We start from the raw sequence: 93,109 nt of genomic DNA, 5'->3' as shown, positions 1-93,109 counted from the left end.
GTTTCGTGGATGTTCTTGCCGGTGGACAGGTCCATCACCGTGTCGCCGCCCCAGCGGATCGACCAGGTCATTTTCTCGACTTCTTCCTGAATGCTGGAGCCGAGCGCCGAGTTGCCGATGTTGGCGTTGATCTTGGTCAGGAAGTTGCGGCCGATGATCATCGGCTCGCTTTCCGGGTGGTTGATGTTGTTCGGAATGATGGCGCGGCCACGGGCGACTTCGCTACGGACGAATTCCGGCGTGATTTCTTCCGGGATGCTGGCGCCGAAGCTTTGACCGGGATGCTGGCGGCCGAGCAGCTTGGCCATTTTTTCGCCCATCGGGCCGGTCGACCGCAGCGATTCAATATAGGCGCGGCGATTGAGGTTTTCGCGGATGGCGACGTATTCCATTTCCGGCGTGATGATGCCTTGACGGGCGTAATGCATCTGCGAGACGTTGGCGCCAGCCTTGGCACGACGCGGCTTGCGGTGCAGGCCGGGGAAACGCAGTTCATCAAGACTGGCATCGGTGGCACGCTTGCGGCCGAATTCGGAACTCAGGTCCGGCAGCGCTTCGGTGTCGCCGCGCTCTTCGATCCATTGCGCGCGCAATGCCGGCAGGCCGGAACGGATGTCGACCTTGACCGCCGGATCGGAATACGCACCGGAGCAGTCATAAACATAGATCGGCGGATTCTTTTCGCCGCCCATGCCGGTCGGGGTGTCCGACTGGCTGATTTCACGCATCGGCACCAAGACATCCGGACGCGAGCCTTCAACGTAGATCTTGCGGGAATTGGGCAGCGGCTGGATAGCGGCCTCGTCGACGTGGGCATTGGCGGCGAGGAAGGTGTCTTTGGCGTTCATGAGTGCTCCATGCGGGGTCTGCGGGGTAAGGCGAGCAGGGTAAGACGGGCAAGGAGCGATCTGGTTCCAACGGCAGACTTCGTTTCCCTACGACGGCATGACCCGGTCAGGTTCGAAGGGTATTTCTCAGTCGACCGCAATATTCCGGAAAATAGCGGGTGACACCCCTAACGATTGGGCTGCAAGGTACTGGAAACACAGGCAAAATGCAAGAAATGCCAGTGTCGGCTCAAGATTTCTCGAATCGAGTCGAAATAGCCCCGGCAACCCTGTGAATATAAAGAAAAGTGTGAGGTACGCGAGATGCGTTTGAGGACCATTGCCATCGTGCTGGCCTGTTTGCCCTGGGCGGCAACGGCAGCGCCAAGCTGGCAGAATATTTCTGCCGAATCCGGTCGGCGCATCGAACTCGACCGCAGCACGATGAAACGCGAAGGCAATAACGTCGAGGCCCAGAGTCGCGTGACCCTGGATCGCGATCTGGTCGATAGTCGCACCGGCTCTTCTTACCGGATCATCGAAGCAGTGACGCGTTACGATTGCTCGACGCGTAGCGCTCGTACAATCAAGCGGACTTACAAGCCCAACGAGAAGGAATCTCTGCGCGAAGAAGATGTGCCTGGCGTCGAGTTACCGGTGCGCAGCGGCACGCTTGATGACCGCGTGTTGCGCGAAGTATGCCGCCCGCCCAAGGAAAACCAGGCTGAACTGGTCGAGAAGGCAAACGAGGCGGCCAGCAAGTTGAAGCAGGCCAACGAAGCCATGCTTAAACAGGAAATGGTCAAGGCGCCAAAATCCGGGATGGTCAAGACTGCGGATGCCAAGCCTGCTGCGGCGACGCCAAGTGCAGCACCCGCTGCCGAGACACCGAGCGCCCCGATTCCCTCCATTCGTCCCAACCTCAAGGCTGCAATGGAAAACGCGGCGCCAGCCGCGCCGGGCCCAGCCTCGGCTGCGCCAAGCGCACCGGAGAAACCGGCGGCGACTCCGCCCAAATCCATCAATGTGCCTGTCGGCACCACGCAAACCGTGCGCAACAGTGCGCCGAGTCCACGTCCTGCACCGCGGCCGGTGCTCCGGGAGGCCGCTGCGCCCGCACCTGAAAAAATCAAATTGCCCAAAGGCCATTGGGAATACGAGGGCGAACACGGCCCGGAGCACTGGGCCAAGCTTGATCCTCGCTACAGACTCTGCGGCAGTGGCACGCGTCAGTCGCCGATCGATATCCGCGACGGTAGCAAGGTCGATCAGGAAGTCATCCGCTTCGACTATCGTCCCAGCGGTTTCCGCATTGTCGATAATGGCCACAGCGTCTCGGTTGGTGTCAATGACAACAGTTTTTCGCTGACCGGCAAGACCTATACGCTGGAGGATATCCATTTCCATAGTCCGGCTGAAATGTTGGTCGATGGTCAGCGTTTCGACATGGCGATCCATCTGGTCCATCGTGCCAAGGATGGCAGTCTGGCGGTCGTCGATGTGATGCTCGAACGCGGTACCGAGCATCCGGAATTGCAGCTTCTCTGGAATTACATGCCGATGGAAAAACACAAGCCGCAACAACCGCCCGGCGTGCTGTTCAATCCATCGCGCCTGCTGCCGGATTATCGCAATTACTATAGCTTCATGGGTTCCCTGACGACTCCGCCATGTACCGAAGGTGTGTTGTGGCTAGTCATGAAGAAGCCGATGCAAGTGTCCGATGAGCAAATCCGGATGTTCCGTCGCCTGTACCAACATAACGCCAGACCGGTACAACCTGTCGGTGACCGGCTGATCAAGGACGGGCGCTGATTTTCCGTGCGCGGCGCCTGAAAATGGCGCTTTGCCGGCGCACTGAGTGAAATCCGGACGGATTTCTTGTCGTGAATCGCCTACAGTTGCGCTGGAGGCGATGTGTCGCTCGGGTATAATTTTGTTTTGTTGGAACCTAAATATTAGCGTATGCTAATGTAAAGTCTGCGGAGACCTCCATGAATATCGAACAAGCGCGCTTCAACATGATCGAACAGCAGATTCGCCCCTGGGAAGTGCTGGACCCCAAGGTGCTCGACCTGCTTTTTGTCGTCAAGCGCGAAGACTTCGTTCCTGCTGCATATCGCAATCTCGCTTTTGCCGACATGGAAATTCCGTTGGGTGAAGGTCAGGTCATGCTCGCGCCGCGCGTCGAAGCCCGCCTGTTGCAGGAATTGACCGTGCGCAAAACCGACAAGGTTTTGGAAATCGGGACGGGGAGCGGTTACATGGCGGCCTTGCTGGCCGCGCGTGCGGAACATGTGATCAGCCTTGAATGCCGTCCTGAACTCGCTGAATTTGCCCGCAACAACCTGCAGCGCGCCGGGGTTGAAAACGTCACCGTTGAATGTGCCGATGGTATTCGCGGTTGGGTGCAACGTGCACCATTCGACGTGATCATCCTTTCCGGCGCCGTGCCGGAAGTCCCCGATGCCATCCTCAAGCAACTCCGGGTTGGCGGTCGTCTGGCCGTTGTGGTGGGTGCCGCGCCGGTGATGGAGGCACAACTGATTACCTGTGTCGCCGAGGGGGTATTCAATACGGTCAACCTGTTTGAAACCGTCATTCCTGCGCTGGATGGCGCAGCAGCCAAGAGCGACTTCATTTTCTGATGCAGCAACTCGGGACCATCCAGCTCGCCGCGTGGCTGGCCGATGCCAATCGGCCCAAGCCCCTGCTGCTGGATGTCCGGGAGCCTTGGGAAGTGGCGCTCTGCGCTATCGAAGGATCGTTGCCCGTGCCGATGCACACCGTTCCGGTGCGCTGCGACGAAATCGATTCAGCGCGCGATGTTGTGGTGATTTGTCATCACGGTGGGCGCAGCATGCAGGTCGCCATGTTTCTCGAACGCAAGGGGTATTCCTCGGTATTCAACCTTCAGGGTGGCGTCGAGGCTTGGGCCTGCGAAGTCGATCCCGGCATGACCCGATATTGAGGAAAGCATGAAAAAAATTGCCTGGCTTCTAGCCTGTCCGTTATTTGCATCACCGGTTTTTTCTGCCGATCTGATGCAGGTTTATCGGGATGCCCTGATCAACGATCCCGTCTTCGCGGCCGCTCGCGCTTCGCTGGATGCAGGTCGGGAGAAGGCCCCGCAGGGGTTGTCCGGCCTGCTGCCCACCCTGTCGGCTTCCGGCAATACGGCCTGGAATGACGCAGATAGCAACCCGCGCAATAATCCTGAGCTGAAGACCCGCAGCGAGTACAACACGCACGCTTATCAACTCACTTTGTCGCAGCCGCTGTTTCGCTGGCAAAACTGGGTGGCTTACGATCAGGCCAAGTTACAGGTAGCCCAAGCCGAAGCCGGTTTTGTCCAGGCGCGTCAGGATTTGATCTTGCGGGTCGCGCAGGCTTATTTCGATGTTCTCAATGCCAGTGAAAACCTGTCGGCCGTGCAGGCCAACAAACAGGCGATTGCGCAGCAACTTGAGTTGGCAAAGAAAAGTTTTGAGGTAGGTACGGCAACCATCACCGATACGCACGAAGCTCAGGCTCGTTTCGATCTGGTCATGGCCCAGGAAATTGCCGCAGAAAGTGAACTGGAAATCAGGCAGCAGGCGCTGCAGGTGCTGGTCGGCAAGGATGCCGGGCCGCTGGCTGCCCCGCGCAAGGATGCCGAACTGAATCCGCCGGCACCGAACAAGCTGGCCGACTGGGTGAGTGCCGCCGAAACCGGCAGTTTGACGGTGCTGATCCAGCAGGCGCTGGCTGAAATCGCGGCGCGCGAAGTCGACAAACAACGCGCCGGGCACTATCCGACGCTTGATCTGGTAGCCAATCAGGGGCGTGCCAAGTCCTTCACCAGCAATTCGATTGGTGCGGTTGATACGGATTTTCGCAATGTCGGCCTGCAACTGAATATTCCGCTGTTTCAGGGGGGGCAGGTGACCTCCCGCCAGCGTGAAGCGGCTGCCAACCGTCTGGTTGCGCAATCCGGTCTGGAAGCTGCCAAGCGTAATTCGGCACTGGCTGCCCGCCAGTATTATCTCGGGGTGACCAACGGTCTGGCCCAGGTGCGCGCCCTGAAAGCTGCCCTGGTTTCATCGCAGTCGGCGCTGGAATCCAACAAGCTGGGCTACGAAGTCGGGGTGCGCATCAATATCGATGTGCTGAATGCCGAAAATCAGGTTTATGTCACCCGTCGCGATCTGGCCAAGGCCACGTTTGATACGCTGATGGCTCAGTTACGCCTGAAGGCAGCGGTTGGCGCGCTGGGCGACGAGGACGTGCTGCGCATCAATGCCCTGCTGGTTGAGCCGGGTTCGGCGCCGAATTCATTCCAGAGTCGCGCTCAATAAGCGACAAGGTACGCCGCGTTGCCCCGCGGTGGGCTGTGGCAAATTCGATGGCCGCCTGTTGCATGGCGGCCAGTTCTTTTGTGCTCCTGCTTTTTGCGTTCAGCAGGCGGTCGACCGCAACAATCAGGGCATCAGGATCACTGACGCGCAACGCAGCACCTGCGGCGATGGCATCTTCGGTGGCGCGCAGGAAATTGAAGGTGTGCGGGCCGACCAGCACCGGGCAGTGACAGGCTGCCGCTTCGATAAGATTCTGTCCACCCAGTGCCAGCAAACTGCCACCGATGAAGGCCAGGTCGGCCATGGTGTAATAAGCGGCCATTTCCCCCATGCTGTCGCCCAGCCAGACTTGCGTTGCGTTATCCGGTAAGCCCTGGCTGCGCCGGACATATTTGAACTGCTGGGTTTCCAGCAAGGCCGCGACATCAGCGAAGCGCTGCGGGTGGCGGGGAACCAGGACGAGCAGGCACGATGGCCCGCCGTGGCGGCGCCAGGCATCGAGGATCAGGGCTTCTTCGCCCTCGCGGGTGCTGGCGGCAAGCCATACCGGTCGATTGCCAATGGCGCTGCGCCATGTCTGGCCTAGGGCCAGGCGTTCGCTTGGCGGCAGCACGTCGAATTTCAGATTGCCGCAGACTTCGACAGTACGTGCGCCGAGCGCGCCAAGGCGTTCGGCATCGGCTGCCGTCTGGGCGGCGACGCTGGTCAATGCAGCGAAGGCCGGACGGACGAGCGCGGCGATGCGCCCGTAGGATTTCGCCGAGCGGGCCGACAGACGGGCGTTGACCAGCAGCACCGGGATGTTCCGGCGCTGGGCACTGGCCAGCAGATTGGGCCAGATTTCCGTTTCCATCAAGACGCCGAAGTCCGGGGAAAAGTGGCGGAAAAAGCGGTCGACCGCACCCGGCAAGTCGTAGGGCAGATATGCCTGAATCACCCGGTCGCCATAGACCTCATGGCCGGTCGCCCGACCGGTAGGCGTCATGCCGGTGAGCAGGATGCGATGGCTCGGCCAGCGCGCCTGCAAGGCGTCAATCAAGGGTTGTGCGGCGCGGGTCTCGCCGACGGAAACGGCATGCAGCCAGATGGTCGGCTGTTTTTCCGGGTTTTTCCCTTGTTGACCGTAGAAGCCGAAACGTTCGCCGATGTTTTGCCGGTATTCCGGTTGTTTTCTCCCCCGCCAGAACAGGCGAAGCAGGATCAGCGGCGTCAGCAGATAAAGCAGCAGGCTGTAGGCGAAGCGCGGCATCAGAGCGACTCCGGTTTCATCGCCTGCGCTATTTCCTCCAGTACCGCAGCGGCGGTCGGGCATTGGCCCTTGCCGCCGAGGTTGCGATGAAAGCCGGTGCCATAGACCCCGGTCAGGCCCGGCTCGGTCGCCGTGTAGAGCGCAACGGTCGGCACCTTGAGGGCAACCGCCAGATGCGTCAGCCCGGTATCGACACCGACGACGGCCCGTGCGCCCGCCAGCAAGGTGGCGAGCGCGTCAATGCGCATCGGCGGGGCGGCCAGTGCATTCGGCAGCGCCGCGGCCAGACGGGCGGCGCGCTCGCGTTCGACCGGGTTGCCGGCGGGCAGCACGGCACACAGACCAAGCTGCGCCAATTGCTCGCCGAGGGCGATCCAGTGGCTTTCCGGCCACAACTTGTCGTCGCGACTGGTGGCGGTCAACAGCACGACATAGGGTACGTTTTTGTGTGTGCCAGACAACCAATCCAGCGCCAGGGCGGGGGCGGTGATGCCGTAATCGACTGCATTGTCCACGCCATAGCCGAATGCCGCAGCGCCCAGCAGGCGATTCCGCAGTACGGCGTGCAGGTTCTTGTCGACGGAAAAATGCCGGTCGTAAAAGCGTGCGGCCAGCGGTTCGCGTGCCGAGTCGGCGGCGTAGCCGGCAAGCGGCCCATGGGCGCGGCTGGCCAGCAGGGCGCTTTTGGTCAACCCCTGCGTATCGAGAATGGCATCGTAAGTCCGTTCCCGGATGGCCCGCTGGAACGCGGCCATTTCACGCCAGGTGGCGCCTTGCCATAAATGCTTGCGCCAGCGCCGGACAGCCACCGGAATGATCCGGTCAACCGCTGGATGTAGCCGGGGAATCGCCGCGAAACTCTCTTCGACGCACCAGTCGATGCTGGCCTGCGGAAAATGCCGGCGAAGGTCGCTGGCTACCGGCAGGTTGTGAATGACATCGCCGAGCGAAGATGTTTTTACTAGCAGGATGCGCATCGGCGAAAAACGGGTGGCTGGTGAAGGCGCAATTATAGAACGCCAAGCCGCACAGACCCCTTTGGCGCATTTCCCCGGATGCCTTGCGGTAAAATATGTCCAGTTAATTTTCGGGATTTCAACATGTGTGGCATCGTCGCGGCAGCAGCCGGTAACAACATCGTCCCCGTTCTGGTCGAGGGGCTGAAAAAGCTGGAATACCGGGGTTACGACTCGGCGGGGCTGGCCGTCATCGGCGACGGGCAGATCGAGCGGGTGCGCTCGGTTGGTCGCGTTGCCGAACTGGAAACGGCATCTGCTGACACACACTCATCTACCGGCATCGCCCACACCCGCTGGGCGACGCACGGCGTTCCGTCCGAGCGCAACGCACATCCGCATGTTTCGGGCAGCATCGCCGTCGTGCATAACGGTATCATCGAAAATTACGAAAGCTTGCGCAGCGAACTGAGTGCGCAGGGCTATGTCTTCACATCCGATACCGATACCGAAACCATCGCGCATCTGGTCGAGTCGCTGCTCAAAAGCGAGCCCGACTTGTTTCGTGCCGTGCAACAGGCCTGCCGTCGCCTGGTCGGGGCCTATGCGATTGCCGTCATCGACCATCGTCAGCCCGGCAAGGTCGTCGTGTCGCGGGAAGGCTCGCCGCTTCTGCTTGGCTTGGGTGAGACCGGCAATTACGCCGCATCGGATGCCTCGGCACTGCTGCAGGTCACGCGCAACATGGTCTATCTGGAAAATGGCGATATTGCCGAGTTGACCGCAACAACACTGAAAATCGAGCGTCTGGACAGCACGCCGGTCGAGCGGCCAGTGCACGTATCGCAATTGTCTGCCGCAGCGGTAGAACTGGGCAGCTATTCCCATTACATGCAGAAGGAAATTTTCGAGCAACCGGAAGCGCTGGCCAATACGCTGGAAATCGTCGGCGGCAGCAAGAGCATCCAGCCGGGTATTTTCGGCGCCGATGCGGCCAATTTGCTCGGCGATGTCGACCATGTACTGATCCTCGCCTGTGGCACCAGCGCCCATTCCGGCATGACTGCCCGCTACTGGCTGGAAGCCGTGGCCGGCGTGCCGTGCACGGTGGAAATCGCCAGCGAATACCGTTATCGCACCTCGGTGCCGAATCCGAAGCAACTGGTCGTGGCCATTTCCCAATCCGGCGAAACTGCCGATACGCTGGCTGCGTTGCGCCACGCCAAGGCGCTCGGCCAGATGAAGACGCTGGCCATCTGCAACGTGCCGGAATCGGCCATCGTGCGCGAATCGGCCTTACGTTTCATCACCCGGGCAGGCCCGGAAATCGGCGTTGCCTCGACCAAAGCGTTTACCACCCAGCTTGCCGCGCTGTTCCTGCTGACCCTGGTCATGGCCAAGGTGCGCAATCATCTGACGGCGGAGCAGGAAAGCAGCTACATCGACCAGTTGCGTCACCTGCCGGTTGCGGTCAACAAGGTGCTGGCCCTGGAACCGGATATCAAGCAATGGGCCCGGCGTTTTGCCGACAAACACCACGCGCTCTTCCTCGGGCGCGGTCGGCATTACCCGATTGCGCTCGAAGGCGCACTGAAGCTCAAGGAAATTTCCTACATCCACGCCGAAGCCTACCCGGCTGGGGAGCTGAAACACGGCCCGCTGGCGCTGGTCGATGCCGCGATGCCAGTTATCGCCATTGCCCCGGCTGACGATCTGCTGGAAAAACTGAAGTCCAACCTGCAGGAAGTCCGCGCCCGTGGCGGCGAACTCTATGTCTTTGCCGACGCCAATTCGGAAATCCCGGAATCCGAAGGGGTGCATATGCTGCGCCTGCCGGAACACTACGGCCTGCTCTCACCGATCCTGCACGTCATCCCGCTGCAATTGCTCTCCTATCATGCCGCGCTGGTCAAAGGCACGGATGTGGACAAGCCGCGCAATCTGGCGAAATCGGTGACTGTCGAGTGAAACTTCGGTGATGGCCCGATGATCGCGGTATCCATCGTCAGTCACGGCCACGGCACCATGGTGGTCGAACTGGCGAAGCGCCTGCTGGCCTTCCCCGAAATCAGCCGCATTATCCTGACCTTGAATGTTCCGGAGCGCCTGGCCTTGCCGGAACATACGGCGCTGGAGTGCATCGAAAATGCCCGGCCGAGAGGTTTCGGGGCGAACCACAATGCCGCATTCGAGCGTTGCAGCGAGGCGTTTTTCTGCCCGCTCAATCCGGATATCGAATTGCCGGAAAACCCCTTTCCCGAACTGCTCGAAGCCATGCGCAGCGGCTCGGCCGGCGTGCTGGCCCCGCTGGTCCGCTCACCTGCCGGTGCCATTGAAGACAGCGCCCGCTATTTCCCGACGCCCTGGCGGATTGCCAGAAAAGTGCTGTTGGGTGACCGGGGCTGCCATCACCTTGGGGCGGGGGCTTCCCCATGCTTTGTCGAATGGGTGGCTGGCATGTTCATGTTGTTCGAGCGCCGGGTTTTTTCCGAACTTAAGGGCTTCGACGAACGCTACTTCCTGTATTACGAAGATGCCGATATCTGCTTGAGAAGCTGGAAAAATGGCAGCGCCGTGGCGGTTGTTCCAGCCGTTTCGGTCATTCACGACGCTCGGCGCGACAGTCATCGCAAATTGCGCCACCTGTTTTGGCATCTGAGCAGCATGATGCGTTTTTTCGCCGTACATTACGGTCGCTTTCCCAACATCCAGCGCATCGGGAAAGCCGGGTTTGCCGTGCGTGACTAAACGGCTGCCGGATGTGCGGCAAGCGTCTGGTCGATGATTTCGCTCAACTCGATGCTTTGCTCGGCAAAGGTCCGTACCTGCTCGATCAGCGGATTACGATAGGTTTTGATCCGTGCCTGATGCTTGATGCAATCAACAACGGCTTGCCGGAAACCTGCGAGATCATCCATGGCCAGTTGTTCGCCATTCACGCCCGATACCAGATCTTCCACCGGGCCGCCGCAATCCGTCGCAATGACCCAGATGTTGCGGATCATGGCTTCCCGGACGGTCAAGCCGAAGCTTTCTTTCCACTGCGAGGGGAAGAGCAGCACATCGACGCCAGCGTAAAAATCGTCGATCTGATCCACCTCGAAAGGTGGTGCTATCTCAAGCTCACCCTTGATCTTCCAGTCATCGTTCTCCATCCCCGACGAACCGAAGCGCGCCTGGATGTCGACGAGTTTCAGCGTGTAATCGCTTTCATCGATGGCCTCGAAAATTTGTTTCAACCAGAAATAGCCTTTGTGCGTTGCCCGGCCACCGAGATAGGCAAAGACCAAGCCTTTGCCTGACTCCTCGCGCTTGCGCTCAATCCTTGCATTGCCCGGCAGTACGCCGTTTTTGTTGACGATGACATGTTCGGCTGCTTGCCCTGAGCGCACATAAAGCTCGCGCTGAAAAGCACTCGGCGCGAGCAACTTGCTGGCGTTCTTCAATACGTTCTGCAGGATGAAGCGACGGCGGTAGGTCGCCGCAGGGTCGGGTACGCAAGCGGCGCAAACCAGCGGATCAATGGCCTTTTGGGCGCAGTAACCCTTGTCGTTGACCATGAACTGAAGCTCGCAGAGCCACCAGGCGTCGTGCAACGAAATCAGATAAGGAATATTGCGGTCAACGCAGATATCGGCCAGATTTGCCCCGAGGATCTGAATGGAGTGGAAATGCACCAGATCGGGTTGTGTCGCATCGAGAATCGCGGCAAAGCAAGGTGATGTGTACGGGTTGTTGTACTCGTCCACCTTGCTGCCCGGCAGCAGGCGGATGGCGAAGATGGACAGGCCGTTCCACGAATACTGCCGGGTTTCACCGGGCGCCAGTGTCTCATCGAAGCAACCGGTTACCACGCAGACTTCGGTATCCGGTTGCGCCGCCAGTCCGAGGGCCAATTGTTCGGCAACCACCGTTGCCCCGCCGAAACTGATCGGCGAGAACAGCACATTGACCACCATGATGCGGCGTTTGGCCGGTTGGGGGATTTCGCTTGCCGCGATGATCGGCGCCAGACTTGAGCGGGCGATATTGGGCAGGGCGTAATGCGCCAGGGCATCCGTTCTGGCTTGCTGACCAACGCTTTGGCGCAAGGTTTTGTCCTGCACCAGCGCAGCGAGCGACGTGAACCATTCGTCGGCGTTGCCGGCAATGAAGCCATTCTCGCCGGGTCGGATCACCTGGGTGAAGGCTGCGCACGGAGAGGCCACCGTAGGAATGCCGAATACTGCGGCCTCAATGAACTTGATATTGCTTTTCGCATCATTGAAAACCCCGCCTTCCAGGGGGGCAAGGTTGATGTCGAACTGGCGTAGTGCCCGGTAATAATCATGTGCCGCTAGAAACGGCACGCGGCGAACGCGGGAAAGGAAGGGCGTGAAATCGGCCGGTAATTCAAGATAGCCGAAGATCACCAGATCGACTTGCGGGAATGCGGCAAGCAGCTTCAGCAAGCCTTCGGTCGCCAGGGCAAAGTCCGCATCGTGCGTCCGTGTGCCGCTGCCGTAGCCGACGATGACGCGGTCCGATTCCGGGAAGGCGACAGCCTCATCGGTCAGGCGAACCAAGTCGCCATCCAGACCGTTTTCAACCAGATAGACATTGCCCCGGCAGAAGGGCTGCATGCGTTCAGCCAGCACAGGGGTGCTGGCAATCGCATGGTCGGTGGCGCGCAACATGTCGCAATACAGTTCTGCGCCGGCCAGCAGGTTCTTCTGCTCGGCGGGCGGCAGTTTCCTGAGATTGCTGTTTTGCGCATAGGCCGCAACATCAAAGACCAGATCATCGATGTCGAAAAAGGTTTTTAGCCCCAAGCGGTGGGCTTCATCGCGCAGCGCCAGCACTTCCGGCAAGGCCGGTGTCCGGTAAAAAATGACCAGGGCGCTGGTTTGCATCAGGCTTCGGGCGGCGCATTGATCGGTCCAGGAAACGACATTGGCCGACATGCCCAGCAACGCAAATCCCTCGACTTTCTGCTCGACGCGATAGCGCCGACATTGAGGAATCGACAATTCCGCAATGATCAGCACACCCTTGCGCACGGGGTTGCTGGTTATGCCTTGCGACCAGGGCGGTGGCGGGTTGGTGTCAGACCTCGAGACGGCGTGGTGTCGCGGACCGGAGAATTTATGGTGTTTGATGCGCAGGTGCAGTGCGCGCCCCCGGCGTGCCAGATGAAACGCCAACCACATGCCGGTATTCAAAAAGCGGGAAACCGGGCCGGAACCATGCAAAACATGCAGCAATCTGTCGTGAATGAACGGATTGAAAAATTGAGCCCTGCGCAAACGCGTCAGCAGGTTGGAAAATTTGTTCATTATTTGGTTCTGTACCCTAAAAACGACGGATGCGTAACAGAGCATGCTTCAAATAGCGCAGCGGGGCGGTGATGCGCCATGAGCTTGAGTTAAGCGTTGCGTTCAATTCATTCTGCAGATTGTTTGCGTTCATGGCGAAAGCCGATGCGGTCTCTTCGAGCTTTGATTTTTCCTGGAGCAGACGGCTGATTTCCTGTTCCTGAGCATGCAATTGTTCGTCCAGCACCTTGATCTGATTGCCCGCCGAGACCAGCGAGTTTTCCTGATGGGCAATTGTATTGCGGCCCTGACTCAATTCTGTTGCTGTCGCACTGATTTCCCGACGATAACTGACGACGGAGTTTTCCAGATCCTGCACATACTCTCTGAGCCGATGCAGTTTATCCGGACGGCTGAGGGCAGACCATTTGAGGTAAATGCGCTCGGCGCAGCGGCGTATTTCAGCCGGGTCATGGACCGGGTGTTCCGGATTCGTATCGACCACATACAAGGCACTGGTGCCGGGGACGAAGTCGAAATCGGTGTATTGCCCGACCTGCAACCAGAAATCCCAGTCTTCGTAGGTGTCGAAGGCGGGGTCAAAGCGACATCCATGCTGACTGACCAGCAGTCGGCTGAACAAAACCGCATGAATCGGAATGTAGTTCGAGATCAACAAACGCGCGCCGGGGGCCGGCAGTGCAAACGAATGAATCTCCTTGCCGGCACGGTCGACCGCAGAAATCCCGGTATAAGCCGCCAGCGAACGAGTGCCCTGCTCAAGATGCCGGGCGAGTTTCTCGATGTGATCGGGGTAGACGATATCGTCATCGTCGAGGAGCAGGATGTATTTGCCCTGCGCATTTTCCAGGCCGATATTGGCGGCAAGCGAACGCGGCCGGGGCGATTCACCGGCGATGAAGCGTAGCGGGAAGCGCCCGCACAATGCCGGCAATGCGCGGTGTCCTGCACCTAGCGCATCGATTACCAGCACTTCGATGTTCGGATAGGTTTGTAGCGCGACCGAATCCAGCGTCCGGGAAAGTGAGTCCCGGTCCACGCTGCGAATCAGAATGCTGACCAGCGGAATGTCATCACCGCCCAACATGGGAATGCCAAGACGGTGCTGGCGCTGATATTCGGACTCGAACAATTCCCGGCAAGCCAGCCGGTCGACCGCAGGATTCCAGAAATGGAAAGCCTCGGCAGCACTCACTTCGCCACCCAGCGTATAGGTGCGGAAGCGATTCAGTGCCTTGATGTGTTCATCGTAGCGCTGCACCGCCAACTGCGAGGTAAAGCAAGCCATCGCTGCAGCCTTGCGCGCCAAAACCGGCGTGATGTCGATCAGCATGGATGGCGCCGGCATCGCCACGCCCACTTCGTACAAGGCCAGGCTGGCCTTGCCGTCGAGTCGGCGCACCGCTTCAACGGCTGCCATGGCGAGGCCGCGGTGGTCCGGGTGCATTTCGGCAAGCGAAGGCGCCAGGACGAAATCGGCATCTGCCGCCTGAATGGCAGAAATCAGTCGGGCAATCAGGGTTTCGCCATACACCAGTTCCCGATCCGGGATGCGCCAGAAGTCTGGCCGGGCAATGCCCAGCACTTCCGCGGCGCGGCAGCTTTCTGCCTCACGTAGCTGAATGTGCGCTTGTCTGGTTTCCCCCTGCAAGCCAAAGGCGCCGTCAGTCAGGACCGTCGTAGCAACCGGTGTACCGTTCAGGGCAAACAGCGCCAGCAGCCCACCGGGGCCGAAAACTTCGTCATCCGGGTGGGGCGCAAGAACCAGTACGCTGCGCGCTACGGGCAGTGCACTGGCCTGATAGGGGACAAGGGTCGATTCGTTCATGGTTTACGGACGGGTTTTCCAACATCCTTCACAGTATCGCGGGAATATGCCATTCCATAAATTGAATCGCATGTTCTCGTAATCCGGGTCGGAAATCACCTCGTCCAGTGAGCGTTCGAAAATGTTCCAGTTCTGGCTGGGCGGCGTCTTGATCTGGCAACAGGGGGTCACATCGCCGGATAACAGCGAGTAAATCCACGTTTCACTGCAATTCCGGCGGCTGGGCGGGCTTTGCAGTGTCGGGAAGAAGTCCAGGTTTTCTTCGGTACAAAAATCCTGGAAAGCCTGCAACTGAGTTCGACCATACAGGGAATCCCGGTTGATCGCCTGCTGTACCGTGCTGGCCACCGGTAGTTCCCTGGCTTGGCCTGCCGGGTAAATGCGTACGTAGCTCTCTTTTGGATTGAGCGCCTGGAAACTCTCGAATATTTCAACACCATTCGCCTTCGCCGCATCCACAATGGCTGGCAACTGGTCCTGGGTCGCTTCGAACAGCGTGCCCTTCAAGGCGATTTTGGGGAACTTGAACCCGTTTGTATCGCGATACTCGCGCAGTCGCCGGATGCCCTGCCACACCTTGTCCAGATTGCCCTCCAGACGGGATTCGGCAAAAGTTTCCGGGACGTGCGAGTCAATGGAAATCGACACATAGGCAATCTCCGTTTCGCACAATTGGCGAATCACGCTCTGGCTGAAGGCCGAACCATTGGAAATGATCATCACCCGGATGCCGCGATCCTTCGCCATCCCCGCCATCGTGAAAAAGTCCTTGTGCAGCAGCGGCTCGCCTTCGCCAACCAGCGCAATCACCTTGACGCTCGGGAAGTTGTCCAGCATCTTGCCGAAGTTCTCCAGCGTGATGTCGTCCTGCACCATGTGACGGCCGATGCAGTACCAGCAACTGAAATTGCAACGGGTCGTCGGTTCGATATTGATGATGGTCGGCTGCTGGAACCACAGCCGTGCATCGACCGCATCGACCGGCAAACCCTTGGTCGCCGGGGTTTCCATCTCGATTTTCCGGCGGCTTTCCTGCGTCAGGAAAAACTGCTGTGCCGCCCGATCGAAATGCACCTCGGCCATGTCTACCCAAGGTCCGCTGGCGAAGTGCAGGCGGGCGAAGACGCTGCTGATTTTTCCGCTTGTGCTATCGGTATCGCGATAAGGCATCAGATGCGGATGGGCAGCCTGCCAGGCGGCAGTGATGTTTTCATCGGTGCTTGAATCAGCGTGTGCTGCCGGAAATTCGTTTTTCATGTTTGATGCTCCGCAATAACCGGCAAGTCAGAAAACCATTCCCAGCCCTGCCAGCAGGCAGGGTCGGCGATGATCGACTGTTCAAGCAGGGAAAAATACGCGCGTAATGTCCCGTTCAGGGTTTCTTGTGTCTCGATCCGGACAGTTTTCAGGATCAAGCCTTGCCCGCGAGGTGAAAGTATCCCGGCAAACACCGGAACATTCAAACGCAAGGCCATTTCGATCACCCCGGTTGGCGGCGCAATGCGCCGGCCGAGCAGCTCTACCGTGGCGCCATCGCTGTCGCCTTGATTGACGTCGGCCAGGCACACCACCACCTGTCCGGCCGTGAAGGCATGTCGCAGCTTTTTCGCCAATCCCCGCAGGTCGTTGGTAAACAAATATTCCCCGCCATTGAAGTGGCAGGCGGATGATCGGTTGAGTTGTTCGGCCCAGTGCCCGATCACCGGATACAGAGGCGATTCTGTCGGGGCGGCAGCGACGGCAGAAACGCTTGCACCGGCAAGACCTGGCAAACAGGCCAGCGTGTTCTGGTGATGGGTGTGAAAAGTGAGGAACAGACCGCCACCCGCACATAGCTGAGAAAAAACATCCGCCGACTCGAAGCTGACGTTCTCTTTGACCCAGTGCGCATCCATCGTGGGGTAGGCGAGAAAATCCGTCACGAAACGGGTGTGATTATCGAGCCAGGCCAGCCAGATTGCGTCGGAATTTGCCAGCGGAAGTGCCGATTCCATGGCCCCCTGTATCTTTGCCCGGTAAGCCTTGTAAGGACTGAGCCAGCGACCGAGTCGGCATATTGCCGCTGACCCGGGGCGGGCGAGGCCGCAACGTGCCAGCCAGCTGAAAATCTTCAACTGGCGGCAATAACGATGACCAAAAGCAAGCAACGCGGGATCAATCATCAGCGGTAATCGGTATCGCCGCCGGTCAGCCACCAGCGTCCCTGGGTGGCCGACAGAAAAGGGGCGGGCGAGAACGGGTTGCCCATGATCCTGAATTGCGTCGCATGGCAATGCGCAGCAAAAGGTGCCAGTTGCCGGGCAAATCCCTGCGTCAGCCAAAAACCGAAACCACCGATCCGCTGTGTCCAGGCCCAGTGCTGTATCGCCCGGATCACTTCGGGAAAGTCATCCCAGCGTGCAACGATGTCGAGTAACTCAGGCTTTCCCGTGGCACAGGAAATTGCCGCGAAGCCGAGCGCTTTTTTCCGCCAGCGGCTTTCCAGCAGCAAAAGCTTGTACGACTTTTCGGGGTAGGCAATATAGCGATCATGGAGATAGGCCATATCCCGGCAGACCAGCGGCGCATCGCCCAGGCTGGCGTGCATGGCCTGCCATAACGCATCGAGCCGGGGCGTTTCGCCGGCACCGAGCGTGGCAAGTTCGCTGGTCCGTGCGGCCAGCGGGTGGCGCAAGGCAGGGAAATCAAGCTCCATCCAGTGGTCGACCGCAGTCGCCACGCCGACATGCTCGGCAAGTCGCATCGCGCGGCCGCTGGGGAAGCCGAAAGCGATGGCATGGGGGTTTTCCGGGCCGGGCAGCCGTCCCAGAATATGCTTGAGCAAAATCGGAAAGGGCGCTTCCTGTCGGGTCAGTCCGCTTTGCTTCGGCGGCGCCATCAAGTCGGCAATCTGGATCACCCTGAAATGCTCGTCGCCCACGAGCACCTTGCGGAACAAGGTGCCGCAGTGCAGCAAATACTGATCGTCCTGCCGCACCATCCAGGATTCGCCACGCCGGTTCGCATACTTCCAGCGCAACAGATCAAGACTGATCGGGTGCTTGAATACCTGCTCGAACAGCGGCTGGACAACGCCCAGCTCATCGTCGGCAAGAAGACAGGTTTCCAGCATTTACTGCTTTTCCGGCGGAACGAGAATGGCCGGGTTGTCATTCCAGGCGTGCGGAATAAAGCAGAACCCTTGCTCCGCGCCATCATGCAGCACCTCGATCTCGGCGCAATAAAGCGCGTGATCGTAGACATGAATGCCGCGTTCGCAGGCCAGGAAAATGGTCAGACGATAGCGGCCCCGCATCAAGGCAATGGCCGGGAACGACAGGCTGACAGTCGCCAGCCCCTCGGCCTGCAGTTGCGGTGCGGCACCATCGAACAGTGTGCCGCCGCTGGTGACGGAAATGCCGGACAAGGTTTCGATGCCGAAAGCCACCGTCGGCATGGGCAGGCAGGGATCGAACTGAAAACGTACCGCAACGCGCAATTCGGACTGTCCAGCCGTCAGATGCAGGTGCTTGCCCGGTGTGCCGTCGGCGTAAACCTTGACGTCCAGCAGGCGTGCCGTGCCGGTGCCGGCAAACGAAGGGTTCGCCGCTGGCGACGCTTCGACAATTGCGGCAGGCAAATCGTTCGCCGGGATGAGTTCGGCGGCGTACGCCTTGGTAACGATTTCCGGCTTGTCGAGCATCCGAACCCGGCCGCCTTCCAGCCACAAGGCCTGATCGCAGATCGCCTCGATGTGATACATCGCGTGGGAACAGAACAGGATCGTCGTGCCGGCATCGCGCAGCGCCATGATCCGGTCGAAGGACTTGCGGGCGAACGCCCCGTCACCGACCGAAAGCGCCTCGTCGATCACCAGGATGTCAGGCTCCACCGAGGTGGCGATGGAGAAAGCCAGGCGAACATACATCCCGCTGGAATAGGTCTTGACCGGCTGGTCAATGAAAGCACCGACGCCGGAAAACTCGACAATGCTGTCGAAACGCGCCTTGATCTCGTCCGATGACAGGCCGAGCACGGCCGCATTCAGGAAAATATTCTCCCGCCCGGTGAATTCCGGATTGAAGCCGGCGCCCAGTTCCAGTAGCGCGGCAACCCGGCCATTCACCGACAGCGAACCGGCGGAAGGCGTCAAGGTGTTGCAGATCAACTGCAGCAAGGTCGATTTGCCGGCGCCGTTATTGCCAACCACGCCCAGCACCGATCCTTTGGGCAACGAGAAGCTGACATCGGACAAGGCGGCGAAGGATTTTCCATACTGCCGGCGATTGCCGACAATCAACTGTTTCAGGCGATCCAGCGGGCGTTCGAAGATCGTGTAATTCTTCGTCAAGCCCTCGGCGTGAATGGCAATGGTGTCAGAGGACATCGGAAAAACCGGGGCGCAAGGCCAAAAAGACACGGGCGCCAAACAGGGCGACCAGGCACCCGATCAGCATGGATAGCGACCAGGCAGCCCAATCGGGTGCCATGCCCATGAATATTGCGCCGCGCAGATTTTCGATCACTGGGGTCAGTGGATTCATGTGCATCCAGAACTGCCATTCCGGCTTCAAGGATTCAATCGAATAAAAAATCGGCGAGAGGAAGAGCAGCAAGCTGATCGACAGACTGACGACTGGCGCAATATCGCGCACGAAAACCCCCAGCGAAGCCAGCAGCCAGGACAGGCCGAGCAGCAAGGGGAGTAGGGGCAGCAACACGACAGGCACAAGCAGCAGCGTGGCCGACCACTGATGGTCGACGAACAGGGTGCCGACAAACAGGATGAATAGGCTCAAGCCAAAGTGAAACAAGGCCGAGCCGAGCGAAATGAACGGCAACAAGGCCAGCGGGAAAGCCACCTTCTTGACCAGATTGGGCTGTTCGACAAAAAAACTCGCGGCGCGTCCCGCCACTTCGGAAAAGAAATTGAACACCATCAAGCCGGCGAAAAGTCGCAACGCGAAAGCCATGCCGCCGGCCTGCTCGGCACCGGGCCAGCGCAGGCGGAAAATGCCGACAAAAACGAGGGTGTAAACGCCCAGCATCAAAAGTGGCGTGATGAACGCCCAGGCAACACCAAACATGGAGCCCCGGTAACGGCCCAGTATCTCGCGGCGCAAGAATTGCCAGAAAAGCGTTGGGTGGCGCAGCGGCGCCAGAAGAACGGAGCGCAACCCGGGCATCAGGAAACAGCGAAGCAAAATGGCTACCGGAAAAAAGAGTGGGATTGTAACCGAGGCCGGCGCTTATCGCAGTTGGCTACCGCACACTCAAGCCTTGGGGGGCTCGATACGGCCTTCACCGATGTCGAGCAAGTAGTCGGTGCGCAGCAGTTTCAATGCGTTGCCGTCGCGAGCCAGTGCCTCGTGCAGAATCAGTAGCTGGAAACTGCGGGTGACGGTTTCACGGCTGGAGTTGATCATGATCGCCAGTTCCTGATGGGTCGGTGCCGGATCGATCAGGTCTTCGCCGCCAATCGAGCTGCGGCCCAGTAACAGCAGTTGCACGCACAGGCGCTGGAAGGGGTTGGGCAGGGCCAGCAAGGTCCGCTGCGCGGTGACTTCGCGCACACGCGACGAAAGCTTGGACATCACGGTCTGCGCCAGTGCCGGGTTTTCGAAAATCAGCCGGCGGGCGGGCTCGGCCGGCAGGAACAGGGCGCTCGACTTGCTGGCGGCGATCACATGTTCGGCCGCCGGGTTGCCATCGATGACCGACAGTTCGCCGAAATAATCACCCGGCTCAACAAAGTACAGGCCGACGGCGCGTCCATCCACGGTGAAATCGACACCCTGCAAGCGGCCTTCCAGCAGGAAGCCGAGCGAAAACTCGGACTGCTCCTTGCTGCTGACCATTTCCCGGCGGGCAAACTGTCGTATGGAAACCAGGGTCGACAAATGCAACAAGGTTTCCTGCGGCAGGGATTGCAACAGCGGGAATTTTTCCAGGTATTGAAACGGGACGGGCATGCGGTCTGGTTGGTATTTTTCTTCAAATAAACAAGCGCTAAGGAATCCATTCTAAAGCAGATTGTCATGAAAGGCGTGCAAAAACATTATCTTGATGATGTGATGCGGAACACAGAACCGGGCGCCCCGGTCCAATATAATTGAACGCTTGTCAGTTGTACGAAACAGGAGCAAGACATGGCTGCAAGAAGCTTCGAAACCTCGATTGCCGCGTTGCTTGCCTGCCTCGGGTTGATGCTTGGGGCTGGTGCCGCGACGGCCGCCCAGGAGCCACAGGAAATCGTTGGTCAGATCACCACTGTCATCGGACAGGGTGCCATTCGCAATCCGGCGGGCGCGCTGCAATCCGTGGCGCGGGGTGACCGCATCCGGGCCGGTGACCAGATTGAAACCGCTGCCGGTGGTCACGTTCATATCCGTTTTGTTGACGGCGGGCTGGTCAGTGTCCGGCCCCTCAGCCGTCTGCTGATCGAGTCCTACACCAATGGTGGTGCCAACACGCAGGCTGCCATCAAATTCCGGCTCGAAGAAGGCGTCGTGCGCTCGGTGACCGGCGAATGGGGCGAAGCCAGCCGCGACCGGTTTCGTCTGAATACCCCGATTGCCGCCATTGGCGTCAAGGGAACCGACTTCATCGTCAAGGTCGAAGGCGGCAATACTTTCGCCTCCGTGATCTCCGGCGCCATCGTCATGGCGCCGCTGGCCGGTGGTTGCGCCAGCACGCTCGGCCCTTGTCTGACCGATCAGGCGGCGACCCTGAATGCCGACATGTCGGGGCAGATGCTCGAATACCTGCAAAAGAATGGCAGCGGTGCGCCGCGCCTTGTACCGGCAGTCGATCTGCTGGCCCGTAACGGCATTGCCGATGCGCTGGCCGAATCCCGCCGGGGTGAAGTTAGTACGGTGGATGCGCGCGACAAGATGCGGACCAGCGACTCCCAAGCCAGCAATGTGCTGGATGAAGGTCGGGTCAATGCCCGCACGCTGCCGCTGATCTGGTTGCACAACACCATGGGCTGGAACGTCTCGGAAAACACCATTAGTGAACGTTACGACGAAGCCTTGCAGGCCGGGCGTACGCTGGTGGCAAGTAACTTCTTCGTCAGCCTGTATCGCGATGAAAGCCAGCTGAAAACCTTCCAGCCCATCGGCAGTCAGGCCAATTTCCAGCTTTCCAGCTACTCCGCCACCTTCACCCAGCCGATTGCTTACGATCGCCCGTCGGAAAACGTGCAAATCAGCAATGCCAGCCTGCAAGCCGATTTTGCCCGCTCCACCTTCACCACCGGCATGACGCTGAAAAGTCCGTCGCTCGGCGAGGACAACTTCAAAGCCAGCGGCACCATTACCGACCGTGGCTTGCTGGTTTCCAGTTCGGCAGGACAAACCGTTGCCGGCGCTTTCAGTACTGATGGCCTGCAAGCTGGCTACAGCTTTGAAAAGCAACTCTCCAACGGCACGGTCAATGGCCTGACACTCTGGGGACGTTGATTGTCTGTCTTGCGTTCGCTTCGGCTGATTGAAACCCCGCCCCGTAGTGCACTGCTGGCCCTGTTGCTGGCAGTGCTGGCGTGGGTCGTGTTGCTGCTCAGCTTTCCCGCCACCCTGCGCGTGCTTGAAGAGCGCTCGGCTGACTGGATCTGGCGCATGGCGGCCAGCGGCGAACGCGAACGGCGCATCATCCTGGTCGATATCGACGAAAACAGCCTGCAACAACTCGGCAGTTGGCCGTGGTCGCGCAGCCGCATGGCCGAACTCAGTGATCGCCTGAATGCCGAAGGTGCCGCGCTGCAGGTTTTTGACATGGTTTTCCCGTCGACCGCAGCAGGTGACGATCAATTCCTGCGCAGCCTGCAAAAGAACAATGCCGTACTCGGCCAGGTCTTTGCCCTGGAAGAAAACACCGGTGCCGCCAGCGGCGTCCCGGCAGGTGCCCTGCCTTGGGCCGCCTGTCCGCCAGTCCTGCCGGTCGCCAAGGGGCACATTGCCAATCACGCCGGCTTGTCCGGTCTGCCCACCGGGCACATCACGCCGCGTATCGAAGTCGATGGCGTCATTCGTCACCAGCCCGGCATCATTTGTGATCAAGGCAAGGCATACCCGGCGCTGTTCATTGCTGCGCTTGGTCAGGCGCTCGACAAACCGGAACTCCGCTTCGAAGCCGGACGCGGCCTGTTCGGACCGGACTGGCAGCTCTACGGCCCCAGCCTGACGCGTGACGGCCTGCCGCTCGATGACCAAGGCAATGTGCGCATTCCCTGGATGCTGCAACCGGACAGCTTCATCAGCCTGTCCGCCGCCGATGTGCTGGCTGGGCGGGTGCCGCAAGGCTTGTTGGCCAATGCCTGGGTGTTGGTCGGCAGCACGGCGCTTGGCCTCAACGACCGCATCGCCACGCCATTCGGCGGCAGCGGTGCCGGCCTGACCGTGCATGCCCAGTTGCTGCACGGCGTGCTGGATAATCATCTCCCGGTTACGCCGCGCCTGGGCCTGCTTTACCAGGCCTTGGCCGCAGTGGCTGGCACGCTGCTGCTGCTGGCACTTTCCCGTTTCTGCACTGGGCGCCCGCTCTTGCTGGTCACTGGTACGGCCCTGCTGCTGGCGCTGCTGTGGTTGCTCAAAGCCCTGTTGCTGGTGCGCTTTGCGCTGTGGCTGGAGTGGGTGCAAGTTGGCATGTTCCTTTGCTTGCTGGCGCTGATCCTCAGTTTTGTCGAGCACCTGCGCAGCCGTCTGGAGCGCGACCGCCTCTACAACCACCTCGCCAGCTACCTGCCGGCCTCCGTTGCTGCCGCACTGGTACGGCAAGACCCCTCCGACACCATCGACGCCACGCGGGCCAACATTACCGTCCTGTTTGCCGACATCCGGAATTTCTCCGGCTACTGCGAAACCAACCCGCCGGAAGCCGCTACCGCCGTGCTGCATGCGTTCTTCTCGATGGTGACCAAGGTGGTCGAGCAGCACAACGGTCAGGTCGAATCCTTCCAGGGCGATGCTGTGCTGGCTGTCTGGGGAACAGCCGGCAACGGCCCGGACCCGGAAAGCGCGCTGCGTGCCGCACTCGATATTTTGCAAGCCAGCCGTTCACTGTTGCCGCCACCGCTGCCCGAAGACCTGGCGCCGCTCGGTTTGGGCATCGGTCTGGAAACCGGCATGGCCACCGTCGGCTCCTTCGGTTTGGCCCGGCGCCGTACCCACCTGGCCATCGGTCACACGGTAACCACCGCCGCCCGCCTGCAGGAAATGACCGCCGAACTCGCCCACCCGATCCTGGTGGGAGAAGGCATGGCTGCCAGTCTGGGCGACCATCGGCTCAATTCGCAAGGCAGCTTCCTGCTCGAAGGCCTGAAATCGCCATGCCATATCTACGCTTACCCACTCAAGGAATGCAGTGGGGATTAGCGGGCATAACAACAAACCAGCACGCTTGACCGAAGCACTACCTGCAAGGCCCGAAAAGTGGCGCCGGGTAACTGCGGCAGGCGTGCTATATATATTGCAGCTGGCCATGTTGGCGCCAGCGCAAGCCACCACCCCGGACATCTGCCGGCCCGCCGAACCGGATATCGAAAAGCTGCTTGATAGCGAAGCGCACTGCCACAAGTCCCCCGATTTCCTGCATGCACTCGGTCATTTGCTCAATGTTGCCGGGCGCTACAGTGAAGCGCTCGACCGCCTGGAATCCGCCATGCTGCTCGATCCGCAGCGTTGGCCAGTGCATCTTGAATACGCACTGGCGCTTGAAGGGGTTGGCGATAACGTCTCGGCAAACGCTTTGCTTCGGCAATTAGCTGAAAATCCTGCGGTCGACCCCAGAATTCATGAAGAATTGCTGCGCATCCTGCGCCGCCGCCAGGAAGCGCTCTGGCAACAACCGGCCCGGCGCACCCAGATTGGCCTCTCTGTCGGTTACGACGACAACCTGTTGGGCGCAACCCGCTACGCCAACCTGCAACTCAGTTTGCCCGGAGGCTACCTGCCTGTTGAAATTGCCGACGCAGACCGTCCGCGTGGTGGCAGCTTCCTGCGCGCCGAAATCACCCACGAAAGAGAATTCCACCAAAGCGCTGTTGCAAGCTGGCGCTACGTGCTGATGGGCAGCTACCGCTGGAGTATTGAGCACTCGCCAGCCGACATCGGCCACCTGGGCGCCGGGGTGGAGCGTGCGCCAAGCGGCGACAGTGGCTGGTACAGCTCAGTGCTGGCCCAGCAAATCTACCGGGGAGGCAGTCTTGCCCTGTGGCAAGTGCAAGCAGGGGCCGGGGGCGTTCGCTCGCTCCAGTTACCCAGCCTGCAAAACTGTCGCATTCGCTACGGCGGCGAAATGCACGCCACGCAATACCCGGCGAACCGCCAATTCGACGGCCGCTACGCTGGCATCCTGCTGAACAACACCTGTGTGCAAAGCGGCTGGCAATTCCAGCTACGCGCCGGGCGGGATGTTCCCGTCAACGACGAACGCCCCGGTGGCGCGCAGCAGCAATACACCCTGAGCCTTTCCCGCCACGTGCCGTTTGCCGGCGGCGGCTTGCGCGGCGAATACGAGTATTACCGCCAGGACGACGCCAAAGGTTACAGCTCGCTGCTGGAAGACAACGCCCGCCGCCAGATCCAGCGCCACACCTACCGCATGGAATACCGCTGGCTGCAAGGCGGCCTGCAGCCCTATGTCGGGCTTGAATGGCTGGACCAGAAAGCCAACATCCCGCTGTTCTCCCCCCGCAACACCATTTTCACCATCGGGCTGCGTCACCTTTGGTGAGGAAGGCTGCGAAAGTGACGGTCGCCAAGACCCGGTTGGAACTAGGCAATACGAGGTAAGGAAGAAAAACCTTGCCGCAGCCAAGAAAGGGCAGAAAGCATGACGTTGACCCGTGATTTCAAACAAACCGTTGTCGAGCGCGTCCAGCGCGATCCCGCCTTTGCCAAAGCACTTCTCGATGAAGCTGCTACGCTTTTTCTTAGTGGCGAACCTGAGGCTGCTCGCCTTATCCTTCGCGATCTCGTGAATGCAACGGTCGGATTTGAGAGTCTGGCCGAACTGACCTGCAAGCCCAGCAAAAGCCTGCACCGCATGTTGTCCCAAAAGGGTAACCCCAGCATGGACAATCTTGCCGCAATCTTTGGCGCAGTACGGAAGTGGCTTAAAGTGGCATTCGATGTGCGAGTCGTCGAAATCGCGTAGCTAGTTGCCACACATATCCCCCCCCATGCTGGTGGTGGGATGGACGACATTGGCAATCTGGTTATTTTTCGGCGGGAGCCCAGTAGAAGACGCCAGCCCGCACCGGTTTCGTTTTACCCGGACGGAACACCAGGATGGGCGTCGATTTCTTAGCCATTGCGGATTCTCTTCGGTAGTCGGCTGGCCATTAGCCGATGGCTATCAGATTCCAGGGCGGCAATCTTGTCCACGTCGTTCAGTACATTCAGTGCCCACAGGACCGCCAGGTAGTTACCGATAGTGACATGGGGCGAGCCCTTTTCGATCTCGACCAAGGTGGAGCGGCTCACTCCGGCATGGTCTGCCAGATCGACCTGGCGCCACCCGGCAGCTTTCCGCCCAATGACAATTCGCTCGCCCAGTTGGCGAAGCGTGTCCCGCACGTCGATAGGGTGGGTTGGTTTAATGTTTGCCATAGCACACAGTATTGCGGCTTAGTGCGCGACATATCAATCATTAGGCGGCAGTACAGACCAAAGACGACGAACTTCGCTTGGACTGGCGGAAAGCAGGTCCGGCTAGAGATGGTCCAGATTCACCCATCGTTCACGACAAGAATGCTGCGACGCAACGGCACTCGTCCACTGGAAAATCCGGATCCCCGCAAAATCAAAGGCGCTGCTCGGCCAAGGGATTCTGCGAGGTCGGCCGCACGTTTTCAAGGTCGGTGTATTATTCATCTGTCTATGAAAAGGAGCCTGGCATGAGAACAGTAGGTCAGCGCAAAGAGCGCCCCATTGGCCTTCTTGCTTCCGGTGCACTCCTTGCTGAAGGCGCTCGATTCAATGATGAGATACATCGGCTCCCTACGGGGGACACAACCTTCATTCCCAAAGGGGTGTATCGGTTCAATACTCACGAAGACGCCAACCAGCATCAACTTGAATGCTTAACCAAGGGAATGGCAAAAATTGCATTGGAGCGAGTGAATGGACGACACAGGTGAATATTGTCGCCCGGCATCACTGGAAGACCTGAAAACCCTGATTGAGTCATTGAACAGGCAGCAAGTCGATTACTTGCTCATTGGAGGGTACGCACTATTTGTGCATGGATACCACCGAGCAACAACCGACATCGATGTGTTGGTGCCGGCAACAATTGAATCAGGAACCAAGGTAAAGGCAGCATTGATGGTGTTGCCGGATCAAGTCGCCAAGGACTTGCAGCCAGAATGGTTTGCGGAGGGTGAAAACATCCGGGTGGCAGATGCCTTCCTGGTCGATGTCATGCTGAATGCGTGCGGCGAGACGTATGACACACTTAAGAAATACGCTGTAGCCGTAGACTTGGAAGGCATTCCGGTCAGAACAGTCAGTATTGAAGGTCTTCTGCGGACCAAACAGACCGTACGCGACAAGGATATAGCCGATAGGCACATCCTTGAGCGAGCGCTAGCGCTGTTCCAAGAGCAATCCAGGGAATAATTGCGCGCCTGAATTGGCTGGTCGGATCAATCTTCCGCACGCAAGTCCGCCATCAATGCCTCAACACCGTTGAAGCTCTTGAGGTTGCCGGCGCGTGCCTCTTCCTTGATATCCTGCGTCAAGCGCTATTGCACCTTGAAGCTTTCAATTGCGCTGGGACTACCCCTTCTGATGCCTTGGCGTCATTCAAACAGAATGGCTTCGATTCGAGCCAGCGCTTCATCGACGATGTACTGCGGCACCGTTTCCTTGAGACGCACATTCCGCGCCCGCCAGTCCAGTGACTTCAGCTGATGGCAATGCACTGCGCCTTGAGTCTCGGTGCCAGCTCCCATCAAAGTGACGACAGTCCCGTAGGTACGGGCGGCGGCAGCGGCGCCCTGAGAAATCGGGCAAATCATCGCCGGTCCTTGCTGATTAAATACCTTGCCGCTCAGGACAAGGCCGAAGTGCGGGCCTTTCATTTCCCGACCGGGGGATGGATCGAAATCTAGATGCACGATGTCGCCACGGTTCGGCAGATACGCCATCAGCCGTTCTCCAAACCAACCGAGGGCATTTCATCCCAGCCTTCAACACGCGGCAACCCTTCCGGCATTTCAGCCATCAGGTCAGCCAGTTTGTAACGCGGGCGGGTCGGTGCCTCAACAGTCATCTTCTTGCCCAGAAGATGCAGTTCTACCTGGGAGCCTTCGCTCAGACCATTTTGGTCAATGAACATCTTGGGCACGGTCATTACCAGCGAGCCGCCAGCTTTGCGTAGGGTTTGCAGCATTCAAACCTCCTGTCAGTCAAAAGTACTGTTAAAGTATAACTCGATGTTTTATTCAAGTAGGACACATCCGCTAAGGTACTACCTGGACATGGACGCATGAAGGAAGTCCGGGCGACAGCCAATCGAATCAGCCTGCAGGCAGAGGTGGCCTGACCAACGCCGGGCAATCACTTTTGTTCGGCCAGGCTTTTTCCGATCTACGCTTGTTATAAGTCCGTAAGCCCCCCGCTGCCACTATCGGGCTTCGTCACATATAGTGAGGTTTGTGACAGTAAACCCACAATTATCGGGAATGTGTGATCCCCGTCACTTGTAAAAAGCTGGTCCACCAGTTAAATTTCGGCCACGCTTATGCATGCTAACTGTGTGACGTAAGTTTTTTTATTTTCTTTCGAAAGGAAATCTTTAATGGCACTATCTCTTCGTCTTCCGAATGACAGCCTGGTCCTGAAGGCCTACGCTTCCCTGGTTGGCGCTGCTCCGGGCAGCACCGCTTTCAACGAACACCGCGCTTTCGTTGCCGCCAATGGCCAAAATGCTTACGTTTCCGCATTGAACAGCCTGTTCGCCAACGTTTCCAATGCTGACCTGGCTTCCGCCATCCGTGCCAACCTGGGCCTGACCGCTGTCGTTACCCAGTCCACCACCGAAGCCTTCCTGGCTGCAAACGCTTCCAACCGCGTTGGCGCTATCTTCGCTGTTGCTGACGTGCTGGCTACCACCACCGACGCTGCTCTGGCAACTGCCAAGGCTGCTTACAACACCGGTATCGATGCTTCCTACAACTACTCTGTTGTTGCCACCAACTACGTTGGCACCACCATTGCAGCACTGACCGCCGTTGCTACCAGCTTCGAACTGGCCGTTACCCAGGACAAGCTGACCGGCACCAGCGGCGCTGACCTGTTCAACGCCTACATCATCAACAACAGCAACACCCTGCAGTCCGGTGATGTCGTTTCCGGCGGTGCCGGTGTTGACACCCTGTTTGCACAGTTGGGTGATTCTGCCAGCTTCGCAATCACTGCTCGTACCGACGGCGTCGAAACGATCAAGATTCAAGCTCAAACCATTCCGAACGACGACACCAACGGTAACAACCCGAGTGCTGGTGTTTCTTCCAACATCGTTCAGGTTGACGCACAGTACATGCAAGGTGTTACCACTTGGCAAAACACCAACAGCCGTTCTGATCTGGTTATTGAAGATGTCCGCATCGCCGATGGCGCCAAGACCAAGGACGTCACCATCGTCATGGAAAGCACCGATCCGGGTAACGTCGACTTCGGCGTCTACTTTGACCAGCATTCCCTGCGCAATTCCTCTACCGGCAACACCACCCTGACCATCAAGCTGATGGACACGGGCGCTGCCGCTACTGCCGCTACTGCCGCTACCCCGCTGCTGAACAACCCGTACGACCAGTTCAAGCTGGGCATCAACGGCGTTCTGACCACCATTCAACTGGACAAGACCGCTGTTGCAGCTGCTGACACCTACGCAGCCCTGCTGACCGTGTTCCAGAACGCACTGGTTGGTACCGGCGTTGTCGCTACCCTGGGTGCTGACTTCACCATCACCGATCCGATCTCCAACAGCTCCGTTACCGGCAAGGCAATCGTCCTGACCGGCGGTACGGGTGTTGCGATTACCGCACCGACTGGCTCTGGCTGGTACAACACCACCGGCGCTTCTGTTCCGCCGACCTCCAACATCTACACCACCTACGCCGATACCGCGCTGACCCAGACTGAACTGGTCACCAGCACGATCATTCTGGATGATGTGGGCCGTGGCTCTACGGGTGGCGATCTGGTCGTTGGTGGCCTGTCTACCGGCGTTACCTCCACCTCGCGTGGTGTCGAGCGCTTCGAAATTGAAGTTCGCGACAACAGCAAGCTGCAGACCATCGCTTCTACCAACAACGCCCTGCGCGAAGTTACCATCAAGAATGGCGATACCACCAACACCGACCAAAACTCTGGTGTTTACGACCCGACTGTTGCCGGTAAGGGCAACTTGACGGTTAATGGCTATGCTGGTTCTGCTGCTGGTAACGCCGCACTGCCGGGTGTTGATTCCACCGTTCATGGCAACTACGGTTTCACCGATGTCCGCCTGATCGACGGCTCTGCCATGACCGGCAAGCTGGCTTTCGATGCTCAAATCTCCAGCAACACCATCAGCAAGTACATCACCCTGGTTGATACCGCTGCCAGCCCGACGGCTGATGTCGCCGGTACCGGCAATGTTAACTACAACGTCAAGGGCGCAAACTTTGACTACCGTGGTGGTGCCAACGATGACACCCTGACCGTTGTCGTCGACGGTGGCGTTGCCGGCAGCCGTAGCACGGTTGTTTCCGGTCAGTCTGACTTCACCTTCAACGTCGAAGGCGGCGCTGGTAATGACGCAATCACCCTGACCGTTGTTGATACGACGGGTATGGCTGGTTCTGCTCAAGACTGGTACAACAACCAGAACTTGAACAACAACATCACCATCAACGCTGGCGAAGGTAACGACACCATCCGTATCCCGGGTGCTGGCGATACCACCATCAATGCTGGTGCAGGCAATGACTTGGTGTTCTCTGACAACACCGGCAAGCAAGGCACGCTGACCCTGAATGCAGGCGCTACCGTTCTGACCAACCCGGGCTTCGCTGCCGGCGCTGGTACCGGTACCAGCAACGCAGTTTGGGTTTTCAACACCGCCAACCAGAACGACAACATCCTGACGTCGCAAGACATCAACGATCTGCGTTCGGATTCCAACGAAACCTACAACCTGTACAAGGTTGATCTGGTTGTGAGCTACCGTGGTCTGGATTCTGCCAAGATCAATCTGGCTAACACCACGACCTACAAGCTGACCGATCTGGAAATCAACCAGGCCATCAAGAACGCCATCAACAATGACGCTACCTTGAAGAACCTGCTGGTTGCCAAGGATGGCCCGGCTAACTCCCTGATCGTTGAGTCCCTGACCGACGGTAACCAGTCTGCTTCCGCACTGACCGTCGCCCTGACGGCACCGGCTGCTTCCGCTCTGGGTACTGCCGAATTGCTGGCTGCTGCAACTGCTTGGGGCGTTACCACCCCGGCCGCTGCAACTGCTGCTGACGCAGTGACCTACATGACCAACGGTGGTGGTGCAACCTTCGCAGGTGCCAGCGCTGCTGTTAGCTTGGCCGCTTTCACGACCAATGCTGACTACGTCAAGGATATGGCTACCGACGGTGCCGTTGATATCGTTGGTGCAGCAAGCACCTCGACCAGCGACAACTTCATCACGGCTGGCGAAGGCGACGACTTGATCGTTCTGGGTACCACGGTTGGTGCTGCAGTTGAATCCTCCAGCAACGAAGTCGTTGTTTACACTGGCGCATTCGGTAAGGACGTGGTCCTGAACTTCACCGCTGCTGGTGCTGGTATGGATTACCTGGGCTTCGATGGCATCGGTGCCAAGACTGCTGGTGGTGTTACTGCTGACATGGGTACCGCTATCTCCGCTGCTCTGGCCGTTACCGATGGTCACGTCTACATCGAAGACTTGTTCACGGCGGCAACCGATGTCGTCGCGACCGAAAACGACAACGCTGTCAATGTCAAGGAACTGTTCGCAACGGAAGTTGCTGGCACTGCCAAGAAGATGGTCTACGTTGCTGTTAGCAGCCATAACGTTGGTACCGTGTATCAGATCGTTGATGGCACCGCCGCTAACGACATCACCGTTACGGAACTGGGCACCATTGATCTGGCCGATACCAACTGGAACACGCTGACCACGATCACTTCGTTCATCGCTCCGACCGTGTATGCCGATGGCCCGACCATCAACTCCACGACCGGTCTGACCTACACGGTTAACGGCACGACGGTTGTCGGTACGGTTCAGAACGATACCTTCAACACCATCACTGCCGGCGCTAACGTGACCGGTAACGGTGGTAACGATACGTTCAACGCTACTGCTGGTGCTTCCACCATCGTTGATCTGAGCTCTGGCGACACGCTCAACGTTTCGGTTGGTGCAACGGTCACCTCGACCGCCCTGAATCTGACGGGTGTTCTGGGTACCAATGCAGGTACGGTTGTCCTGACCGGTACTGCTGCTGCTGACACCATCGTTGGTACCAGCGGTGCTGATACCGTGACGGGTGGTGCTCTGGCTGACACGATCAATCTGATCGCTGATGCTGCAATCGATACCGTGGTCATCAACAGTGCTCTGAATGCTGATGCCGATACCATCGCCAACTTCGTGGTTGCAAACGACGTTCTGCAATTCAGCGTTGCTGGTCTGACCCTGAATGCCGCTGACTACGCTGCTGGTGCTGTTACTGCCGTCAATGCTGCTGCTGCTGCTCTTCTGGGCGCTGGTGCTTGGGCAAACCACGTTGTGGTCGATACCGCTGCTAATATCGCTGGTCTGACGGTTGGTGCTGGTTCTAACGCCGGTGCTGTTCTGGCAATCGCCACCGATACCGGTGCGGTTTCCTACGACCTGGACGGTGCCTTCGGTGTTGGTGCTGTCGTTATCGGTACCGTTACCGGTGGCGGCGCTTTCACTGGTGCAAACCTGGCTATCATCGCCTAATCTCCCGAAACGGAGACACCCCTCGCTTCGTCGAGGGGTGCAGGTGCAAGCCTACAAACCCCTGTCTCCGCAAGGAGGCGGGGGTTTTTTATCCCTCGTGATTTTTCAAGGAGCCAAAATGGCCACACTGACTTTCAACGGCAAGGAATACGAGATCGACGCGCTGACCGAAAATGCCAAAGGCCAACTGGCCAGCGTGCAATTCGTCGAAGCCGAACTGCAGCGCCTGAAGTCGCAGACCGCCGTGCTGAACACCGCCCGCAATGCCTACATGCGTGAACTGCAGTCCGAACTCGATCAGCAAGACGCCAAGCAGTCAAACAAGCAGTAAGCATTTGCCCTAAGCACGGGTTTGTCGTGCTGCTACCCAAAAAATCTCCGCCGGCCGAAGCGCCCCGGAGATTTTTTTATGCGAAGGCATTTTTTTTCGAGCTAAGGAGATGATCGGTTCGGGCGTGTAGACCTCAGGCAAGAATGGCGTCAATATGCTATCCGGGCACAGTGCTTTATTTTTCTAGTAATTTTCAAGGTGTTTAAGGATTGGGGGGGCGATGGATTTTTTGAGTCGTATATTTGATGCGATATACGGGTTTTTTTACGGTCGGGCTAACGAAGGGAAACAAACAATCGTCATCCAGAACACCACCAATATTTTGCCTTTGGCAGCATCTACGCCAGACTTTCCTAAAGGTTTTGTGCCTGATTTGCAAAGTGCTGCGCCGGAGCCAAGAGAGTCGCCGAGCATAATTTTTCCAAATCAGATTTTGGTTGTTCCGTATGATTGTCTGTTGCTGAACGAGCGCAGCTTCATTACTTCTCTTATCAAGAGACCAATATGCGGTTTCCTGCTTGATGCCTTGAATCCTCAGCCGTTGTGCTGGGGGCAGGAAAGCACCGCCAAATACAAGTTGATATATAACCTGCGACAGGCACCGGAGCCGATGCTGCGCTTGTCTCGGATAAGCATGGATTCTGAATGGTTCCATCTTCTGCTCCCGGAGTCCGGGGAAGTTGCGGAGGCGGCTGAAAAAACGATCGCGGCATCGGCATCCCAGTTGGGAATACCAGTGAAAGCGCGGCTGAATATTTTTGATGACTTCAATCTGCTGCCTGTGCACGAGTTTCAGTTCAAGCCCTATCCGGTAACAAGCTTTGGAGTGGGGTATGAGTTTTATCTCAGGAACCCAGACTATATCGCTTTGCTGTCGGCAATCTGGCCGCGTATTGTCGAAGATGCACGCTATCCGATTTATTCGGCATATAACAATAGTCGCGGAACAGATGCGGAAGACCTGGAGCGTGGTGTGGCAAGAGATTTGATCCAGGTTTTTACAACGAGCAAGCGCTCATGGGAGAAGGAGGATAAATTCCTTCTGAAGGAGCCATCTATGGCAGCCTTGAAATATCTTGCGAGGAGCAAATTTTATTGCCGAGAGTTTCATGAAGCATCTAGTGTTTCAAATCATGAAGAAGCTTTTTCGTTGGAGGCCCTTGATTACTTGACCGAGCTGAATTTATTGTCAAAAGAGCATTTGAATGAGCGGGCGCTCTACTGGATGAGCGAAGCTATTCGTCTGGCACTACCAAGCCAATTTCTGGAGGGGGAGAGCGCAACGGAGATGCCTCGTTGAGAAAGGATTAGCAAAGAACAGAGCGCAATAACGGGGTCAGACACCCATGGCACTACCTTAAGCTTGATTTTCTCCGAGCACGGAGGATAGTTGCTCGTGCGACGTCTCTTGTCACGGTGAGCAGTTGATGGTTTTTCGGTTTTCGTTTGATTGCATGGGGTTCAACGCGACCAGGGCGAATTGGGAGACGAAGTTCGCTGATTCCGCCAAGCACAAAAACGGGGTCAGACACGATATATTGTCCCGAGCCAGGAACGACTGCGTGTTTTTCCCGTTTTATTGCGGTCGACCGCAATAAATGGCAAAAATCGGCGGCGGCTCAACGCAATAACGGGGTTGGACACGATATGTACTTTCTTCGCCGTTTTTACGTAATGCCCAAAAATCTGCGTACTGACCACTGTCAGCCGCAATAAGCAGTTGCGATTCGTATAGCTACGCTATACCATGAGGCATGATCCGAAGTTTTCGTCACAAAGGACTTGAAGCCTTCTATCGCAGAGGTAGCAAAGCCGGTATTCAGCCCCATCACGGCAATCGACTTCACGCACAATTGACTGCACTGGATTCTGCTACCTGTGCGGAGGAGATGAATTTCCCCGCCTGGCGTCTGCATCCGCTGACTGGGGAATTGTCCGGTTTCTGGGCCATTACCGTGAATGGCAACTGGCGCTTGATCTTTCGATTTGATGGCGAAGATGCGGAGTTGGTTGATTATCTGGATTACCACTAGGAGAGTGACGATGAATGGCATGCACAATCCGGCCCACCCCGGCGAAGTCCTCAAGGAAGGCTGGCCGGCTGAAGTTACGATTACGGCAGCGGCAAAGCAGCTTGGCGTAACGCGAGCGGCGTTGTCGCGGATACTCAATGGTCATGCTGCCATCAGTGCGGATATGGCTCTGCGTTTGCAGGATTGGCTGGGCATCAATGCGCAAATGTGGCTGCGCATGCAGGTGGCTTATGATCTGTGGCAAGCCGAGCGCAACAGGCGGCGGCCCCATATCGAGCGACTGAAGCACGTGGCCTGAAGATAGACGGGGTCGGATAAACGGGTCAAAAACGGGGTCAAAAACGGCAAAAACGGGGTCAGACACGATATGTTGTCCCGAGCCAGGGAATGACTGCGTGTTTTTCCCGTTTTATTGCGGTCGACCGCAATAAATGGCAAAAATCGACGGCTGCTCAACGCAGTAACGAGGTTGGACACGATATGTGCTTTCTTCGCCGTTTTTACGTAATGCCCAAAACTCTGTGCGATAGTGCAATTTATCGGTAAATCTCGCGCCGGTTGCCAACCTGAACCACAAGGACGCGCAAAGCGCCGTCCTGAATGTCACAAATCACACGGCAATCGCCCACCCGGTAGCGCCAGAGGCCACCCTGTGGGCCAGTCAATGCCTTGCCAGTGCTACGCGGGTTTTCCAGTCCGGCAATACGCTCATCCATGAAGTCAACGATGCGCCGTGCCGTCTGTTTGTCGAGCTTGCGTAACTGCCCTTTGGCCGTGTCGGCGTAATCAATCGTCCAGGCCAAGGTCTCTCCTCACGTCAGCAGCGGAATGCACCTGTTCTTGCCCCTTGCGGATACGCTCCAGCACGTCAGCGGCAAAGTAGTAGTCCTCCATTTCTTCAATGCCCTGCTCGATGATTTCGCGCAGGTAGTAAGCCTTTGTTCGTCCGGTTTGGGATGCAAGGTAGTCAAGCCTTTGCTCGGTTTCAGGAGCGAGGCGAATCGAGGTGGCCATGTCAGAGTCTCCTTTGTGATATATGTATTCACTGTATCACAAAGATGCTCGAACGGAAAAACGGGTCCAAAAACGGGGTCAGACACGATATATTGTCTGTTTTTCCTTGCACCACGGAGCAGTCATGGCGCGCCTTCCTCGCTACATCATTCCTGGCCAGCCGCAACACATCATCCAGCGTGGCAATAACCGGCAGGCGATCTTTGCCGCAGAGGCGGACTACTTGTTTTTCCGGGATGCGTTGGCCGAGGCCGCCAGCAAGCACCATCTCTCCATTCATGCTTACGTCTGGATGACCAACCACATTCACCTGCTTGCCACGCCGGGGGAGAGCGACAGCATCAGCAAGGTTTTTCAGTCCGCAGGACGGCGTTATGTGCAGTATTTCAATCATTCCTACCAGCGCAGCGGTACGCTGTGGGAGGGGCGCTATCGAGCGACTGTGGTCGATAGTGAGCATTATTTGCTGACGCTGATGCGCTACATCGAACTTAACCCGGTGCGCGCCGGAATGGTGGTGCATCCGGGGGATTATCCGTGGTCTAGTCATGCTTTCAACGCGATGGGGATCAAGGCTGACTGGCTGACCCCGCACGAGGAATACCTGCGCTTGGGGCAAAGCGTGGACGAGCGGCAGAGTTCCTACCGGGCCTTGTTCCAGACAGGTCTATCCGAACCGGATTTGACGGCGATCCGCGAATCGACCCACAAGGGGTGGGCGCTGGGGGGCGAGCGTTTCAGGGAGCAGATCGAGGCGTTGTCGAAACGCCGGGCAGCGTCAAAAGGGGTGGGGCGACCAAGGAAGCTTGAAAATCGTGTCTGACCCCGTTTCTAAATTCGACTTTTCCGTTGATTTCGTTAATTATTGCCGAATATTTTTAACTAAAAAAGGGAGGAAAAATGGGGGTTACTTTGCGCGCTTACGGTAGCGATCAAACCGTATCGAATTTTGTTGAGGATAGTCATGACGGTCCCAATTGGGGGGCGCAGCCCGTTAGTGAGGCTTCGACGACGCAGTTGGTGAGCAGCTTCCAGTTTGATGGCGGCAGTGTGGTGTTCCGCTTGAACGGTAGTTTTCCTGAGTCTGCGCTGGCTGCGGGGAATTTGTCGGGTGTGGCCTCGGCCGGGGCGACGGTGTCGGCTTATGAGCTTTCGCATCGCGGAAGCGTGATGGAGACGGCCAGTTTTTCCACGCCGGTGAGCGTGGCGGATTTGCTTGCTGCGATGCTGCAGACGGATCGCGCTGCGCTAACCCGTTATTTTGCCGGGAACGATGTTTTCTATGGTTCCGAGCAGGGCAATAGCGAGGGGGACGACGACGGCGTGCATGGTTATGCCGGCAACGATACCTTTTATGGTTATGCGCCTTCGACCGGCAGTTCGTCGAACATGGACAAGTTCTATGGTGGCGACGGGATCGATACGGCGGTTTTTCGGGGTTCGGCGGCGCAGTATCAGGTGCGCTGGAGCGATTATGTGTGGATGCCGGATAACTTGGCGGGCAGCGGTTACCAGGTGGTCGATACGGTGGCGGGGCGCGATGGTTCGAAGGCTTTGCGTATGGTCGAGCGCTTGAGTTTCAGCGACAAGTCGGTGGCGCTGGATATCGATGCCGGGGGCAATGCGTTGAAGACGATGCAGATCGTCAGTCTGGTTGCGCCGTCGCTGGCGGATAACCTGAGTGTGCGCGGGCAGGTGCTGTCGATGTTCGATGGCGGCTTGACGATGCAGGCGTTTGCCCAGCAGGTGGTTGATCTGGGTTTGTTGCCGCGGAACAACAGCGATTTCATCGGTGCCTTGTATGCCAATATATTCAAAAAAGCGGCGTCGACCGCAGAATTGGCGACATTGACTAAGTTTGTCGATGATGCGGGCCAGGCGAATGTGCTGGCGCAGGTGGCGGAGATGGGCCTGACGGTGAATCTGGTCGGTCTGCAGCAGAACGGGATGGATTACCTCGCTTGATCCATTGGCGTTCATTGTGCGCTTCCCGGCTACATGAATTGCCCTTAAATGAGTAAAATGTCGGCCCATCCGGTATGTGCGGTATTTGCCTGCCGGATGTGTCTATTCGATGTTTCCGCCCACTGTGGGCGGTTTTTATTTTTTAAGGAGGCAATATGGCCAAGCTTACGATCAACGGGAAAGACTACGACCTGGATGGGCTTTCCGAGAATGCCAAGGCCCAGCTTGCCAGCCTGCAGTTTGCCGATGCTGAAATCCAGCGTCTGAATGCCCAACTGGCAGTTTTCAATACGGCGCGCAATGCTTATCTGAAGGGTTTGCTGGCTGACCTGGAGCAGGGTGAGGTCGTCAAGCCGAAGAAACCGGCGCGGGCGAGCGCGAAGGTGAAGAAGCAGTAACTGGATTGACGGGCTTTCTGTTCCGTTGTCTGTTTTGTATTTTTCCCATGCTAACCAGCTCGGTGTTTTTCGAGGTGTCCGTTGATTAATGCCGAGTCTGTTGTTGCTGTTGTTGTTACCTATCATCCCGATCTTGATGCACTGAGCGCGTTGTTTGAGCGCTTGCGCCCGCAGGTTGCGTCAATTGTTGCGGTCGACAACGGTTCTGGCCCATTTTTACCGGAATTTTTGGCGACGCGTGCGGGGGCCGGCATTCACGTTATTTCCCTGCCGGGGAATACCGGCGTGGCTAATGCCGTTAATGTTGGCATGCAGTGGGCGCGACAGGCCGGTGCGACGATGGTCGTGACTTTCGACCAGGATAGCTTGCCCGCACCGGATATGGTGGCGTGCTTGCTGGCTGCGTATGCCCAGTTACAGCAGGATGGTGTTCGTGTCGGGGCGCTGGGGCCATTGCAGATTGATCGCCGAAGTCAGTTGCCTACGCCTTTCGTGGCTGCCGCAGAGAAGGGCTGGAAGCGGGTGCTGCCGGTGGTTGGCGAAGTGCTGGAGGTCGATCATCTGATTACCTCCGGCTGCCTGTTTCCGTTGGCGGTGATCGAGCAGATTGGCCCGATGCTGGCGGAGTTGTTTATCGACGGCGTGGATCTGGAGTGGAGTTGGCGTTGCCGTGCGGCGGGCTTTCGCTTGTATGGCATTGAGCGGGCGAGCTTGTTGCACGCCATTGGTGACCGGATTGTGTCGTTTTGCGGGCGCCAGCTGCATTTGCATGGGCCGCTGCGGCAGTATTACATCCTGCGGAATACGCTTTATTTGCGCACGCTTGACCATTCACCCGCTGCTTGGCGCCGGGTTTGCTGGCGCGGTTTGTTGATGCGTCTGGTTTTTTTCTCTCTGTTTGCTTCTCCCCGCTTCGAGTATTGCCGTCTGATGTTGCTCGGCGTGAAGCATGGACTGACGGGGCGCCTTGGACCTGCGGCATCCGGGGTCAAGTAGGGGCGCGCCAACGGCGCTGATGCGGGCGTTGCTGTTGTGAACGTCCGTCCGGTGCCTGAGGACCGGAAGGTTGATTTGTCAGACTAAAAAGTTGTCGGCTTGGAAGGATAGCAGTGCAAGGTTGTTGATGCCGACGAGTTCGGCGACCTTGACGACTTCGTCGGCGGCTTCAATGGCGGTAACGCTGCCGGCAGCCGAACGGTTGCTGATGAACCACACCGTTGCGATGCCGGGGTCGCCGGGGGCGGGTACGCCTGCCGTGATGATGACCAGTTTGGCCGGGGCGGTCGGTGCGCCAAAGATAGCGGCGATTTCTGCCGGTGTGCTGAGCGGGGTACCGTCTTCCGTGACGATCCGGATATCGCCATTGGCCCAGGTCGTCCCCGCGAATGCCGAGGCAGCAACCGATGTGGCGACGAAAGTCGGCGTACCGAGAAAACTGCGGAAGTCGAGGATGTCGCCGGCAGCACCCACCTGGAAGTTGTGAATGCTGTCCATGCCGTTGCCGGGGGTGAAAAAGGTGCCGGGCGAGGCGACGGCTTCGAAGACAAAGGTGTCCTTGGCGGCTTTGCTGCCGCCGAACAGGGTATCGTCGCCAGCGCCACCGCGTATCGTACTGCCGAGGTGGTTGGCGTACAGCGTGTCGTCGCTGGACGAGCCGGTGAGGCTGACGACAGTGCCGCTGATGCCGCGTGCATCGATGCTGGTGACGCCGCTCAGTTCGCCGCTGGCGAAGCTGAACAGGCCAATTTGGCCGGTGCCGGCATTGAGATCGATGCTGGCGGTGCTCTGGGTGCCGAATACCGTTAATTCGTTGCCGGAGATTGTCCAGGGGTTGTTGTTGTAGAACTGCAGGTCGAGGGTGAGTACGCCTTTGACCATCGGCTCGACGTCGACTGCCTTGGCGCCGTTGAAGTTGGTATCGGAAAACTTCAGCGCGATGGTGGTGGAGGCCGCTGCATCGTGGGCGCGTGCCTTGCCGGAGAAGGTGACTTCGGCAGTCTGGGCGCCGCTGATGACGACCTTGGCGGTCAGGCCGGTGGGCAGGGTTGTCGTTACGCTGACGGTGTCTCCGACGCGGCCGCGCCAACTGACACCGGTCAAATCCAGGCTGATGGCGTCGAGGCTGCCGTCGTTGGCGCTGCTTTCGTATACGGTGGTGCCGCTGGCGGGCTGCAGCTTGGGTGCAAGATATTGATTAATGATGGTTTCGGCGAGAGTGATGGGGGGCTGATTGCTGCCGGGGAGTGTGGTTTTTTCACCGAGAACGGAGACCAGAAGTCCGGCGCCGACTTGGTACATGACTTCCGGGCGCAGGGTGATGGTTTCCAGCAGGGCGGATTTGAGCAGGGAGGCCAGATCAATGTTGCCCGCCAGTACTATGCTGGCGAGGTTGTCCGCTGCGGCCATGGGGGTCGAGTAGCCGAGTCTGGTGGCCAGTTGGTAGAGCGAGGCGCTAAGGGCGGCTTGGCTTTTTTGGGATGAGATGCCGTAGCCCGAGAGCATCACTTCGATGGCGGTCAGTACGTTATCGGTGCCGGTCGGGGCGAGAGGAGCGCCGGCCGGACTGTTGTACCAGCCGATGATGCGTTGCCCGTCGATGACGCCGGACAAGGCATAGTCGAGCAGCGCGATGGGTGCTACCTTGGCCATGAAATCCGAGGATTGCCATCCGAGAACGGCGAGTTGATCGTAGGAAAGCGAACGGTCGTCGAAAAACTTGGTAAACAGTTTTTCTTCGCTGCTGCTTGGCGTGCGCAGTAATACACCCCGAAACAAGCGTTGGACAGCGATTTTATTATCCATTCTGACTTTGCCTATGTTTGAAGACTAATATGAACAGCTTAGGATAATACAAAATCTGCCGAAATCGCGCCCCTTGCCTTGGCTGCGGTGTTGGCAGTGTTCCCTTGCTTTCGTGTAAAGTAAATTCAGACCTTATTTTCCGAGATTTTTTATGCCCAATTATCAAGCGATCACCAAAAATCATTATGGCAACAAGCGCTGGTTGCGCTATACGAGTTATGCCCATGCCGAGCGCGAGGCGGTCATGCCGTTGTCCGTGCCGGAGTTGCCAAAGGCTGTGATGAGCTTGCCGATTTGCTTCATTCGTCAGGGGGATGCTTTTTATCTCGCCGCCATGATGAATATCCAGCCGGGCAAGAACCTGCTGGTGGCGCCGAACGGCCAGTGGGTTGGGCCTTATGTTCCCGCTGCTTGCCGGAGCTATCCTTTTATTCTGGGCAAGACCGAAGATGGCAAGCCGGTGCTGTGTATCGATGAGGATGCCGGATTGGTAACGGATGGCCCCGATGGCGAGGCTTTTTTCGATGAAAACGGCGAGCCGGCCAAGGCGGTGCTGGATGTGATGGGGTTTTTGACCCAGCTGGAGCAGGGGCGTCAGGCTGCGGCAGCAGGTTGTGCGTTGCTGGCCAAGCATGCGCTGATTCAGCCGTGGCCCATTACGTTAAAGACGGACAAGGGCGAAACGACGGTCGATGGTTTGTTCCGGATTGACGAGACCGCATTGAACCAGCTTTCGGCCGAGGCCCTGCTGGAGGTGCGTAATGCTGGTGGCTTGAGTATTGCGTATTGCCAGCTACTTTCCATGCAGCATTTGTCAATGCTCGGCAAGTTGGCGGAAATCCACGCAAATGCACAGGCAACCCAGGCGGTTCAGCCGGCTAGCATTGCGCCGGCAACGGGTGAGATCAATCTTGATTTCCTGAACAAGGGCGAGACGATTAATCTCGGTGGTCTGGTCTGATTTTCAGGTCTCTGTTTGTTTTTTGTCGGGACGTGCAAACTTTTTTGCCGGAAGTTGGTGTTTTTCTGCTTCCGGCATGTAGAATGCGCGCCTTCGCATCAAAAGATGCCCATGTGGCTCAGTGGTAGAGCACTCCCTTGGTAAGGGAGAGGTCGGCAGTTCGATCCTGCCCATGGGCACCATTTTTATGGTGCCTGCGTTCATCGACAGAACGCTTTCGGTAAAATAATGCTCCCTTCGATTGGCTTGCCCCGGCAGGTATTGAGTCAGGAGTTCATTGATGACCGGCAATCTCTATGTGGTGGCTGCGCCTTCCGGTGCTGGCAAGACAACCTTGGTTCGCCTGCTGCTTGAGCGTGAGCCGTGCGTGCAGTTGTCCATCTCCTTCACGACGCGTGCCCCCCGCCCCGGCGAACAAAATGGCCGCGAGTATCATTTTGTTGCGGTCGACGCCTTCCGCGCGATGATTTCCCGCGATGAGTTCCTTGAGTGGGCCGAAGTGCATGGCAATTTTTATGGCACGTCGAAAAAGTGGATTGGCGATCAGTTGACCGCAGGACGCGACGTTTTGCTGGAAATCGATTGGCAGGGGGCGCAGCAGGTGAGAAAGCTTTTCCCGGAGGCGATCGGGATTTTTGTTTTGCCACCGTCAATTGACGAATTGACCCGCCGTCTGGTTGGTCGCGGGACCGATGCGCCGGATGTGATCGAGCGCCGCCTTGCCGCTGCAGAGGCGGAAATGCGCCATGTTGGCGAATTCGACTATGTTATTATTAATGACCAACTTGACCAGGCTCTGGATGATTTGCGCGCCGTGGTGCGCAGTGCCAGCCTGAATTTGGGCAAGCAACGCAGGAACCATCCGGCGTTGTTTGCCAAGCTGCTTTGAAGCACGAACTTTGAAGAATGACTAGAGGTTAAAAATGGCTCGCGTTACTGTTGATGATTGTCTGAAAAGAATCCCGAACCGCTTCCAGATGACGCTGGCTGCTGCGCATCGCGCCCGTCAACTGGCCAATGGCGCGACGCCGTTGGTCGAGGTGGACAAGGACAAGCCAACCGTCGTTGCCCTGCGTGAAATGGCGCTGGGCAAGATCGGTGTGGAAGTGTTGAACCGCGGTCAGGCTTGATTGCGCAGGGCGGTGAGATTTTGGCCAAAGCGCCTTCACTCCCGCCCGCTTATGAGGAAGACGCTTATCAGGTCTTCCTCGATAGTCTTGATTATGTCGCCCCGGTCGACGTAGAACGCATCAAGGCTGCCTACGCCTTTGCTGCAAAGGCCCATGCGGATCAAAAGCGCATGTCGGGCGAACCTTATATTACCCATCCGCTGGCGGTTGCCGGTGCAGTTGTCGAGTGGTGCATGGATGCCGACGCGATTTGCGCCGCCCTGCTGCACGACGTGATGGAAGATACCGGCGCGACCAAGCAGGAACTGGCCGAGAAATTCGGCAAGCCGGTGGCTGAACTGGTCGATGGCTTGTCCAAGCTGGACAAGATGGAATTTGCCTCGTATCAGGAGGCGCAGGCGGAAAATTTCCGCAAGATGTTGATGGCAATGGCGCGCGATTTGCGCGTTGTGCTGATCAAGTTGGCGGATCGTCATCACAATATTCAGACCATGTCGGCGATGCGGGCCGACAAGCGGGCGCGCATCGCGCGTGAAACCCTCGAGATTTACGCGCCGATTGCCTTGCGCCTGGGTTTGAACAAGCTTTACCGCGAGTTGCAGGACACGTCGTTTCGGCTGATCTATCCGCACCGTGCCGAGGTGCTGGCCAAGGCTTTGCGTGTCGCCAAGGGCAACCGCAAGGAGTTGTTGACCCGGATTCAGGAAGGAATTTGCGACAAGCTGGCCCATGCCGGTTTGACCGCCGAGGTGTTCGGGCGGGAAAAGAGCCTGTATTCGATTTTCACCAAGATGAAGGAAAAGCAGCTTTCCTTCTCGCAGGTGCTCGATATCTACGGTTTCCGCGTGGTGGTCGATAATGTGCCGAGTTGCTATCTGGCGCTCGGCGCCTTGCACAGCCTGTACAAGCCGGTGCCGGGCAAATTCAAGGATTACGTGGCGATTCCGAAGGCCAATGGTTACCAGTCCTTGCATACGACCTTGATCGGCCCGTACGGTACCCCGGTCGAGGTGCAGATTCGCACGCGCGACATGCACCACGTCGCGCAGGATGGCGTGGCATCGCACTGGTTGTACAAGGATGGCAACGAGAGTAGCGCCGACCTGCAGATCAAGACGCATAAATGGCTGCAGTCCTTGCTGGAGTCGCAGTCGGGTAATTCGGCCGAGTTCTTCGAGGATGTGAAGATCGACCTGTTCCCGGACGAGGTTTATATCTTTACGCCCAAGGGCAAGATCATGGCCTTGCCGCAAGGTGCGACGGTGGTCGATTTTGCTTACGCGGTGCATACCGATGTCGGTAATCATTGTTCTGCGGCCCGGGTGAACCACGAGTTGGCGCCGCTGCGCAGCGAACTGAAAAATGGTGATCTGGTCGAGATCATCACTGCCGTAGAGTCGACGCCCAATCCGGTGTGGCTGACTTACGTCAAGACCGGGCGGGCGCGTAGCAAGATTCGTCATTTCCTGCGCACGACCCAGCATGAAGCGTCGGCCCGTCTGGGTGAGCGCTTGTTACGCCAGGAGTTGCTGACGCTCGGGGTAGTGCCGATTTCGATTCCGACCCAGGCGTGGGATGCGCTGGTCAAGGTGAGCGGGCAGCACACGCTGGAAGAGATTTACGCCGATATCGGTCTGGGCAAGCGCTTGCCGTCCGTGGTTGCCCGCCGTCTGTTGGCGCGTGAGGATATGTCGGCGGTGGTGCCGGGCGGCTTGACCTTGGCGATTCATGGCAACGAAGGCATGGCGATCCAGTTGGCGCCCTGTTGTCAGCCGATTCCGGGGGATCCGATCATCGGTTCGATCCGCAAGGGGACCGGGATGGTCATCCATACCCACGATTGCCCGGCAATTCGCAAGTCTCGCTCGACCGAGCCGCAAAAGTGGATTGATGTCGAGTGGGAGCCGGAAGAGGGCAAACTGTTCGAGTTGCGCATTCGGGTCGAAATGAAGAACAAGCGCGGAGTGCTGGCCTTGGTGGCGGCAGCGATTTCCGATGCCGGTTCGAATATCGAGCACGTTTCGATGGAAGCTGATCCGGAGCGTTTGTTTACCACGCTGCATTTCACCATCCAGGTCGCCAATCGCAATCATTTGGCGGTCGTTATGCGGGCGATCCGCCATTTGCCCGAGGTGAGCCGGATTTCCCGCGAAAGGCTGGGCGAGGCTTGAAAATTCTTGTTCTGGGCGCTGGGGTCGTTGGCACCAGCAGTGCGTGGTATCTCGCGGCAGCCGGACATGAAGTGACGGTGATCGATCGCCAGCCGGGTGCCGGCATGGAAACCAGCTTTGCCAATGGCGGGCAGATTTCCGCTTCGCATGCCGAACCGTGGGCTAACCCGCATGTTTTGCCGCGCCTGCTGAAGTGGCTGGGGCGCGCCGATGCACCGTTGCTCTGGCATTGGCGTGCCGACCCGGCGCAGTGGGCGTGGGGGCTGCGTTTCCTGCTTGAATGTTTGCCCGGACGCACGCAGGCCAATATCAATGCGATCCTGGCCATGGCCTTGTACAGTCGTCAGCAATTGCAAGCCTTGCGCCAGGAGCTGGCGCTGGATTACCAGCAATTGCAGCGCGGTATCCTGCATATTTACACTGATCGCAACGAGTTGGCCGGCGCGATGCAGGCGGCCAGCGTGATGGCGCGTTACGGACTGGAGCGGCAAATGCTGGATGCTGCAGCGTGCGTTGCCCTCGAGCCGGCGCTGGCCGGGGCAAGTCATTTGTTGGTGGGGGGCGATTACACCGACTCCGATGAATCCGGCGATGCACATTTGTTTACCCGGGCGCTGGCCGAGCGGGCCGCCGCTGCCGGCGTCACGTTTCGCCATGCCACACATATCGAGCGTATCGCCGCCGCCAGCGGGCGGGTCGCCGGGGTGGTGGTGCATGACGATACTGCCCCGGCATTGCTGACGGCGGATGCTTACGTGGTGGCGTTGGGCAGTTATTCGCCCTTGTTGGTGCGGCCGCTCGGTGTTTCGTTGCCAATCATTCCGGCCAAGGGCTATTCAGTGACCTTGACGCTGGCTGATGGGGCAATCGCGCCGAGCGTCAGTTTGACCGACGATGAGCGCAAGCTGGTGTTTTCGCGGCTGGGAAATCGCTTGCGGGTTGCTGGTACGGCGGAGTTCAACGGTTACAACCTCGATCTCAATCCGGTGCGCTGCCAGGCGCTGATCAACCGGACCAAGCAACTTTTCCCGCAACTGGACATTACCGGCGAACCGCAGTTCTGGTGTGGCTTGCGTCCGGCGACACCGTCCAACGTACCGTTTGTCGGGCGTACCCATTTGCCCAATTTGTGGCTTAACACCGGCCACGGGACGCTGGGCTGGACGATGGCTTGCGGTTCGGGGGCGGCATTGGCCGACCTGATCGGCGGGCGGCGACCGGCTCCCGAATTTCCCTTCCTGCGCGGATGATCGACACGCATTGCCACCTCGATGCGGCCGAGTTTGCTGCTGACCGGGGTGCTGTGCATGCGGCTGCACTGGTGGCAGGCGTTTCGCGCATCATCGTGCCGGGTGTTGCGGTCGACGGCTTTGATCGGTTAAAAAACACCGTTTCCAGCTTGTCTGGCTGTCGGGCTGCTTATGGCATTCATCCGCTGTATGTACCGCAGGCCGGGGCTGACGATCTGGCGATAGTGCGCGATTGGCTGGTGCGTGAGCAGCCGTTGGCGGTGGGTGAAATTGGCCTGGATTTTTACGTTGACCGCAATGATCCGGTGCGGCAAACCTTGTTTTTCGTCGAGCAACTCAAGTTGGCTCGTGAGTTCGATTTGCCGGTCATCCTGCATGTGCGGCGCTCGATTGATGCGGTGCTGAAGGAACTGCGCCGGATTCGGGTACGTGGCGGCATTGCGCATGCTTTCAATGGCAGTCGCCAGCAGGCCGATGAGTTCATCAAACTGGGTTTCAAACTGGGTTTTGGCGGGGCCGCGACCTATGCTGGATCGACCCGTATCCGGCAACTGGCTGCGACCTTGCCGGATGAGGCTATCGTGCTGGAGACCGACGCACCGGATATTCCGCCGGCCTGGCTGAATCGGGGGCGCAATGCCCCGGCTGAGTTGCCGCGTATTGCCGCAGAAATTGCCGGCTTGCGCGGTGTTTCTCTGGCCGCGTTGGTGGCGCAGACGAGCGCTAATGCGCGTGCTGTATTCGGGGATTTTTGAGCTTTTTTACGATCATGGAAACAAAAGCTGCCCTTGGGGTTGAAGTGCAGATGTGGCCTTGCGGGAGTACAGACAGGAGTCGGATGTGAATATGCTTTTCGGTAGTGATAAATCGGACCAGCTTGTTGGTTCAGTGGCCGATGATTTGTTGATTGGCGGCCAGGCAGCTCAGACCTATGTCGATCGGGTGGGTGAATTGGTCGACGCGGGCGTCAACATCTCCGGTTATGTGTATTCCGGGTACGGTTCCCGGTCAGCCTTGGAAATCTGTCTGGATATCAGCTGGATGAAATTGGGATTCAGTGCCATGACGTCGGTTTTCATTGATGAGGTTTCCGGTGAGATGCTTGATCTCGAGACCTATCGCATTGTGGTCGAGCACGCGAATGGACTTGGCTTGTCGGTGATTTTCAATCCGGGCAAGGTACCCAGCCATGTTGATTACCTGTATTTGCCGGAAGTCATTGTGCTTGGCGAGGGACAGAAAGACATTTCGCCCATTCTTGCGACGGGCAGGGCGCTGGGCTATCCATCCGAGAAAATGGCCGCGCTTGAATACGGGATTGCCGAATCGGCGGTTGTGAGCAATGTGTCGCGTTTGTTTGCCAGCGGGGCCGGCTATGTTTATGCGACAGAGGATGGTGCTGGCACAAGTAATCCGTGGGATTCCTTGTCCGTGCATTTTGACCAACAGGTCGAGCTGGCCCAGACTTATGGCGGCAGGTTGTTGCTGCCGCTGTATGTCTCGCCGGACCAGACCATCTGGCCAGCCGTGGCAGCCGCCGGGGATGTTGTAACCGCCATCATCAATCCGCAGAATGGACCGCAGACTGGCAATGACGAGATTCTGGGCGGCGCGGGCAACGATACTTTGCTTGGGTTTGACGGTGCAGATTCGCTGTATGGCGATTTCGGCGATGACGCACTGGCTGGCGGTAGCGGTAACGATTTTCTGAGTGGTGGCGCTGGAAACGATATTCTGCTGGGGGGCAGTGGTTCGGATGTGCTGACTGGCGGAGCAGGTAACGATATTTTTCTGTTTCAAATGGCCGCGGAATCGTCTACCGAGGTGTTTTTGCGCGATGCTATTACGGATTTCACCAGCGGGCAGGACATGATTGATCTGACGGCGATCCGTGCGGATAGCAGCAAGGATTGGGACGAGCCGTTTTTTGAGTTGTTGCTTGATTACACCGAGTTTTCCGTGCCGGGCCAGCTACGCTTCGTTAATGGCGTGCTATACGGAAATATCGATACCGACGAGGCGGCCGAGTTTTCGCTTGCCCTGATCGGCGTCAGTGAGCTGTCGCTGGCGGACATTCTGCTTTGAGCGGCAGAGGCGGAGTTCTGGTGTTTTTGCGGGTACGGAAATATAGGGCAAATTCTGCGGTCGACCGCAGAATTTGCCCGAATTGTATTGGCTGGCAGATTTGGTGGCATCCGCGATGCCAGCAAATGGTTCCGGGTCAGGCCGGCAACAGCGCCCCACGCATTTTTTGCAGTGCCTTGACTTCGATTTGCCGGATGCGTTCGGCTGAAACCGAGAATTCGGCCGCCAGGTCGTGCAGTGTCGCCGATTCGCCATCGTGTAGCCAGCGTGCCTCGATGATCCGGCGGCTGCGCGGATCCAGCGTTTCCAGCGCTTCGTGCAGGCCTTCGTTGTGCAGGCGGTGCTGCGCCTTGTCTTCGATGATGCGCGTCGGTTCGTAGCGGGAGTCGGCCAGGTAGTCGATCGGCGCGAAAGCGTCATCGCTGTCATCGGGGCTGCCGTCGAGCGCCATGTCGCGCCCGGACAGCCGGGTTTCCATCTCGACGACTTCTTCCTGCTTGACGCCCAGACGTGCTGCGACTTCGGCCGCCTGTGTGCCGTTCAGTGTATCGACGCCTTCGTAGCCCGCCTTCAGACCGCGCAGGTTAAAGAACAGCTTGCGCTGCGCTTTGGTCGTTGCGACTTTGACCAGACGCCAGTTTTTCAGGATGTATTCGTGGATTTCCGCCTTGATCCAGTGCATGGCGAAGGAAACAAGACGTACACCGCGGCTTGGGTCAAAACGTTTTACCGCTTTCATCAGGCCGATGTTGCCTTCCTGGATCAGGTCGGCATGCGGCAGGCCGTAGCCTAAGTAGCCGCGGGCAATGGAGATGACCAGCCGCAGATGCGAAAGCACCAGCTGACGCGCCGCTTCCACATCGCCATCGTTGTGGAAACGCTCGGCCAGCCCGATTTCCTCTGCTTCGGAGAGCATGGGATAACGATTCGCGACCTGAATGTAGGCATCGATGTTGCCAACGGCCAAGGGGACGGGAAGCGCCAGGGCATGTGTCATAGCGTGAAATTCTCCTTCAACTGATTTGATTCATTTTAGCACTCGCTGCATCAGAGTGCTAAGTTGTCGAAAGAGTTTCCGGGGTGGTGATAAATTGTCTATCCTGAGCGTGCTTGGTAATTGGTAAAAAAACCAAAAACTCGTTTTTCGCGCATGCGGAAATAGTTAGCATATAGTCCCTGGCTCAAATCGTCATACATCGGTGGTGCAATTGAGAACACTCTGTCACGCATTGTTGCTCATCTGCGGTTTGCATAGCGGCTTGACGTTCGCCGGCCCGGATTGCGGGCGGACTTATACGCTGGCTTTGCATGATCACGGCCTGCTCTATTCGGCCGAAACCGACAAGGGCATCGACAAGGATATTGCCGAAGAGTTGATTCGACGTAGCGCTTGCAAGGTGAATGTCAGCCTGATGCCGCGTGCCCGCATATGGCAACTGATCGAGTCCGGGGCCCTTGATTTCAGCTTGTCCGGCATCACCAATCCGGAACGTGAGCGTTTTGCTGCGTTTGCCTGGTATGTCAGTAACAAGTATTACCTGCTGACGCGCAAGGATGCGGCGATTGGGCAAATCTCCGATTTCGAACGGAACGACAAGTTGCAACTTGGTGTGATCCGCAGTTTTCGCTACAGCGCCAATGCCAATTTGCTGGTTGATCGGCTTACCGGGGCGAATCGAGTCAGTCAGGCTGGTGGCTTGTTGCCTTTGTACGAGTTGCTGTTGGCCAACAAGATCCAGGGCATGATCATCGAGCCTTTCGATTATCCGGCGATCGAAACCAGGCGTATTCGTGACGTTACGAATATCGTTGAGTTCAATGATCCACCTGTGCCGCACGGCCTGATCATGTCAAAAAAAGCCTTGTCGCAGGAGGCACGGGAAAAGTGGCGTGCATTGATTGAAGAGATGCGTGCCGACGGCTCCATGCAGCGCATTTTCGAGCGCTATTTCAAGGCGGATATCGCTACGTCCATGCTTGAGTTTTCGGCCCCCTGATGCCGATGAATCGAACGTGGTGGTTGCCTCTGGGGATACTGATGGTTACCCTGGGGGTCACCTGGCAGGTCTGGAATCATGAGCGGCTTGGTACTCAGCGGCAACTGCAGACCCATTTCGAGCACGCACTGCTTGAAACGACTAGCCGTATTGAACAGCGCATGGGCGCTTATGAGCAGATGTTGCGCGGCGTGCAGGCTCAATACGCTGCAATGGGCAAGATTGATCGCAAGGGTTTGCAAGATTATGTGGCTTTGTTGCAGCTGGATGCCAATTTTTCCGGTGTGCAGGCGATCGGCCAGGTTGACTGGGTGTTAGCCGAGCAAAAGGCTGCACATCTGGGCAAAATGCAGCGCCTTGGATTCAGCGACTACACCATTCGCCCTGAAGGTCTGCGTGACGCTTACGCACCGGTCGTGCAACGTGAGCCCTACATCGGCCGTAACCAGGCTGCTTTCGGATTTGATGGCTGGGCCGAACCGATGCGGCAGCTTGCAATGGAGCGCTCGCGCGATTCCGGGATGGCGGCTATTTCCGGGAAGGTCAGGCTAAGTACTGAAACCGAGCCGGTCGAGCAACCCAGTTTTATCATGTATTTGCCGATTTATGCATCCGGCCAGCCGAGCAATACGCTGGAGCAGCGTCGTCGCCACTTCAAGGGGTGGGTGTTTGCTGCGTTTCGGATGAACGATTTGATGGCCAGCCTCTATGGCCAGCTTCCTCCCGGCATCGGTTTTTCCTTGCATGACGGGATAGAAATTTCCGGGCAGAGCTTGCTGTATCAGTCAGAGCAGCAGGTGGCACCGGTTGCCAGTATTTTGACTGCGCATGAATACCTGGTAGTTGGCGGGCGTACCTGGGCGCTGACCGTGATGGCTTCTGGCGAATTTGCCGAACGCTTTGGCCGTAGCGATGCGCCGTTGATTGCTATCAGTGGTGTCGGCCTTAGCTTGCTGCTGACCTTGCTTTCCTGGCTGCTGACGACCAGTCGTGCTCGTGCTTTGAGACTGGCACGGGAAATGACTGTTGAATTGCAGGAAAGCGTGCGCTTTGTGCAGATGGTGACCGATCATATTCCCGGCTTGGTGGCCTATTGGAACTCGGCGCTGCGCTGCGAGTTCGCCAATGCTCAGCATGAGGAGTTTTTCGGCAAGACAAAAGCCGAGATACAAGGCATCACCATGCGGGAGTTGATCGGAGCGCAGGCATTTCGGCAGCAGGAGGATTGCATCAATGCCGTACTTCGCGGCGAGGCGCAACATTTTGAAAGTACGCTAACCAAGCCGGACGGCAGCACCTGCTTTACCTACGCTTATTGTCTGCCTGATCGTCAGGGAGATCAGGTGAAGGGATTTTATGTCCTGATTTCCGACATTACACCGCTCAAGCAAGCTGAGGCGGCGTTGCGCCATTTCGCGTCGATTATTCAGTCATCGGAAGATGCCATCATCAGCAAGTCTCTCGATGGCATCGTGACCAGCTGGAATCCTGGGGCGCAATTGCTGTTCGGGTTTGCTGCCGATGAAATGATCGGCCGTTCCATGCAGTGTCTTTTTCCTGAGGATCGACAGGTGGAGGAGGCGGAGATTCTTGGCCGTATTCAGCGCGGCGAGCCCACTGAGCATTTTGAAACGGTCAGGCTGCACAAGGATGGGCGTAAAGTGGAAATCTCGGTAACGATTTCTCCTATTTTCGATTCCGCTGGTGAGATCGTCGGTATCTCGACGATTGCCAGGGATATCACGGCACAAAAGCTTGTCGAAACCGAGTTGGCAAAGCATCGGAATCACCTGGAAGCATTGGTGCAGGAGCGCACGGCAGCACTTTTGATTGCCAAGGATGCGGCGGAAGCTGCCAACCGGGCCAAGACCATTTTTCTGGCAACGATGAGCCACGAGTTGCGCACGCCAATGAATGCCATCATGGGCTTGACTGGTATTGTCAGACGCAGCTCGACGGATGCCAAACAAATTTCCCTGCTGGATAAAGTCTTGCTTGCATCGAACCAGCTTTTGGAAATCATCAATGACGTTCTAGAGTTGTCGAATATCGAGGCCAATCAGCTTCATCTTGAGCAACAGACTTTCACGCTTGGCGACTCGCTGGAACGTATCGTCCATCGCTTCAAGCCGGAAGCGCAGCGAAAGGATCTGCTACTGGCGGTGGTGCTTGACCCTGCTTTGGCCGGGCGTGGCTTGCGTGGAGATCCGGTGCGTCTTGAACAAATCCTCGGGAAGTTGATCAGCAATGCCATCAAGTTCACGGCTGCCGGTTCAGTCACCGTTTGCGCCGCTGTCAGGGAGGAAGACGCAACGCATGTTGTTTTGCGCTTTGAAATTGCCGATACCGGGATTGGTATCCCGGCAGAAGAGCAAGGCCGTCTGTTCTCGGCGTTTGAGCAACTCGATGGATCGACTACCCGGAAATTCGGTGGCACGGGGCTGGGCTTGGCAATCAGCAAGAAACTGGTGCAGGCAATGAACGGCAGCATCGGGGTGGATAGTCAGCTCGGTGCCGGCAGTACCTTCTGGTTCTCTGTGGCGTTCGCTACCTCGCTGGCTTGAGTCTGATGCGCATGTCTGCAGCGTGCTTGCCGGAGAGGATTGCGTAAATTGTTTTTCGAGCATGCTGAAGAAATGAAGCTCACGTTTTACCGCGGTCGTTTTGCGCCATCGCCGACCGGACCGTTGCATTTCGGTTCGCTGGTTGCGGCGCTGGCCAGTTGCCTGGATGCCCGTGCCCATGGTGGCGAATGGCTGGTGCGGATGGAGGATGTCGATACCTCACGCAATGTGCCCGGCGCGGCTGACGATATTCTGCGTACGCTGGAGGCATTTGGCTTTGCTTGGGATGGCCCGGTGCTTTACCAGAGTGCACGCTTGGCGGCCTACGCCGAGGTGCTGGAAAAGCTGAAGTCGCTTGGTTTGGCCTATGCCTGCGCCTGTTCGCGCAAGGAAATTGCCGAGTTGGCAAGGCGTCAGGCTGTCGATGGTGGCCTGGTTTATCCCGGACGCTGTCGTGCCGGCCTGGCGGCTGGGCAACAGCCGCGGGCCTGGCGCTTGTTGGTGGATGATCGTGAGATGGCATTTGATGATCGTGTGCAGGGGCGGATCGCCCAGCATCTTGAGTCCGATGTCGGCGACTTTGTGTTGCGGCGGGCCGATGGTTTGTTTGCTTATCAACTGGCTGTTGCGGTCGACGATCATTTTCAGGGGATTTCCGACGTGGTGCGCGGGGCCGATCTGCTTGCTTCGACGCCGCGCCAGATCTGGCTGCAAACTTGTCTCGGTTATGCCGTGCCGCGTTATGCCCATTTGCCGGTAGCGACGAATCCCGCAGGCGAGAAATGGTCGAAGCAGACCTTGGCGCCGGCAATCGTCGCAACGCAAGCGGCGGGTGAACTGGTACGGGCCTTGAATTTTCTCGGGCAGAGGACGCCAGCGGGCTTGGCCGGTGCGGCGGTGGGCGAGGTCTGGCAGTGGGCGCTGGCCCATTGGTCGTTTGCCGCGATCCCCCGGCAGTTGGCGATCAGCGTGGCGGCGAACTTGAGTCGTTCGGCGGATTGATCCGCTCTTCCTCCTGCCAGTGGCGTTCGCCATAGCCGGCCAGCCCGACCAGCAGGCGTACGGTGCTGTAGCTGAGCCAGCGCAGGAAGCGTGAATGCCATGCGTGTTGCCACATTTCGTCACGGCGCATTTCGCGGCTGCCATCGTGCATGGCATCGTGGATGCTGGCCCGTAGTTCTCCGGCAAACACCTTGTCGCGCACAATGAGGTTGGCTTCCTTGGCGAGCAGCAGGCTGAATGGGTCGATATTGGATGAGCCGACGGTTGCCCATTCACCGTCAATGACGGCGACCTTGGCGTGGAGGAAGCTTTTTTCGTACTCGAAAATCCGGAAGCCGGCGGCCAGCCCGGTGGCATAAAGGGTTTGCGCGGCGTAGCGCATCACTGGATGGTCGGTTTTTCCTTGCAGCAGGATGGTGATTTTTACGCCGCGCCGGGCGGCGGCGTAGAGGGCGCGACCGAAGCGCAGGCCGGGCAGGAAATAGGCATTGGCAATGAGGATTTCGTCGCGCGCAGTTTCGATGGCAGCGAGATAGGCGTGCAGGATGTCGTTGCGATGGCGGATGTTGTCGCGGATCAGGAAGGCAGCCCGCTGGTCGCCGGCAGGTGCGCAGCAGGGGCGGGCGACCGGTGTCAGGCGGAAGCGTCGTTTGAAATTGGCCCAGGTAACGATTTCCCACATGCGTCGGGCGGCGTGGTGAATGTCCGCCAGTACCGGTCCTTCGACCCGGACTGCATAGTCGTAGCGTGGGCGCATGTCGAGCGGGGCGTTGTCGTCATCGACGATGTTGATGCCGCCGACAAAGGCAATGCGGCCGTCGATGACGACTAGCTTGCGGTGCAGTCGGCGCAGGCGATGGCGGCGCAGGCGGAAGGGGCTGATTTCCGGGCGGTAGAACAATGTGCGGACGCCTGCTTCGGCCAGCCGTGGCTGGAAGTCGGTGGCGAAATTCCGTGCCCCGAAGCCGTCGACCGTAACATTGACCAGTACGCCGCGCTGGGAGGCAAGGCAGAGCGCGGTGGCGATTTCGTGGCCGACCAGGTCGTTGGCGAAGATGTAGCTTTCCAGGTGGATTTCCATTTGCGCACCGGCGATGGCTGCCAGCAGCGCAGGAAAGTACTCGCGTCCGGAATTGAGCAGCGTCAGCCGGTTGCCCGGGAAAAACTCAGTGCCCATGCCTCGTCAGATAAGCCGAGAGTGCTGCGTGGTCGGAAATGGCGGACCACGGCGCACCGTGATGTACAGTGGTTTGCCGGATGGTGAAACCGCGGACGTAAATGCGGTCCAGCCGGAACATCGGCATTGCCGCAGGGAAGCTGCGGACCGGTCGGCCGCCGGCATGATGCGAGAAAGCTTCGTGCAGGTGCAGGCGGCGCGCCAGGTGTTCGCCTGCCTGGTTGCGCCAGTCGTTGAAGTCGCCAGCGACAATCAACGGTGCATCGGGCTCGTCGAGGGCGTCGAGGTAGTCGGCCAGCGCATCCATCTGGCGGTTGCGCGAACGTCCAAACAGCGAGAGATGTACGCAAACGCAGTGTGCTGCCGGACCATTCGGTAACTCGATCCGGCAGTGCAGCATGCCGCGTTTTTCGAAATGCAGGTGGGTGACGTCCTGGTTGTGCGCGTGCAGGATGGGAAAGCGCGACAGAATGGCGTTGCCGTGGTGGCCGTGGTCGTAAATCATGTTGCGACCGTAGGCTGACTCCCAGACTTCATCGGCGAGAAACTCGTGTTGCGGTCGACTTGGCCAGGTGGCATGTTTCTCTGCATGCAACAGGTGCAGGCCTTGAACTTCCTGTAAAAAAGCGATATCCGGGTTGAGTTCGCGCAGGCGTTCGCGTAGTTCGTGCACCATCATCCGCCGGTTGAATTGTGAAAAGCCCTTGTGGATGTTGTAGGTGGCAATATGGAGAGAGGGCTGAGTCAAAATCTGGCTGTCCGATCGGGAGTGGCGCAGGAAGATGCCGCGCCGGCTCTCCAGATTATCAAGGATGGCGCTTTATTGCAGCATGAAGGTTTCGTATTCCAGACGATCAAGTTGCCGGGACAGCAGATAAAGGCCGGTACAGAGCGTGATCAGCACCGATAGCGCAAAGCCATAGCCGTACAAGGCGGCACCCACCACCAGGCTGATGCCGGTCAGCACGATATTCAGGATAACGAACTCCAGGCAAAGAAAGAGCACGATCCGTCGTTGGTCGAGGTAGAAAAATACGTTCAGGATGGCCATCAGGCCAACTTGCAGGCCGGCACCGATCACCTGGATGTAGAGCAGTGGCAGGTAAAGCTGGGAAATGCCGAGCAGATCAAGCAGGGAAGGACCGGCAACGAAGGTGATCAGGACGGCGAGCGTCTGGATCTTGGCAATTTCGCTGAGACCTTGCTGGATCGAATAAACCATTTCGTCACGCATGGTTTCGATGTATTCCAGCGAACCGCCGCTACGCACGGCATCGTAGAACTTGTCATAGAACTCGACGAAGTCGGTTTCGATGCGAACGAGGAAAACCGCCATGCCCGGGATGATCGACAGGTAGGACAGGAATACCGGCAGGTCGTAGATCAGTGAGGCACGCAAACTGCCGATGATGGCATCCGAGGTGGGCGGAAAGTACCAGAACATGAACTTGTCGACCCAGATGCCCAGGTTGTACAGGAAGCCGATGGCAATCATCGATGGGTAGAGCAGTTCCGGGCGGAGGAAGTCGAAAGCAATCAACGGGCCTTGCAGGCTGAATTCGCGGACGGTCATGATCCACATGCCGGCCAGCAGTACGAAATTGCCCAGTACAAAGCCGCCGAGCAAACCGTTCAGTCCCCACGGACGCAAGAGAAGTGCGCTGACGACGATCAAGGCGTAGGACAGTGCAAAAAGCGTCACGATGGCTTTGTAGCGCTTCATTCCCGACAGCAGGACGGTGAGCAGCCAGACTCCGCTCATCGAGGCAAAGCCGGCCAGCATGAGCAGACGATAGAGTAGCGTTTCGTCGGGTAGCGCAATGAACAGGGCCAGGGTTGCCAGGATGCCTGCCAGGCCGATCATCAGCAGCAGAAGACCGTGCAGATTGGGCAATACGAGATGGCGTTTTTTCTCGAACAGCCGATCGGAAATGAAGCGGGTGAAGGCCAGTTGAGCCAGGCCGGTGAAGATCAGGCTGGTGGCAACCAGATAGGTGACCGAAGTCTGGAACTGGGTGACCATGAAGGCTGGGACAACGACACTGACACTGAACAAACCGACGAGCAGGATGCCGACAATGGAGAATACCCAAGGGCCGGAGCCAATCACACCAGCGTAGGCGTAGGCTTCGATCAGCCCGATCAGCGTGTTTTTGCGCAGCAGTTTGCGCAGTTCGAATCCAATGCCGGCCATCAGTGCTTTTCCGGTATTTGGGCAAAGGCCTTTTGATAGACCTCGCGGTAGCGCCCGAACATCAGTTCGTCGGTGTAGTAGCGTTCGACGCGAGCAATGCCGGCCTGACTGGCGGCTTGCCAGGCAGCCGGGTCGCCGAGCAAGGCAATGGCGGCATCGGCCAAGGCTTGTGGGTCGGCAATATTGACCACGGCTCCGGAGGTGCCCAGGGCGCGATCCTCTTCGTCGAGTCCTTCGATCAGTTGGCGGCACGAACCGACATCGGTCGAAATTGTCGGTACGCCAGCCGCATAGCCTTCCAGAATGACCAGAGGCAGCGCTTCGCTGATCGAGGAAAGGATGGTCAGTCCGATCTTGGGCATCAGGTTTTCCACTTTCTGGAAACCCAGGAAGCGGACATGGTTTTCCAGGCCCAGACTGCGCACCAGGTCATGGCATTCTTCTGCGTAAGCCAGATCTTCATCTTCGGGTCCGGCGATCCAGCCTTCGGCATCGGGCATCTGGTTGACTACCCGGCGCATGGCCCGGACGAAGGTCTTGATGTCCTTGATCGGTACGACCCGGCCGATCAGGCAGAGCACCGGCGGTGGTGTTGCCGGCCGCAAGTCGCGCAGCGGGGCGAAACGTTTCAGGCTGATGCCGTTGGGAATGTTGAAGGTGCGTTCAGCCGCAGCACCGTCGGCTACTTGGCGTAGCCGGTTGGTTTCGTAAAGCGCGATGATCGGGTCGGCCGAGTCGTAGCACATCCGGCCAAGCCATTCAAAAAAGCGTATCCAGAGTTGGCGGAAATACGATAGTTCGGTGGGGTCGCGCTGAAAGACATTGCGGTTGTCGCGAATCCATTCGCTTTTGAACAGGTCGATCTTGCGTTCCTTGGTATAGATCCCGTGTTCCGAGAGTACCAGCGGCAGGTTACGCGTTTGGTGCAGCAAGGCGCCGAGAAAACCGGCGTAACCGGTGGATACGGAGTGCAGGACCTTGACTGGAATCAACTGGTCTGCCAGATGGGCCAGCGTCCACAGCGGCTGGTGCATGATGCGTACCGTCCAGAAATAGTCTACGAAAGACGGGTCGGAGCAGTGCTTCCTGTAGTGCTCACAAATGGATTCCCAAGCCAGTTCGCTGTGCAGGAAATCGTCGATGGTCAGTTTGCCGCCAGGCAGCATGGCACGCGCGATATCGCGAAAAGTTTCCAGGGCGCCGGCTTGTCCGTTGATCACCTTGAAGCGTTCGTGCATTTTGGTGGAAAGCGCAAATGCTTCGGCATCTCCGGCGCGTGAGCGCGGGATACTGGAGATGGTCGGTGTATCGTAAATGTAGTGTTCTTCCAGGTGCACTACATTGTCTGGTAACTCATATTTTGGCTCACCATAATCTTCCCGTCTGCTTCCCAGGAACACGATGGCAAAACGGTATTCCGGATAGGCGCGAATGATCTGGTTGACCCAGCTCGACACGCCGCCGCTGACATAGGGGAAGGTTCCTTCGAGTAGCAGGGCAATATCTGCTTCCCGGGCTTTGGGAAAAGTCATGTGGCAGTCCAGTAGTCAACGACCGGGCGCAGTTTTGGCAGACCGCTCCATTGGCTCAGTTCTCGCATCAGTTTGCGGGTGGCCGGGATGTCGTTTCGATCAAACGCAAGTTCGGCTAGATAAGGCAGGATTCGGGTGGCTGGCATGCCGAGATCCCGTGCTTTCAAATAGGAGAGTTCGGCTTCCTGCGGACGTTGTAGCTCGTGCAGCAGGCGTCCGCGGCGCAGGTGAAGCGGCGGTGTTTCCGGCTGTTTTTCGAGGGCCAAGTCGCAGTATTTCAGGGATTCGTGCAGGGCGTAGTCACGCAGGTCGCCTTGTGCCAGTTCCTGATAGATCAACTCCCAGTAGAGATCGGACAGGCGATGCGCAGCATCTGTTTTGTCGCTACTTGAAACGTTGGGGGTTTCTGCATTGAACTGCCGCAATGCTTCGTCGATTGAGCGGTTGATCTGCTTTTCCTTGTTGTCGAGCATGCCGTAGGCGAGCAGCCGGATGTCTTCATTCGGGTCACTCAGGACATCGCGCAAGAGCGGGGAGGAAACGCGCCCGGGTACATACTGCAAGGCAACCATGGCACCGAGCCGTGCGTTCATTGGGACCTGGCTGTTGCTTAAAAAGGTTTTCAGCCCGGCCTGCCGGAAACCGCCGCTTTGGCGCTGGTGGGGGTCGAAAGCCGGCAGGAGCAGGGAACTGAAATCGGCGCGATGCGCAGGGGTGTGATAAACCCGCAACAGGATAGTGGCCAGCACTGTACCAATGAAACCGAAAACCGGGATGGCGTAGCTGATCGACGTCATCAGGGCAATGATGGCGGTCCGCTCGCGTGTGCCTTTGCCGAGTGGCAGGAAAAGGTTGGCGCACATTGACAGAAGCAGGCTGGCCCCGGCATGCGTCAACAAATACCAGGCGAATGCAGCGCGGGGATAAGAGGCCATGAGAAAGGCCCCGTTCCAGGCGCTTAACTCAAGCAGCATCGCATAGATACCGAGCTTGTAGCTAGCCATTGCTCAGGTCTTGCAATCGTTGCATCAAATTCTCGGCCGAGGTGTTGGTGAGCGGGATGATGTGGGGGAATATGCCAACAGCAGCCAGCGATTCGCCTGCCTTCTGGTTGGCCCAGTTTTCCAGGCGTGCGATATAACCTTCGGCCGTGGATGATTCTCCGAGTGGCATCAGGGTGGCGAGTATTTGTTTTTCCTTGCCGACCAGGAGCCAGTTTTCATCGAGTGATCGTTTCATCCGGTCGATTTGTTGTGGCATGTCACTGGCGATGGCGCGTGGCAAAAACTCGAGTGCGACGACGATGCTGGCAATGCCGGTTGACTGGTGAAGATGCAGCAGGCGCCGGATTTCGAAAGCAAAATGCGTCGGGCTGTCCGGGTATTTTTCGAGTAGCGGTCTGGCCAGCGCTTCGGCAACCAGACCGTCCGTGTAATAGCTCAATAGCAGGTTGATGGTCTGCAATGCTTCTTCGTGCAGCGAGAAGAACGGCATTTTTTCCACCAGCAGCAAGCCGTAAATCTGGCCCGAGAGGTCGAGCAAAGGCGCAGCAATCAGGTAGCGGGTCGGATGGGTATCGTTATCTCCGCTGCTGACATGACAAAGACGAAGGGTTTCGAGTGCTTGCAGAACGAGCGGGTCTTTTGCTGCAATGTGGTCAATTTGGCCGATACGTGCCTGTGGCGTGGTGATCAGCTTTTCGTCTTCAACCGGATAAAGTGCTGCCGATTCAAGCTGGCAGTATTGTGCCAACAGCCGCAGCAGGGCGAGAGTGCCTTCAGGGCTGCCGGGAGCGTGATGGTCGCGCAGTGCCTGCAGTGCGTCACGCATCGACATCGGGCGGCTGATCAAGTCCTGTTCGAGGCGATCATGGGACAGGCGCAACAGGTAATAGCTGCGCGTCAGGTGCTCCATCCGTTGCTCGTGGTAACGCTGCTCGATTTCTGCACGGCGGGTACGTCCTTCCCAGATACTGGAAAACTCGCCGACCAGCATGACGAGAATCAGACCGCCCAGAAAACCCAGTTTCGGAAAGGTGTCGTAGTGACCGAAATTGATCGACAGCCAGGCCAGCAGGATGACTGCGGCGCCGCCCAGACCGGCGAGCGGTCCGTAACGTAAAGCGAGGATGGTCGGGGCGAACCAGGCCCAGGGAAATCCTGAGTGCATCCATAACGGGTCATCCGGGCTGAGCAGGAAGCCGAGGGCGATCACGACCAGCGGCAAAATCAGGATTTCCCCGATGATGGTGGCTGGCCGGGTTTCGGGCGTGCTCAGCCGACCGAGCATGGCGCCCGGAGAGGATGTCGGGTCGGATTGCTTGGAGATATCCAGGCGATCACGCAAAAGCGATCCTTGGTTCATGTCGACCGCAACAATGCTTAATGTACGTCTGACAGACCGGCACGCAGCAGGTCACGGATCAGTTGGCGGGCAACTGCCGAGAGTGCTTCGCGGCTCCAGCCGCTCTTGCCGCCGGCGCCGCTCCACAGGGCTTCGCCTGAAGCGACATCGATGATTTCCAGGGTGACGCCGGCTGCCGGTTCGCCATCGACGCCGACTTTGTAGCGCCACTCGTCGACCGAGCCGGTGAGTGCGTAGCGGGCGCCTTGTTCGCGGGCCCAGGCCAAAGCTTCATCCTGCTTGCGTTCAGTGCCGTCAAACAGCGTTTCCTGCTGGGCGCTTGCCGGATAGCGTTTGACCTTGGCCGTGATCTGGGTGCGCAGCAGGGACTCAGCGATTGCCTCGGCCCGATTGCCGGCCAGCGGGGTTTCAGTGTGATTGGCGAATGGCAGTACCGCCCAAGTGGCATTGCCTGCCAACTTCGGCGGTGTTCCCCGGTCGAGGGTAGAGCAGCCGGCGAGAAGTGTCAGGAGGCTGACCAGCAGGGTGGCCGTCAGGCGCCGCAGATGGGAGATTTCAATGGTCATGGCGTTTCCAGTGGGTTCGTAAGGGTAATTAATAATGGATTCGGTATTTCAATTGCAAATTTCGTGTGGTGCCAGGGGTTGTTGTGCCAGCTTTGCCCAGGCGCCAGGCAAGACTCAGATGATCGGCGCCGAATAGGCTGCCAGCAATCCCGAATAGCAAGTCGTAGCCGGCACCTTGTTCGCTGTGCCAGGTGGCTGCCACGCTGGCGAATGGCCGGGTGGCCCGCGTGTATTCCTGTTCGTAACGGACATCGGTGGATACCCGTAATCCGTAAAGCTGGAAATTTTCCGGCAGGAAGTCGGTCGGGCCGGGGGTATAGCCGTCGGGAAAGTAATTGACGTAAGCCATGTCCCGCGAATTCAAGTCGGACAGGTCGCTAGGTCTGCTGTACCGGTGATTGGACCAGAATGCGCTGAGTTCGAGATCGCGTGCTTCCTGGCGATAGGTATGCGCGTAGGTCAATGAGGTGTGCTGGCCGCTACCGACACGTCCCCCTGTCTGGAGTGCGTAGCGTTCGCTGGCGTGGTCGAGAAAGATTCTATCCATGCGGGTTGGCCGGTAGCGCAAACTGATTGATGCGCTGTCCTTCATCCCGGCCATACGAAGGGCCAGGCTTTCCTGCGTGGGTTGTCGGACAGCCAGGCCGATGCGTAGCGATAGCCGACTGTCGATGACTCGTTCGTGTTCGATGGCAACAGGCGTGTAGGTATCAAAACTCTTGCGTTGTTCCAGCCTGAAAACGGTTTCGTTTGCGTCACGCCGCCAGTTGATGCGGGCACTGAAAAAAGTTTCGTTGGGTGGTCTGACGACGATGGCTTCGTCCGTGCTTTCGCGGCGGATTTTTCCGGCTTGCAGATCGAGCGAAATTTGTGGGTCGATGGCCAGGTGAAAGTCGCTGAACCCCTGTTGTTCATCCAGTCCGCTGAGTTTTTGCTGGCTCATTTCGAAGCCGGCATGATCGCTGAACATCAGCAGGTTTTCTGTTAACTGCAAGTGTGTCGGGTTGTCGTCTACCTGGTCCTGTTGTGCTTCGAAAGCAGCGGATTGGGCCAAGCGGATATCGTGGACGGCACGGGCGGCATTGACTCGGTCATAGCGGGGCAGGCGTTCGTCAAAACTTTCAAGCAGGTCGCCGCTGGCGGCCCTGTCGTCTTCGGCTAGTGCCACGGTAATGTCGGCCCAGAGCGGGCGGTTGGTGCGCAGACTGCGGCTTCGTGCGTACTGATGCCACAGGAAGCCGCGTTCGGCGGTGAATTCTGCACTGTCCTGGAACCAGCCGATGGCTGTTTCTGCCGCAGCGTTGGAGTAATTTCCCTGAGCATCACGGTCGAGTCGGAGCAATTCACGCAGGGTCTCTGTGCCGACGTCACCGCGATTCTGGGTCAGCATGAGACGCGCACGCGCATTGCGCCGGGTTTGCTCCAGTCCCTTTTCGGTCAGCCAGTTGCGTCGCGCGGCTTGGGCAGTCGTGGCCCCGGATTGTTCCCGGGCGGCTTGCCATTCGCTGGACAGCAGATAACGGCGCAGACGCCAGGCGCGATCACTTTGCTGATTTTGATCCAGCGCATCGCAGTAGTTCATCAGCCAGAGGAAGTCGTTGCGCTTTGCCGCGAGCTGAGGCGTCAAGTAACGTTGTAGCGAGACTTGGGGCAGCGACAGCGCTTGGTAGGCGGAGCCCAGCGAGTCATGAAGTGCCGGATCGGTACTCCATTCGGCTTCGTGGGCGGCGAGTAGTTGGCGAATTGCAGCAGCATCGTTGGTGTCGATGAACAGCCACAGCAGCGCCTGACGCATTGCCGTCGAATCGGGGGCCTGGCGCAGACCGGTTTGGAAATCATGCCGCGCCTGAGCAAAGCGTCCGGCGTTTTGATGCCAAGAGCCGGTTAAGCGCAAAAATTCGGGAATGGCCTGCATTTTCCTGAGACTGTGCTTTGTCGCTTCCGGGGCGGGATCCAGTTGCTTGATCAGGCGTCCAATATCCGTCCATTGATTGCGCCCAAACAGTAGTGTCATGGTTTGCAGCAGATGACGCGGTTCGGAAAAGCGTTGCCAAGCCAGCTCGGACACTTTGGCTGCTTCGAGTGGCGCAGTATCGACCAGCAGGCGGATCAGCGCATCGTAATCGCTCAATTCTGCGTGTTCTGCTTCGATCAGGCTCCGGAAAGCCGTGATTGCCAGCTTGTCCTGATTTTCACGCTCTGCCAGTTGTCCGGTCAGGCGGAGAGCTTCGATGTTTGCTTCGGAGGATCCCGCGTCAGAACCCGGTTTGGCCATTTCCAGCCAAGTCAGCGCTTCCCGGCCTTTGTCATAAGTCAGGAACAGGATGGCGGCGCGCAGGGCTCGGGCGGTGGTGATTTGTGCCGGGTCGCGGAACAAGGTTTGCCAGCTAGTCATGGCAATCCCCGTTTCGCCTGCTCGCTCCGACAGGTCGGCCAATAATTCGAGGTATTCGGGCCGGCCAGTCTGCTGTATCAATTTTTGCAGATAGGCGATAGCTGGCTTGGGTTCGCCAATGCGTTCGTAGGTAAAAACCAGTTGAGTGGTCAACTGCAGGTCGTTTGGCTGTCGCCCTATCTGGTAGCGTAAACCTTCAATCAGCGCGGGGTCGTCGAATAGTCCCGGAGCCAGGCGGAGAACCGATTGCCAGGCGCTGTCATCGCCGGTCTTGCGGGCCATGACCAACCATTGGTTGAGGGCAATTTTCGGGCGACTCGTCCATTCGGAAACTTCGGCCAGACGTTTTCGCCATTCGAAATTATCCGGTGCCTGACGGACGGCAGCGTCGGCGACTTTCCAGGCATCTTCCGGCTTTTGATTTTCCAGGAAAACGTCGTAGCCCAATTTGTATATCTTGTCGTCAAAAGGGAGTTCCGGCCCCTTTTGCCCTGCGTTCATCGATACCGGCTGGAAGTTGCCTTGGCCCCAGGCATTGGCGATTTTGGCCAGTTCAATCTGCCGTAACAGGGACAGGCGGAGAAGTTGCCGGGCATAGTAGTCAGCGCGGTCTGGTCGCCCGGCGGCCCGGGCCAGATTGGTGATCAGGATCAGCGTTTCCTGATCGTTTGCCAGGTCGCCTAGTTCGCGTTCAGCGAGTTCGAGCGCGGTACCGGGCTGGTTTCCAGATTGCAGTGTCTTGATGGCAATGTGGAAATAGCGTCGGGCAAGCAGTGGATCGTTCGCACTGTGACGGGCGAGCATGTATAACTCGCTGCTGTTGCGATAATTGCCGCTAGCCAATGCTTTACTGGCAGCCTTGTCGTAAACCTGTATGGCCTGCTGCGGGTCGCCAATTACTTGAGAGAACTGCTTGTACAACTGATGGCCCAAGGCAAAAAAATCGTACTTGAAGGCGCTCGCAGCAAGCTGCGAGATACGTTCGGCTTCCCATTTCAGCCCGGCCATGCGCTGCAATTGTTGTTTTAATGCCTGCAGTCTGCTGGGACGGGAGGCGTCATTCTTGGGGATGCGGCTGAATTCAAGTTCGGCAATTTCCCAAATTACCCATTGAGCGTTCTGTTGAATTTCCGGTGATGGACTTTCAAGTGCCGGCTTTAAAGTCTCCATCGCCTTGGCGCTGTCGCCGAGCAAAACCTGGCGTTGGGCGAGGAGTAGGCGTAATTGTGGATTGTTCGGGTCGCTACGCAGCAGATTGTCCAGATAAGCGACGGAGAGCGCTGTATCGGGGGTGTGCGACAGGCGCCGCTCAAGATCCAGGCGTGGATAGAGCAAAAGCAGGACGAGCAAAGCCATACCAGCGAACAGGCCGATCAGCCAGTTCGGGGCAAGGTTTGGCCGCTTATCGGGCCGGACAGTCGATCCGGATTTTTGCTGTGACATCGTTCAGGCGAAAATGGCGAAGCGTGCCTTGTGCGGCAGCTTCACTTCTGGCCGGCAGAATGGCGCGGTTATTGGCCTGGACGCGGCAGGTATCGCTTGCGCCCAAGGCAAATTGCAGTGCTACGTGGCCTTGCAGGGTGAACTCGATCCTGTTCTTGCGCTGGTCTGCGTTCCAGTTGTTTAGTCGAGCATTGGCTTCTGCAAGGTAAGGGGCTTCTGCTGTGGGGGCTTGTGTGGTTTCGAAACTGGCGGTTTGACCCGTCATGTGAATGTATTTTCCCTCGGGGCCATCGAAGAAGCCGGCAACCCCGGTGCTGCTGTCGAGTTTTGGCCGTCCAAGCGCAGCCGGGAGACGGAGTGTGCGTAATTCGCCGTTGCTGCGGACACGCCAGAACTTGCCTTCACGCGCTAGCGCGAGACTGTGGAAATCTTGCACTTTGCGGATGTACTCTGAGGCAAAAACTGGATGTAGTGGTTGTTTCAGTGCCCAGTCCAAGGCTTTTTGTACAGCCTTCAAGCCAGCACGCTTGCTTGCCGAATAGGTGTGATAGTAGATATCGACCGGCTTGATTCGACGGGGGTGTCCGGTCATGGTGAAGCTTTCGATCACGCGTTCGTAACCGTAATAGGGGCCGCGCCACAGGTTGGTATAGATGTTTTCGTTGGTGATCGGTGCGTAGACTTGCAGTAAGCCATCCCTGAGCAGGCCGTGAGCACCAATCGCGGTCAGCGTTGGATTGGCGTGACTGATCGAGGTGTCGCCACCATTCATGTTCAGCAGTCCGGCACGCTGCAAGATTTTCATTGCATCCGTGCCGGGAGCTGTGTCACCAGACCAGAGCAGGATACTCACCGGTTTGCCTGGTGGCGCCAGACGGGTTTTGATGTATTCGATGGAACCGATGATTTCCCGGGTCAGATCCATTTTGTAGCCCGGAATTTCCAGGTGATATTCGGCTTCCGGGTCATCCAGGAATAGTCCGTGGCGGGCGTTGACATTCCACAGGTAGGGATGGGCATAGGTGTGGCTGGCAATTTCCACATGGGGCAGGCGGAACATGCGTCTGGCGATATCTTCCAGCTGAGGACTGAGTTTTGGGAACAGGCCGTGCGGTGCAGTTTCGCCTTCAATGACGGACATCGTTGTAGGAATGCGGTATTTCTCCAGAATCTCGCTCAGGAGTACTTGTGCCGCCAGTGGGCTGCCTGGAAATTCAGCAAGAGAGGGGAATCCATCACCATCGATATGCGAGAAGAAGAGTCGACGGCCGTTTTCGGTCGTAACGTCGGGTATGGGAAGCTGCTCGAGTTTTAGCGCGGCAATGAGAAAAGCAAACGGATCGATAGACCAGCGGGCTCGCCCTGTTCCAGGTACTTCTTCAACGGCGAATGGGTCAAGAATGAAGCCGCCCCAAGGCAGTATTGCACCAGCGGTGAATTTCTTGCCGGCCTGGTCGCTCAGCTCGACAAGGTTTTCGCCTGCACTTTCGTTGCGCAAGCGGAAGGGTGGAATTTCGTTGCGCTGTGCCTGGGGTTTTTTTTCCAGGCCCAGCATGGTGTGCTGTCGGGAAATTACCAACTCTCCTTGGGCGGTTTCCGGTTGCAGGATGAGCCCCAGGTTCCCAGCCTGGGCGGGGGTTAATGAATAACCCAGGTCGCCGATCATGGCGACCGGAAGTCCGTCCTTGATGCGCGCTTGAATCCATTGGCCTAGGCGTCGCCCGGCTTGCTCTGGTAATTGTCCGGAAAACCAGGTGGCGATTGCCGCGTAGCGATCACGCCCAATGTGGGTGGGCAGGGGTTGGCGTGCATCCAGGTAGTCAACCACATAGCCATGATGATTCAACGGCATTTGCAGGAAGCGGTGGGCATTCGAATAGCGCAAGGCCGGTGACTCGGCGCTGTCGTAAATAATGAGAATACGTCTGGGGACAGGCTCGAATTGCCCGATGCCAACGCTGGTCAGTGCCCAGTCGGTGACCCAAGGGGTAAATCCATCAGCTTTGATGCGATCGGCTGTTTCGCGTGTCAGTTCACGATCGGTCGGCGCTACATAGTCAATGGCAAGTACCGGGATGCCGGACTCGTCGCGTACCTTCTTCATCTGGCCGAGCAACCACTCGCGGTCTGCTTCCGGGACAGCCTCGTAGCGCTTCTGTCCTGCGTTCCAGCGTCGGTATAGTGACTCTGCAGCCACCATCTCGATTTTGCCGCGCAAGTTCGGGACAATTTCAAAGCCCCGGTTGAGGATCAGGCGAATTCCTGGGTAGCGCTTGTGTAGCGTTTCGATGACTTTAATCAAGCCGGCCTGTTGGGCAGCTTCGTCAAATTTTTTGGCCAGGCGATAGGAGTCGAGCGTGTCGAGGAAAAATCCCCGGTAGCCTTTTTGCCACAAGGGGCCGACCACGCGTTCTGCAAAAAAGTTCGGCCAGTCTGCTGGTGTCTGATCGATGACTTCTGCATTCCACTCGCCATTGCGCGCCATTTTCCATTGCGCCGGAATGTCCTTGTAATATGGTCGGGAGGCTTGAACTTCTGCAACCGAAACATAGGCAAAAGGTTCGGTTCCCGTTTGGCGCAACACTTCCGGGCGATGCCCGTGGTCGGGTTCAACAACCAGGATGTCGAAAATGCGCAGGTCTTCGATGGGGATGTCGGTACCGTAATGCAGGGCAACGGAAGGTGCGGTCCTGGCGCTTGTGGCGAAGAGGACTAAAGCCAGCAGGAAAAGCAGTTTCTTGAAGGACACGTGGGCTGGAATACGATTGGCGAAGAGATATGCGATGCCCTTTTAGCTGAGCATATCTCTCGATTCGCTGCGCTTGGCTTGATGACGACGCAGGCATCATAGTAGAAAAGCCCGTGAAATACACTTGCAGCTAACTCACGGAAATTCACGGCTAACTCACGGGTATTGTCCGTGGTTATGCAAATTTATTACGAGATGTCCAGCATCCGGTCAAGGGCCAGGCGGGCGAATTTGACTTCGTGTTCCGGCACCTTGATCTGATTCACCACCTTGCCTTCGGCCAGGTTTTCCAGGGTCCAGGCGAGATGTTGTGGATCGATGCGCTGCATCGTCGAGCACATGCAGATGGTGGTGGCCATGAACTGGACGATCTTGTTCTGTGGCAATACCTCCTTGGCCAGTCGGTCGACCAGGTTCAATTCGGTACCAACCAGCCAGCGCGTGTTTTCCGGTGCTTCCTTGATGGTTTTGACAATGTGCTCGGTCGAACCGACGTAATCGGATGCGGCGCAGACCTCGAAATTACATTCGGGGTGAGCGATCACTTTTCCTTCCGGGTGCTTGGCGCGGAAAGCGTCGATGTGCGACTTCTGGAACATCTGGTGTACCGAGCAGTGCCCCTTCCATAGCAGGATTTTTGCCTTCTTGATCTGGTCGACCGTAAGACCGCCCATTTCCAGGTCCGGGTCCCAGACGACCATTTCATCCATCGGGAAACCCATCTGGTGACCGGTCCATCGGCCTAGGTGCTGATCCGGGAAGAACAGAACTTTTGGCCGACGCTCGAAGGCCCACTTGGCGATGGTGCCGGCATTCGACGATGTGCACACGATACCGCCGTGTTCGCCGCAGAAGGCCTTCAAGTCGGCCGCAGAGTTGATATAAGTGACCGGTGTGACCTCTGCTTCGGCATTCAGTACTTCGTTCAGTTCGCGCCAGCAGCGCTCTACCTTGGCCAGGTTCGCCATGTCGGCCATCGAGCAACCGGCCGCGAGGTCGGGGAGGATGGCGATCTGGTGCGGTGCCGTCATGATGTCGGCCACTTCGGCCATGAAGTGCACGCCGCAGAAAATGACGTATTCGGAATCGGTCTGCGCGGCGAGTTTGGACAGTTTCAGGGAATCGCCAGTCAAGTCTGCATGCTGATAGACATCGGCACGCTGATAGTGGTGGCCGAGAATGACTGCGCGTTTGCCGAGCTTGGCGCGGGCGACGCGAATGCGCTCCTGGCAAGCTTCGTCGGAAAGCGTGTTGAAGTTATCGAAGGAGATGGTCGCTGTTTGCATACTGTTTTCTCGAAAATTCCTGATTTTTGCGACCATTGGAAAATGGGGGGATTCCACGGTCGACCGCAATTTTCCTGCTTTTTTAGCCCTGGTGCCAAGGCAGGCCTGTCTTGCGCCAGCCGCCAATGCGGTTGCGCTGACCATTTGCATCTTTGTCGCCCTCGAAACCTTCGAGCACGTTGTAACAGTTGTTGTAGCCATTTTCGCTGGCCACGACGGCCGCGCCAATGGAGCGAACGCCACTGCGGCAGACGAACATGACCAGCGCTTCCGGATCGACCTGGCGTTTCAGTTCGGCCAGGAAGTGCGGGTTGCGCACGCCGCCGGGGTACTGGTTCCATTCGATTTCGACCGCGTCGGGAATGCGGCCGACCCAGTCCCATTCGGCACGTGTACGGACGTCGACCAGTTTGGCGCCGGGGGCGAGTTGCCACAGGTCGAACGCTTCCTGTGGCGTCAGTTCGCCTTGGTACGGGCGTTCCAGCCCTGCGGCGCGGGTCCGCGCAATGGCGAGGATTTCTGCGAGTTTGCCCATGATGGTTCGCTGCTAGAATCGAGGGGGCTACAGTATAGGACAGAGTACATGAGAGACGGACATCAAGCACCGCAAGCTTCTGCGGTCGACCGCGCTGCCGAGGCACAAAAGGCAACCTGGGTCAGTGTGGTCGTCAATCTGGCACTGACTGTTGCCCAGTTGGTGGTCGGTTGGCTGGCTCATTCCCAGTCTTTGATCGCCCATGGTTTGCATTCCTTTTCCGATCTGTTGTCCGACTTTCTGGTCATCTGGGCCAGTCGGCAGAGTGCCTTGCCGGCCGATCGGGCGCACCCGTATGGTCATGGTCGCGTTGAAACGGCAGCGACGCTGGCGCTGGGAATTTCGCTGGTTCTCATTGGTGCGGGCATCCTCTGGGATTCCGGTTTGCGTCTGCAGCATAGCGAAAGCTTGCCCGTCATCGAAATGATGGCATTCTGGATTGCCGTGCTGACAGTGGTCGCCAAAGAAGGTTTGTATCGCTACTTGATCCGTGTGGCGGAAAAGCAGCGTTCCCAACTGTTGACCGCAAATGCCCTGCATACGCGGGCTGACGCAGCATCCGCGCTGGTGGTCGTGGTTGGTATTGGCGGTGCCTTGCTGGGCTGGGGCTTTCTTGACCTGCTTGCTGCGGTTTTGATGGGGTTCATGATCCTGCGCATGGGGGCGAGCCTGGCCTGGGGGGCGATCAAGGAGTTGATCGATACCGGGCTGGAAGAAACGCAGGTTGAGGCTATCCGGGCGACGCTGCGGGCCACGCCGGGGGTCCTTGGTCTGCATGAATTGCGGACGCGGCGCATGGCGCATCAGGTGCTGGTTGATGCCCATGTCCAGGTCAGTCCGCGGATCAGCGTGTCGGAAGGGCATCGCATTGCCGAGTCGGCGCGTGCCCGGGTGTTGCGTGAACACGCCGAAGTGCTTGATGTGCTGGTGCATATCGATCCCGAGGATGATGTCGACCCGGATGTCGGGGCGCTGCGTCTGCCCGGTCGCGAGGCGCTGCTGCCCATGCTCGTACCACTGCTTGTCGGCCTGCCAGCACCGGAAAAGGTGGTTTTGCATTATCTGAAGGGCCGGATTGAAGTTGATCTCTATTTCGAGCAGTCCTGTTTTGCCAGTGCTGAAGCCATGCGACAGGCTGAGTCACTGCTTGCGACGCGTCTGCGCGAGTTGCCGATGGTGTGCACTCTGCGCTTGAATTGCTTTAATGCACCATAGTGGTGCCGTGCGTGTGTGGCGGCATTGTTTTGGTGCATTTGTTTTCGAGCCTGCACGGCCAAGCCCTTGTGGCACAATATCGAATTACTCGAGCCGGCCTTGGCATGCTTTCTGCTCACTTCCGCTCGTTGTGATTTTTTTGGTTATCGCCGGTATCGCCGGCTAGCTGCTTTCTTAGGAGACTAACGCTTATGGCAACCCCGCAAGACGTGATCAAGCTGATCAAGGAAAATGACGCAAAGTTCGTCGATTTCCGCTTCACCGATACCCGTGGCAAGGAACAGCACGTCACCGTGCCGGTTTCCGCCTTTAGCGAAGACAAGTTCGAAAACGGTCACGCTTTCGACGGTTCGTCCATCGCCGGCTGGAAAGGTATCCAAGCTTCCGACATGCAGTTGAACCCGGATCCGGCAACTGCCTATATCGATCCGTTCTACGACGAAACCACCGTCGTCCTGACCTGTGACGTCGTTGATCCGGCTGACGGCCGTGGTTACGACCGCGACCCGCGTTCCATCGCCAAGCGCGCCGAAGCCTATCTGAAGGCCTCCGGTATTGGCGACACCGCCTACTTCGGTCCGGAACCTGAATTCTTCATTTTCGATGGCGTCGAATGGTCTGTCGACATGTCCGGTTGCTCGCTGAAGATCCATTCCGCTGAAGCGGCTTGGGGCTCCGGTGAGAAGAGCGACGGCAATGGTGCTACCGGCCATCGTCCGACGGTCAAGGGCGGCTATTTCCCGGTTCCGCCGGTCGACAGCCTGCACGACATCCGTTCTGCCATGGTCCTGACCCTGGAAGCCATCGGTTGCCCGGTTGAAGTGCATCACCACGAAGTAGCCAATGCCGGCCAGTGCGAAATCGGTACCGTGTTCAACACGCTGGTCAAGCGTGCCGACCAGACCCAGATGCTGAAGTACGTGGTGCACAATGTGGCCCACCAGTACGGCAAGACCGCTACCTTCATGCCGAAGCCCATCGTTGGTGACAACGGTTCCGGCATGCACGTGCACCAGTCGATCTGGAAAGACGGCAAGAACCTGTTCGCCGGCGACCAGTACGCCGGCCTGTCCGAAACCGCCCTGTACTACATTGGCGGCATCATCAAGCACGCCAAGGCGCTGAACGCGATCACCAATCCGGGTACCAACTCCTACAAGCGTCTGGTCCCGCATTACGAAGCACCGGTCAAACTGGCTTACTCGGCCAAGAACCGTTCGGCTTCGATCCGTATCCCGTTCGTTGCCTCGACCAAGGCTCGTCGTATCGAAACCCGCTTCCCGGATCCGATCGCCAATCCGTACCTGTGCTTCGCCGCGCTGTTGATGGCTGGTCTGGACGGTATCCAGAACAAGATCCACCCGGGCGATCCGGCTGACAAGAACCTGTACGACCTGCCGCCGGAAGAAGATGCAAAGATCCCGACCGTCTGCGCGTCGCTCGAGGAAGCCCTGGAAAACCTGGACAAGGATCGCGAGTTCCTGACCCGTGGTGGCGTCTTCTCCAACGACTGGATCGATGCCTTCATCGCCCTGAAGATGGATGAAGTAAACAAGGTTCGCATGACGACCCACCCGGTCGAGTTCGATCTGTACTACAGCTGCTAAGCCTCCGGCGCTCAGCTCAGCAAGGGCGAGGGATTCCTCGCCCTTTTTTTGTTTCTTTTTTTCTGCGTCAGTCCTTAAGTCCGGTAGACTCGGGAGCCAAAGAGGAACGATGACGATGACACGTAAGCTGCTTATCCTGTGCATTGCGCTCACGCCGTTGACGCTAGCCGCCCAGACAATTTACAAATGTACGGATGCCGCTGGCGGCGTCCTGATTTCAAACAGTCGCGTAAACAAGAATTGCCAGGCGATTGTCAGTGAAGAGCATGCCGTCATTCCGGCGCCCCGTGCGCCTGCGGCCAAGGCTTCGGCCAACCCGACGCCAGCGGGCTTTCCCCGCGTCCAGGAAGGTGCGCAGAAGGCGCGTGACAATGATCGGCGCCATATCCTTGAACAAGAGCTGGCCGGTGAGCAGCGCAATCTCGATCAGGCGCGCAAGGAGCTTGCCGAGCAGGAAGCGATGCGTCCAGGTTCGGTGGAGCGGACTGCTTCTTACCGCGATCGGGTCGCCCAGTTTGAGCGCAATATCCAGGCAATACAGAAAGAGCTGACTAATCTGCGCTAACGTCAGGGGCGAGTTGCTGGCATGGGGCTGTGATCCAGCGCGCCGACTTTGTGCCATGCCGCATAGAGTGCCGGCAGGAAAAACAGGGTCAGCGCAGTGGCTACGATCAAGCCACCCATGATGGCAATCGCCATCGGGCCGAAGAAATCGTTGCGTGATAGCGGGATCATCGCCAGAACGGCTGCCGCTGCGGTCAGAACGATGGGTCGCAAGCGACGCACCGTGGCTTCGATGATTGCTTCGCTGCGCGCCCGGCCGCCTGCCAGATCCTGTTCGATCTGGTCGACCAGGATGACAGAGTTGCGCATGATCATGCCGAACAGCGCGATGGTGCCCAGTAACGCCATGAAACCGAAAGGTTTGTTGAATAGCAGCAGGAACAGCACGATACCGATAATGCCGAGCGGTGCGGTCAGCAAGACCATGATGACGCGTGAGACGCTCTGCAACTGAATCATCAGGATGGTGATTACTGCGAGGATGAATAGCGGAATGCCTGCCATCACCGAACCAGCGCCTTTGCTTGATTCTTCCACCGAGCCGCCGGTGCTTACCTTGTAGCCGGCCGGTAGTCGGGCCTGCAGGGCGGCCATCGCAGGCTGCAGGTGGCTGGCTGCCGTTGCCGGTTGTGTGTCGCCGTACAGGTTGGCGCGCACCGTGATGGTGGGTAAGCGGTCACGACGCCAGATCAGGCCGGGTTCGAATGCGGGTTTGATCCTTGCCACCTGGCTGAGCGGCACGCTCTTGCCGCTGCTGCTCGGCAACATCAGGCTGGGCAGGGCGGAGAGCCGGCTACGCTCTTCTGTGCTGCCGCGCAAAACGATATCGATCTGCTTGCTGCCTTCGCGCAGATTGGTGACGGTATAGCCTTGCAACGACATGCCGAGTAGATTGGCAATATCCTGACTGGAGACACCGAGCAGTCTTGCCTTATCTTGGTCGATCTCGATGGCGATGGATTTTGACAGCTCGTACCAGTCGAAATTGATATTGGAAAGCGTTGTTTCCTGACGCATCAATGCGGCAACTTCCTCGGCAATCTCGCGCAATGTGCCAATGTCTTCGCCGGACACCCGGTATTGCACCGGGTAGCCAACTGGTGGGCCATTTTCGATGCGGGCGATGTTGGCGCGTACGCCGGACGGGTCGTTTTTGTAATATTCGATCAGTCGACCGCGCAAGGCTTCACGCGCTTCGACACTGCGTGTCGAAATGATGAACTGGCCGACATTGCTGGCCGGCAATTGCTGGTCCAGTGCCAGGAAGTAGCGAGGGGCGCCGCTGCCGATCCAGGCGATATACTGTGCAAAGTCGTCGTGCTGTTCCCTGTCTTGCTCCAGCCATTGCTCCAGTGTTTTGACTGCCTGTTCGGCGGCCGGTAGCGAAGCGCCTTCCTGCAGGCGCAGTTCAATATTCAGTTCGAGGCGGGTTGAGTTGGGGAAAAACTGTTTCTGTACCTGGCCCATGCCTGCCATGGAAAGCGCGAACAGCGCCAGGGTGCCACCGATAACCCACCAGCGATACCTGACGCAGAATCCGACCAGAACCCGGAAGCGTTGGTAGAACGCAGTGCCGTAGACGTCGTGGTCCGCCGCCTGATTGGGTCCGTAAACACCAAGTCGTTGCCCCAGTCGGGCGAGTATCGGCCAGCGTTTGCCGATCGTGCCAGGTTCGTGGACAATTTGTGGGTTGGGCAGCAATTTGTAGCCCAGCCACGGAATGGCGATGACGGCGGCCAGCCACGAAATGATCAAGGCAATCGCATTGATCTGGAAAAAGGCAAAAGCGTATTCGCCTGTCGATGATTGGGCCAGTGCGATGGGAATGAAACCGGCGACCGTGACCAGCGTGCCGGATAGCATCGGGCCGGCAGTGCTGGTGTAGGCGAAGGAGGCGGCGCGTGTGCGTTCCCAGCCTTGCTCCATCTTGACCCACATCATTTCGACCGCAATGATCGCATCGTCGACCAGCAGGCCGAGCGCCAGGATCAGGGCGCCGAGCGAAACCTTGTGCAAACCGACGCCGAGCAGGTGCATGGCAAGGAAGGTCGCGGCCAGCACCAGTGGAATGGAAATCGCCACGACCAGCCCGGTGCGCAAGCCGAGGCTGATGAAGGTGACCAGCAGGACGACGATGACGGCCTCGCTCAATGCCATCACGAATGCTTGAATCGAGCGCTTGACGGCAATCGGTTGGCTGACTGCCTCGTTGATTTCGACGCCGACCGGCAGCTTCGGCCGCAGTTCGTTCAGGCGCTGCTCCAATGCCTGGCCAAGGGTGATGATGTCGCCGCCCGGTGCCATGACCACGCCGATGGCCAGTGCCGGCTGGTTGGCATAGCGCACGCGCACGCCCGCTGGGTCGCTGGTGCCGCGTTTCACGGTGGCGATGTCGCCCAAGCGGAAGCTGCGCCCATTGGCCCGGATCAGCGTGTCGGCGATGCTTTGCTCGCTGGTGAAAGCACCGCCCGGTCGAATCTGGATGCGTTCCTCTTCCAGTTCGAAAAAGCCGGCGCCGGCCATGGCATTTTGCTGCGCCAGCGCCTGGGTGATCGCGGCAAAATCGATACCTAGCGTGGCCAGTTTTGCATTGGACAACTCGACGAAAATCTTTTCGTCCTGAATGCCGAATATCTCCACCTTGCCGACATTGCTGACGCGCAACAGTTCGTCGCGCAGGCGTTCGGCCTGATCCTTCAATTGCGCATCGTTCAGGCCTTCTCCGGTCAACGCATAAATATTGCCAAAAACGTCGCCGAACTCATCGTTAAAAAACGGTCCTTGAATGCCGTTAGGCAGCGTGTGGCGAATATCTCCGATCTTCTTGCGGACCTGGTAGAACACCTCGGGCATTTGCTTTGAGCGGATGGCTTCCCGGGTGAAAAACATGACGGTCGATTCGCCGGTTCGCGAGTAGCTGATCAAGCGATCAAGGGAAGGCAGCTCCTGCAGCTTTTTCTCGATCCGGTCGGTCAGTTGCTGCTCCACCTGTTGCGCTGTGGCGCCCGGCCAGAGGGTGCGGATCACCATCACCTTGAAGGTAAAGGGCGGATCTTCTGCCTGCCCCAATTTGCCGTAAGCAACAATACCCAACAGGGCCAGGGCAAACATGAAGTAACCGACCAGCGTGCGGTGATGCAAGGTCCAGTCGGACAAGTTGAAGCGCTGACTCACTGCAGGGTTCCTTTATCGCTGGGCAGCCGGCGCGGGCGCGATTTTGGCGATGACGGCCTGGCCATCAGCGAGGTGGGAAATCCCGGCAACGACGACGGACTCGCCCGCCTGCAGGCCCTCGGCAATGCTGACGCCGTCTTCCCTGAATTCGCCGACGCGAACCGCTCGTCGCTCCAGTTTGCCTGCCTTGACCACCCAGACGAACGGCCCTTTGCCCTGGTCGCCAAGTGCGGCCAGCGGAATCAGCGGTAATGCCTGGGTCGGCTTGTCTGTGCTCTCCGGCATGACACGGGCGGTCATGCCCAGGCGCACCTGGGGTGGAGGATCGATCAGACGGATGCGGGCCGGATAGGTGCGTGTCTGCGCATCGGCCACCGCACCCAATTCACGCAAGCGGCCGGCGATGATGGTTTTCGGATCGGCCCACAGGTGGACCGCAAAATTCTGCACCGCCCGGATTTCGTCGATCCGGCTTTCCGGGACGGCAATCTGGATTTCCTTTTCTTCCGGGCGGGCGACCCGGAAAACGGCTTGTCCGGCGGCGACAACCTGTCCGGCATCGGCCAGAACCGCGCTGATCACGGCAGGGAATTCGCTGCTCAAGGTGCCGTAGTCGGCCTGGTTGCTGCTGATGCGGCGTTGCGCCTGCGCCTGTTCAAGGCGGGCGCGGGCACTGTTGAAGGCATGCAGACGGGCGTCGTAGGCAGCTTGGCTGACGAATTTCTTGCTCAGCAGGTCGGCGTAGCGTTCACGTTCGGCTGCACTGGTGGCGACTTCGCTTTCTGCTGCGCTCAATTGTGCGGCGGTTGCGCTGGCGGCCAACTGAAGGTCCGTTGGGTCAAGGCGGGCCAGCGGTTGGCCGGCACGGATTTCGCTACCGGTATCCGCCAATCGGGCGACAATTTTTCCACCCACGCGGAAAGCCAGTTCTACTTCGTGTCTGGCACGCACCTCCCCGGTAAAGACGCTGCCCTTCGATGGTGCGTCTGTGGCAACATGCACTAAAACGGTGCGGTTGATGTCCGTGGGCGTTGTGTCTCGGTTGCAGCCCGGCAGTAAACCCAGGGCGGCAAACAGCAGGGGTAGGAAAAAACGTTCGGCGGGGCGCATGGGGTTAGGTCAAAAGGAGTCTTTGGATGATAGTGAGTGCTTGGTCATTAAAGCAAGCAATGTCTTGGAGGGGTAATGCCTTCAGGATAGGTGGTGCTTCCTGTTCCGAGGCCCGGCAGTTCGCGGCAGTTATTGCAGAAATAGCATCATGAACGTGACACATGCCAATTTTGCCGGGCTGGATTTGCTGGCTTCCGCAGTCCTGTTGATCGATGACGGACAAAATATCCGCTACCTCAACCCGGCCGGGGAAAACCTGCTCGCCGTGAGTAGTCGGGCCGTTCTGGGCCGCCGATTGGGTGAGGTCTGCAAGTGCTCATCAACCCTGCAGTCGGCCATTGATAACGGGCTGCACAACAACTGGGGTTATACCGGGCAAAACATCGCACTAGGGCGGGCGGATGGCGAGATGCTGCATCTGAACTGCACGGTGACCCCGCTACGTCCGGATATCGCGGCCGGCATGCGCCTGCTGCTCGAATTGCAGCCGATCGACCATCATCTGGCAGCAACGCGTGAAGAGCGATTGCTTGAGCAGCAGCAGGCAAATCGTGAATTGATCCGCAATCTGGCGCACGAAATCAAGAATCCGCTGGGTGGAATTCGCGGTGCAGCGCAATTGCTCGAGCATGAGCTCGCCGGTCTGTCCAATGCGCCGTCACTGAAGGAATATACCCAGGTCATCATAAAGGAGGCGGATCGCCTGCAGGATTTGATGCAGCGACTGCTCACGCCGCATCGGGCGATGCTGCCGGCAACGGTCAATATCCATGAAATTCTCGAGCGCGTGCGCAGCTTGCTGACCGCCGAATTTTCCGAAGGCCTGCATGTACAACGCGATTACGACACCAGCCTGCCGGAGCTGGTCGGGGATCGCGAACAACTCATCCAGGCGGTCCTGAATATCGGGCGCAATGCAGCGCAAGCGATGGCCGGGCAGGGTGAAATCATCCTGCGGACGCGTGCCTTGCGGCAGGTCACGTTGGCCAAGAAGCGCTATCGCCTGGCCATGGAAATCAAGGTCATCGATAACGGCCCAGGGATCCCGGAAGTCATTCGTGAGCGCATGTTCTACCCGCTGGTTTCCGGTCGTGAGGGCGGTAACGGGCTAGGTCTGACCATCGCCCAGAACTTCATTCAGCACCATCACGGCAGCATCGATTGCCAGAGTCGACCGGGGCAAACGGTATTTACGCTGCGCCTGCCGGTTGAGCCGGTCTGACTTTTGCTTTTACTTGCGTAATATGCAGATAGAAAGAGACAAATCACGATGAAACCGGTCTGGATTGTGGACGATGATCGTTCGATACGCTGGGTGCTGGAAAAGACGTTGTCCCGTGAAGGTATTGCCTTCGAAAGCTATGCCTCGGCCAGCGAAGCCATTGCCTGTCTGGAGGCCGGCGGCGAGCCGCCGCAGGTGCTGGTGTCCGATATCCGCATGCCTGGCCAGTCGGGACTGGAGTTGCTGCAGGAAGTGAAGACCCGCCATCCGGGTGTGCCGGTCATCATCATGACCGCCTATTCCGATCTGGAAAGCGCGGTCGCGGCGTTTCAAGGCGGTGCGTTCGAATATCTGCCCAAACCGTTTGATGTCGATCAGGCACTGGAATTGATCCGTCGAGCGATTGACGAGTCGATGCACCAGATCGGTGCGGCTGAGGAAGAGGGGCTGGTGCCGGAGATTCTCGGGCAAGCGCCAGCCATGCAGGAAGTGTTTCGTGCCATCGGCCGGCTCGCGCTGTCGCATGCCACCGTGCTAATTACCGGGGAGTCCGGTTCCGGCAAGGAACTGGTCGCCCGTGCCCTGCACCGACACAGCCCGCGCGCTGAGCGGCCTTTTGTGGCGATCAACACGGCAGCCATTCCGAAGGATTTGCTGGAGTCCGAACTGTTCGGCCACGAACGCGGCGCCTTTACCGGTGCCCAGGCGCAGCGGCGCGGCCGCTTCGAACAGGCCGAGGGCGGTACGCTGTTCCTCGACGAAATCGGCGACATGCCGTCCGAGTTGCAGACTCGTTTGCTGCGCGTGCTGTCCGACGGCCACTTCTATCGAGTCGGCGGCCATTCGCCGATCAAGGCCAATGTCCGGGTGATTGCCGCAACGCACCAGAATCTGGAAAGCCGGGTCAAGGATGGTTTGTTCCGGGAAGACCTGTTCCATCGTCTGAACGTGATTCGCATCCGTCTGCCGTCGCTGCGCGAGCGGCGCGAGGACGTGCCACTGCTGACCCGGCATTTCCTGCAAAAAAGTGCCCGCGAACTGGGTGTCGAAACCAAGCGCCTGTCCGAGCCGGCATTGAAATATTTGTGCGGTCTGGACTTTCAGGGCAATGTCCGGCAACTGGAAAACCTGTGCCACTGGCTGACCGTCATGGCGCCGGGGCAGCAGGTGGAAATCGGCGATCTGCCTAGCGAATTGCGCGAAGCGCCACCGCAAATGCTGGCCGGCGACTGGGAAAAATCCCTCGAAGGCGAGGTTGACCGCCTGCTGGCGCGCGGCGTGCCCGATGTGCATGGCGTGTTGTCGCAGACCTTCGAGCGCATCCTGATTTCGCGTGCCCTGGCCCATACCGGCGGCCGGCGGATCGAGGCGGCGCAGGCATTGGGTATCGGGCGCAATACCATCACGCGCAAGATCGCCGATCTGGGGATCGATGGCGGCAAGGAGGCAGCGGGAGAGTAGAATCTCGCGATGCCTCTGATCGATCCTGTCTTGCTCAAGACCCGGCTGGGAACCCAGGCCGGGCGTTTTGATGTTGATGCCCTCGCTGCCTGTGATTCGACCAGCAGCGAATTGTTGCGTCGGGCCGAGCGGGGCGCGCCGTCGGGCACGGTGATTGTCGCCGACGAGCAAAGTGCCGGGCGTGGCCGGCGCGGTCGGCAATGGCTTTCCGGGCCGGCATCGAGTCTGACTTTTTCCCTGTTGTGGCGTATTCCGGGCAGCGCTGCCGGTTTGTCCGGCTTGTCGCTGGCGGTTGGCGTGGCTGTGGCGCGCGGGCTGGAAAGTCTGGGGGCCCGCGGTGTGCGTCTCAAATGGCCGAACGACGTTTTGTTCGAGAATGACCGCGTGAATTCGGCACAACTTGGCGACAAGTTCGCCAAACTGGCCGGGATATTGATTGAACTGTCGAGTGACCGGCGTGGCGTCCAGGTGTGCATCGGTATCGGTCTGAATTTGCAAACGCCGGAAGCTGAATTAGCGCAAGCGGCGGCCGGTCTGGATCAGACGCTGGCCGGTCCGGTCGATCGTCATGCCGTGTTGGCGGCGATTTTGCTGGCCTTGATCGAGGTACTCGATACTTTTGCGGTCAACGGCTTTGCCGGCCTGAAAAACGAATGGCAGTCCCGGCATGCCTGGCAGGATCATCCGGTGCATCTGCTGGCCGATGGCGAGCACAGCCGCAGCGGCATTTGTCGCGGGGTCGATGACGATGGCGCGCTGCTGCTCGAAACGTCGGTGGGCATCGAACGCATACTGGCCGGCGACCTCAGTCTGCGTGCCGCATGATTCTCTGTCTGGACAGCGGCAATAGCCGCATCAAGTATGGTCTTTGGGCCGACGGTGTTTGGTTGGACAGCGGTGCACTGGTGCATGCTGACTGGCCGGCGCTTGGGCAGTTGGTTGCCCGCTGGTCGACGCCGACGCGCATCATGCTGGCCAATGTGGCCGGCCCCGCCGCCGAGGCCAATATTCGCCAGGGACTGGCAGCCTGGGCCGAATCCATCGAGGTCGTGCGCAGTTCGGCCGCTGCGTGCGGGGTGCGTAGTCATTACCAATATCCCGAACGGCTGGGCGTTGACCGCTGGTGCGCCTTGATCGGTGCGCGCAGTCTTTATGCTGGCGCGCTGTTGGTGGTCATGGCGGGAACAGCGACGACGATCGATACGCTGGATGCCGGGGGCAATTTCCTCGGCGGTTTCATCTTGCCCGGCCAGCACCTGATGTTGTCGGCACTGGCCCGCGATACCGCCGCGCTGCCTTTCGCCGACGGGCAATATGCCGGCTTGCCGCGCAATACCGAGGACGCCATCGTCAGCGGTGCCATCGAGGCCCAGGCCGGTGCCATCGAGCGGGCCTGGCAGCGCTTGCCGATTGGCGAACGGCATTGCCTGCTGTCCGGCGGCAACGCGCCCATGCTGGCGCAGCACCTTGCCATGCCGGCTGTACAGATGGAGAATCTGCCGCTGTACGGGTTGAAGGAAATGGCTCGTCAAACCTGAATCCAAGCAAGTCGTCGCCAAGGAGAAACGCATGTCCCTGATGGATTTCATCAAGAAGCAGTTCATCGATGTTGTGGCGTGGACCGAAGAGGATGACGGTACGCTGGCCTGGCGCTATCCCATGCAGGACATGGAAATCCAGAATGGCGCGAGCCTGACGGTACGCGAGTCGCAGCTGGCGCTGTTCGTCGACGAAGGTCAAATTGCCGACGTCTTTGAACCCGGCCGCTACCGGCTGACGACCAATACCTTGCCGCTGCTGACCAACCTGAAAAATTGGGACAAGCTGTTCGATTCGCCGTTCAAGAGCGACGTTTATTTCTACTCGACGCGCCAGCAACTCGATCAGAAATGGGGCACGCCGACGCCCATCGTCATTCGCGACAAGGATTTCGGCGCGGTACGCCTGCGCGCTTTCGGTATTTATGCCTGGCACCTCGTTGACCCGAAGATTTTCTATCGCAAGGTGTCCGGGACGCGTGAGCGTTATGGGCGCGAGGAACTCGAAGGCCAGTTGCGCAATAGTCTGGTTGCCGGCCTGAGCGATCTGTTTGCCAGTTCGGCCATTCCCTTCCTTGATCTGGCGGCCAATCAGGATCAACTGGGTCAGGCCATGCGGGAGAAGGCGGCGCCGCTGTTTGCCGAATTCGGCCTGCAACTCGATTCGCTGGTCGTGCAGAACTTTTCCCTGCCCGACGAATTGCAGAAAGTGCTCGATCAACGCATCGGCATGAACATGATCGGCGACATGCAGCGGTACACGCAGTTCCAGGTCGCCAACAGCATTCCCGATGCGGCGAAGAACGAAGGCGGGTTGGCCGCGATGGGCGTTGGTCTGGGCGCCGGGGTCGGTTTTGGTCAGGTAGTCGGCCAGTCGATGGCGAGTGCCTTGGCACCAGGTAATGGCGGCGCTGCGGCGACCTTGTCGGCCGATGAAATCGTCGCGACATTGGAAAAGCTGCACGGCTTGGTCGAAAAAGGAATACTTGCCCAGGCCGAGTTCGATGCGAAGAAAGCGGAATTACTCAAAAAACTCGGTTGACCGCAGTAATGCGTGGGCGGCTTAGTCGCCGCCACCGCCGCATCCTCCGCCGCCACCATCGCCGGCATCTCCATCGCTGGTATTTCCGCTGTTGCCGCTACTTCCCGTATCGCCACTGCAGCCGCTGCTGCAGCCGATGTGGCTGGCACAGAAACCACTGCCGCTGGCGCTGTTGTGACCGCTGCGGCAGTCGAGCTGATAAACGAAACCACCGGCGATGCCCAAAGCAGCGTCGATGGCAAACAGTCGAGGCAGCCGCGCCGGCTGTTTCGGGTCGATGCCTTCGTGGGCGCAAGCCAGTCGCCAACTGCGTTTGATGCTGTCGCTGGCAACCCGCGGTGACGCCATGGCTTCGGCCGGCGTATGGTGCAGGAAGCGGCCGAAAGCCCGGCGGCAGAAGCTGTCGTATTGCCGGGTAAACAGAATGAATTCGTGCCAGGCATCGTCCACCGCCTGCGACGGCATCGCGACCATGCGCCGGCCGGCTGCGTTGCAGATCCGGAAATAATCGCGTAAGGCATCGAATACCTGGGCGCGCTGAGCCGCATCCAGTTCGGGGCGCCGCGCGGCTAGCCGGTGATCCAGTCGTTCAACGAGCGCGAAGTCTTCGATGAAGCGGGCGCGTCCGGCCTGCTGCCACTTGCGCCAGGCCAGCCAGAGCAAGAGCAGGAATGCGGCAAACAGGACGAATTTCATCAGCGCACGTCGAAGCAGAGATATTTGACCTCGAGATATTCCTCGATGCCGTATTTCGATCCCTCGCGGCCGATGCCGGATTGCTTGATGCCGCCGAACGGGGCGACTTCGTTCGAGATCATGCCGGTATTGACACCGATCATGCCGTATTCCAGCGTTTCGCCAACGCGCCAGCTACGCCCGATGTCGCGCGTGAAGAAATAGGCGGCCAGGCCGAATTCGGTATCGTTGGCCATGGCTACCGCTTCGGCTTCGCTGTCGAAACGGAAGAGCGGGGCGAGCGGGCCGAAGGTTTCCTCGCGTGCCACTTTCATGTCTTTCGTCACATCGGCCAGTACCGTCGGCTGGAAGAAGTTGCCGCCGCGTTCGTGGCGGGCGCCGCCACACAATACGCGGGCGCCCTTGGCGAGTGCATCGGCAACATGCGATTCGACCTTGCTCAAACCGGCGGCATTGATCAGCGGCCCTTGCGTGACGCCGGCCTCGCTGCCCGGCCCGACTTTCAGCTGGGCGCTTTTTTCGGCGAACTTGGCGGCAAATTGCTCGTAAATGCCGGATTGCACGAGGAAGCGGTTGGCGCACACGCAGGTCTGGCCGGTGTTGCGATATTTTGCCGCCATCGCGCCGTCGACCGCAGCATCGACATCAGCATCGTCGAACACGATGAACGGGGCATTCCCGCCGAGTTCGAGCGACAGTTTCTTGATTGTCGGTGCGCATTGGGCCATCAGCAGGCGGCCGACTGCGGTCGACCCGGTAAACGACAGCTTTCTGACGATGGGGTTGGCGCAGAGTTCGCCGCCAATTTCCGCCGGATTGCCGGTGACGACGTTGAAAACGCCCGCTGGAAAACCGGCCTGCTCAGCCAGCACGGCGAGGGCCAGCGCGGTCAGCGGGGTCGATTCGGCCGGTTTGACAATGACCGGACAACCCGCTGCCAGCGCCGGAGCAACCTTGCGGGTAATCATGGCAAGCGGGAAGTTCCACGGCGTGATTGCGGCGCAGACGCCGATCGGCTGCTTGACGACGAGCAGGCGCGTGCTGGCCGCCGGGCTGGGAATGCTTTCGCCGTAGGTGCGCTTGCCTTCTTCGGCAAACCATTCGGCAAAGGACGCGCCGTAAATGACTTCGCCCTTGGCTTCAGCCAGCGGCTTGCCGCCTTCGGCAGTGATCAGGCGGGCCAGGTCGTCGGCATTGTCGAGAATCAGTTTGTTCCAGGCTTGCAGCAATTGCGCCCGACGCCGTGCCGTCAGTGCTTTCCAGGCCGGCCAGGCGGCATTGGCCGCGTCGATGGCGCGGCGTGTTTCAGCCATCCCGCAGCACGGCACTTCGGCGATGGCCTGACCGCTTGCCGGGTCGATGACGGTCAGCGTTTTTCCACTGTCGGCAGCGACCCACTTTCCATCGATCAGGTTGGTCGACCGCAGAAGATCATTGTTTTGCAAGTTCATGGTCTTGAAAAATCCTGTAAAAACGTTAAGTTATCGTTACTTCCAAGAAATGGCTTTAACCAATGCGCCGTTCCTCGCTGCTCGCTGTCCTGTTCCCGGTTCTGTTGCTTGCTGCCTGCGGCAGCCCGGCACCACGTCCGCCGTTGGCCGAGAGAACTATAACCCAAGCCCCGCGAGCGGTCAGCGGCCAGGCCGCCGAGGTGGTGATGTATGCCATGTCATTGATCGATATCGGCTACCGTTTTGGCGGCAAGAATCCGGAAGCCGGTCTCGACTGCAGCGGCATGGTCAGCTACATCTTCGATCAGGCGGCTGGTCTCAAGGTGCAGGGGAGTGCGGCTGACATCGCCCGGCGTGGGCGGCCCGTCGAACGCCATGAATTGCGTCCCGGCGATCTGGTTTTTTTTAACACCATGAATCGTTCCTTCTCGCATGTCGGTCTTTATATTGGTGAAGGGCGCTTTGTTCATGCGCCGTCGACCAACGGCCGGGTGCGCATCGAGCAAATGACCAATCGCTACTTTGCCCAGCGCTTCGAAGCAGCGCGCACCTTGCTGGACTGAAAGACGGGTTTGTCTGATCGGCGTTGTTGTGCTTAGCCAGCGCCTTTGCCGGCACCGCGGCTTTGCCCGACGCAAGATAAGCCGCAAACCGGCATGGACGGCGTACCTTCAAGAGGTTAGAATCACGCCTTTCCGCCCGTAGCTCAGCTGGATAGAGTACTGCCCTCCGAAGGCAGGGGTCGTGCGTTCGAATCGCGCCGGGCGGGCCAGTTATTTGACAAATAGAGCCACCCACTGAGGTGGCTTTATTTTTGCCCTGAACATTCCTGAAAAATTACGCTGCTATCGTGTGTCTTTTCATACGATCAGACATGAGCTTCCATGCAACGTCATCACATACAAATCAACAACTATCCGGCGGTCGATGGGCCACAGCGTGGGGCCTTGCTTTTTGTGCACGGTGCCTACACGCATTCCTCTTATTGGGAATTCAACTTTATTCCGTTCTTCCGGCAACAGGGATTCGACTGTTTTTCGCTGGATTTGTCAGGGCACGGGGCGAGTGAGGGGGCGGAGCGGCTGGACGAGTTCGGGATCGATGATTACGCCGAAGATATTGCGCATGCAGTTAGCCGCATCGATCAGCCGGTGACGATTGTTGCGCATTCGATGGGCTGTCTGGCGACGCAGCGTTACCTGGAACAGGGTTCGGCGCGTGCGGCGGTGTTTCTGGCGCCGGTCCCGGTGACCGGGACGACGGGCAGTGCGGCTCAACTGGCAATGCGTTTTCCCCGTTATTTTGCAGCGCTTGACGAAGTGGTCAGCGGTATCTTCTCCGAGGAAAACAATGATTTGATGGCGAAAATCTATTTTTCGCCGGATGCGACGGGCGACGATGTTTTGGCGTTTTTACCTACAGTGGGCCCGGAGTCACAGCAGGCGGTGATGGAAATGGCCATGTTGGCCACTCGTCCGCTAGCGCGCCGCCAAAAGCTGCCGGTTTTGGTGATTGGCGGCGAAGCGGATGCGATTTTCCCGCCGTCGCATCTGTTCTTTGTCGCGCTGCCCTGGCAGGCCAATGTGATCCGGGTGCCGCAGGCCGGTCACATGCTGCCGATCGATAGCAACTGGCAAACTGTCGCTCAGCACATTCTGGAATGGGTGCCGGAAAACTGAGTTGATTGCCGGTCGGGTGTTTGTTGTTGGCGCTTCCGGCGGGTGGTATATTCGCCGCCAATTTTCTTGCGGCTTATTTAACTTAAATCCATGTCACGCAAACTGAATTTTACGGTCGACGAAGAAGACGGCATCTTTATCGCCCGCTGCATCGAGCTGGATATTACGACTGACGGCTACAGCAAAGAGGATGCCGTCGCCAATTTGCGCGAGGCGCTCGATTGCTACTTTGCCAATCCCGATGCTCGTCTGGACCATTTCCTGGCGCAGGATGATGCAGATGCTGACAAGGTCTGAGCACGCATAGCCTGCCATCGCGACAAAGCCACCGGACCGGTGGCTTTGTCGTTTCAGGGGGCTACGGTCTCGTACCTCAAGCGGGCAGGCTCAGGATGAATGAGGCCCCTTCACCCGGTGTGGCCGGTTCCAGCACGACATTTCCGCCGTGACGCCGGGCCAGTTCGCGAGCCAGATACAGGCCGAGACCGGCACCGGATATGCCGGTCAAGCCGTCGGCCCGGATGAATTTGTCGAACACCCGTTCGCGGTCCTCGGGACGAATGCCTTCGCCGTAGTCGCGTACACGGATGGCAATCATGCCGGGAATCAGGTTCGGCATGAGGCTGATCAGCACCGGACGGTCTTTGGGCGAGTATTTGAGAGCGTTATCGACCAGGTTGTTCAGCGTGACATCGAACAAGTGTCGGTCGCAGCGCAAAAGAATCGGGGTGTCGGGGAGTTCCAGCTGGATGCGGCGTGCGCCGGCCAGTGCATCATCGCCATGGGTTTCCTGGATAAAGGCTCGCACGTCAATTTCTTCCAGGCGTAAACTTGCCCCGTCGGCGGTCAGGCGCTCATCCGCCAGGCAGTTTTCCAGCAGGTTGAGCAAGCGGCTCACTGCCTTGCGGATTTTGCTGGTTTTGCCGACCAGTTCCGGTTCGCGTTGCACCAGGTTTCGGTCGAGCCGTTGTGCTGCTGCATCAATGATGGCAAGTGGCGTCCGGAATTCGTGGGACAGCATGGCGACCAACTGGCGTTGCCTGGCCAGGCCGGATCGCTCGGTATTCAATGCCTCTTCCAGTTGTTCCTGAAGCACGCTGCGGGTCTGGATTTCTTTTTGCAGTTCCGCTGTGCGTTGCGTGACCCGCTCTTCGAGTTCATGTTCGATGCGCTGCGCTTTCATCTTTTCCCGTGTCCATGCCACCTCTTTTTCGCGCTCGATTCGCCAGGTTCGATGAATCAGCAATGCGGGAAACATGATCAGGTGAACCAGTGTGGCTGTTTCGGTGCCGTATTCGAGCAGGAAATTGCTGTCCAGCCAGTTTCTGCGGTGCAAGTGATGCATCAGCGCATTGCCTAGCCATGGCATGAAGGCGAGTGAGTACAAGCGCCGTTCCTTGTCTTTCCAGCCCAGGTAGATAACCAGTGGAATTCCCAGGGCGGCAATCGGCAGTCCGGCGAAATTCAGCATGTGACGGATGTCATGCCAGTCAAGTACGAGGCTGAGTGGTGCCGAGATAAAGTAAGAAGCCGCCAGGGCCAGCATGACCGGATAAAGCCAGGGAAGGTTGCGCCGAATGGCAAAGATGTAGGTGAAAAACAAAAAGTGCACGGCAATCACCGGGCCGGTCAGCCAGCTCTGAGCCAGATCGTTCATGTTGCCCGATGCCGGGTAAAGGAACTGGCTACCAAAGCCCGCGTTGACCAATAGCAGGATGGCACTGGCCAAAGCGTTGATGCCGTAAAGCAGATAGATGTACTCACGCAGTCGCAGCCAGGCAATGAGTGCAAAAGCGCTGAGTAGCAGGATGGTGCCGCCGTTGATGCCGTAGATCAGGTAATCCAGCGCCAGCATTTGTTTGAAACTGCTGTCCGTCCAGCGGTCGAGGTGCAGGCTGCTCGGGTCGCTACTTTCAATGCGCAGGTAAGCAGGCCGACTGCTGTCGATGTCGGGTGGTATCGAGAAGGTAAATAGACGATAAGGCCATTCCCGTTCGCTGAATGGCAGCTTGTCGCCACTCTGGCGAACTTCGTAGTTGTCGCCGCGTGGCAGGTAAAGCGTCAATTTGTCCAATTGGGCTGGAGATACTCGCAGCCAGTTGCTTGGCTGTGCATCGTCTGCGCCTGTCAGGCAGAAGCGAAGCCACAGGACGTCGCGGGTAAATCCTCCGGTCAACTGCCCCGCCAGGGGAATAAATGCGCCAGACTGTGCAGGGGAAACAATTTCCTCGATGCTCAGTCGTCCGCCGGGGTCTCGCAGTAGCGCTTGCCCCTGAATGTCCTGGTGCGCTATCCGGCTGTTTTCCTGGGTGCCGGTTTGTGGGCAGGTCGTTGCGTGGGCGGGGGGCGTTACCTGAAGGACGCAGAGCAACAGTAGTGCCAAGAGATGGCGAAAAATCCGGTATTGCCGACCTGGCTTGCCTCTTGAGTCATGTGCCGAGGCAAGCGAAGGGTTCAGGTCATCTGCGGAGTCGACTATCATTCGCGGATTGTGCCACGAAGGGGAGAGTCCGCTTTCGTGTGTAGCCAGGCGGTCACTCATGTAATGCTTCGGTATATGGCAACAAAGGGGAATGGACGGTGGGGAACTGGGCAGGCAAGCGACTGGAAATCTGCGTGGTCGAGGATGAGGAGGATCTGCGGGAGGAAATTGTCGAGTCCTTGCAGGAGGCAGGTTTCAATGTGCGTGGCTTCCCCGCCTCGCGGGAGCTATATGCTTCTTTGCTGATGGCGCGTTGCGACATCGCAATTCTGGATATCGGCTTGCCTGGGGAGGATGGATTCTCCATTGCTACGCGTCTGCGCGAACTGGGCAGTATTGGCATCATCATGCTGACTGCACGCAGTCACATGGATGATCGTTTGCTGGGTTTGCAATCAGGCGCCGATGTCTATCTGGTCAAACCGGTGGATTTTGTTGAATTGGAGGCCGTGGTCCTGAGTCTGGCTCGCCGCGTCGTTGGCAGTGATGCAATCTCTGCCCCGCCCCCCAATCATGCGCCTAGCGGTTTGAGCCGCCTCTCTGCTGATGGTTGGTCATTCATCGACTCGAGTGGACGCTCAATGTTGCTGACCGTGCAGGAGAGCCTGTTTCTGAAGGCTCTTTTTGCGCATCCCAGAGAAACGGTTGTGCGTGAAGACCTGATGCTGGCCATCGGTGCAGACCCTTACGAGTCCGATTTTCATCGCCTCGATGCACTGATCAGCCGTTTGCGCAAGAAAGCCAGCGATCAGGGGGTTTTCCTGCCGTTGCGGACGGTGCGTGGCTGCGGTTATCAGATCGCCGATTGACTGTTGCCTCTGCGTATTGGGCGAGTCTGGCGCGCTGTGCGTTCAGGATGGTGCCGACTCGTAAGCGGCCAGTGTGATTCCCGCATGCAGCAGGTAATCCCGCACCGCCTTGATGTCCTGGCGGCTACAGGTGGTGCTGTTGTGCGGGTGGTGCAGGATGCCTTCGATACCGTTGAGGGTGACCTTGAAGCGTGCACCGTGGCCGGGTTGGATATCGGCCCCGAGGTGGGTGAGCAGGGATTCGATTTCGCGCCAGTGAACATTGGCCGGCAGGGGATCGACGAAGATGCTGCGCATCAGGTGGGCGTGCTTGTGGCTCATGGCTAAGCTCCCGGAAATGGATACAGCCATTTTATGCTTTTTGCGGTCGACCGTCAGGTCAGGGTGATTTTCAGCAGGGCCAGCGCAAGCAGTGTGTAACCGGCGGCAACCAGATCGTCGGCCATGACGCCAAAACCGTTTTTGACGTGTTCGTCGAAGTAGCGTGCGGGTTGCGGTTTGGTGATGTCGAAGTAGCGGAACAGCACAAAAGCGGCGGCTTGCCACAGCCAACCGTCCGGTGTCAGCAGCAGGATCAGCCAGAACGGGACGATTTCATCCCAGACGATGCTGCCGTGGTCCGGATCGCCGAGCGCCCGGCCGGCCACATCAATGAACCAGATACCGGCAAGGTAGGCAGCGGCGAGCAGGAAAAGCAGCTGGCCGTCGGTGAACAGTGGTTGGAAAAAACCGAAAGTCACCCAGGCGAACAGCGTGCCGAATGTACCGGGCGCCCAGGGGGCCAGTCCGCTACCGAAACCGCAGGCGAAGAAGTGCGCCGGGTGGGCGAACAGGAAACGCAGGCTAGGCGGTTTCTTGGGCAAAATGGTCGTATCCGGTGCGGGGAAACTCGACGGGCTTGTCGTCCGGGTCGAGTACGGTGACTGACCCCGGCGTGCCTGCGCTGATTTCGCCGATGCACCACAGCGGTAATTCGAGCCGTGCGGCAATCTGGCCGATGGCGAGATGCTGCTCGAACGGCGCGGTAAACACCAGTTCGTAGTCATCGCCGCCGCTCAACTGGCATTCGAGTGCCATGCGTCGCAGGTCGGCGTTGTAGCTTTCACCCTTGGGCAGATGCGGCAGTTGAACCAGCTTGACGATGGCCGCGCAGCCGGAACGTTCACAGATATGCCCCAGATCGGCGAGCAGGCCGTCCGAAATGTCGATGGCCGCGTTGGCGACGCCGATCAGTGCCTGACCGAGCGCGACGCGCGGGCGGGGTTTTTCCAGTGCCGCAATGCATAGGCGCGGCCAGGGTTCCGGCAATTCGATCCGGCCCTGCAATTGGGCGAGGCCCAGGCTGGCCAGTCCGGGACGTCCGGACACCCAGATCTGGTCGCCGGCCTTGGCGCCGTCGCGGCGCAGTGCCTGTCCCGGTTCGATTTCGCCAATCGCCGTGATGCAGACGTTCAGCGGTCCCTTGGTAGTGTCGCCGCCAATCACATCGACGCCATATTCCGCCGCGCAGGCAAAAAAACCTTCGGCGAATTTTGCGATCCAGGCCTCGTCGACCACGCCCTGAAAGCTACGGGGCCTTGGGCTCAAGTCCCCTTGGGGGACAGGAAGGGCTCCGGCCAGCGTGACCCAGCGTGGTTTGGCGCCCATCGCGGCGAGATCGGAGAGATTGACCGCCAGCGCCTTCCAGCCCAGGCGGGCAGGGTCTGTGTCCGGCAGAAAATGCGTGCCGGCGACCAGCATGTCGGTGGTGACGGCCAGTTGTTTGCCCGGACTTGGCGCGATCAGCGCGCAATCATCGCCCGGGCCGAGCACCGTTGCCGGGGTTGGCCGGGAGAAGTATTTGGCGATCAGGCCAAATTCACCGGGCATCGTTTCAACGGCCCTTGCGGCGGGCGGCGACTTCGTCCGGACGGATCACGGCAGCGATCTTGTCGAGTACGCCATTGACGTACTTGTGCCCATCGGTGCCGCCGAAGGCCTTGGTCAGTTCGATACCTTCATTGATGATCACGCGATACGGCGTTTCGGCATGGTTGATCATCTCGAAACAGCCCATCATCAGCACGCTGGCTTCAACCGGCGAGAGTTCGGGAAAAGGCCGGTCGATGTGGCTGGCGATCTGGGCGATCAGGTTGGCGCGCTGGTTGATGACGCCGCGCAAGGTGCCGACGAAGAACTCGCGGTCAGCCTTGGCAAAACCTTCCATTTCCGGGGCGTAGGCTTCAATCGCGGCTTCGTCGGCGCCGCCGACTTGCCACTGATAGAGGCCTTGCAGCACCAGTTCGCGCGCCCGGCGACGAGCCGACTTGGGCGGGGCTTTCGGGGTCTGGTCTTGATCGTGATCGGTCATTGGGTCAGTGCTTTCTGCAGATTGGCCATTTCAATGGCAGCTTGGGCGCAATCGGTGCCCTTGGGCAGCATGCGGACTTCGGCTTGTTCGTCGGTGTCGCAGGTCAGGATGCCGTTGGCGATCGGCACGCCGGTATGCAGTTGCAATTCCATGATGGCGCGGCAGGCGTCGTTGGAGACCACCTCGAAGTGATAGGTGTCGCCGCGGATGACGGCGCCGAGGGCGACCAGGGCATCGAACTTGCCGCTTTGCGCCATGCTTTGCAGGACCAGCG

At 58.4% G+C, this 93,109-nt stretch carries 81 protein-coding genes, 2 tRNA genes and 1 riboswitch (1 of these 84 only partly in view); of the genes, 44 read left to right on the top strand and 39 right to left on the bottom strand.

Annotated elements, in window-relative coordinates:
• The coding region (locus tag RCI20_RS10015; protein WP_306605023.1) for a phosphomethylpyrimidine synthase ThiC at positions 1-848 on the bottom strand (848 nt) is incomplete at its 3' end.
• Positions 849-915: 67 nt separating this feature from the next.
• Positions 916-1,027, bottom strand: a riboswitch (TPP riboswitch).
• A gap of 124 nt (positions 1,028-1,151) precedes the next feature.
• Between RCI20_RS10015 and RCI20_RS10010 the strand changes: the two genes are divergently transcribed.
• From RCI20_RS10010 to RCI20_RS09995, 4 genes are all read left to right on the top strand, one after another.
• Positions 1,152-2,642, top strand: a complete 1,491-nt coding sequence (locus RCI20_RS10010; protein ID WP_306605021.1) for a carbonic anhydrase — start codon at positions 1,152-1,154, stop codon at positions 2,640-2,642.
• 179 nt (positions 2,643-2,821) lie between these two features.
• Positions 2,822-3,475, top strand: a complete 654-nt coding sequence (locus RCI20_RS10005) for a protein-L-isoaspartate O-methyltransferase (RefSeq protein WP_306605019.1) — start codon at positions 2,822-2,824, stop codon at positions 3,473-3,475.
• Positions 3,475-3,798, top strand: coding sequence for a rhodanese-like domain-containing protein (locus RCI20_RS10000; RefSeq protein WP_306605017.1), 324 nt, complete (start codon positions 3,475-3,477; stop codon positions 3,796-3,798). Before RCI20_RS10005 ends, RCI20_RS10000 begins: the two co-directional genes overlap by 1 nt.
• A 7-nt stretch (positions 3,799-3,805) precedes the next feature.
• Positions 3,806-5,164: a TolC family outer membrane protein gene (locus RCI20_RS09995; protein WP_306605015.1), complete on the top strand. Its 1,359-nt coding sequence runs from the start codon at positions 3,806-3,808 to the stop codon at positions 5,162-5,164.
• On the opposite strand, the gene waaA is transcribed toward RCI20_RS09995, so the two are convergent.
• On the bottom strand, positions 5,103-6,416 hold the full coding sequence (waaA, locus tag RCI20_RS09990; protein ID WP_373691510.1) for a lipid IV(A) 3-deoxy-D-manno-octulosonic acid transferase: 1,314 nt from the start codon (positions 6,414-6,416) through the stop codon (positions 5,103-5,105). The two genes, RCI20_RS09995 and waaA, sit on opposite strands and share 62 nt — an antisense overlap.
• Positions 6,413-7,390 carry a lipopolysaccharide heptosyltransferase I gene (gene waaC / locus RCI20_RS09985; protein ID WP_306605011.1) on the bottom strand — a complete coding sequence of 326 codons (978 nt, stop codon included), beginning with the start codon at positions 7,388-7,390 and terminating at the stop codon, positions 6,413-6,415. The genes waaA and waaC overlap by 4 nt, the downstream gene beginning before the upstream one ends.
• Positions 7,391-7,513: 123 nt before the next feature.
• Between waaC and glmS the strand changes: the two genes are divergently transcribed.
• Entirely contained in the window at positions 7,514-9,337 is a 1,824-nt protein-coding gene (glmS, locus tag RCI20_RS09980) for a glutamine--fructose-6-phosphate transaminase (isomerizing) (RefSeq protein WP_306605009.1), read from the top strand.
• Between the two features lie 18 nt (positions 9,338-9,355).
• Positions 9,356-10,117: a glycosyltransferase family 2 protein gene (locus tag RCI20_RS09975; protein WP_306605007.1), complete on the top strand. Its 762-nt coding sequence runs from the start codon at positions 9,356-9,358 to the stop codon at positions 10,115-10,117.
• Here RCI20_RS09975 and RCI20_RS09970 read toward each other — a convergent pair.
• From RCI20_RS09970 to RCI20_RS09935, 8 genes are all read right to left on the bottom strand, one after another.
• Positions 10,114-12,684, bottom strand: coding sequence for a glycosyltransferase (locus tag RCI20_RS09970; protein WP_306605005.1), 2,571 nt, complete (start codon positions 12,682-12,684; stop codon positions 10,114-10,116). The two genes, RCI20_RS09975 and RCI20_RS09970, sit on opposite strands and share 4 nt — an antisense overlap.
• Positions 12,685-12,700: 16 nt before the next feature.
• Positions 12,701-14,512 (bottom strand): PIG-L family deacetylase, encoded by a 1,812-nt coding sequence (locus RCI20_RS09965; RefSeq protein WP_306605003.1) that lies wholly within the window; start codon positions 14,510-14,512, stop codon positions 12,701-12,703.
• Between the two features lie 3 nt (positions 14,513-14,515).
• Complete coding sequence (locus tag RCI20_RS09960; protein WP_306605001.1) at positions 14,516-15,769, bottom strand: radical SAM protein; 1,254 nt, start codon at positions 15,767-15,769, stop codon at positions 14,516-14,518.
• Positions 15,766-16,674, bottom strand: coding sequence for a hypothetical protein (locus RCI20_RS09955; protein WP_306604999.1), 909 nt, complete (start codon positions 16,672-16,674; stop codon positions 15,766-15,768). Before RCI20_RS09955 ends, RCI20_RS09960 begins: the two co-directional genes overlap by 4 nt.
• Positions 16,674-17,624: a hypothetical protein gene (locus RCI20_RS09950; protein ID WP_306604997.1), complete on the bottom strand. Its 951-nt coding sequence runs from the start codon at positions 17,622-17,624 to the stop codon at positions 16,674-16,676. The genes RCI20_RS09955 and RCI20_RS09950 overlap by 1 nt, the downstream gene beginning before the upstream one ends.
• Positions 17,625-18,878 carry an ABC transporter ATP-binding protein gene (locus RCI20_RS09945; protein WP_306604995.1) on the bottom strand — a complete coding sequence of 418 codons (1,254 nt, stop codon included), beginning with the start codon at positions 18,876-18,878 and terminating at the stop codon, positions 17,625-17,627.
• A complete protein-coding gene (locus RCI20_RS09940; RefSeq protein ID WP_306604993.1) occupies positions 18,868-19,677 on the bottom strand; it encodes an ABC transporter permease in 810 nt (269 codons plus the stop codon). Before RCI20_RS09940 ends, RCI20_RS09945 begins: the two co-directional genes overlap by 11 nt.
• Before the next feature lie 87 nt (positions 19,678-19,764).
• A complete protein-coding gene (locus tag RCI20_RS09935) occupies positions 19,765-20,463 on the bottom strand; it encodes a Crp/Fnr family transcriptional regulator (protein ID WP_306604991.1) in 699 nt (232 codons plus the stop codon).
• 177 nt (positions 20,464-20,640) lie between these two features.
• Here RCI20_RS09935 and RCI20_RS09930 point away from each other — a divergent pair, with 177 nt between their 5' ends.
• The 4 genes from RCI20_RS09930 to RCI20_RS09915 all read left to right on the top strand — a co-directional run bounded on the left by RCI20_RS09930 (position 20,641) and on the right by RCI20_RS09915 (position 25,648).
• On the top strand, positions 20,641-21,954 hold the full coding sequence (locus tag RCI20_RS09930) for a FecR domain-containing protein (protein WP_306604989.1): 1,314 nt from the start codon (positions 20,641-20,643) through the stop codon (positions 21,952-21,954).
• The gene (locus RCI20_RS09925) at positions 21,955-23,865 is read left to right on the top strand and encodes a CHASE2 domain-containing protein (RefSeq protein ID WP_306604987.1); all 1,911 of its coding nucleotides are present in this window, start codon (positions 21,955-21,957) and stop codon (positions 23,863-23,865) included. It begins immediately after the preceding gene.
• Positions 23,866-23,971: 106 nt separating this feature from the next.
• The gene (locus tag RCI20_RS09920) at positions 23,972-25,225 is read left to right on the top strand and encodes a tetratricopeptide repeat protein (protein WP_306604984.1); all 1,254 of its coding nucleotides are present in this window, start codon (positions 23,972-23,974) and stop codon (positions 25,223-25,225) included.
• 99 nt (positions 25,226-25,324) lie between these two features.
• A complete protein-coding gene (locus RCI20_RS09915) occupies positions 25,325-25,648 on the top strand; it encodes a DNA-binding protein (RefSeq protein ID WP_306604982.1) in 324 nt (107 codons plus the stop codon).
• Between the two features lie 149 nt (positions 25,649-25,797).
• Here the strand turns inward: RCI20_RS09915 and RCI20_RS09910 are convergent, their stop codons facing one another.
• A complete protein-coding gene (locus RCI20_RS09910) occupies positions 25,798-26,070 on the bottom strand; it encodes a helix-turn-helix domain-containing protein (protein ID WP_306604980.1) in 273 nt (90 codons plus the stop codon).
• A gap of 546 nt (positions 26,071-26,616) precedes the next feature.
• Between RCI20_RS09910 and RCI20_RS09905 the strand changes: the two genes are divergently transcribed.
• Entirely contained in the window at positions 26,617-27,114 is a 498-nt protein-coding gene (locus tag RCI20_RS09905; protein ID WP_306604978.1) for a hypothetical protein, read from the top strand.
• A 182-nt stretch (positions 27,115-27,296) separates the two neighbouring features.
• On the opposite strand, the gene RCI20_RS09900 is transcribed toward RCI20_RS09905, so the two are convergent.
• Together RCI20_RS09900 and RCI20_RS09895 are read right to left on the bottom strand one after the other, a co-directional pair.
• Entirely contained in the window at positions 27,297-27,644 is a 348-nt protein-coding gene (locus RCI20_RS09900; protein ID WP_306604976.1) for a type II toxin-antitoxin system PemK/MazF family toxin, read from the bottom strand.
• Positions 27,644-27,889, bottom strand: coding sequence for an AbrB/MazE/SpoVT family DNA-binding domain-containing protein (locus tag RCI20_RS09895; protein ID WP_306604973.1), 246 nt, complete (start codon positions 27,887-27,889; stop codon positions 27,644-27,646). The genes RCI20_RS09900 and RCI20_RS09895 overlap by 1 nt, the downstream gene beginning before the upstream one ends.
• 408 nt (positions 27,890-28,297) lie before the next feature.
• Between RCI20_RS09895 and RCI20_RS09890 the strand changes: the two genes are divergently transcribed.
• From RCI20_RS09890 to RCI20_RS09870, 5 genes are all read left to right on the top strand, one after another.
• Positions 28,298-32,491, top strand: a complete 4,194-nt coding sequence (locus tag RCI20_RS09890; RefSeq protein ID WP_306604972.1) for a hypothetical protein — start codon at positions 28,298-28,300, stop codon at positions 32,489-32,491.
• A gap of 118 nt (positions 32,492-32,609) precedes the next feature.
• Entirely contained in the window at positions 32,610-32,822 is a 213-nt protein-coding gene (locus tag RCI20_RS09885) for a DUF6447 family protein (RefSeq protein WP_306604970.1), read from the top strand.
• Between the two features lie 220 nt (positions 32,823-33,042).
• Entirely contained in the window at positions 33,043-34,122 is a 1,080-nt protein-coding gene (locus tag RCI20_RS09880; RefSeq protein WP_306604968.1) for a hypothetical protein, read from the top strand.
• 454 nt (positions 34,123-34,576) lie between these two features.
• A complete protein-coding gene (locus RCI20_RS09875) occupies positions 34,577-34,855 on the top strand; it encodes a type II toxin-antitoxin system RelE/ParE family toxin (protein ID WP_306604966.1) in 279 nt (92 codons plus the stop codon).
• A 10-nt stretch (positions 34,856-34,865) separates the two neighbouring features.
• Complete coding sequence (locus RCI20_RS09870; protein ID WP_306604964.1) at positions 34,866-35,153, top strand: HigA family addiction module antitoxin; 288 nt, start codon at positions 34,866-34,868, stop codon at positions 35,151-35,153.
• Between the two features lie 238 nt (positions 35,154-35,391).
• Here the strand turns inward: RCI20_RS09870 and RCI20_RS09865 are convergent, their stop codons facing one another.
• Both RCI20_RS09865 and RCI20_RS09860 read right to left on the bottom strand, forming a co-directional pair.
• Positions 35,392-35,658 (bottom strand): type II toxin-antitoxin system RelE/ParE family toxin, encoded by a 267-nt coding sequence (locus RCI20_RS09865; RefSeq protein ID WP_306604962.1) that lies wholly within the window; start codon positions 35,656-35,658, stop codon positions 35,392-35,394.
• Complete coding sequence (locus RCI20_RS09860) at positions 35,642-35,869, bottom strand: CopG family transcriptional regulator (RefSeq protein ID WP_306604960.1); 228 nt, start codon at positions 35,867-35,869, stop codon at positions 35,642-35,644. Before RCI20_RS09860 ends, RCI20_RS09865 begins: the two co-directional genes overlap by 17 nt.
• A gap of 124 nt (positions 35,870-35,993) precedes the next feature.
• On the opposite strand from RCI20_RS09860, the gene RCI20_RS09855 reads away from it, so the two are divergent.
• From RCI20_RS09855 to RCI20_RS09840, 4 genes are all read left to right on the top strand, one after another.
• Positions 35,994-36,692 carry a transposase gene (locus RCI20_RS09855; RefSeq protein ID WP_306604958.1) on the top strand — a complete coding sequence of 233 codons (699 nt, stop codon included), beginning with the start codon at positions 35,994-35,996 and terminating at the stop codon, positions 36,690-36,692.
• A gap of 77 nt (positions 36,693-36,769) precedes the next feature.
• Positions 36,770-37,834 (top strand): hypothetical protein, encoded by a 1,065-nt coding sequence (locus RCI20_RS09850; RefSeq protein WP_306604956.1) that lies wholly within the window; start codon positions 36,770-36,772, stop codon positions 37,832-37,834.
• 155 nt (positions 37,835-37,989) lie between these two features.
• A complete protein-coding gene (locus RCI20_RS09845; RefSeq protein ID WP_306604954.1) occupies positions 37,990-38,232 on the top strand; it encodes a DUF6447 family protein in 243 nt (80 codons plus the stop codon).
• 81 nt (positions 38,233-38,313) lie between these two features.
• On the top strand, positions 38,314-39,228 hold the full coding sequence (locus RCI20_RS09840; protein ID WP_306604952.1) for a glycosyltransferase family 2 protein: 915 nt from the start codon (positions 38,314-38,316) through the stop codon (positions 39,226-39,228).
• 78 nt (positions 39,229-39,306) lie between these two features.
• On the opposite strand, the gene RCI20_RS09835 is transcribed toward RCI20_RS09840, so the two are convergent.
• A complete protein-coding gene (locus tag RCI20_RS09835) occupies positions 39,307-41,034 on the bottom strand; it encodes a hypothetical protein (RefSeq protein WP_306604951.1) in 1,728 nt (575 codons plus the stop codon).
• Between the two features lie 151 nt (positions 41,035-41,185).
• On the opposite strand from RCI20_RS09835, the gene RCI20_RS09830 reads away from it, so the two are divergent.
• From RCI20_RS09830 to RCI20_RS09795, 8 genes are all read left to right on the top strand, one after another.
• The gene (locus tag RCI20_RS09830; protein ID WP_306604950.1) at positions 41,186-41,995 is read left to right on the top strand and encodes a SapC family protein; all 810 of its coding nucleotides are present in this window, start codon (positions 41,186-41,188) and stop codon (positions 41,993-41,995) included.
• Positions 41,996-42,102: 107 nt separating this feature from the next.
• Positions 42,103-42,177: transfer RNA gene (locus RCI20_RS09825), tRNA-Thr, on the top strand.
• 98 nt (positions 42,178-42,275) lie between these two features.
• Complete coding sequence (gene gmk, locus RCI20_RS09820) at positions 42,276-42,884, top strand: guanylate kinase (RefSeq protein ID WP_306604949.1); 609 nt, start codon at positions 42,276-42,278, stop codon at positions 42,882-42,884.
• Positions 42,885-42,918: 34 nt separating this feature from the next.
• Complete coding sequence (rpoZ, locus tag RCI20_RS09815; protein WP_306604948.1) at positions 42,919-43,125, top strand: DNA-directed RNA polymerase subunit omega; 207 nt, start codon at positions 42,919-42,921, stop codon at positions 43,123-43,125.
• A gap of 20 nt (positions 43,126-43,145) precedes the next feature.
• A complete protein-coding gene (locus RCI20_RS09810) occupies positions 43,146-45,296 on the top strand; it encodes a bifunctional (p)ppGpp synthetase/guanosine-3',5'-bis(diphosphate) 3'-pyrophosphohydrolase (protein WP_306604947.1) in 2,151 nt (716 codons plus the stop codon).
• Entirely contained in the window at positions 45,293-46,546 is a 1,254-nt protein-coding gene (locus tag RCI20_RS09805) for a D-amino acid dehydrogenase (RefSeq protein WP_306604946.1), read from the top strand. The genes RCI20_RS09810 and RCI20_RS09805 overlap by 4 nt, the downstream gene beginning before the upstream one ends.
• A complete protein-coding gene (locus RCI20_RS09800; RefSeq protein ID WP_306604945.1) occupies positions 46,543-47,301 on the top strand; it encodes a TatD family hydrolase in 759 nt (252 codons plus the stop codon). The genes RCI20_RS09805 and RCI20_RS09800 overlap by 4 nt, the downstream gene beginning before the upstream one ends.
• A 91-nt stretch (positions 47,302-47,392) precedes the next feature.
• Positions 47,393-48,631 (top strand): spherulation-specific family 4 protein, encoded by a 1,239-nt coding sequence (locus RCI20_RS09795; RefSeq protein WP_306605030.1) that lies wholly within the window; start codon positions 47,393-47,395, stop codon positions 48,629-48,631.
• Between the two features lie 136 nt (positions 48,632-48,767).
• On the opposite strand, the gene rpoH is transcribed toward RCI20_RS09795, so the two are convergent.
• Positions 48,768-49,628, bottom strand: a complete 861-nt coding sequence (gene rpoH, locus RCI20_RS09790; RefSeq protein WP_306604944.1) for an RNA polymerase sigma factor RpoH — start codon at positions 49,626-49,628, stop codon at positions 48,768-48,770.
• A gap of 262 nt (positions 49,629-49,890) precedes the next feature.
• On the opposite strand from rpoH, the gene RCI20_RS09785 reads away from it, so the two are divergent.
• The 3 genes from RCI20_RS09785 to gluQRS are packed head-to-tail and all read left to right on the top strand — an operon-like array spanning position 49,891 to position 54,194.
• On the top strand, positions 49,891-50,628 hold the full coding sequence (locus RCI20_RS09785; RefSeq protein ID WP_306604943.1) for an ABC transporter substrate-binding protein: 738 nt from the start codon (positions 49,891-49,893) through the stop codon (positions 50,626-50,628).
• Between the two features lie 41 nt (positions 50,629-50,669).
• On the top strand, positions 50,670-53,192 hold the full coding sequence (locus tag RCI20_RS09780) for a CHASE domain-containing protein (RefSeq protein WP_306604942.1): 2,523 nt from the start codon (positions 50,670-50,672) through the stop codon (positions 53,190-53,192).
• A gap of 39 nt (positions 53,193-53,231) precedes the next feature.
• A complete protein-coding gene (gene gluQRS / locus RCI20_RS09775; RefSeq protein WP_306604941.1) occupies positions 53,232-54,194 on the top strand; it encodes a tRNA glutamyl-Q(34) synthetase GluQRS in 963 nt (320 codons plus the stop codon).
• On the opposite strand, the gene clsB is transcribed toward gluQRS, so the two are convergent.
• The 11 genes from clsB to RCI20_RS09720 form a co-directional block, all read right to left on the bottom strand.
• Positions 54,157-55,371: a cardiolipin synthase ClsB gene (gene clsB, locus RCI20_RS09770; RefSeq protein WP_306604940.1), complete on the bottom strand. Its 1,215-nt coding sequence runs from the start codon at positions 55,369-55,371 to the stop codon at positions 54,157-54,159. The genes gluQRS and clsB overlap by 38 nt on opposite strands.
• Complete coding sequence (locus tag RCI20_RS09765) at positions 55,361-56,119, bottom strand: endonuclease/exonuclease/phosphatase family protein (RefSeq protein ID WP_306604939.1); 759 nt, start codon at positions 56,117-56,119, stop codon at positions 55,361-55,363. Before RCI20_RS09765 ends, clsB begins: the two co-directional genes overlap by 11 nt.
• Positions 56,120-56,191: 72 nt before the next feature.
• A complete protein-coding gene (gene pelG / locus RCI20_RS09760) occupies positions 56,192-57,565 on the bottom strand; it encodes an exopolysaccharide Pel transporter PelG (RefSeq protein WP_306604938.1) in 1,374 nt (457 codons plus the stop codon).
• A complete protein-coding gene (gene pelF, locus RCI20_RS09755) occupies positions 57,565-59,097 on the bottom strand; it encodes a GT4 family glycosyltransferase PelF (protein ID WP_306604937.1) in 1,533 nt (510 codons plus the stop codon). Before pelF ends, pelG begins: the two co-directional genes overlap by 1 nt.
• Positions 59,094-60,101, bottom strand: coding sequence for a lipopolysaccharide assembly protein LapB (locus tag RCI20_RS09750; protein WP_306604936.1), 1,008 nt, complete (start codon positions 60,099-60,101; stop codon positions 59,094-59,096). Before RCI20_RS09750 ends, pelF begins: the two co-directional genes overlap by 4 nt.
• Entirely contained in the window at positions 60,094-61,461 is a 1,368-nt protein-coding gene (locus RCI20_RS09745) for a PelD GGDEF domain-containing protein (protein WP_306604931.1), read from the bottom strand. The genes RCI20_RS09750 and RCI20_RS09745 overlap by 8 nt, the downstream gene beginning before the upstream one ends.
• 17 nt (positions 61,462-61,478) lie before the next feature.
• The gene (locus tag RCI20_RS09740; protein WP_306604925.1) at positions 61,479-62,027 is read right to left on the bottom strand and encodes a hypothetical protein; all 549 of its coding nucleotides are present in this window, start codon (positions 62,025-62,027) and stop codon (positions 61,479-61,481) included.
• Positions 62,028-62,055: 28 nt separating this feature from the next.
• The gene (locus tag RCI20_RS09735; RefSeq protein ID WP_306604919.1) at positions 62,056-65,865 is read right to left on the bottom strand and encodes a tetratricopeptide repeat protein; all 3,810 of its coding nucleotides are present in this window, start codon (positions 65,863-65,865) and stop codon (positions 62,056-62,058) included.
• A complete protein-coding gene (locus tag RCI20_RS09730) occupies positions 65,825-68,614 on the bottom strand; it encodes a bifunctional glycoside hydrolase 114/ polysaccharide deacetylase family protein (RefSeq protein WP_306604913.1) in 2,790 nt (929 codons plus the stop codon). Before RCI20_RS09730 ends, RCI20_RS09735 begins: the two co-directional genes overlap by 41 nt.
• A 188-nt stretch (positions 68,615-68,802) precedes the next feature.
• Positions 68,803-69,900 carry a quinolinate synthase NadA gene (gene nadA / locus RCI20_RS09725; protein WP_306604905.1) on the bottom strand — a complete coding sequence of 366 codons (1,098 nt, stop codon included), beginning with the start codon at positions 69,898-69,900 and terminating at the stop codon, positions 68,803-68,805.
• 82 nt (positions 69,901-69,982) lie between these two features.
• Positions 69,983-70,435, bottom strand: a complete 453-nt coding sequence (locus tag RCI20_RS09720) for a rhodanese-like domain-containing protein (RefSeq protein ID WP_306604897.1) — start codon at positions 70,433-70,435, stop codon at positions 69,983-69,985.
• A 48-nt stretch (positions 70,436-70,483) separates the two neighbouring features.
• On the opposite strand from RCI20_RS09720, the gene RCI20_RS09715 reads away from it, so the two are divergent.
• The 3 genes from RCI20_RS09715 to RCI20_RS09705 all read left to right on the top strand — a co-directional run bounded on the left by RCI20_RS09715 (position 70,484) and on the right by RCI20_RS09705 (position 73,822).
• Complete coding sequence (locus RCI20_RS09715; RefSeq protein ID WP_306604889.1) at positions 70,484-71,650, top strand: cation diffusion facilitator family transporter; 1,167 nt, start codon at positions 70,484-70,486, stop codon at positions 71,648-71,650.
• Between the two features lie 191 nt (positions 71,651-71,841).
• Positions 71,842-73,257, top strand: coding sequence for a type I glutamate--ammonia ligase (glnA, locus tag RCI20_RS09710; RefSeq protein ID WP_306604872.1), 1,416 nt, complete (start codon positions 71,842-71,844; stop codon positions 73,255-73,257).
• 115 nt (positions 73,258-73,372) lie between these two features.
• Positions 73,373-73,822, top strand: coding sequence for a DUF4124 domain-containing protein (locus RCI20_RS09705; RefSeq protein WP_306604858.1), 450 nt, complete (start codon positions 73,373-73,375; stop codon positions 73,820-73,822).
• 2 nt (positions 73,823-73,824) lie between these two features.
• Here RCI20_RS09705 and RCI20_RS09700 read toward each other — a convergent pair whose 3' ends face one another.
• Both RCI20_RS09700 and RCI20_RS09695 read right to left on the bottom strand, forming a co-directional pair.
• Positions 73,825-76,995, bottom strand: coding sequence for an efflux RND transporter permease subunit (locus RCI20_RS09700; RefSeq protein ID WP_306604856.1), 3,171 nt, complete (start codon positions 76,993-76,995; stop codon positions 73,825-73,827).
• A gap of 12 nt (positions 76,996-77,007) precedes the next feature.
• Entirely contained in the window at positions 77,008-78,105 is a 1,098-nt protein-coding gene (locus RCI20_RS09695; protein WP_306604854.1) for an efflux RND transporter periplasmic adaptor subunit, read from the bottom strand.
• A 148-nt stretch (positions 78,106-78,253) separates the two neighbouring features.
• Between RCI20_RS09695 and glnL the strand changes: the two genes are divergently transcribed.
• From glnL to RCI20_RS09670, 5 genes are read left to right on the top strand one after another with little or no spacing between them, the layout of a single operon-like run.
• A complete protein-coding gene (gene glnL, locus RCI20_RS09690) occupies positions 78,254-79,327 on the top strand; it encodes a nitrogen regulation protein NR(II) (RefSeq protein ID WP_306604846.1) in 1,074 nt (357 codons plus the stop codon).
• A gap of 48 nt (positions 79,328-79,375) precedes the next feature.
• Positions 79,376-80,788 (top strand): nitrogen regulation protein NR(I), encoded by a 1,413-nt coding sequence (ntrC, locus tag RCI20_RS09685; RefSeq protein ID WP_306604840.1) that lies wholly within the window; start codon positions 79,376-79,378, stop codon positions 80,786-80,788.
• A 9-nt stretch (positions 80,789-80,797) separates the two neighbouring features.
• A complete protein-coding gene (locus RCI20_RS09680) occupies positions 80,798-81,613 on the top strand; it encodes a biotin--[acetyl-CoA-carboxylase] ligase (protein ID WP_306604833.1) in 816 nt (271 codons plus the stop codon).
• On the top strand, positions 81,610-82,326 hold the full coding sequence (locus RCI20_RS09675; protein WP_306604825.1) for a type III pantothenate kinase: 717 nt from the start codon (positions 81,610-81,612) through the stop codon (positions 82,324-82,326). Before RCI20_RS09680 ends, RCI20_RS09675 begins: the two co-directional genes overlap by 4 nt.
• A 31-nt stretch (positions 82,327-82,357) precedes the next feature.
• The gene (locus RCI20_RS09670) at positions 82,358-83,368 is read left to right on the top strand and encodes an SPFH domain-containing protein (protein ID WP_306604819.1); all 1,011 of its coding nucleotides are present in this window, start codon (positions 82,358-82,360) and stop codon (positions 83,366-83,368) included.
• 21 nt (positions 83,369-83,389) lie between these two features.
• Here the strand turns inward: RCI20_RS09670 and RCI20_RS09665 are convergent, their stop codons facing one another.
• Both RCI20_RS09665 and RCI20_RS09660 read right to left on the bottom strand, forming a co-directional pair.
• The gene (locus RCI20_RS09665) at positions 83,390-84,064 is read right to left on the bottom strand and encodes a hypothetical protein (RefSeq protein ID WP_306604812.1); all 675 of its coding nucleotides are present in this window, start codon (positions 84,062-84,064) and stop codon (positions 83,390-83,392) included.
• Positions 84,064-85,515 (bottom strand): NAD-dependent succinate-semialdehyde dehydrogenase, encoded by a 1,452-nt coding sequence (locus tag RCI20_RS09660; protein WP_306604805.1) that lies wholly within the window; start codon positions 85,513-85,515, stop codon positions 84,064-84,066. Before RCI20_RS09660 ends, RCI20_RS09665 begins: the two co-directional genes overlap by 1 nt.
• Before the next feature lie 62 nt (positions 85,516-85,577).
• Here RCI20_RS09660 and RCI20_RS09655 point away from each other — a divergent pair, with 62 nt between their 5' ends.
• The 4 genes from RCI20_RS09655 (at position 85,578) to RCI20_RS09640 (ending at position 87,491) form a co-directional block, all read left to right on the top strand.
• Positions 85,578-86,078, top strand: coding sequence for an NlpC/P60 family protein (locus RCI20_RS09655; RefSeq protein WP_306604798.1), 501 nt, complete (start codon positions 85,578-85,580; stop codon positions 86,076-86,078).
• Positions 86,079-86,210: 132 nt separating this feature from the next.
• Positions 86,211-86,287 (top strand) — tRNA-Arg (locus tag RCI20_RS09650).
• A 112-nt stretch (positions 86,288-86,399) separates the two neighbouring features.
• Positions 86,400-87,194: an alpha/beta hydrolase gene (locus RCI20_RS09645; RefSeq protein WP_306604778.1), complete on the top strand. Its 795-nt coding sequence runs from the start codon at positions 86,400-86,402 to the stop codon at positions 87,192-87,194.
• Between the two features lie 90 nt (positions 87,195-87,284).
• Positions 87,285-87,491 carry a type II toxin-antitoxin system HicB family antitoxin gene (locus tag RCI20_RS09640; protein ID WP_306604775.1) on the top strand — a complete coding sequence of 69 codons (207 nt, stop codon included), beginning with the start codon at positions 87,285-87,287 and terminating at the stop codon, positions 87,489-87,491.
• 76 nt (positions 87,492-87,567) lie between these two features.
• On the opposite strand, the gene RCI20_RS09635 is transcribed toward RCI20_RS09640, so the two are convergent.
• Entirely contained in the window at positions 87,568-89,577 is a 2,010-nt protein-coding gene (locus RCI20_RS09635) for a sensor histidine kinase (protein WP_306604774.1), read from the bottom strand.
• Positions 89,578-89,774: 197 nt separating this feature from the next.
• Between RCI20_RS09635 and RCI20_RS09630 the strand changes: the two genes are divergently transcribed.
• The gene (locus tag RCI20_RS09630; protein WP_306604773.1) at positions 89,775-90,485 is read left to right on the top strand and encodes a response regulator transcription factor; all 711 of its coding nucleotides are present in this window, start codon (positions 89,775-89,777) and stop codon (positions 90,483-90,485) included.
• Positions 90,486-90,527: 42 nt separating this feature from the next.
• Here the strand turns inward: RCI20_RS09630 and RCI20_RS09625 are convergent, their stop codons facing one another.
• The 5 genes in view from RCI20_RS09625 to ribH are tightly spaced (at most 53 nt apart) and all read right to left on the bottom strand, a layout consistent with a single transcriptional unit that may run on beyond the window.
• Complete coding sequence (locus tag RCI20_RS09625) at positions 90,528-90,806, bottom strand: type II toxin-antitoxin system HicA family toxin (protein WP_306604772.1); 279 nt, start codon at positions 90,804-90,806, stop codon at positions 90,528-90,530.
• A gap of 53 nt (positions 90,807-90,859) precedes the next feature.
• Entirely contained in the window at positions 90,860-91,348 is a 489-nt protein-coding gene (locus tag RCI20_RS09620; RefSeq protein WP_306604771.1) for a phosphatidylglycerophosphatase A, read from the bottom strand.
• Entirely contained in the window at positions 91,329-92,354 is a 1,026-nt protein-coding gene (gene thiL / locus RCI20_RS09615; protein WP_306604770.1) for a thiamine-phosphate kinase, read from the bottom strand. Before thiL ends, RCI20_RS09620 begins: the two co-directional genes overlap by 20 nt.
• Before the next feature lie 4 nt (positions 92,355-92,358).
• A complete protein-coding gene (gene nusB, locus RCI20_RS09610; RefSeq protein ID WP_306604769.1) occupies positions 92,359-92,835 on the bottom strand; it encodes a transcription antitermination factor NusB in 477 nt (158 codons plus the stop codon).
• Positions 92,832-93,109 carry the 3' portion of a 6,7-dimethyl-8-ribityllumazine synthase gene (gene ribH, locus RCI20_RS09605; protein WP_306604768.1) on the bottom strand. The gene runs 196 nt beyond the window's last position, so the window shows 278 of its 474 coding nt (coding positions 197-474); its start codon lies off the right edge, out of view; the stop codon is at positions 92,832-92,834. The genes nusB and ribH overlap by 4 nt, the downstream gene beginning before the upstream one ends.

The sequence above is a fragment of the Azonexus sp. genome (assembly GCF_030824335.1).
Classification (GTDB): domain Bacteria; phylum Pseudomonadota; class Gammaproteobacteria; order Burkholderiales; family Rhodocyclaceae; genus Azonexus.
This window is presented reverse-complemented; position numbering and strand designations above follow the sequence as displayed.

Coding starts and splice junctions, on each gene's coding strand:
- nusB (WP_306604769.1), bottom strand. CDS start 92,835: ATGACCGATCACGATCAAGACCAGACCCCGAAAGCCCCGCCCAAGTCG.
- RCI20_RS09670 (WP_306604819.1), top strand. CDS start 82,358: ATGTCCCTGATGGATTTCATCAAGAAGCAGTTCATCGATGTTGTGGCG.
- glnL (WP_306604846.1), top strand. CDS start 78,254: ATGAACGTGACACATGCCAATTTTGCCGGGCTGGATTTGCTGGCTTCC.
- RCI20_RS09795 (WP_306605030.1), top strand. CDS start 47,393: ATGCTTTTCGGTAGTGATAAATCGGACCAGCTTGTTGGTTCAGTGGCC.
- RCI20_RS09695 (WP_306604854.1), bottom strand. CDS start 78,105: ATGCGCCCCGCCGAACGTTTTTTCCTACCCCTGCTGTTTGCCGCCCTG.
- RCI20_RS09675 (WP_306604825.1), top strand. CDS start 81,610: ATGATTCTCTGTCTGGACAGCGGCAATAGCCGCATCAAGTATGGTCTT.
- RCI20_RS09745 (WP_306604931.1), bottom strand. CDS start 61,461: ATGAACCAAGGATCGCTTTTGCGTGATCGCCTGGATATCTCCAAGCAA.
- RCI20_RS09875 (WP_306604966.1), top strand. CDS start 34,577: ATGATCCGAAGTTTTCGTCACAAAGGACTTGAAGCCTTCTATCGCAGA.
- glmS (WP_306605009.1), top strand. CDS start 7,514: ATGTGTGGCATCGTCGCGGCAGCAGCCGGTAACAACATCGTCCCCGTT.
- RCI20_RS09930 (WP_306604989.1), top strand. CDS start 20,641: ATGGCTGCAAGAAGCTTCGAAACCTCGATTGCCGCGTTGCTTGCCTGC.
- RCI20_RS09905 (WP_306604978.1), top strand. CDS start 26,617: ATGGACGACACAGGTGAATATTGTCGCCCGGCATCACTGGAAGACCTG.
- RCI20_RS09860 (WP_306604960.1), bottom strand. CDS start 35,869: ATGGCCACCTCGATTCGCCTCGCTCCTGAAACCGAGCAAAGGCTTGAC.
- RCI20_RS09720 (WP_306604897.1), bottom strand. CDS start 70,435: ATGGGCAAACTCGCAGAAATCCTCGCCATTGCGCGGACCCGCGCCGCA.
- RCI20_RS09955 (WP_306604999.1), bottom strand. CDS start 16,674: ATGATTGATCCCGCGTTGCTTGCTTTTGGTCATCGTTATTGCCGCCAG.
- RCI20_RS09880 (WP_306604968.1), top strand. CDS start 33,043: ATGGATTTTTTGAGTCGTATATTTGATGCGATATACGGGTTTTTTTAC.
- RCI20_RS09660 (WP_306604805.1), bottom strand. CDS start 85,515: ATGAACTTGCAAAACAATGATCTTCTGCGGTCGACCAACCTGATCGAT.
- RCI20_RS09900 (WP_306604976.1), bottom strand. CDS start 27,644: ATGGCGTATCTGCCGAACCGTGGCGACATCGTGCATCTAGATTTCGAT.
- nadA (WP_306604905.1), bottom strand. CDS start 69,900: ATGCAAACAGCGACCATCTCCTTCGATAACTTCAACACGCTTTCCGAC.
- RCI20_RS09655 (WP_306604798.1), top strand. CDS start 85,578: ATGCGCCGTTCCTCGCTGCTCGCTGTCCTGTTCCCGGTTCTGTTGCTT.
- RCI20_RS09850 (WP_306604956.1), top strand. CDS start 36,770: ATGGGGGTTACTTTGCGCGCTTACGGTAGCGATCAAACCGTATCGAAT.
- RCI20_RS09740 (WP_306604925.1), bottom strand. CDS start 62,027: ATGACCATTGAAATCTCCCATCTGCGGCGCCTGACGGCCACCCTGCTG.
- RCI20_RS09855 (WP_306604958.1), top strand. CDS start 35,994: ATGGCGCGCCTTCCTCGCTACATCATTCCTGGCCAGCCGCAACACATC.
- RCI20_RS10005 (WP_306605019.1), top strand. CDS start 2,822: ATGAATATCGAACAAGCGCGCTTCAACATGATCGAACAGCAGATTCGC.
- gmk (WP_306604949.1), top strand. CDS start 42,276: ATGACCGGCAATCTCTATGTGGTGGCTGCGCCTTCCGGTGCTGGCAAG.
- RCI20_RS09780 (WP_306604942.1), top strand. CDS start 50,670: ATGGTTACCCTGGGGGTCACCTGGCAGGTCTGGAATCATGAGCGGCTT.
- RCI20_RS09970 (WP_306605005.1), bottom strand. CDS start 12,684: ATGAACAAATTTTCCAACCTGCTGACGCGTTTGCGCAGGGCTCAATTT.
- RCI20_RS09950 (WP_306604997.1), bottom strand. CDS start 17,624: ATGCTGGAAACCTGTCTTCTTGCCGACGATGAGCTGGGCGTTGTCCAG.
- RCI20_RS09945 (WP_306604995.1), bottom strand. CDS start 18,878: ATGTCCTCTGACACCATTGCCATTCACGCCGAGGGCTTGACGAAGAAT.
- RCI20_RS09625 (WP_306604772.1), bottom strand. CDS start 90,806: ATGAGCCACAAGCACGCCCACCTGATGCGCAGCATCTTCGTCGATCCC.
- RCI20_RS09715 (WP_306604889.1), top strand. CDS start 70,484: ATGAGAGACGGACATCAAGCACCGCAAGCTTCTGCGGTCGACCGCGCT.
- ntrC (WP_306604840.1), top strand. CDS start 79,376: ATGAAACCGGTCTGGATTGTGGACGATGATCGTTCGATACGCTGGGTG.
- RCI20_RS09940 (WP_306604993.1), bottom strand. CDS start 19,677: ATGCCCGGGTTGCGCTCCGTTCTTCTGGCGCCGCTGCGCCACCCAACG.
- rpoH (WP_306604944.1), bottom strand. CDS start 49,628: ATGACACATGCCCTGGCGCTTCCCGTCCCCTTGGCCGTTGGCAACATC.
- RCI20_RS09640 (WP_306604775.1), top strand. CDS start 87,285: ATGTCACGCAAACTGAATTTTACGGTCGACGAAGAAGACGGCATCTTT.
- RCI20_RS09680 (WP_306604833.1), top strand. CDS start 80,798: ATGCCTCTGATCGATCCTGTCTTGCTCAAGACCCGGCTGGGAACCCAG.
- rpoZ (WP_306604948.1), top strand. CDS start 42,919: ATGGCTCGCGTTACTGTTGATGATTGTCTGAAAAGAATCCCGAACCGC.
- RCI20_RS09665 (WP_306604812.1), bottom strand. CDS start 84,064: ATGAAATTCGTCCTGTTTGCCGCATTCCTGCTCTTGCTCTGGCTGGCC.
- RCI20_RS10000 (WP_306605017.1), top strand. CDS start 3,475: ATGCAGCAACTCGGGACCATCCAGCTCGCCGCGTGGCTGGCCGATGCC.
- pelF (WP_306604937.1), bottom strand. CDS start 59,097: ATGACTTTTCCCAAAGCCCGGGAAGCAGATATTGCCCTGCTACTCGAA.
- RCI20_RS09735 (WP_306604919.1), bottom strand. CDS start 65,865: ATGTCACAGCAAAAATCCGGATCGACTGTCCGGCCCGATAAGCGGCCA.
- RCI20_RS09895 (WP_306604973.1), bottom strand. CDS start 27,889: ATGCTGCAAACCCTACGCAAAGCTGGCGGCTCGCTGGTAATGACCGTG.
- RCI20_RS09835 (WP_306604951.1), bottom strand. CDS start 41,034: ATGGATAATAAAATCGCTGTCCAACGCTTGTTTCGGGGTGTATTACTG.
- RCI20_RS10010 (WP_306605021.1), top strand. CDS start 1,152: ATGCGTTTGAGGACCATTGCCATCGTGCTGGCCTGTTTGCCCTGGGCG.
- RCI20_RS09975 (WP_306605007.1), top strand. CDS start 9,356: ATGATCGCGGTATCCATCGTCAGTCACGGCCACGGCACCATGGTGGTC.
- RCI20_RS09965 (WP_306605003.1), bottom strand. CDS start 14,512: ATGAACGAATCGACCCTTGTCCCCTATCAGGCCAGTGCACTGCCCGTA.
- RCI20_RS09750 (WP_306604936.1), bottom strand. CDS start 60,101: ATGGCTAGCTACAAGCTCGGTATCTATGCGATGCTGCTTGAGTTAAGC.
- RCI20_RS09645 (WP_306604778.1), top strand. CDS start 86,400: ATGCAACGTCATCACATACAAATCAACAACTATCCGGCGGTCGATGGG.
- RCI20_RS09870 (WP_306604964.1), top strand. CDS start 34,866: ATGAATGGCATGCACAATCCGGCCCACCCCGGCGAAGTCCTCAAGGAA.
- RCI20_RS09915 (WP_306604982.1), top strand. CDS start 25,325: ATGACGTTGACCCGTGATTTCAAACAAACCGTTGTCGAGCGCGTCCAG.
- RCI20_RS09830 (WP_306604950.1), top strand. CDS start 41,186: ATGCCCAATTATCAAGCGATCACCAAAAATCATTATGGCAACAAGCGC.
- RCI20_RS09960 (WP_306605001.1), bottom strand. CDS start 15,769: ATGAAAAACGAATTTCCGGCAGCACACGCTGATTCAAGCACCGATGAA.
- RCI20_RS09800 (WP_306604945.1), top strand. CDS start 46,543: ATGATCGACACGCATTGCCACCTCGATGCGGCCGAGTTTGCTGCTGAC.
- RCI20_RS09995 (WP_306605015.1), top strand. CDS start 3,806: ATGAAAAAAATTGCCTGGCTTCTAGCCTGTCCGTTATTTGCATCACCG.
- RCI20_RS09705 (WP_306604858.1), top strand. CDS start 73,373: ATGACACGTAAGCTGCTTATCCTGTGCATTGCGCTCACGCCGTTGACG.
- glnA (WP_306604872.1), top strand. CDS start 71,842: ATGGCAACCCCGCAAGACGTGATCAAGCTGATCAAGGAAAATGACGCA.
- waaC (WP_306605011.1), bottom strand. CDS start 7,390: ATGCGCATCCTGCTAGTAAAAACATCTTCGCTCGGCGATGTCATTCAC.
- RCI20_RS09885 (WP_306604970.1), top strand. CDS start 32,610: ATGGCCACACTGACTTTCAACGGCAAGGAATACGAGATCGACGCGCTG.
- RCI20_RS09845 (WP_306604954.1), top strand. CDS start 37,990: ATGGCCAAGCTTACGATCAACGGGAAAGACTACGACCTGGATGGGCTT.
- RCI20_RS09920 (WP_306604984.1), top strand. CDS start 23,972: ATGTTGGCGCCAGCGCAAGCCACCACCCCGGACATCTGCCGGCCCGCC.
- clsB (WP_306604940.1), bottom strand. CDS start 55,371: ATGGGCACTGAGTTTTTCCCGGGCAACCGGCTGACGCTGCTCAATTCC.
- pelG (WP_306604938.1), bottom strand. CDS start 57,565: ATGGCCGGCATTGGATTCGAACTGCGCAAACTGCTGCGCAAAAACACG.
- RCI20_RS09935 (WP_306604991.1), bottom strand. CDS start 20,463: ATGCCCGTCCCGTTTCAATACCTGGAAAAATTCCCGCTGTTGCAATCC.
- thiL (WP_306604770.1), bottom strand. CDS start 92,354: ATGCCCGGTGAATTTGGCCTGATCGCCAAATACTTCTCCCGGCCAACC.
- RCI20_RS09890 (WP_306604972.1), top strand. CDS start 28,298: ATGGCACTATCTCTTCGTCTTCCGAATGACAGCCTGGTCCTGAAGGCC.